The sequence below is a fragment of the Nonomuraea montanisoli genome, from assembly GCF_013363975.1.
Taxonomy (GTDB): domain Bacteria; phylum Actinomycetota; class Actinomycetes; order Streptosporangiales; family Streptosporangiaceae; genus Nonomuraea; species Nonomuraea montanisoli.
This window is the reverse complement of the sequence record NZ_JABWGN010000008.1, coordinates 341,264-452,417: the sequence shown is the minus strand read 5'-3', so window position 1 is coordinate 452,417 and position 111,154 is coordinate 341,264. Positions and strand designations below refer to the sequence as shown.

General features: G+C 73.3%; 110 protein-coding genes (1 of these 110 only partly in view). 55 read left to right on the top strand and 55 right to left on the bottom strand.

The window, feature by feature from the left end; all coding sequences use genetic code 11:
* Nucleotides 1-13 precede the first annotated feature (13 nt).
* Nucleotides 14-3,544 (top strand): S8 family peptidase, encoded by a 3,531-nt coding sequence (locus HTZ77_RS22935; protein ID WP_175591696.1) that lies wholly within the window; start codon nt 14-16, stop codon nt 3,542-3,544.
* A gap of 4 nt (nt 3,545-3,548) precedes the next feature.
* Here HTZ77_RS22935 and HTZ77_RS22930 read toward each other — a convergent pair whose 3' ends face one another.
* Nucleotides 3,549-4,511, bottom strand: coding sequence for a helix-turn-helix domain-containing protein (locus HTZ77_RS22930; RefSeq protein WP_175591695.1), 963 nt, complete (start codon nt 4,509-4,511; stop codon nt 3,549-3,551).
* Nucleotides 4,512-4,621: 110 nt separating this feature from the next.
* A complete protein-coding gene (locus tag HTZ77_RS22925; protein WP_175591694.1) occupies nt 4,622-5,158 on the bottom strand; it encodes a PadR family transcriptional regulator in 537 nt (178 codons plus the stop codon).
* Between the two features lie 68 nt (nt 5,159-5,226).
* On the opposite strand from HTZ77_RS22925, the gene HTZ77_RS22920 reads away from it, so the two are divergent.
* Nucleotides 5,227-5,988 carry an alpha/beta fold hydrolase gene (locus HTZ77_RS22920; RefSeq protein WP_175591693.1) on the top strand — a complete coding sequence of 254 codons (762 nt, stop codon included), beginning with the start codon at nt 5,227-5,229 and terminating at the stop codon, nt 5,986-5,988.
* 150 nt (nt 5,989-6,138) lie between these two features.
* Here HTZ77_RS22920 and HTZ77_RS22915 read toward each other — a convergent pair whose 3' ends face one another.
* Nucleotides 6,139-6,822, bottom strand: a complete 684-nt coding sequence (locus tag HTZ77_RS22915; protein WP_175591692.1) for a TetR family transcriptional regulator — start codon at nt 6,820-6,822, stop codon at nt 6,139-6,141.
* 119 nt (nt 6,823-6,941) lie between these two features.
* Here HTZ77_RS22915 and HTZ77_RS22910 point away from each other — a divergent pair, with 119 nt between their 5' ends.
* The 7 genes from HTZ77_RS22910 to HTZ77_RS22880 all read left to right on the top strand — a co-directional run bounded on the left by HTZ77_RS22910 (nt 6,942) and on the right by HTZ77_RS22880 (nt 13,748).
* Nucleotides 6,942-7,493, top strand: coding sequence for a GNAT family N-acetyltransferase (locus tag HTZ77_RS22910; RefSeq protein ID WP_175591691.1), 552 nt, complete (start codon nt 6,942-6,944; stop codon nt 7,491-7,493).
* Between the two features lie 96 nt (nt 7,494-7,589).
* Nucleotides 7,590-7,940 (top strand): YciI family protein, encoded by a 351-nt coding sequence (locus HTZ77_RS22905; protein ID WP_175591690.1) that lies wholly within the window; start codon nt 7,590-7,592, stop codon nt 7,938-7,940.
* Nucleotides 7,941-8,125: 185 nt separating this feature from the next.
* On the top strand, nt 8,126-9,337 hold the full coding sequence (locus tag HTZ77_RS22900) for an RNA polymerase sigma factor (RefSeq protein WP_328808711.1): 1,212 nt from the start codon (nt 8,126-8,128) through the stop codon (nt 9,335-9,337).
* Between the two features lie 96 nt (nt 9,338-9,433).
* Nucleotides 9,434-10,198, top strand: a complete 765-nt coding sequence (locus tag HTZ77_RS22895; RefSeq protein ID WP_175591689.1) for an SDR family NAD(P)-dependent oxidoreductase — start codon at nt 9,434-9,436, stop codon at nt 10,196-10,198.
* A gap of 127 nt (nt 10,199-10,325) precedes the next feature.
* On the top strand, nt 10,326-11,309 hold the full coding sequence (locus tag HTZ77_RS22890; RefSeq protein ID WP_175591688.1) for an aldo/keto reductase: 984 nt from the start codon (nt 10,326-10,328) through the stop codon (nt 11,307-11,309).
* Nucleotides 11,310-11,623: 314 nt separating this feature from the next.
* Complete coding sequence (locus tag HTZ77_RS22885) at nt 11,624-12,886, top strand: YVTN family beta-propeller repeat protein (RefSeq protein ID WP_205303056.1); 1,263 nt, start codon at nt 11,624-11,626, stop codon at nt 12,884-12,886.
* A gap of 85 nt (nt 12,887-12,971) precedes the next feature.
* On the top strand, nt 12,972-13,748 hold the full coding sequence (locus HTZ77_RS22880; protein WP_175591793.1) for a class I SAM-dependent methyltransferase: 777 nt from the start codon (nt 12,972-12,974) through the stop codon (nt 13,746-13,748).
* Between the two features lie 10 nt (nt 13,749-13,758).
* Here HTZ77_RS22880 and HTZ77_RS22875 read toward each other — a convergent pair whose 3' ends face one another.
* Together HTZ77_RS22875 and HTZ77_RS22870 are read right to left on the bottom strand one after the other, a co-directional pair.
* The gene (locus tag HTZ77_RS22875; protein WP_175591687.1) at nt 13,759-14,628 is read right to left on the bottom strand and encodes a maleylpyruvate isomerase family mycothiol-dependent enzyme; all 870 of its coding nucleotides are present in this window, start codon (nt 14,626-14,628) and stop codon (nt 13,759-13,761) included.
* A gap of 37 nt (nt 14,629-14,665) precedes the next feature.
* Nucleotides 14,666-15,295, bottom strand: coding sequence for a TetR/AcrR family transcriptional regulator (locus HTZ77_RS22870; protein WP_175591686.1), 630 nt, complete (start codon nt 15,293-15,295; stop codon nt 14,666-14,668).
* 79 nt (nt 15,296-15,374) lie between these two features.
* On the opposite strand from HTZ77_RS22870, the gene HTZ77_RS22865 reads away from it, so the two are divergent.
* A complete protein-coding gene (locus HTZ77_RS22865) occupies nt 15,375-16,145 on the top strand; it encodes an SDR family oxidoreductase (protein ID WP_175591685.1) in 771 nt (256 codons plus the stop codon).
* A 25-nt stretch (nt 16,146-16,170) separates the two neighbouring features.
* Here HTZ77_RS22865 and HTZ77_RS22860 read toward each other — a convergent pair whose 3' ends face one another.
* Complete coding sequence (locus HTZ77_RS22860) at nt 16,171-16,575, bottom strand: nuclear transport factor 2 family protein (protein ID WP_175591684.1); 405 nt, start codon at nt 16,573-16,575, stop codon at nt 16,171-16,173.
* Between the two features lie 62 nt (nt 16,576-16,637).
* On the opposite strand from HTZ77_RS22860, the gene HTZ77_RS22855 reads away from it, so the two are divergent.
* Nucleotides 16,638-17,249, top strand: coding sequence for a TetR/AcrR family transcriptional regulator (locus HTZ77_RS22855; protein ID WP_175591683.1), 612 nt, complete (start codon nt 16,638-16,640; stop codon nt 17,247-17,249).
* Here the strand turns inward: HTZ77_RS22855 and HTZ77_RS22850 are convergent.
* The 8 genes from HTZ77_RS22850 to HTZ77_RS22815 are packed head-to-tail and all read right to left on the bottom strand — an operon-like array spanning nt 17,236 to nt 25,939.
* The gene (locus tag HTZ77_RS22850; RefSeq protein WP_328808710.1) at nt 17,236-18,672 is read right to left on the bottom strand and encodes an aldehyde dehydrogenase family protein; all 1,437 of its coding nucleotides are present in this window, start codon (nt 18,670-18,672) and stop codon (nt 17,236-17,238) included. The genes HTZ77_RS22855 and HTZ77_RS22850 overlap by 14 nt on opposite strands.
* A complete protein-coding gene (locus tag HTZ77_RS22845; RefSeq protein WP_175591682.1) occupies nt 18,669-19,673 on the bottom strand; it encodes a P1 family peptidase in 1,005 nt (334 codons plus the stop codon). The genes HTZ77_RS22850 and HTZ77_RS22845 overlap by 4 nt, the downstream gene beginning before the upstream one ends.
* Nucleotides 19,670-20,866: a M20 family metallopeptidase gene (locus HTZ77_RS22840; RefSeq protein ID WP_175591681.1), complete on the bottom strand. Its 1,197-nt coding sequence runs from the start codon at nt 20,864-20,866 to the stop codon at nt 19,670-19,672. Before HTZ77_RS22840 ends, HTZ77_RS22845 begins: the two co-directional genes overlap by 4 nt.
* The gene (locus HTZ77_RS22835) at nt 20,863-21,735 is read right to left on the bottom strand and encodes an ATP-binding cassette domain-containing protein (RefSeq protein WP_175591680.1); all 873 of its coding nucleotides are present in this window, start codon (nt 21,733-21,735) and stop codon (nt 20,863-20,865) included. The genes HTZ77_RS22840 and HTZ77_RS22835 overlap by 4 nt, the downstream gene beginning before the upstream one ends.
* Entirely contained in the window at nt 21,704-22,663 is a 960-nt protein-coding gene (locus tag HTZ77_RS22830) for an ABC transporter ATP-binding protein (RefSeq protein ID WP_175591679.1), read from the bottom strand. The genes HTZ77_RS22835 and HTZ77_RS22830 overlap by 32 nt, the downstream gene beginning before the upstream one ends.
* 8 nt (nt 22,664-22,671) lie before the next feature.
* Nucleotides 22,672-23,508 carry an ABC transporter permease gene (locus HTZ77_RS22825; protein WP_175591678.1) on the bottom strand — a complete coding sequence of 279 codons (837 nt, stop codon included), beginning with the start codon at nt 23,506-23,508 and terminating at the stop codon, nt 22,672-22,674.
* Nucleotides 23,505-24,452, bottom strand: coding sequence for an ABC transporter permease (locus HTZ77_RS22820; RefSeq protein WP_175591677.1), 948 nt, complete (start codon nt 24,450-24,452; stop codon nt 23,505-23,507). Before HTZ77_RS22820 ends, HTZ77_RS22825 begins: the two co-directional genes overlap by 4 nt.
* On the bottom strand, nt 24,449-25,939 hold the full coding sequence (locus tag HTZ77_RS22815; protein ID WP_175591676.1) for an ABC transporter substrate-binding protein: 1,491 nt from the start codon (nt 25,937-25,939) through the stop codon (nt 24,449-24,451). Before HTZ77_RS22815 ends, HTZ77_RS22820 begins: the two co-directional genes overlap by 4 nt.
* A gap of 97 nt (nt 25,940-26,036) precedes the next feature.
* Between HTZ77_RS22815 and HTZ77_RS22810 the strand changes: the two genes are divergently transcribed.
* From HTZ77_RS22810 to HTZ77_RS22790, 5 genes are all read left to right on the top strand, one after another.
* The gene (locus HTZ77_RS22810; protein ID WP_175591675.1) at nt 26,037-26,810 is read left to right on the top strand and encodes a FadR/GntR family transcriptional regulator; all 774 of its coding nucleotides are present in this window, start codon (nt 26,037-26,039) and stop codon (nt 26,808-26,810) included.
* Between the two features lie 148 nt (nt 26,811-26,958).
* Nucleotides 26,959-27,927 (top strand): adenylate/guanylate cyclase domain-containing protein, encoded by a 969-nt coding sequence (locus tag HTZ77_RS22805; protein WP_175591674.1) that lies wholly within the window; start codon nt 26,959-26,961, stop codon nt 27,925-27,927.
* A gap of 175 nt (nt 27,928-28,102) precedes the next feature.
* Entirely contained in the window at nt 28,103-28,591 is a 489-nt protein-coding gene (locus tag HTZ77_RS22800) for a SigE family RNA polymerase sigma factor (RefSeq protein ID WP_175591673.1), read from the top strand.
* On the top strand, nt 28,588-29,616 hold the full coding sequence (locus tag HTZ77_RS22795) for a hypothetical protein (RefSeq protein ID WP_175591672.1): 1,029 nt from the start codon (nt 28,588-28,590) through the stop codon (nt 29,614-29,616). The genes HTZ77_RS22800 and HTZ77_RS22795 overlap by 4 nt, the downstream gene beginning before the upstream one ends.
* A gap of 163 nt (nt 29,617-29,779) precedes the next feature.
* Complete coding sequence (locus HTZ77_RS22790; protein WP_175591671.1) at nt 29,780-31,978, top strand: choice-of-anchor J domain-containing protein; 2,199 nt, start codon at nt 29,780-29,782, stop codon at nt 31,976-31,978.
* Nucleotides 31,979-32,107: 129 nt separating this feature from the next.
* On the opposite strand, the gene HTZ77_RS22785 is transcribed toward HTZ77_RS22790, so the two are convergent.
* A complete protein-coding gene (locus HTZ77_RS22785) occupies nt 32,108-32,395 on the bottom strand; it encodes a hypothetical protein (RefSeq protein WP_175591670.1) in 288 nt (95 codons plus the stop codon).
* Between the two features lie 391 nt (nt 32,396-32,786).
* Between HTZ77_RS22785 and HTZ77_RS22780 the strand changes: the two genes are divergently transcribed.
* From HTZ77_RS22780 to HTZ77_RS22765, 4 genes are all read left to right on the top strand, one after another.
* Complete coding sequence (locus HTZ77_RS22780) at nt 32,787-33,821, top strand: helix-turn-helix domain-containing protein (RefSeq protein WP_175591669.1); 1,035 nt, start codon at nt 32,787-32,789, stop codon at nt 33,819-33,821.
* An 85-nt stretch (nt 33,822-33,906) separates the two neighbouring features.
* A complete protein-coding gene (locus tag HTZ77_RS22775; RefSeq protein ID WP_175591668.1) occupies nt 33,907-35,136 on the top strand; it encodes a hypothetical protein in 1,230 nt (409 codons plus the stop codon).
* Between the two features lie 104 nt (nt 35,137-35,240).
* Nucleotides 35,241-35,750, top strand: a complete 510-nt coding sequence (locus HTZ77_RS22770) for a GNAT family N-acetyltransferase (protein ID WP_235994964.1) — start codon at nt 35,241-35,243, stop codon at nt 35,748-35,750.
* A gap of 77 nt (nt 35,751-35,827) precedes the next feature.
* Nucleotides 35,828-37,420, top strand: a complete 1,593-nt coding sequence (locus tag HTZ77_RS22765) for an acyl-CoA synthetase (RefSeq protein ID WP_175591666.1) — start codon at nt 35,828-35,830, stop codon at nt 37,418-37,420.
* Between the two features lie 8 nt (nt 37,421-37,428).
* Here HTZ77_RS22765 and HTZ77_RS22760 read toward each other — a convergent pair whose 3' ends face one another.
* From HTZ77_RS22760 to HTZ77_RS22735, 6 genes are read right to left on the bottom strand one after another with little or no spacing between them, the layout of a single operon-like run.
* Complete coding sequence (locus tag HTZ77_RS22760) at nt 37,429-38,091, bottom strand: GntR family transcriptional regulator (RefSeq protein ID WP_175591665.1); 663 nt, start codon at nt 38,089-38,091, stop codon at nt 37,429-37,431.
* A 41-nt stretch (nt 38,092-38,132) separates the two neighbouring features.
* Nucleotides 38,133-39,023 (bottom strand): polysaccharide deacetylase family protein, encoded by an 891-nt coding sequence (locus HTZ77_RS22755; RefSeq protein WP_175591664.1) that lies wholly within the window; start codon nt 39,021-39,023, stop codon nt 38,133-38,135.
* Nucleotides 39,010-39,723, bottom strand: a complete 714-nt coding sequence (locus HTZ77_RS22750; RefSeq protein WP_175591663.1) for a fumarylacetoacetate hydrolase family protein — start codon at nt 39,721-39,723, stop codon at nt 39,010-39,012. Before HTZ77_RS22750 ends, HTZ77_RS22755 begins: the two co-directional genes overlap by 14 nt.
* Nucleotides 39,720-40,967, bottom strand: a complete 1,248-nt coding sequence (locus HTZ77_RS22745) for an MFS transporter (protein WP_175591662.1) — start codon at nt 40,965-40,967, stop codon at nt 39,720-39,722. The genes HTZ77_RS22750 and HTZ77_RS22745 overlap by 4 nt, the downstream gene beginning before the upstream one ends.
* Nucleotides 40,964-42,406: an amidohydrolase family protein gene (locus tag HTZ77_RS22740; RefSeq protein WP_175591661.1), complete on the bottom strand. Its 1,443-nt coding sequence runs from the start codon at nt 42,404-42,406 to the stop codon at nt 40,964-40,966. The genes HTZ77_RS22745 and HTZ77_RS22740 overlap by 4 nt, the downstream gene beginning before the upstream one ends.
* A 2-nt stretch (nt 42,407-42,408) precedes the next feature.
* Nucleotides 42,409-43,158: a sulfite exporter TauE/SafE family protein gene (locus tag HTZ77_RS22735; RefSeq protein ID WP_205303053.1), complete on the bottom strand. Its 750-nt coding sequence runs from the start codon at nt 43,156-43,158 to the stop codon at nt 42,409-42,411.
* 281 nt (nt 43,159-43,439) lie between these two features.
* Between HTZ77_RS22735 and HTZ77_RS22730 the strand changes: the two genes are divergently transcribed.
* Both HTZ77_RS22730 and HTZ77_RS22725 read left to right on the top strand, forming a co-directional pair.
* Nucleotides 43,440-44,270 (top strand): PIG-L family deacetylase, encoded by an 831-nt coding sequence (locus tag HTZ77_RS22730; RefSeq protein ID WP_175591659.1) that lies wholly within the window; start codon nt 43,440-43,442, stop codon nt 44,268-44,270.
* Nucleotides 44,271-44,511: 241 nt separating this feature from the next.
* A complete protein-coding gene (locus HTZ77_RS22725; RefSeq protein ID WP_328808709.1) occupies nt 44,512-44,850 on the top strand; it encodes a TetR-like C-terminal domain-containing protein in 339 nt (112 codons plus the stop codon).
* 75 nt (nt 44,851-44,925) lie between these two features.
* Here the strand turns inward: HTZ77_RS22725 and HTZ77_RS22720 are convergent, their stop codons facing one another.
* From HTZ77_RS22720 to HTZ77_RS22700, 5 genes are all read right to left on the bottom strand, one after another.
* Nucleotides 44,926-45,447 carry a hypothetical protein gene (locus HTZ77_RS22720; RefSeq protein WP_175591657.1) on the bottom strand — a complete coding sequence of 174 codons (522 nt, stop codon included), beginning with the start codon at nt 45,445-45,447 and terminating at the stop codon, nt 44,926-44,928.
* 68 nt (nt 45,448-45,515) lie between these two features.
* On the bottom strand, nt 45,516-46,529 hold the full coding sequence (locus tag HTZ77_RS22715; protein WP_235994963.1) for a LacI family DNA-binding transcriptional regulator: 1,014 nt from the start codon (nt 46,527-46,529) through the stop codon (nt 45,516-45,518).
* 19 nt (nt 46,530-46,548) lie between these two features.
* Entirely contained in the window at nt 46,549-47,358 is an 810-nt protein-coding gene (locus HTZ77_RS22710) for an ATP-binding cassette domain-containing protein (RefSeq protein ID WP_175591655.1), read from the bottom strand.
* The gene (locus tag HTZ77_RS22705) at nt 47,355-48,317 is read right to left on the bottom strand and encodes an ABC transporter permease (RefSeq protein ID WP_205303052.1); all 963 of its coding nucleotides are present in this window, start codon (nt 48,315-48,317) and stop codon (nt 47,355-47,357) included. The genes HTZ77_RS22710 and HTZ77_RS22705 overlap by 4 nt, the downstream gene beginning before the upstream one ends.
* 10 nt (nt 48,318-48,327) lie before the next feature.
* Nucleotides 48,328-49,317: a sugar ABC transporter substrate-binding protein gene (locus HTZ77_RS22700; protein WP_175591653.1), complete on the bottom strand. Its 990-nt coding sequence runs from the start codon at nt 49,315-49,317 to the stop codon at nt 48,328-48,330.
* Nucleotides 49,318-49,520: 203 nt separating this feature from the next.
* Here HTZ77_RS22700 and HTZ77_RS22695 point away from each other — a divergent pair, with 203 nt between their 5' ends.
* Together HTZ77_RS22695 and HTZ77_RS22690 are read left to right on the top strand one after the other, a co-directional pair.
* Nucleotides 49,521-50,525: a carbohydrate kinase family protein gene (locus HTZ77_RS22695; RefSeq protein WP_175591652.1), complete on the top strand. Its 1,005-nt coding sequence runs from the start codon at nt 49,521-49,523 to the stop codon at nt 50,523-50,525.
* Between the two features lie 122 nt (nt 50,526-50,647).
* Nucleotides 50,648-51,064, top strand: coding sequence for an SRPBCC family protein (locus HTZ77_RS22690; protein WP_175591651.1), 417 nt, complete (start codon nt 50,648-50,650; stop codon nt 51,062-51,064).
* Between the two features lie 279 nt (nt 51,065-51,343).
* Here the strand turns inward: HTZ77_RS22690 and HTZ77_RS22685 are convergent, their stop codons facing one another.
* From HTZ77_RS22685 to HTZ77_RS22660, 6 genes are all read right to left on the bottom strand, one after another.
* Nucleotides 51,344-51,847, bottom strand: coding sequence for a DUF6328 family protein (locus HTZ77_RS22685; RefSeq protein ID WP_328808708.1), 504 nt, complete (start codon nt 51,845-51,847; stop codon nt 51,344-51,346).
* Between the two features lie 127 nt (nt 51,848-51,974).
* Nucleotides 51,975-52,586 (bottom strand): hypothetical protein, encoded by a 612-nt coding sequence (locus HTZ77_RS22680; RefSeq protein WP_175591650.1) that lies wholly within the window; start codon nt 52,584-52,586, stop codon nt 51,975-51,977.
* A gap of 105 nt (nt 52,587-52,691) precedes the next feature.
* On the bottom strand, nt 52,692-53,468 hold the full coding sequence (locus HTZ77_RS22675; RefSeq protein WP_175591649.1) for a hypothetical protein: 777 nt from the start codon (nt 53,466-53,468) through the stop codon (nt 52,692-52,694).
* Nucleotides 53,465-54,688: an NRAMP family divalent metal transporter gene (locus HTZ77_RS22670; RefSeq protein ID WP_175591648.1), complete on the bottom strand. Its 1,224-nt coding sequence runs from the start codon at nt 54,686-54,688 to the stop codon at nt 53,465-53,467. The genes HTZ77_RS22675 and HTZ77_RS22670 overlap by 4 nt, the downstream gene beginning before the upstream one ends.
* A gap of 16 nt (nt 54,689-54,704) precedes the next feature.
* A complete protein-coding gene (locus HTZ77_RS22665; RefSeq protein ID WP_175591647.1) occupies nt 54,705-55,115 on the bottom strand; it encodes a hypothetical protein in 411 nt (136 codons plus the stop codon).
* Nucleotides 55,116-55,248: 133 nt separating this feature from the next.
* Nucleotides 55,249-56,073 (bottom strand): oxidoreductase, encoded by an 825-nt coding sequence (locus HTZ77_RS22660; RefSeq protein WP_175591646.1) that lies wholly within the window; start codon nt 56,071-56,073, stop codon nt 55,249-55,251.
* Between the two features lie 254 nt (nt 56,074-56,327).
* Between HTZ77_RS22660 and HTZ77_RS22655 the strand changes: the two genes are divergently transcribed.
* The 7 genes from HTZ77_RS22655 to HTZ77_RS22620 all read left to right on the top strand — a co-directional run bounded on the left by HTZ77_RS22655 (nt 56,328) and on the right by HTZ77_RS22620 (nt 64,189).
* The gene (locus HTZ77_RS22655; RefSeq protein WP_175591645.1) at nt 56,328-57,488 is read left to right on the top strand and encodes a sialidase family protein; all 1,161 of its coding nucleotides are present in this window, start codon (nt 56,328-56,330) and stop codon (nt 57,486-57,488) included.
* 90 nt (nt 57,489-57,578) lie between these two features.
* On the top strand, nt 57,579-58,346 hold the full coding sequence (locus HTZ77_RS22650) for an SDR family NAD(P)-dependent oxidoreductase (protein WP_175591644.1): 768 nt from the start codon (nt 57,579-57,581) through the stop codon (nt 58,344-58,346).
* A 42-nt stretch (nt 58,347-58,388) separates the two neighbouring features.
* Complete coding sequence (locus tag HTZ77_RS22645; RefSeq protein ID WP_205303050.1) at nt 58,389-59,528, top strand: L-talarate/galactarate dehydratase; 1,140 nt, start codon at nt 58,389-58,391, stop codon at nt 59,526-59,528.
* Complete coding sequence (locus HTZ77_RS22640; protein WP_175591642.1) at nt 59,525-60,196, top strand: FadR/GntR family transcriptional regulator; 672 nt, start codon at nt 59,525-59,527, stop codon at nt 60,194-60,196. The genes HTZ77_RS22645 and HTZ77_RS22640 overlap by 4 nt, the downstream gene beginning before the upstream one ends.
* 299 nt (nt 60,197-60,495) lie before the next feature.
* Entirely contained in the window at nt 60,496-61,794 is a 1,299-nt protein-coding gene (locus HTZ77_RS45390; protein ID WP_205303047.1) for a GNAT family N-acetyltransferase, read from the top strand.
* A 560-nt stretch (nt 61,795-62,354) separates the two neighbouring features.
* Nucleotides 62,355-63,284 (top strand): NmrA/HSCARG family protein, encoded by a 930-nt coding sequence (locus HTZ77_RS46470; protein ID WP_175591641.1) that lies wholly within the window; start codon nt 62,355-62,357, stop codon nt 63,282-63,284.
* A gap of 23 nt (nt 63,285-63,307) precedes the next feature.
* Nucleotides 63,308-64,189: a TIGR03620 family F420-dependent LLM class oxidoreductase gene (locus HTZ77_RS22620; protein ID WP_175591640.1), complete on the top strand. Its 882-nt coding sequence runs from the start codon at nt 63,308-63,310 to the stop codon at nt 64,187-64,189.
* A 37-nt stretch (nt 64,190-64,226) separates the two neighbouring features.
* On the opposite strand, the gene HTZ77_RS22615 is transcribed toward HTZ77_RS22620, so the two are convergent.
* Nucleotides 64,227-65,147 carry a phosphotransferase family protein gene (locus HTZ77_RS22615; RefSeq protein WP_175591639.1) on the bottom strand — a complete coding sequence of 307 codons (921 nt, stop codon included), beginning with the start codon at nt 65,145-65,147 and terminating at the stop codon, nt 64,227-64,229.
* Between the two features lie 136 nt (nt 65,148-65,283).
* On the opposite strand from HTZ77_RS22615, the gene HTZ77_RS22610 reads away from it, so the two are divergent.
* Together HTZ77_RS22610 and katG are read left to right on the top strand one after the other, a co-directional pair.
* Nucleotides 65,284-65,712 (top strand): Fur family transcriptional regulator, encoded by a 429-nt coding sequence (locus HTZ77_RS22610; protein ID WP_175591638.1) that lies wholly within the window; start codon nt 65,284-65,286, stop codon nt 65,710-65,712.
* Between the two features lie 23 nt (nt 65,713-65,735).
* Complete coding sequence (katG, locus tag HTZ77_RS22605; RefSeq protein WP_175591637.1) at nt 65,736-68,012, top strand: catalase/peroxidase HPI; 2,277 nt, start codon at nt 65,736-65,738, stop codon at nt 68,010-68,012.
* Between the two features lie 178 nt (nt 68,013-68,190).
* On the opposite strand, the gene HTZ77_RS22600 is transcribed toward katG, so the two are convergent.
* Nucleotides 68,191-68,985 (bottom strand): DUF6461 domain-containing protein, encoded by a 795-nt coding sequence (locus HTZ77_RS22600; protein ID WP_175591636.1) that lies wholly within the window; start codon nt 68,983-68,985, stop codon nt 68,191-68,193.
* A gap of 31 nt (nt 68,986-69,016) precedes the next feature.
* On the opposite strand from HTZ77_RS22600, the gene HTZ77_RS46460 reads away from it, so the two are divergent.
* The gene (locus HTZ77_RS46460; RefSeq protein ID WP_328808707.1) at nt 69,017-69,619 is read left to right on the top strand and encodes an ATP-binding cassette domain-containing protein; all 603 of its coding nucleotides are present in this window, start codon (nt 69,017-69,019) and stop codon (nt 69,617-69,619) included.
* Between the two features lie 55 nt (nt 69,620-69,674).
* Here the strand turns inward: HTZ77_RS46460 and HTZ77_RS22590 are convergent, their stop codons facing one another.
* Entirely contained in the window at nt 69,675-72,785 is a 3,111-nt protein-coding gene (locus tag HTZ77_RS22590) for a S8 family peptidase (protein ID WP_175591635.1), read from the bottom strand.
* Nucleotides 72,786-72,995: 210 nt separating this feature from the next.
* Between HTZ77_RS22590 and HTZ77_RS22585 the strand changes: the two genes are divergently transcribed.
* The 3 genes from HTZ77_RS22585 (at nt 72,996) to HTZ77_RS22570 (ending at nt 78,394) form a co-directional block, all read left to right on the top strand.
* A complete protein-coding gene (locus HTZ77_RS22585; RefSeq protein WP_175591634.1) occupies nt 72,996-76,181 on the top strand; it encodes an NACHT domain-containing protein in 3,186 nt (1,061 codons plus the stop codon).
* A gap of 106 nt (nt 76,182-76,287) precedes the next feature.
* Entirely contained in the window at nt 76,288-77,118 is an 831-nt protein-coding gene (locus tag HTZ77_RS22580; RefSeq protein ID WP_235994962.1) for a TetR family transcriptional regulator, read from the top strand.
* Between the two features lies 1 nt (nt 77,119).
* Nucleotides 77,120-78,394, top strand: a complete 1,275-nt coding sequence (locus HTZ77_RS22570) for a cytochrome P450 (RefSeq protein WP_175591633.1) — start codon at nt 77,120-77,122, stop codon at nt 78,392-78,394.
* A 45-nt stretch (nt 78,395-78,439) separates the two neighbouring features.
* Here HTZ77_RS22570 and HTZ77_RS22565 read toward each other — a convergent pair whose 3' ends face one another.
* Nucleotides 78,440-79,216 (bottom strand): SDR family NAD(P)-dependent oxidoreductase, encoded by a 777-nt coding sequence (locus HTZ77_RS22565; protein ID WP_205303226.1) that lies wholly within the window; start codon nt 79,214-79,216, stop codon nt 78,440-78,442.
* A gap of 141 nt (nt 79,217-79,357) precedes the next feature.
* Here HTZ77_RS22565 and HTZ77_RS22560 point away from each other — a divergent pair, with 141 nt between their 5' ends.
* Nucleotides 79,358-80,002, top strand: coding sequence for a TMEM175 family protein (locus tag HTZ77_RS22560; RefSeq protein WP_175591631.1), 645 nt, complete (start codon nt 79,358-79,360; stop codon nt 80,000-80,002).
* Between the two features lie 12 nt (nt 80,003-80,014).
* Here the strand turns inward: HTZ77_RS22560 and HTZ77_RS22555 are convergent, their stop codons facing one another.
* From HTZ77_RS22555 to HTZ77_RS22535, 5 genes are all read right to left on the bottom strand, one after another.
* Nucleotides 80,015-81,172: an ABC transporter ATP-binding protein gene (locus HTZ77_RS22555; protein ID WP_175591630.1), complete on the bottom strand. Its 1,158-nt coding sequence runs from the start codon at nt 81,170-81,172 to the stop codon at nt 80,015-80,017.
* Between the two features lie 9 nt (nt 81,173-81,181).
* Nucleotides 81,182-82,012, bottom strand: coding sequence for a carbohydrate ABC transporter permease (locus HTZ77_RS22550; protein WP_175591629.1), 831 nt, complete (start codon nt 82,010-82,012; stop codon nt 81,182-81,184).
* Complete coding sequence (locus tag HTZ77_RS22545) at nt 82,012-82,950, bottom strand: carbohydrate ABC transporter permease (protein WP_328808706.1); 939 nt, start codon at nt 82,948-82,950, stop codon at nt 82,012-82,014. Before HTZ77_RS22545 ends, HTZ77_RS22550 begins: the two co-directional genes overlap by 1 nt.
* On the bottom strand, nt 82,947-84,206 hold the full coding sequence (locus HTZ77_RS22540) for an ABC transporter substrate-binding protein (RefSeq protein ID WP_175591628.1): 1,260 nt from the start codon (nt 84,204-84,206) through the stop codon (nt 82,947-82,949). Before HTZ77_RS22540 ends, HTZ77_RS22545 begins: the two co-directional genes overlap by 4 nt.
* 73 nt (nt 84,207-84,279) lie before the next feature.
* The gene (locus tag HTZ77_RS22535; protein WP_175591627.1) at nt 84,280-84,771 is read right to left on the bottom strand and encodes a MarR family winged helix-turn-helix transcriptional regulator; all 492 of its coding nucleotides are present in this window, start codon (nt 84,769-84,771) and stop codon (nt 84,280-84,282) included.
* A gap of 68 nt (nt 84,772-84,839) precedes the next feature.
* Here HTZ77_RS22535 and HTZ77_RS22530 point away from each other — a divergent pair, with 68 nt between their 5' ends.
* From HTZ77_RS22530 to HTZ77_RS22515, 4 genes are all read left to right on the top strand, one after another.
* The gene (locus HTZ77_RS22530) at nt 84,840-85,616 is read left to right on the top strand and encodes an SDR family NAD(P)-dependent oxidoreductase (protein ID WP_328808705.1); all 777 of its coding nucleotides are present in this window, start codon (nt 84,840-84,842) and stop codon (nt 85,614-85,616) included.
* On the top strand, nt 85,613-86,251 hold the full coding sequence (locus HTZ77_RS22525; protein WP_175591625.1) for an NAD(P)-dependent oxidoreductase: 639 nt from the start codon (nt 85,613-85,615) through the stop codon (nt 86,249-86,251). The genes HTZ77_RS22530 and HTZ77_RS22525 overlap by 4 nt, the downstream gene beginning before the upstream one ends.
* Nucleotides 86,252-86,331: 80 nt before the next feature.
* The gene (locus HTZ77_RS22520) at nt 86,332-88,158 is read left to right on the top strand and encodes a DUF2264 domain-containing protein (RefSeq protein WP_175591624.1); all 1,827 of its coding nucleotides are present in this window, start codon (nt 86,332-86,334) and stop codon (nt 88,156-88,158) included.
* A 92-nt stretch (nt 88,159-88,250) separates the two neighbouring features.
* Nucleotides 88,251-89,207 carry a helix-turn-helix transcriptional regulator gene (locus tag HTZ77_RS22515; RefSeq protein WP_175591623.1) on the top strand — a complete coding sequence of 319 codons (957 nt, stop codon included), beginning with the start codon at nt 88,251-88,253 and terminating at the stop codon, nt 89,205-89,207.
* On the opposite strand, the gene HTZ77_RS22510 is transcribed toward HTZ77_RS22515, so the two are convergent.
* The gene (locus HTZ77_RS22510; protein ID WP_175591622.1) at nt 89,204-89,536 is read right to left on the bottom strand and encodes a hypothetical protein; all 333 of its coding nucleotides are present in this window, start codon (nt 89,534-89,536) and stop codon (nt 89,204-89,206) included. The two genes, HTZ77_RS22515 and HTZ77_RS22510, sit on opposite strands and share 4 nt — an antisense overlap.
* Before the next feature lie 138 nt (nt 89,537-89,674).
* On the opposite strand from HTZ77_RS22510, the gene HTZ77_RS22505 reads away from it, so the two are divergent.
* The gene (locus tag HTZ77_RS22505; RefSeq protein ID WP_175591621.1) at nt 89,675-89,893 is read left to right on the top strand and encodes a cold-shock protein; all 219 of its coding nucleotides are present in this window, start codon (nt 89,675-89,677) and stop codon (nt 89,891-89,893) included.
* Nucleotides 89,894-89,907: 14 nt separating this feature from the next.
* Here the strand turns inward: HTZ77_RS22505 and HTZ77_RS22500 are convergent, their stop codons facing one another.
* The 3 genes from HTZ77_RS22500 to HTZ77_RS22490 form a co-directional block, all read right to left on the bottom strand.
* A complete protein-coding gene (locus tag HTZ77_RS22500) occupies nt 89,908-90,576 on the bottom strand; it encodes a restriction endonuclease (protein ID WP_175591620.1) in 669 nt (222 codons plus the stop codon).
* Between the two features lie 88 nt (nt 90,577-90,664).
* Entirely contained in the window at nt 90,665-91,123 is a 459-nt protein-coding gene (locus tag HTZ77_RS22495; protein ID WP_175591619.1) for a hypothetical protein, read from the bottom strand.
* 53 nt (nt 91,124-91,176) lie between these two features.
* Entirely contained in the window at nt 91,177-91,773 is a 597-nt protein-coding gene (locus HTZ77_RS22490; RefSeq protein WP_175591618.1) for an Rv1733c family protein, read from the bottom strand.
* Nucleotides 91,774-92,076: 303 nt separating this feature from the next.
* On the opposite strand from HTZ77_RS22490, the gene HTZ77_RS22485 reads away from it, so the two are divergent.
* Both HTZ77_RS22485 and HTZ77_RS22480 read left to right on the top strand, forming a co-directional pair.
* On the top strand, nt 92,077-92,355 hold the full coding sequence (locus HTZ77_RS22485) for a hypothetical protein (RefSeq protein ID WP_175591617.1): 279 nt from the start codon (nt 92,077-92,079) through the stop codon (nt 92,353-92,355).
* A gap of 121 nt (nt 92,356-92,476) precedes the next feature.
* Nucleotides 92,477-93,004: a hypothetical protein gene (locus HTZ77_RS22480; RefSeq protein WP_175591616.1), complete on the top strand. Its 528-nt coding sequence runs from the start codon at nt 92,477-92,479 to the stop codon at nt 93,002-93,004.
* A gap of 106 nt (nt 93,005-93,110) precedes the next feature.
* Here the strand turns inward: HTZ77_RS22480 and HTZ77_RS22475 are convergent, their stop codons facing one another.
* From HTZ77_RS22475 to HTZ77_RS22460, 4 genes are all read right to left on the bottom strand, one after another.
* Entirely contained in the window at nt 93,111-93,404 is a 294-nt protein-coding gene (locus HTZ77_RS22475) for a hypothetical protein (RefSeq protein WP_175591615.1), read from the bottom strand.
* 101 nt (nt 93,405-93,505) lie between these two features.
* Complete coding sequence (locus tag HTZ77_RS22470; protein ID WP_175591614.1) at nt 93,506-94,714, bottom strand: acyl-CoA dehydrogenase family protein; 1,209 nt, start codon at nt 94,712-94,714, stop codon at nt 93,506-93,508.
* 121 nt (nt 94,715-94,835) lie between these two features.
* A complete protein-coding gene (locus tag HTZ77_RS22465; RefSeq protein ID WP_328808704.1) occupies nt 94,836-95,792 on the bottom strand; it encodes a glucosyl-3-phosphoglycerate synthase in 957 nt (318 codons plus the stop codon).
* Nucleotides 95,793-95,883: 91 nt separating this feature from the next.
* A complete protein-coding gene (locus HTZ77_RS22460) occupies nt 95,884-97,356 on the bottom strand; it encodes a helix-turn-helix domain-containing protein (protein WP_407940532.1) in 1,473 nt (490 codons plus the stop codon).
* Nucleotides 97,357-97,614: 258 nt separating this feature from the next.
* Between HTZ77_RS22460 and aceA the strand changes: the two genes are divergently transcribed.
* The 3 genes from aceA (at nt 97,615) to HTZ77_RS22445 (ending at nt 100,785) form a co-directional block, all read left to right on the top strand.
* Nucleotides 97,615-98,901, top strand: coding sequence for an isocitrate lyase (gene aceA, locus HTZ77_RS22455; protein WP_175591612.1), 1,287 nt, complete (start codon nt 97,615-97,617; stop codon nt 98,899-98,901).
* Between the two features lie 196 nt (nt 98,902-99,097).
* The gene (locus tag HTZ77_RS22450; RefSeq protein ID WP_328808703.1) at nt 99,098-99,607 is read left to right on the top strand and encodes a SigE family RNA polymerase sigma factor; all 510 of its coding nucleotides are present in this window, start codon (nt 99,098-99,100) and stop codon (nt 99,605-99,607) included.
* Entirely contained in the window at nt 99,604-100,785 is a 1,182-nt protein-coding gene (locus HTZ77_RS22445) for a TolB-like translocation protein (protein ID WP_175591610.1), read from the top strand. Before HTZ77_RS22450 ends, HTZ77_RS22445 begins: the two co-directional genes overlap by 4 nt.
* A gap of 19 nt (nt 100,786-100,804) precedes the next feature.
* On the opposite strand, the gene HTZ77_RS22440 is transcribed toward HTZ77_RS22445, so the two are convergent.
* Both HTZ77_RS22440 and HTZ77_RS22435 read right to left on the bottom strand, forming a co-directional pair.
* Complete coding sequence (locus HTZ77_RS22440; RefSeq protein ID WP_175591609.1) at nt 100,805-101,638, bottom strand: siderophore-interacting protein; 834 nt, start codon at nt 101,636-101,638, stop codon at nt 100,805-100,807.
* 78 nt (nt 101,639-101,716) lie between these two features.
* Nucleotides 101,717-102,706, bottom strand: a complete 990-nt coding sequence (locus tag HTZ77_RS22435; RefSeq protein ID WP_175591608.1) for an alpha/beta hydrolase — start codon at nt 102,704-102,706, stop codon at nt 101,717-101,719.
* A gap of 112 nt (nt 102,707-102,818) precedes the next feature.
* Here HTZ77_RS22435 and HTZ77_RS22430 point away from each other — a divergent pair, with 112 nt between their 5' ends.
* Genes HTZ77_RS22430 through HTZ77_RS22420 form a run of 3 tightly spaced genes read left to right on the top strand, consistent with a single transcriptional unit; the run spans nt 102,819 to nt 105,269 of the window.
* Entirely contained in the window at nt 102,819-103,715 is an 897-nt protein-coding gene (locus HTZ77_RS22430) for an ABC transporter permease (protein ID WP_235994961.1), read from the top strand.
* Nucleotides 103,708-104,496, top strand: coding sequence for an ABC transporter permease (locus HTZ77_RS22425; protein WP_328808702.1), 789 nt, complete (start codon nt 103,708-103,710; stop codon nt 104,494-104,496). Before HTZ77_RS22430 ends, HTZ77_RS22425 begins: the two co-directional genes overlap by 8 nt.
* Nucleotides 104,497-104,498: 2 nt before the next feature.
* The gene (locus tag HTZ77_RS22420) at nt 104,499-105,269 is read left to right on the top strand and encodes an ABC transporter ATP-binding protein (RefSeq protein WP_175591606.1); all 771 of its coding nucleotides are present in this window, start codon (nt 104,499-104,501) and stop codon (nt 105,267-105,269) included.
* 57 nt (nt 105,270-105,326) lie between these two features.
* Here the strand turns inward: HTZ77_RS22420 and HTZ77_RS22415 are convergent, their stop codons facing one another.
* Nucleotides 105,327-105,788, bottom strand: a complete 462-nt coding sequence (locus tag HTZ77_RS22415) for a hypothetical protein (RefSeq protein ID WP_328808701.1) — start codon at nt 105,786-105,788, stop codon at nt 105,327-105,329.
* 156 nt (nt 105,789-105,944) lie between these two features.
* Here HTZ77_RS22415 and HTZ77_RS22410 point away from each other — a divergent pair, with 156 nt between their 5' ends.
* The 4 genes from HTZ77_RS22410 to HTZ77_RS22395 all read left to right on the top strand — a co-directional run bounded on the left by HTZ77_RS22410 (nt 105,945) and on the right by HTZ77_RS22395 (nt 108,736).
* A complete protein-coding gene (locus HTZ77_RS22410) occupies nt 105,945-106,871 on the top strand; it encodes a rhamnogalacturonan acetylesterase (RefSeq protein ID WP_175591605.1) in 927 nt (308 codons plus the stop codon).
* A gap of 142 nt (nt 106,872-107,013) precedes the next feature.
* The gene (locus HTZ77_RS22405; RefSeq protein ID WP_175591604.1) at nt 107,014-107,625 is read left to right on the top strand and encodes an MFS transporter; all 612 of its coding nucleotides are present in this window, start codon (nt 107,014-107,016) and stop codon (nt 107,623-107,625) included.
* 49 nt (nt 107,626-107,674) lie between these two features.
* Nucleotides 107,675-108,421 carry a YcnI family copper-binding membrane protein gene (locus tag HTZ77_RS22400; protein WP_175591603.1) on the top strand — a complete coding sequence of 249 codons (747 nt, stop codon included), beginning with the start codon at nt 107,675-107,677 and terminating at the stop codon, nt 108,419-108,421.
* A gap of 102 nt (nt 108,422-108,523) precedes the next feature.
* Nucleotides 108,524-108,736, top strand: coding sequence for an EF-hand domain-containing protein (locus HTZ77_RS22395; protein ID WP_175591602.1), 213 nt, complete (start codon nt 108,524-108,526; stop codon nt 108,734-108,736).
* Between the two features lie 160 nt (nt 108,737-108,896).
* Here the strand turns inward: HTZ77_RS22395 and HTZ77_RS22390 are convergent, their stop codons facing one another.
* From HTZ77_RS22390 to HTZ77_RS22380, 3 genes are all read right to left on the bottom strand, one after another.
* Entirely contained in the window at nt 108,897-109,091 is a 195-nt protein-coding gene (locus HTZ77_RS22390; protein WP_175591601.1) for a CsbD family protein, read from the bottom strand.
* A gap of 305 nt (nt 109,092-109,396) precedes the next feature.
* The gene (locus HTZ77_RS22385) at nt 109,397-110,500 is read right to left on the bottom strand and encodes an ABC transporter permease (RefSeq protein WP_175591600.1); all 1,104 of its coding nucleotides are present in this window, start codon (nt 110,498-110,500) and stop codon (nt 109,397-109,399) included.
* Nucleotides 110,487-111,154, bottom strand: partial view of an ABC transporter ATP-binding protein gene (locus HTZ77_RS22380; RefSeq protein WP_175591599.1) — the 3' portion only. The gene runs 319 nt beyond the window's last position; only the last 668 of its 987 coding nucleotides appear in the window; the start codon falls outside the window, past its right edge; the stop codon is at nt 110,487-110,489. The genes HTZ77_RS22385 and HTZ77_RS22380 overlap by 14 nt, the downstream gene beginning before the upstream one ends.

The window sequence follows — 111,154 nt, the reverse complement described above, 5'->3', positions numbered from 1 at the left end:
AGGTTTCGCCCCCATGCACTGGTCCGTCCCTGTGGCGGTGGCGGGAGTCACCACCGCCGCCCTGCTGAGCTCCCCGTTACCCGCGGCCGCCGCCGAGCCCGCCGACGGGAGCGTCCACCGGGTCACGCTGATCACCGGGGACGTGGTGACCGTCAGGCAGGCCGGACCGGGCAGGCACGCGGTCGAGGTGAAGCCGGGGCCGGGCCGTGAGCGGATGGCGTTCACCACCACCGAGGAGAACGGCGAGCTGCGGGTCCTGCCCAACGACATCGTCCCCTTCCTGGCGGCCAGGCGGCTGGACCCCGGCCTGTTCTCGGTCACCCGGCTGATCGCCCAGGGGTACGACGACGCGAGGACGGACAAGCTGCCGCTGCTGTTCCTCTACGACGGCTCCGCCCCGAAGAGCGCCACCGGGCCCGAGCTGGAGAGCGTCAACGGCCGGGCCGTCGCCGCCGACAAGCGCACGATCGGCCGGCTGTGGAAGTCGCTCGACGAGCCGCGGGCCACGCTGGCGCAGGGCGTGACGAAGATCTGGCTGGACGCCAAGGTCAAGGCCACGCTCGACCACAGCGTGCCGCAGGTGGGCGCGCCGGAGGCGTGGCAGGCCGGGTTCGACGGCAAGGGCGTCAAGGTCGCCGTGCTGGACACCGGCGTCGATGCCACCCACCCCGACCTGGCCGGACGCGTCAAGCAGACCAAGGTGTTCACCGGCGAGCAGAGCGTCCGGGACGGCAATGGGCACGGCACCCATGTGGCCGCCACCATCGCGGGCGGCGACGGCAGGAAGGGCGTCGCGCCCGCCGCCGAGCTGATGGTCGGCAAGGTGCTCGGCGACGACGGCTCGGGCACCCTGTCCGGCGTCATCGAGGGCATGGAGTGGGCCGCCGCCGAAGGCGCGTCGGTGATCAACATGAGCCTCGGCGGCGGCGCCACCGACGGCACCGACCCGCTCAGCGTCGCCGTCGACACCCTCACCGAGCGCACCGGCGCCCTGTTCGTGGTCGCGGCGGGCAACGACGGCTCGGCCTACTCCATCGGCACTCCCGGCGCGGCGACCTCCGCGCTGACCGTCGGCGCGGTCGACGGCAAGGACGCGCTCGCGCAGTTCTCCAGCCGGGGCCCACGCCTGGACGACGCGCCCAAGCCCGACCTCACCGCCCCCGGCGTGGCCATCGTCGCGGCCCGCGCGGCGGGCACCTCCATGGGCGAGCCGGTCGACGAGCGTTACACGGCCGCCTCCGGCACCTCGATGGCCACGCCGCACGTGGCCGGGGCCGCCGCGATCGTCAAGCAGCGCCACCCCGACTGGACGGCGAAGCAGATCAAGGACGCGCTGATCGGCTCGGCCAAGCCCGTCCCGGGCCAGCGGATCGACGACGCCGGCGCGGGCCGCCTCGACGTGGCCCGCGCGGTGCGCCAGGGCGTGACCGCGACCGGCGTGATCGACCTCGGCGAGCACCAGCGGGGCGAGGGCCCGGCCACGGCCGAGGGCACGATCACCTACGCCAACGGCACGTCCGCCCCGGTCACGCTGGAGCTGGCCAGTACCCTCGACGGGGCCGTGCTCAGCGCCAGGACCGTGACGGTCGCGGCGGGCGCCACCGCCGACGTCAAGGTCACGGTGGAGCTGGCCAAGCTCTCCTTCGGCCGCTACGGCGGGCTCGTCACCGCCACGGCGGGCGCGGAGCAGGTGCACACCACGCTGGCGCTGACCTGGAAGGGACCGCAGCACAAGGTCCACTTCACCGCCCTCGACGCCGCGGGCCGGCCGACCGGCGCCGACACGTTGTCGATGTTCGGCGCGTCGCAGCAGGACGACCTGTTCACCTGGCTGCCCGTGGAAGGGCTGACCGTCGAGGTGTCCGAGGGCACCTACATGACGCAGTCGCTCAACCTGGGCGGCGGCTGGGGCCGGACGCACCCGCGCGACGGCATGGTCGTCATCCCCGAGCTCAAGGTCGACCGCGACCTGGACGTGGTGCTCGACTTCCGCCGGACCACGCCGGTGACCATCAGGACCAGGGAACCCGCCGAGCAGGTGGGCATCTACACCTACTTCACCCATCGCGCGTTCGGCTCGCGCGAGATCTCCCAGGGCGTCATGAACTTCGACGTCATCGAGGGGCTCAACGTCTCACCGACCCAGCCGGTGCGTGACGGCTCGTTCGAGTTCGCCTCGCGCTGGCAGCTCGTCGCGCCGAAGCTCTCCGCCCGCGTGCCCGGCTCGGGGCAGCCGTACCGGATGGGGTTCCTGGGCGGGTCGCCGGGCGTGGAGGGGCGGCACCTGTGGCGGCTCGCCGACGGGGCGGCCGAGTCCAAGGACAAGGCCGCGGTCATCCGCAGCGAGGACATCGACTGGGCCGATCCGTCCGCGGCCGCGATCAAGGCGGGAGCGGCCGCCGTGATCCTGGTGCTGGCCCCCGACGACGCGTTCGGGCGTGGCTGGAAGCCGGTCGGCGCCGACCTGCCGATCCCGGCCCTGGTGGTCGCCCATGACGACGGGCAGCGGATGCTGGAGCGGATCAGGAAGGGCGCCGCGCGGCTCGAGGTCACGGGGATGATGAACTCGCCGTACCTCTACGACGTCATGCAGGTCTCCGACGGCCGCGTGCCGGACAGGATCGTGCATGAGGTGAACGACAGCAACACCGCACGCGTTGACACGACATATGCCGACAACGGGGGCTTCGCCTGGGCCAAGGAGCAGCGCTTCGGCTGGCGCCCCTGGCAGTCGTACGCGCTCGGCCAGCAGATGGAGACCCAGCGGATCGTGAAGACCCCGCTGCGCCGCGCCGAGTACGTCAGCGCCGACGGCTCCTTCTGGCAGCACCTGGTCAACCACCAGTACGTCTGGGACGACATGGGCCGGCTGCTCGACGGCATGACCGAGCAGCCGCGCACCTACCGGCCCGGCACGCGGACCGGCGAGAGCTGGCACGCCCCGGTGGTCCGCCCGGCGATCCCCGCCTGGCTCAAGCCCTCCACCCGCGAGGGCGACACGATGGAGATCCGGATCCCCGAGTTCGTGGACTCCTCCGGTCACGTCTCCCGCGCGGGCGTGGACAACGACACCGTGTCGGCCCGGTTCTTCCGCGACGGCACGCTGGTGGCGGAGCGCGACGCCGCCTGGGGCGCGTTCCCCGCCTCACCGCAGGAGGCCGCCTACCGGCTGGAGCTGTCCACCAGGCGCACCTCGGACGAGTGGACCACCGCGACCGCGACCGAGACGGCCTGGACGTTCCGCTCCAAGCCGGGCGAGCGGGTGCTGCCGCTGCTGCAGATCGACTATGACGTACGCCCGGAGCGCCCCGGTCCGGTGGGCTTCACCGTACGGCATCAGGAGGGCGTGAGCGGGGCGCGCGTGAAGGACCTGAAGCTGGAGCTGTCGTACGACGACGGCGCGACCTGGGGCAGGCAGCCGGTGATCGCGCTCGGCGGCGGACGCTACAGCGCGCTCGTCCTGCGCCCGCACCCGTCGCTGCGGGTCACCGCCACCGACTCGGCCGGCAATGCGGTCCGGCAGACGGTGATCAGGGCCTACTGATCGGTCAGAGCCAGTTCTCGCGGGCGGCGTGCCAGGCCAGTTGCATCCGGGTCTGCGCACCCGCCCGCTCCATCAGGTAGGCGATCCGGCGCTGCACCGTACGCTGCGAGATCTTGAGCTGGGTGGCGATCGACTTGTCCGGAACGCCCGCGACCAGCAGCGACAGCAGGTAGAGGTGGTCGGTGTCGAGCGGACTGCCCGGGTTGGTGAGGCTGATCGGCGTGGCCCGCTCCCACAGGCTCTCGAACAGGGCCTTGAGGGCGTCGAGCAGGCTGCTGGGCCTGATCAGCGCGGCGGTGAGCTGGGTCAGGCCGTCGGTGTGCTGGATGAGCGGGAGCACCCCGAGCTCGCCGTCCGCGATGATCATCCGTACCGGCAGGGCGGGCAGCGCGCGAGCCCGCTCCCCCAGCGTGATGCCCTCGGCGAGGTTGACCAGCATGCCGGGTTCCTCCAGCAACGCCCCTTCGTAGATGACGCGGAAGCCGACGCCGCGCCGCAGCGCCGCGAGCTCTTCGGTGTTCTCCTGCGAGCTCATCGCCACGTGCCCGGCCCGGCACAGGCTGAGCACCTCGTGGCGGGCGCCGTCCTGCAGCAGCCGGAGCTGCTCGCGCAGCGCCGTGCGGCTGGTGATCACCTCGATGAGCTGCGCCGCCTCGCGGCGCCGCGCGTGCGCGAGGTACTCCCCCGTGAGCTGCTCCATGGCATGCCGCGCCCGGTCGACCTCGGCCTGCCGCCGGTGCAGCCGGGGGGCGAGCGCGACGTCGGGCGCGACCGCCGTGAACCGGCCGGGATCTCCCGGCACGGCTCGCGCCAGCCCCTTGGCCAGCAGCGAGCCGAGCGCCCGCCGCGCGACCTCGGCCGCCACGCCCAGCTCCTCGGCCAGGGCGTCGGGCTCGGCCTCGGTGGTCCTGACCAGCAGCCGGTAGGCGGCCTCCTCCTCCGCGCCCAGCCCCGCCGCGCTCAGCACGTGCCGCTCACGACCCGATCCAGATTCACCCGGCCATTGTAGGGAGGAGCCGCCGGGTGATGTCCGGGCCGGTGATGGCGGACGCGCCGGCCGCCGCTACGACGTGGCCGTCATGGTCCGGCGGCCCGGTCGAGGGAGTCGATGGTGGCGTGCAGCCACGCCAGCTCGGCCCGGCTGGTGGCCCGGGCGATGCTCAGCAGCCCCTGGCGGAAGGGGTCGCCGAACTCCTCCGCCCGCATCGGCCGGTCGCCGTCGTAGAAGAAGCTCGCCGGCTGCTCCAGGAACGCCAGCCGCCGGCGCAGCACACCGGCCTGCGCGGCGGGGTCGTCCAGGTGGCGCAGGAAGGCCAGCAGCGTGAACCAGCGGTTCTCGTCGCTGAGGTCGAGCGGGTCGGGGTCCCGCAGCCGCCGCTCCAGCTCGCGCTCCCCCGCCTCGGCCAGGTAGAGGACGCGGCGCGGCGCCGCGGCGGCCCCGGGCTCGTCCCTGCGCGTGATCCAGCCGGCGCCGGCCATCCGCTTGATCGCCGGGTAGAGCGTGCCGTCCGCCACCGGGCGGACGTGACCGGTCAGCGCGGCCACCTTCGTCCGCAGCTCGTAACCGTGCGCCGGCCCCTCTTTGAGGAACCCGAGTATCGCCAACTCCAACATGTGCACTACTGTACATCGAAGCCGAGATACCTCGGCTCCGATGTATCGATGTGAGCAGGAGGTCACCCATGCGTGACGCGATCGTCCATGCGAGCGGCGCCCGGATGCGCTGGGTCGAGCTGCCCGGCGCGGACCCGGCCGTGGTGTACGTCCACGGGCTGGGTGCCGCCTCGGCCCCCTACTACGCGGGGGCGGCCGCCCATCCGCTGCTGACCGGCCGGCGGTCCTTGCTCGTGGACCTGCTCGGGTTCGGCGTCAGCGACCGGCCGGCCGACTTCTCGTACACGCTGGAGGCCCACGCCGACGCGCTGGCCGCGGTGCTGCGCGAGGCGGGTGTGGAGGGGGCGTCCGTGGTCGCCCACAGCATGGGCGGCGCGGTCGCCATCGCCCTGGCCGCGCGCCATCCCGGCCTGGTGGGCCGGCTGATCCTCGTCGACGCCAACCTCGACCCGTACCCGCCCGGGCTGGTCCTGCCCGGCGGCAGCGGGATCGCGAGCTACACGGAGGACGACTTCGTCAGCCGGGGATGGAAGGAGGTCCGCGAGCGGGTGGGGCCGCACTGGTGGGCGACCATGCGGCTGGCCGACCGCCGCGGGCTGCACCGCACGGCGACGAGCCTGGCGAAGGGCACCGACCCGGTCATGCGCGAGCTGCTCATGTCCCTGCCGATCCCGCGCGGCTACCTGTACCCGGAGGGCGCTGCCCCGGCGGCGCCCGGCGACCTCGCCGCCGCGGGCGTCCGGCTGGTGGAGGTCCCGGACGCGGGCCACAACATCATGCTCGACAACCCGGAGGGCTTCGCCCGCGCGGTCGCCGCGCTCCTGGCCTGACCTCGCAAGACTTCGTCCTTGCCGGCATTCGGGGACTCCTCCTGCCCGCAGGGTCCACGACGGGAAGGTCCTCTGGCGCGTCCCGTCGGCGGGGCTCAAGGACAACCCCTACGGGGAGGCGATGGGGTGGGCACCGGCTGCGACGTGTGCTCAGGGGAGGGAGGCGAGGGAGGCGATGAGGGCGTCCGCCCGGGCGAGGACCTCGGTGAGGGCCGCGCCGGGGTCGTCGGCGCGGGCCACGAGCATGGCGCCCTCGCACAGCGCCCCGAAGAGAAGGTGCGCCCGCACCGTCACGTCGCCGGGCTCGATCCGGCCGGCGTCCGCCGCGGCGGCGAGCCCCTCGCGCAGCAGCCGCAGCGTGTGCCCGTACTCGATCCGCCGCACCTCGTCCCAGCCCAGCACGGCCGGCCCGTCCAGCAGGACGATCCGCCGGGTCTCCGGCTCGGCGCAGGCCAGCAGGAACGCGCGGGCACCGCGCCGCACGGCCGCCAGCGGGTCCGCCCCGTTCGCGCCCTCCGCCCCGTCCTCCAAGTTCGCCCCGTCCTCCCAGTTCGCCCCGTCCTCCCGGTTCGCCCCGTCCGCGCCGGTCGCGGGGCGGAGGGCGGCCGCGGCGATCAGGGTGGTCAGGCGCTCCTGTTCCCGCACGAAGACGGCGCGGAACAGGTCGACCTTGCCGGAGAAGTGGTGATAGACCGCGCCCTTGGTCAGACCCCCTCCCCGTGCCACGTCGTCGATCGACGTGGCGGCGTACCCGTCGCGCCCGAACAGCAGCCCGGCCGCCTCCACCAGCTCGCCGGTGGTGGCCCGCGTCCGCTCGGCCTGCGTGCGCCTCACCGCCCCGCCTCCCTTCCCTGACCGAGGACCGCCCGCCTCGGCGGTCCCCCGCATGCAACCACAGGCGCGGCGGGGGAAACGTGTCGAGCCGGGCGCGGGCGGCTGGCTAGCGTTCACCCATGGACATCTTTCTCACGACCGAACGGCTCGTCCTGCGCCGCTTCACCGAGGCGGACGCCGACCTGCTGGTCGAGCTGGACAGCGACCCCGAGGTGATGCGCTACCTCAGCGGCGGCCGGCCGACCCCGCGCGAGGTGATCGTGGGCGAGGCCCTCCCGGCGTTCATCCGCTCGGGCTTCTTCGCGGCGATCGAACGCGACACGGGCGAGTTCGTCGGCTGGTTCCACCTGCGGCCCGCCCGCGACGGCGACCCCGCGGAGCCGGAGCTGGGTTACCGGCTGCGCAGGGCGTCCTGGCGCAGGGGGTACGCGACGGAGGGCTCGCTGGCGCTGATCGACAAGGCGTTCGGCGAGCTGGGCGCCCGGCGGGTGTTCGCCCGGACCATGGCCGTGAACCGCGGCTCCCGGGCGGTGATGGAGAAGTGCGGCCTGCGCTTCGTCCGGACGGTCTTCGATGAGGTGCCGCACGCGATCGACGGCGCGGAGGAGGGCGTGGTCGAGTACGAGCTGCCGCGGGCCGAGTGGGAGGCGGGGCGAGCGAAGAAGCCGTGAATCCGGCGCCGCCGGGTGTCGATCCCGCGAGGTCCCGTTCGTGTGGAGGATGAGAGCACGGCGACGACGCCGGCCACGACAGCGAGGAGAGCACCGATGCGGCAGCAGTACCTGCTCAACCTGTACCAGCCCGACGGCGACCCGCCACCGCCCGAGGTGCTGGGCCCCATCATGCGGGAGCTGGCGGCCGTCGACCGGGAGATGCGGGAGGCGGGCGCGTGGGTGTTCAACGGGGGTCTGCACCCCGCGAGCAGTTCCACCGTGGTCCAGGTGCGCGACGGTGACACGCTCATGACCGACGGCCCGTTCACCGAGGGCAAGGAGCACGTCGGCGGGCTCGTGATCGTCCAGGCCGACGACCTGGACGGCGCGCTGGAGTGGGCGCGCAGGATCTCGGCGGCCAGCGGGCTCCCGGTCGAGGTGCGGCCGTTCAGGGAACTGCCCTGACCGGCGCCGGGCCGCCCGCGTCCGGCCCCTCCGCGCAGGAGGGGCCGGACACGCGGCCTTCCTCCCCCGCCCCGGCCACCCCGCGACCCTCCTCCCCCGCCCCGGCCACCCCGGGGCCTTCCTCCCCCGCCTCGGACGCTCGCGATCTCGGTCAGGCGGCCGGCGGCCCGGGCCGGTCCGCGGAGGTGGACGTCGAGGGGGTGTTCCGGCGGGAGTACGCCCGGGCGGTGGCCGTGCTGGTCCGGCACTTCCGCGACATCGACCTGGCCGAGGAGGCCGTCCAGGACGCGTTCGCCGTGGCGCTGGACCGCTGGCCGGCGGAGGGCACGCCGCCGAGCCCGGCCGGGTGGATCATCACGACCGCCCGCAACCGGGCGATCGACCGCCTGCGCCGCGAGTCGTCCCGGGCCGGCCGGCACGAGGCCGCGGCCCTGCTGCACGCCTGGGACGACCCCGGTTCCCCCGTCGAGGAGGGCCCCGTGCACGACGACCGGCTCCGGCTGATCTTCACCTGCTGCCATCCCGCCCTGGCCGTGAACGCCCAGGTCGCCCTGACCCTGCGGCTGCTGGGCGGGCTCGGCACCGCCGAGATCGCCCGCGCGTTCCTGGTGAGCGAGCCGACCATGGCGCAGCGGCTGGTCCGGGCCAAGGCCAAGATCCGGGAGGCGCGGATCCCGTACCGCGTGCCGCGCGAGGCCGACCTGCCCGACCGGCTCCGCTCCGTGCTCGCCGTCATCTACCTGATCTTCACCGAGGGCCACACCGCGGCCTCCGGTGACCGGCTCGTCCGCGACGACCTGTGCGCGGAGGCGGTGCGGCTGGGCCGGCTGCTGACCGAGCTGATGCCCGACGAGCCCGAGGCGCTCGGCCTGCTCGCGCTGATGCTGCTCGTGGACGCGCGCCGCGCCGCGCGGACCACGCCCGGCGGCGACCTCGTGCCGCTGCCGGAGCAGGACCGCTCGCTCTGGGACCGGGAGCTGATCGCCGAGGGGCACGCGCTGGTCCGCCGCTGCCTGCGCCGCGGCCGGCCGGGGCCGTACCAGATCCAGGCGGCGATCAACGCGGTCCACGGCGACGCGCGCACGGCGGCGGACACCGACTGGGGGCAAATCGCGCGGTTGTACGACCAGCTCATGGTGGTCGCGCCGTCGCCGGTCGTGGCGCTGAACAGGGCCGTCGCGGTGGCCGAGACCGACGGCCCGCGGGCCGCCCTCGCGCTGGTGGACGGTCTGGACCTGGCCGGCTACCACCTCTTCCACGCCGTCCGCGCCGACCTGCTGAGACGCCTCGGACGTGACGCGGAGGCGGCGGAGGCGTACGAGGCGGCGATCGCCCGCACCGCCAACGCCGCCGAGCGGGACTTCCTGCGCCGCGCCCAGCGGAAGGCTCAGGAGTAGCGGCCGCGCGTGAACGGCCCGGCGACTGCCGCTCGGCTGAGACTCCTGCTTCGTATACCTGGTGTACTGGTCAGACCAGTCGCTAGGGTTCCTCCTATGACGGGATACGACGCGTTGTTCCGCCTGGACGGGCGGCGGGCTGTGGTGATCGGGGCCGGGAGCGGCATCGGGCGGGAGGCCGCGCTGGCCCTGGCCGCGCACGGCGCCGAGGTGGTGTGCGCGGACCGCGACCTGCCGGCCGCCGAGGAGACCGCCGCGCGGGCCGGCGGCCGGGCCCGGCTGCTCGACGTGCTCGACGCCGGGGCGGTCCGGGAGGCGGCGGCCGCCGAGCCGGCGGACGTGCTGGTGTTCACCGCCGCCACCAACGTCCGCAAGCGGCTGCTGGACTACTCCGGCGAGGAGTTCGCCCGGGTCGTGGACCTCAACCTGCGGGCCTCGTTCGACGTGGTGCGCGCCTTCGGGGCGGGGATGGTGGAGCGGCGGCGTGGTTCGATCGTGGGCTTCGCGTCGATCCGGGCGTCGGTCACGGAGCCGGGGCAGAGCGTCTACTCGGCCACCAAGGCCGGCCTGGTGCAGCTCCTGCGCACGGCCGCCGCCGAGTTCGGCCCGTACGGGGTGCGGGTCAACGCCGTCGCACCCGGCGTGGTGGAGACGCCGCTGACGCGGCAGATCAAGGAGAGTCCCGCCTGGTACGACGCGTACGCGGCCAAGAGCGCGCTCGGCCGGTGGGCGCGGGCCGAGGAGATGGCCGGGGCGGTGGTGTATCTGGCGAGCGACGCGGCGAGCTTCGTCACCGGGTCCGTGCTGTACGTGGACGGCGGCTGGACGGCCGTGGACGGCCGCTTCGACCCGCCCAACTGAGCCCCTGGTCGACCCGCCTCGCCCCGCCCGGCCGACCGGGCCGCTGTGCGTGGCGGGGCGGGTCGCGGGTGGCCCGTACCGGCTGTTAACGTTCACACACCAGCGGCGCCGGGAAGGGGAGCGCACCATGGAGCAGCGAGTTCTCGGCCGGACCGGCCGCCGGGTGGGAGTCGTCGGGCTGGGCGCCTGGCAGCTCGGCGCCGACTGGGGCGACGTCCCGGAGGACGACGCCCTGGCCACGCTCACCGCCGCGGCCGAGGCCGGGGTGACGTTCGTCGACACCGCCGACGTCTACGGCGACGGGCTGAGCGAGCGCCTGGTCGGCCGCTTCCTCAGGACGCGGCCCGCGGGCGAGATCACCGTAGCCACCAAGATGGGCCGCCGCGTCCCCCAGGAACCCGGCGCTTACACGCTGGACCACTTCCGCGCCTGGACCGACCGCTCCCGCGCCAACCTCGGCGTGGACGTGCTCGACCTGGTGCAGCTCCACTGCCCGCCGACGCCGGTCTACTCCTCCGACGAGGTGTTCGAGGCGCTGGACACGCTGGTCGCCGAGGAGCGGATCGCCGCGTACGGGGTGAGCGTGGAGACGCGGGAGGAGGCGCTGACGGCGATCGCCCGGCCGGGGGTGGCGACGGTGCAGATCATCCTCAACATGCTGCGGCTCGGCCCGCTGGAGGAGGTGCTGCCGATGGCCCGCGCGGCCGGGGTCGGCGTCATCGCGCGGGTGCCGCTGGCCAGCGGCCTGCTGTCCGGCAGGTACGACGAGCACACGACGTTCGCCGCGGACGACCATCGCACCTACAACCGCCGCGGCGAGTCGTTCGACGTCGGCGAGACCTTCTCCGGCGTGGACTTCGCGACCGGGCTGGAGGCGGTGCGGCGGCTCGCGCCGCTGGTGCCGGAGGGGGTGACGATGGCGCAGTTCGCGCTGCGCTGGATCGCCGACCAGCCGGGGGTGAGCGTGGTGATCCCGGGCGCCCGCAACCCGGAGCAGGCCCGCGCCAACGCCGCGGCGGCCGGGCTGGCCCCGCTGCCGCCGGAGTCGCTGCGCGTCGTGCGGGACGTCTACGACGAGCTCATCGCCCCTGAGGTGGCCGGCCGCTGGTGACTCCGGGCGCCGCACGGGTGACGCGCCTTCGGCCGGACGCGCCTCGGCCGAGGGAGCGGACGCGCCTTTGGCCGAGGGAGCGGACGCGCCTTTGGCCGAGGGAGACGGGGCCGACAGGGGCCGACGGCTGGTCCGTCGTGCCGACTCGTTGACCATGGTCAACGCCACGCCGACGCCGATTGACCGGAATGCCGTCAATCCGATGAGCGGGCCAAGGTATCGGTCGTTACCCCCAAGCCGGCGCGCCGTGGTCCGAGGCGGTCCGCCCCGCGAGCGTAGAACGGGCTCCTGGTCATCGGAGACAGGGAGGTCCCGTGTTCGCACGTTCGAAGGGCACGACCGACAGCGAGGTCGGAGTGCGGAGTTCTGCTCGTGAAGGCGGGTGGTGGTCCCGCGTCCGGCCGATCGTGGCCGCGGCGGCCGTCGCGGTCTTCCTGGCGCCGCTCGCGGCGGCGTCGCTTCCGGGCGCGGCGGTCGCCCAGGTGCGGGAACTGGCCTACGTGGCCAACAACCTCTCGGACGACGTGTCGGTGATCGACACCGCGACCGACACCGTCATCGCCACCATCCCCGTCGGCGACAACCCGTCCGGGGTGGCGGTCACGCCCGACGGCACCCGGGTCTACGTCGCCAACGCCCTGTCGAACACCGTCTCGGTCATCGACACCGCGACCAACACCGTCATCGCCACCATCCCCGTCGGCCTGGTCCCCGGCGACGTCGAGATCACGCCCGACGGCACCCGCGCCTACGTCAGCAACACGTTCGCGGACAGCATCTCGGTCATCGACACGGCGACCAACACGGTCATCGACACCATCCCCGGCATCGACAATCCCGCGGGGACAGCGTTCACGCCGGACGGCGCCCGCGCCTATGTCGCCAGCCGGGCTTCGGACAACGTGGCGGTCATCAATGTCGCGACCGGCGACATCATCGACACCATCCCCGTGGGCGACAACCCGCAGAACGTGACGATCACCCCCGACGGCACGCGCGCCTACGTCCCCAACGCCTTCTCGGACAACGTGTCGGTGATCGACGTCGCCACCAACAACGTCGTCGACACCATCACCGTCGGCGACTTCCCCAACGACGTGGCGATCACCCCGGACGGCACGCGCGCCTACGTCACCAACAGCCTCTCGGACAACGTGTCGGTGATCGACACCGCCACCAACGCCGTCATCGACACCATCCCCGTCGGCGACTCGCCCAGAGACGTGGCGATCACGGCGAACGGCGCCCGCGCCTACGTCACCAACTCCTCCTCGGACAACGTGTCGGTGATCAACATCGCCACCAACGCCGTCATCGACACCGTCACCGTCGGCGACAGTCCCGACGGGGTGGCCATCGCGCAGGTCGAGACGAGGAGGAAGGCCCGCAAGTCCTTGAGCCAGGCCCGGGGCGAGGCCAAGAACCGGAGCCGGAACCAGAACGACGACAAGGTCAAGGCCAAGATCACCGGGTGGGGGTCGGGCGGGCACCGGTCGCACCATCGCCTCGGCCACGGCCACGGCCCGCACAGGTGGGACGGCAGTCACCGCATCAGGCCGAGGCACCCGAAGGGGTAGGCCGCCGGGAGGCCGCAGCCCGCCGGGTGCCGTGTCTCGCTCCCCCCGCCCGGCGGCATGCGCGATCATGGACACGATGGATGAGATGGGGACAGGTTTCACGGCGGGTGAGGAACGGTGGCGGGCGCGGCTGGGCACGCTCCGGCAGGTCGTCCGGCAGGAGCTGGTCACCCGGCAGCTCACCGCCCACCTCCCGGACCGGGCGCCGCTGCGCGTCCTGGACGTGGGATGCGGGCAGGGGACTCAGGCGCTGCGCCTCGCGCGGCGTGGCCACGAGGTGACGGGGCTGGACTCCTCCCCCGCGCTCCTGGCCGACCTGGCTGTCGCCCTGGCGGACGAGCCGGAGCAGGTGCGGCGCCGGGTGCGGGCGGTCCAGGGCGACGTGCGGGACCTGGCGGCGCTGTACGAGCCGGGGAGCTTCGACGTGGTGCTGTGCCACGGCGTGCTGATGTACTTCGCCGACCCCGAGCCGTTGCTGGACGACCTCGCCCGGCTGCCGGGGCCCGGGGGTGTCGTGTCGCTGCTGGTCCGCAACGGTGACGGGCTGGCGATGCGGCCCGGACTGAAAGGCGACTGGGCGGCTGCGGCGCGCGCGTTCGAGGAGCCGTCGTACGGCAACCGCATCGGCGTGACCGCGCGCGCGGACCGCCTGGACGTCCTGACCGCCCAGCTCGCCGGGCGGCGGCTCGACGTGGCCGCGTGGTACGGGGTGCGGGTCTTCACCGACACCGCCCCCGACGACGCGGAGCTCCCCGGGGAGGCGGAGCTGGCCGCGCTGCTGGCGTGCGAGGAGCGGGCGGGCGCCACGGACCCGTACCGCCGCGTGGCCGCCCTGACCCACGTGATCGCCGTACGGGCGTGACGGCGCGCGCTCACACGGGCGGGACGAGGACGAAGTAGCGCTCCAGGAACTCCGGGTCGCCGCGGACCTCCAGCCGATCCGCCGGTATCCGCCGCCACAGGTAGAGCATGAGGTCCGAGGCCGTACCCGCCAGCTCCACGTCGACCGGAGCGGCGTCGGCGGGGTCGTCCGTGGCGGGGGCGGCGCCGCCGGCATCCGGGTCGGCGCCCCCCGCGCCGTCACCCGCCGGGCTCGTGGCGAGGTGGATGCCGTCGGCGTCGAACCGGACCGTCCACACGCCGGCGCCGTCGGTCTGCCGGAAGCGGTACCGCTCCCCCGCCCCCGGGGGCGCCTGCGTCCAGCCGCGCCGCGCCGGCGCCATGACCTGGAAGGTCTGGCTCACGGCGTCGGCGGCCAGCTCGGGGTCCATGGGCCCGGCCGCGCCGAGCGCGTTCTCGGCGTCCCACCGGTGCACGGCCGCCTCGATGGCCTGCGTCCGCGTCCAGAAGCCGACGCTCTGCTCCTGTGACCAGGTCCACACGGGCGTGCCGGGGTCGTGCGCCCCGAACCGCTCCTCCAGCAGCGTGGCACCTTCGGCGAACCACTCGCCCAGCCCGCTCGGGATCGGACCGCGGTTGGGGGCGTTCTCCGGCCGCGGCCAGCCCGTGAGGTCGGCGGGCAACCGGAGGAACGACAGGTCGCCCGTGTCGGGGAAGCAGGCCGGCCGGTCCTCGATGATGCGGATCAGCCCTCGGTGCACCCCGCCCAGGTGGACGATCAGGTCGGCCACGGACCAGCCGGGACAGGACGGCACCAGGGGCGCCCCGTCCAGTGCGGCCGCGCGGGACGTCGCGTCCCGGAACGCCGCGATCTCGCGGTGGAAGTGGGCGACATGATCCATGACCCCACTGTCTCATCGATTCGCGGGGCCGGCCCTCTCAGGCGGGCCAGGCCGCGAGGGCCAGCTCGGCCGTGGCGGTCAGCTCGGCCGCCGTCGCGCCGTCGAGGGAGCGCTGGGACATGCCCTGGATGACCGTCGCGAAGTAGGCCGCCAGGGCGCGCGGGTCGGCTTCCTCCGGCAGCTCGCCGTCGCGCTGGGCGGCGCGCAGCCGATCCTCGAAGACGACCAGGTTGGCGTTGCGCAGCTCGCGCAGGAACGCCGCCACCTCCTCGCCCTCGACCCCGACGTTGGTGGCGGCGCAGATGGTCAGGCACCCGGCGGGATGCGACGGGTCGGAGTAGATCACGGCGGCCTCGCGCAGGATGCGGGCGAAGGCGCCCCGCGCGGAGGGCTCCTCCTCCAGCGCCACGGCCATGAACGCGCCGACCGGCGAACGGCCGTAGGCGGCCACGGCCTCCCTGAACAGGGTCTTCTTGTCGCCGAAGGCGGCGTACAGGCTGCCCGGACGGATGCCCATCGCCTCGGTCAGCTCGCCGACCGAGGTGGCCTCGTACCCGCGCCGCCAGAACAGCAGCATGGCCGCGGCGAGCGCCGCCTCGCGGTCGAACCCCCGCGGCCTGCCCCGCGCGGCCCGCCGGCCCGCGTCCGCCCCTGTGCCCGTCGTCATGCCCCCATTCTAGAGCGACCACTCAACAAATCGTGCTAGCGTCTTTTTTGAGCGATTACTCAAGAATTGGAGAGCACCCATGAGCAGGAGTCTTGACGGCAGGATCGCGCTGGTCACCGGCGGCAGCAGGGGCATCGGCCGGGCCATCGCGGAGCGGCTGGGCCGTGACGGCGCGGTGGTGGCCGTGGCCTACGCCCGCGACACCGCCTCGGCCGAGGAGGTCGTCGCCCGGATCCGCAAGGACGGCGGCCGGGCGTTCGCGATCCGGGCGGAGCTGGGCCGGCACGGCGACGCGGCAGCGCTGTGGGAGGCGTTCGACGCCGCGGTCGAGGAGTTCGCGCCCGGCGGCGGCGTGGACGTCATCGTCAACAACGCGGCCGTGGCGACCAGCTCCGACCTGGGCGGGCTGAGCGAGGAGGAGTTCGACCAGGTGTTCGCGGTGAACGTGCGGGCGCCGTTCTTCATCGTCAAGGAGGGGCTGGGCCGGCTGCGCGACGGCGGCCGGATCGTCAACGTCTCCAGCGGCGCCGCCCGCATCGCGATGCCCGAGATCATCGCCTACAGCTCCACCAAGGGAGCGCTGGACACCTTCACCCTCACCCTGGCCAAGGCGCTCGGGCCGCGCGGCATCACGGTCAACTCGGTGGCGCCCGGCATCGTGGACACCGACGTCAACGCGAGCTGGCTGCGCGGCGACCCGGAGGCGTGGGAGCGCGCCGCGTCGGTGGCGGCGCTCGGCCGCGTGGGGCGGCCGGAGGACATCGCGGACGTCGTCGCCTTCCTCGCCTCGGACGACGCCCGCTGGGTGACGGGCCGCGTCGTGGACGCCACGGGCGGCTCCGGCCTGTGACTCTCCTCGGCCGCCCGGGGCGGCCTCAGGCGGCAGGGGTGAGCGCCTGGTGCCAGAGCGCCGTGTCGGTGTACTGGTGCAGGCGGCTGATCCGGCCGTCGGCGACCTCCCACAGGTGGACGAACTCGGCCTCGTACGCCCGGCCGGTGGAGCGGGCCACGCCCCGGTAGGCGCCCGTGACGACGACGGTGCCGTCGGCGGCCTCGTGCCACGTCTCGGCGTACGGGGCGGTGTCGAACGCGGCGTTGATCGGGCCCCAGATCCCGGCCATCGCCTCCCGGGGGCCGTGGAAGGAGCCGCCGGCGCCGCACGGCAGGCCGGACGCGGTACGGGCTTCGAACGCGGGATGCAGGATCGCCAGGATCCCGGCCCGGTCACCCGTCTGGGTCGCCTCGTAGAAACGCTGGACGATCTCGATGGATCGGCTCATGCCGCCCCCTTTTTAGATGATAGATTCTAGAAGCAATCATCTAATATCACGGGAGGCGGCGGGTGGGAAGGCCGGGCAAGTTCACCGAGGACCGGATCCTGGACGCGGCGATGGCGATCACCGCCGAGGAGGGGCCCGCCGCGGCCACCATGGCCGCCATCGCCGGGCGGCTGGGCGCCCCGACCGGCTCGCTCTACCATCGCTTCGCCTCGCGCGACCTGCTGATGGCCGCGCTGTGGCTGCGCGGCGTGCGCCGTTTCCAGCACGGCGTGGTCGAGGCGCTGGCGGCCGCGGACGTGGAGGCGGCCGCCCTGCACACCCCGCGCTGGTGCCGCGACCACCTGGCCGAGGCGGCGACGGTGCTGCTCCACCGCCGGGAGCTGGTCGCCCGGTGGCCCGGCGAGCTGGCCGGCGAGCTGGAGGGGGTCAACACCGGCCTGTCGGCGGCGCTCGACGCGTGCGCGGCCCGCCTTCCCGGCGTGGGGCGCGAGCGGCTGGTCTTCGCCGTGGTGGACCTGCCCTACGGGGCCGTGCGGCGCCACCTGATGGCCGGGCAGCCCCCTCCCCCGCTGGTCGACGAGCTGGTGGCCCGCGCCTGCCGCGCGGTGCTGGAACCCGTACCGGAGCAGGAGGAGGAGGAGACGGCGGTGGGAAGCCGGGTCAGGGGCGGATGATCGCCATGCGGGTGACCGTGAGCTCCTCGATGGCGAAGCGGGGCCCCTCCCGCCCGGCGCCCGAGTCCTTGACGCCCCCGTACGGCATGTTGTCCGCCCGGAACCCCGGCACGTCGTTGACCACCACGCCCCCGGCCTCGATGCGGTCCACGGCGGCGAACGCGGTGGCCAGCGAGCGGGTGAAGACCGCGGCGTGCAGCCCGTACCGGGAGGCGTTGACCGCGGCGAAGGCGGCGTCGAGGTCGGGCACGGAGCGCACGCACACGACCGGGCCGAAGATCTCCTCGTCCCACGCGGCGGCCCCGTCCGGCACGTCCGTCAGCACCGTCGGCGCGATGGCCCGGCCGTCGCGGACGCCGCCCGTGACGAGCGTGCCGCCCGACTCCCGCACCCGGTCGAGCACGCGCTCGGTGGCGGCCGGGTCGATCAGCGGCGCCACCCGGGTCTCCGGCGAGCGCGGGTCGCCCGCGACGACGTCCTTCACCCGCTCGGCCAGCAGCGACACGAACGCCTCGCGCGCCGGCTCCTCCACCAGCACCCGCTGCACCGAGATGCACGCCTGGCCGGAGGCGTAGTAGCCGCCCCGCACCACCGCGTCCGCGGCGGCCTCCAGGTCGGCGTCGGCGGCCACCACGAGCGCGGCGTTCGAGCCGAGCTCCAGCAGCACCTTGGTGGGCGCGGCGGCCCGCGCGATGGCGTGGCCGGCGGCGGCCGAGCCGGTGAACGACACCGCGCCGATCCGCCGGTCCTCCACCAGCGTCCGCCCGACCTCGACGTCGCCGGTGACGAGCTGCACGCCGGCCGGGGGCAGCCCGCCCGCCGAGCGCAGCAGGTGCACGAGCCAGAGCGTGGCCAGGGGCGTCGCGGGGGCCGGCTTGACGATCACGGGGCAGCCCGCGGCCACCGCCGGCGCGATCTTGTGGGCGGCCAGCAGCAGCGGATAGTTGAAGCCGGTGATGCCGACCACCACGCCGATCGGCCGCCGCGTCCAGAACCCGACCAGTCCCTCGCCCGAGGGCAGCAGGTCGAGCGGCACCGTCTCGCCGTGCAGCCGGGCCACCTCCTCGGCCGCCGTCGCGAGCGTGACGAGCGTGCGGGCCACCTCCACCCGGCAGTCCACCAGCGGCTTGCCGGTCTCCAGCACGAGCAGCCGCTCGACGTCCTCCCTGCGGGCCGCGAGGGCGTCGTGCGCGCCCATGAGCGCGGCGCGGCGGGCGTGCGAGGGCAGCGCGGCCATGGCCGGCGCCACCGCGAGCGCCTCCTCGACGGCGCGGCGGGCCAGTTCCGGCGTGCCGACCGGCGCGCTCGCCACCACCGAGCCGTCGTACGGGAAGACGACGTCGCCCGTCCGCCCGGTCTCCACCCATCCGTCGCCCACGGGCAGCCCGGACGGCCACGCCCCGTCGAGATCGTCCACCGTCACGCCACTCCCCCTAGAGCGCTGGGAAACACGTCGAGGTACGCGGGCGCGCCCTCGCGGCCGGTCGCGGCGAGCATGGCGTGCGCCACGGCCCGGCTGAACACGTCGGCACCGGCGGCGAGCAGGTCCTGCAGCCCGCCGGGGTCCGGCGCGGGCTCGCCGCAGGTGGCCAGCCCGAAGACGGTGTCGCCGTCGACCATGGTGTGGGCCGGCCGGATCGCCCGGGCCAGCCCGTCGTGGGCGACGCCGGCCAGCTTGCCGCACTGCGCCTTGGTCAGGGTCAGGTCGGTGGCGACGACGCCGATCGTGGTGTTGAACGAGGTGACGGCGGCGGGCCGCCAGGCGTCCGACTCCTCGGCCGACGGCTCGCGCAGCGGTCCGAACTCGCCGGGCAGGCCGTACCGGGTGCCGGACAGCAGCGCGCGGCCCGGGTCGAGCACCGAACCGGCGGCGTTGACCACGGCCAGCGCGGCCACGGTCACGCCGGAGGGCAGCACGGCGCTGGCCGTGCCGACGCCTCCGGCCAGCCCGCCCGCCACGGCGCCGGCGCCCGCGCCGACCGACCCGCTGCGCGCCTCGGCGGGCGAGGCGGCGTCGTAGGCGGCGGCGCCCAGCCCGGCGTCCGGCACGGCGCGGAACCGGCCGCCGCGCCCGAGGTCGTAGATGACGGCGGACGGCACGATGGGCACGACGCCGCCCTCGACGGGGAAGCCGATCCCGGCGTCGGCCAGCCGCTCCATGACGCCGCAGGCGGCGCTCAGGCCGTACGCGCTGCCGCCGGTGAGCGTGATCGCGTGGACCCGCTCGACGAGGTTGCGCGGGTCGAGCAGCTCGGTCTCGCGGGTGCCGGGCGCGGCGCCGCGCACGTCCACCCCGGCCACCATGCCGCCCGGGGGCGCGAGCACGACGGTCGTCCCGGTGCGGTAGCCGGCGCCGACCCGCTCGGCGTGCCCGACGCGCAGCCCGGCCACGTCGACCAGGGCGTTCGCCCGCCCGGCCTTCACGACCGCCGCCCGGTTCCGGCGCTCCGGGTCAGGAAGCGGCGGGCGGCCTCGGCGAAGACGCGGGCGCAGCGCACGATCTCCTCCACCTCGACGTACTCGTCGGCCTGGTGGGCGATCCACTTGCCGCCCGGCCCGTACACGACGGACGGCACGCCGCCCCAGTGCGTCAGGACGGTGCCGTCGGTCGAGCCGGGCACGCCGCCGTAGACGGGCTCCTCGCCGGTCACGGCCCGGTGGGCGCCGGCCAGCGCCGCGACCACGGGGTCGTCCACGGGCACCTCCACCGGCGGCCGGTCCACCAGGATCGACACCTCCGCCGCGATCCCGTCGTGGGAGGCCAGCTCCCGCACCCGGGCGGCGACGTCCTCGTGCGCGAGCCCGGGGATGGTCCGCACGTCCACGAAGACCGACGCGACGGCCGGGATGACGTTGACCTGCTCCTCGGTGCCCGCCCGCACCACGGTCGGCGTCACGTACACCTCGCCCAGGTGCTCGTGCGCGGGATGCGCCGCCTGGAGCTCCTTCTCCAGGGAGCGCAGCCCCACCAGCAGCATGCCCACGGCCTGGATGGGGTTGCGGCCGTGCTGGGGCATCGCGCCGTGCGCCATCTTGCCCGTGAAGTCCACGCGCAGCCGCAGCGCGCCCTTGGCGACCGCGCAGATCTCGCCCGCCTCGGGCTCGGCCACGATCGCGCCGTCGACGTCGGCGGCCAGGCCCTCGGCGACGAAGTGGTGGGCGCCGATCATCAGGCCCTCCTCGTCGGCCAGCGCGCACACCTTGATCCGTCCGGGGAACGGCCCGGCGAGCTGGAGCGCCCGCGTGGCGTAGAGGGCGGCGGCCAGGCCCGACTTCATGTCGGCGCTGCCCCGGCCCCACAGCTTCCCGTCGCGGATCTCGCCGCCGAACGGGTCCACGGTCCAGCTCGACAGGTCGCCCTCGGTCACCACGTCGGTGTGCCCCTCGAACATGAGGGTCGGCCCGTCACCGCCGCCGCCCTCGACGACGGCCACCACGTTGGGCCGGCCGGGCTCGACCTCGTAGACGCGCGGCTCCCAGCCCCACTCGCGCATCCTCGCCTCGACCAGCTCGGCGGCCGGCCGCTCGCAGCGTCCGCGCGCCGGGTCGTTGGTGCTGGGGATGCGCACCAGCGCCTGGGTGAACTCCACGACTCCCCGGGCGTCGACGTCGATCACAACATTCCCTCCAGGGTCGGCACGGCCGCCAGCAGCGCCCGCGTGTACGGGTGGCCCGGCGCCTCCCAGACGTCGTCCACCGGGCCGGTCTCCACGATCAGCCCGTCGTGGACGACCGCGACGGTCTCGCACAGGTGCCGGACCACGGCCAGGTCGTGCGAGACGAAGACGAGGGTGAGCCCCAGCTCGTCGGCCAGGTCGGCGAGCAGGTTGAGGATCTGGCCGCGTACCGACACGTCGAGGGCGCTGACCGGCTCGTCGGCCACGAGCACCTCGGGGCGGGGGGCGAGCGCGCGGGCGATCGCGATGCGCTGGCGCTGACCGCCGGAGAACTGGTGCGGGTAGCGCTCCGCCGCCGAGGCGGGCAGGCCGACCGCGTCCAGCAGCTCGGCGACCCGGTCGCCCACGGGCTCGCCGAGCGCCACGAGCGGCTCGGCGACGAGGTCGCGCACCCGCATGCGCGGGTCGAGGGAGCTCATCGGGTCCTGGAAGACGATCTGGAGGCTGCGCCGCAGGAAGCGCAGCGACCGCTCCGGCAGGCCCGCCACCTCCCGGCCGGCGAAGGTGACCGAGCCGCTGGTGGGCCGGTCGAGGGCGCAGAGGAGGCGCAGCAGCGTGGACTTGCCCGACCCGGACTCGCCCACGATGCCGAACCGCTCGCCCCGGTGGACGGTCAGCGACACGCCCTTGAGCGCGTGCACGGCCTCGCCGGGGCGGGTGAGGGAGGTGCGGGGGCGGCGGTAGACGCGGGTGAGGTCGCGCACCTCGATCAGCGGCTCGCCGGCGGGACCACCGGCTCGGTCAGCGGCAGGGGCGCCGGCGGAGGCGCGCACGGGGTCAGCGTCGGGGGTGCCAGCAGGCGAAGGCATGGCCGTCTCCTCTCGGCTCCGGGCCCGTCAGGTCGGGGGCGGTCAGTTCCGGCGCGGTCAGTTCCGGCGCGGTCTCGCAGGTCTCGGTGGCGTGGGCGCAGCGGTCGCGGAAGACGCAGCCCCCGGGGAAGCGTCCGGCGGCGGGCACGGAGCCCGGGATGGTGGCCAGGCGGGTGCCGCGCGGCGGCAGCCGGGAGGCGGCCAGCAGACCCTCGGTGTAGCGGTGGCGGGGGTGCTTGAACACCTCGCGCAGGGGCCCGCTCTCGACGACCCGCCCGCCGTACATGACCAGCACCCGCTCGCAGAGCGAGGCGACGACGGCGAGGTCGTGCGTGATGAACAGCAGCGCGGGCGCGACCTCGGCGATGAGCTCCAGCATCTGCTTCTGCACGGTCACGTCGAGCGCGGTGGTCGGCTCGTCGCAGATGAGCAGGTCGGGCTCGTTGGCCAGGGCGATGGCCAGCATGACCCGCTGGCGCTGGCCGCCGGAGAGCTGGTGCGGGTAGGAGCGGGCGATCCGCTCCGGGTCGGGCAGGCGCACCCGGCCGAGCAGCTCGGCGGCGCGCTCGCGGGCGCGGCCCGCGGCGACGCCGTGCAGGGTCATGACCTCGGCGACCTGCGCGCCGACCCGCATCAGCGGATTGAGCGCGGTCATGGGCTCCTGGAAGACCATCGACACCGTACGGCCGCGCAGGTCCTTCAGCCGCCGCTCCGGTACGCCGACCAGGTCGCGACCGCCCAGCCGGGCCGTGCCGGACGCGGTGACGCCGTCGGGCAGCAGCCCCATGAGCGCGAGCGCGGTCAGCGACTTGCCGGAGCCCGACTCGCCGATGAGGCCGACCCGCTCGCCCGGCCCGATGCCGAACGACACCTCCCGCACCAGCTCCAGGTCTCCGGCCCGCACGCCCAGCCCGTCAACCGTCAGCACTGCTCCCCCTAACCACGGGCGTTCCTCAGCTTCGGGTCGAGATGGTCGCGCAGGCCGTCGCCGAGCAGGTTGAAGCCGAGGACGGCCAGCGCGATGGCCAGGCCCGGCCACAGGGCCAGGCGGGGCGTGGAGAACAGCAGCTCCTGCGATTCCTGGAGCATGCGCCCCCACGACGGCGTGGGCGGGCGGGTGCCGAAGCCGAGGAACGACAGCGCCGCCTCGGCCAGGATGGCGATGGCGAACGACACCGACGCCTGGACGATGAGCACCGAGCCGATGTTCGGCAGCACGTGCCGCAGGGCGATGGCCGGGCCGCGGCGGCCGGCCGCCCGCGCCGCCAGCACGTAGTCGGTCACCATGACCTGCATCGTCGCCGCCCGGGCCACCCGGGCGAACGCGGGCACGGTGGCCACCCCGATCGCGATCATCGCGGTCAGCGTGCCCGCCCCGTACACCGCGCCCAGCATGACGGCCAGCAGCAGCGCCGGGAACGCGAACACCAGGTCGTTGACCCGCATGATGAGCTCCGACAGCCAGCCGCGCGAGCGGGGCGCCATGCCGGCGGCCACGCCCAGCGGCGTGCCGACGACGGCGGCGATGCCCACGGCCACCACCCCCACGTAGAGCGTGGTGCGGGCGCCGACCATGAGCTGGCTGAGCGTGTCGCGGCCGAACTTGTCCGCGCCGAGCAGGTAGCCGCCGCCGGGCTCGCGCAGCTTGCCGGCCGCGTCGACGAGGGTGGGGTCGTGCGGGGTCCACACGAAGGACACGAGCGCGGCGGCCACGACGACGCCGACCAGCGCGCCGCCGGTCGCCAGGCCCAGGTTGAGGCGCCGGCCGCTCATCGGGCGCCTCGCAGCCGGGGGTCGAGCGCGGCGTAGCAGACGTCCACCACGAAGTTGATCAGCAGGACGGCGGCCACCAGGACCATCACCACCCCCTGGACGAGCAGCAGGTCGCGCCCGGCCACGCCGTTGAGCAGCAGGTCGCCGAGCCCCGGGATGACGAACACCCGCTCCACCACCACGGCGCCGATCAGCAGGGTGGCGAGCTGGAGGCCGAGCACGGTCACCACGGGGATGGAGGCGTTGCGCAGGCCGTGCCGCCACAGGGCGCCCATGCGGCCGCGGCCCTTGGCGCGGGCCGTGCGCAGGTAGTCCTCGCGCATCACGTCGAGCACGGCGCTGCGCACGTACCGGGTGAGGACGGCGCCCTGCACGAGCCCGAGCGACAGCCACGGCAGCAGCAGGCTGCGCAGCCATTCGGCGGGGTCGTCGGCGATCGGCACGTAGCCGCCGGACGGCAGCGCCTGCGCCTTCACCGCGAAGACGAACACCAGCAGGATGCCAGCGAGGAACGCGGGGACCGCGATGCCGACCTGGCTGACCGCGCTGATGGCCGCGCCCACGGGGTCGCGGTGGTGGACGGCGGCGTAGGTGCCGGCCGGAACGGCGACGAGCAGCGCCACCACCATGCCGCCGAGCACGAGCACCACGGTCACGCCGAAGCGGTCGGCGATCTGCGGGCCGATCGGCGAGCTGGTGACGTACGAGGTGCCGAAGTCGCCGTGGACCAGGCCGCCGAACCAGTCGAGGAACTGGGTGACGGGCGGCCGGTCGGTGCCGAAGCGGGCGCGCAGGTCGGCGACCGCCTCGGGCGTGGCGTTGACGCCGAGCGCGATCTCGGCCGGGTCGCCGGGCAGCACGGCCATGAACGCGAAGACCGCCACGCCCGCGGCGGCGACGCTCGCGAGGAGCACCGCCAGCCGCTTGAGCAGGTAGACGATCACTGCTTGGCGAGCCCGGTGAAGTCGAAGGACTCGGCGATGGCGTTCTGGGGCAGCCCGGTGACGCCCTTCTTGGCCACGATCAGGTTGGGGAACAGGAACAGCCAGTCGGCCGCGGCGTCGTCGGACAGCAGCTTGGCGGCCTGCTTGAGGTCGTCGGTCTGCTGCTGCTCGCTGCCCTCGTCGGCGGAGGCGAGAAGCTTGCCGAACGCGGGGTTGTCGTACCTGAAGTAGTACGACTTATCCGCGAATATGCCCATGTCGCGGGGCTCGACGTGGTTGATGATGGACATGTCGTAGTCGCCCTGCTTGAACACCACGTCCAGCCAGCGGGCCGGGAACTCCAGCGGCTCGATGTCGGCCGTGATGCCCACCTGCGCGAGCTGCGACTTGACCACCTGGGCCGAGGCCACGGCGTACGGCAGGTTGGGAATGCGCATCTTGACCGTGTACGTCTTGCCGCCGAGCAGCTCCTTGGCCTTGGCGGGGTCGTACGGGTAGTCGCCGGTGCGGTCCTCGTACCAGGGGTCGGTGGGCGGGACCATGGAGCCGATCGGCTTGCCGCGCCCGGCCCAGGCCGTGTCGAGCAGTGCCTTGTGGTCGATCGCGTACCGGACGGCCTGGCGGACCTTCTTGTCGTCGAACGGCGGCCGGCCGTTGTTCATCGACAGCACCACCTCGCCGTTGGTGGTGCCCTCGATCGTGGTGAACCGGTTGGGGTCGGCGAACTGCTGCAGCGACTCGGGCGCCTGGACGCTGGAGATGACGTCGATGCCGCCGGTCAGCAGCGCGTTGTTCATGGCCGTGGCGTCCTTGAAGTACTTCAGCGTCACGGCGCCGGCCGCCGGCTTGGCGCCCCAGTACCTCGGGTTGGCGTCGAGCCGGATCGAGTCGCCCCGTTTCCAGACGCCGAGCTGGTAGGGGCCGGTGCCGACGGGCTTGTTGGCCAGGTCGGCGACGCCGGTGCGGCTGAACATCGCGCCGAGCCGGGTGGCCAGCGCGTAGAGGAAGCCGTTGCTGGGCCGCTTGAGCGTGACGACCGCCGTCGTGTCGTCCTTCTTGTCCACCTTGTCGATGACGTCGAGCTGCGACTTGATCTTCAGCTTCCAGTCCGTCTTCACGCGGCCGAGCGAGAAGACGACGTCGTCCGCCGTGAACGGCGCGCCGCTGCTGAACGTGACGTTCTTGTGGAGGGTGAAGGTGTAGGTCTTGCGGTCGGGCGAGACGTCCCATTTCTCGGCCAGCAACGGCTGGATCTTGCCGTCCTGGTCGAGCTTGACCAGGCCCTCGTAGACGTTGACGAGCAGCGCCTGCGGGATCGCGGCGCCCTCGGTGGAGGTGAAGTCGAGATTGGCCGGCTCGGCCACGAACCCGACCGACAGCGACTCCTTCGCGGCCGTCTCGCCGGAGCGGCCTCCGGAGCCGCCGCCACACGCCGCCGTGCCCAGCAGGAGACCGCCCAGGGCGATCCAGATGCCGATGCGCCTCATCTTCAAGCCTCCTGGCTAGTGCCCTGGCTAGTGCACTGGTCGGACCAGTAGGCTACGCACACTGCCAGCCGACGACGGCTCAGGTCAAGGGGGCTTCATGAGTGGTCCACGCTTCGAGCCGGTGCGTACCGTACGCGCCTATGAGCGGATCGTGGAGCAGGTCGAGCAGGCCATCGAGAGCGGCGCCCTGTCCCCTGGGCAGCGGCTGCCGAGCGAGCGCGATCTGATGGGCCAGTTCTCGGTCAGCCGCTCCACGGTGCGCGAGGCGCTGCGCGTGCTCCAGGCGCGCGGCCTGGTGCGCTCGCGTCCCGGCGACCCGAACGGCGCCGAGGTCCTGCCGTTCAGCTCCGACGCGCTGCAGAAGTCCATGGCCTCGCTGGCCCGGGTCGAGGGCCTGTCGCTGGGTGAGCTCGTGCAGTTCAGGATGGTGCTCGACGGGTCGGCGAACCTGCTGGCGGCCCGGCTGCGCACCGCCGGGCAGCTCGCCGAGATGGAGGCGGCCATCGAGCGGATGCGGGCGGCGGTCACCGAGGGCTACGACGCCTTCAGCGCCGCCGACGTGGCCTTCCACGACGCGGTGGCGCGCGCCAGCGGCAACAAGCTCATCCAGATCTGCGTCGAGGTGGTGCGCTCGATCGTGCTCGGCCTGGTCGCCGACCGGCTCGCCGACGCGCCCGACCGGGAGGCGCTGATGCGGCGCAGCATCCGCCACCACGAGGAGGTGCTGGCCGCCGTCCGCGACGGCGACGGCCCGCTCGCGGCGCGGCTGGCGCGGCAGACGATGTACGACTATTACGCCGGGTACGTCCCGGCGGCCGAGCGCCCCGCGCTGCGCGCCCTGCTGGACCAGCCCCCCACCGTGCCGGAGTAGACCCGCCGGACCGCCCGCACGCCGCGCCGGAGCAGGCCCGCGTCCGGCCGGACCGGGCTTGCCCCCGGCGATCGGTATGGAGCGGGACACGTCCGGTCACCTTGGGATTTGGACGCGCCATCTGCCCTTAACGGTGTATCTTGCAGCCGTGGCTCGCGAGGATTCGGACGGGCTCGCCGAGGCGTTCCTGCGCGAGCCCCGTCGCTACACCAGCCACCAGGTCGCGGAGATGGCCGGGGTGCCGGTCTACCGCGCGCGCCGGTTCTGGCGCGCGCTCGGCTTCCCGAACGTGGCCGACGACGCCGTCGAGTTCACCGACTCCGACGTGGAGGCGCTGAAGACCCTGCTCGGCATGGTCTCCTCCGGCGTCTACGACGAGGAGCACGTGCTGCTCATCGCCCGCTCGCTGGGCCGGGCCACCACGCGCCTGGCCGAGTCGCAGGCGCAGCTCGGCGCCGAGGAGCTGGACCAGGCGGGCGTGCCGCTGGACGAGCGGGCCCGCGCCTGGCGCCGCCGGGCCGACCGGGTGGTGCCCCCGCTCGCGCGGCTGCTCGTCTACTCGTGGCAGCGCCAGCTCGCCGCCGCGGCCGGGCGCATGGTCGACCAGGACCACAGCGCGGTACGGCTGGCCGTCGGCTTCGCCGACCTGGTCGGGTTCACCCGGCTGAGCCGGCAGATCACCGAGCGGGAGCTGGCCACGCTGGTCGACAGCTTCGAGGGCCGTTCGGCCGACGTCGTGACGTCCTCCGGCGGCCGGGTGGTCAAGACGCTCGGCGACTCGGTGCTGTTCGTCTCGGGCAAGGCGCACGAGACCGCCGAGATCGGGCTGCGGCTGCTGGAGACGCACGCCAAGGTCCGGGGCATGCCGGAGCTGCGCGTCGGGCTGGCCGCGGGGCCGGTGATCTGGCGGATGGGCGACGTGTTCGGCACGACGGTCAACCTGGCCAGCAGGCTCACGGCGCTGGCCCGGCCCGGCACCATCCTGGCCGACCCGGAGATGGCCGAGGAGCTGGAGGGCGACCGCGCCTTCGAGCTGCGCCCGGTGAACCGGCTGTCGGTGCGCGGGCTGGGCGAGTTGGCGCCGTTCGCGATCACGCGCGCGGTCCGGGCCACCTGATCCTCGCTGACGCTCCGGTTCGCGGGCCGGGCGACCGGTTTTCCGTTCCCCCGGAAGCAGGGCTTCCTGCCGGGCAACCGGGTGGGCGCGTCGATGCGTCACTAGCCGCAGTGGCCCTCACCGGGAGGGCCGGAGGACACGCGTACGGCGCGCCGCGCCGGCGGGAGGCGGACTGGTGGCGGACAGGGCGATCTATCAGGAATTCGTGCAGGCACGATCGGACCGCCTGTTACGCACGGCCTACCTGCTGACCCGTGACTGGGCGCTGGCCGAGGACCTGCTGCAGGAGTCCCTGGCCAAGGCGTGGTTCGCCTGGCCGGGCGTGGAGGACCCGGAGGCGTACGTACGCCGGGTGCTGGTCACGACGTACACCTCGTGGTGGCGGCGCAGGTGGCGGCGCGAGCTGCCCAGCGGCGACCTGCCGGACACGCCCGTGGACGGCGGCGCCGAGCGCGCCGGCGACCGGGAGTCACTGTGGAGGGCGGTCGGCCGTCTCCCGGCCCGGCAGCGCGCGGTGATCGTGCTGCGCTTCTACGAGGACATGCCGGTGGCCGAGGTGGCGCGGACGCTCGGCTGCGGGACCGGGACGGTCAAGAGCCAGACCGCCAAGGCCCTGGCCAAGCTGCGTGTGGACGAATCGATCCTGGAGGAGGTCTCCCGATGACCGTACGCGACCTGCGGGACGTCCTGCGCGAGCACGGCGACGCCGCTCCCCCGCCCAACCCGGGCCGCCACGACCAGGTGCGGGCCCGCGTCGGCCGGATCCGGCGGCGGCGGCTCCTGGCGACCGGGACCGCCGTGGCGTCCGTGGCCGCCGTGCTGGGCGTCGTGGTCCTGCCCGGCGGGCCCGATCAGCGCCGCGACACGACGGTGGAGGTGACGACCCCCGCCACTCCCCCGGTGAAGGACGCGGACCCGGCGGCGATGCCGGAGACCTTCACCGCGCCGGACGGCACCGTCTACCGCCGCCTGGCATTGACCTCGATCAAGGCGACGGGCAGCAGGAAGGCCACGGTCACGGTCCCGGTCACGGGCAAGCCCCTGGACGTGGCGGCCTTCTGCTCCCAACGGGCCCGCAACCACGTCAGCCCCCGGGTGTCCGTCGACGGCCGCCCGAGCCCGGACGGATTCGGCTGCCTCGGCACAAGGCAGCTGACGCCGCTGACGGTGCCGAAGAGAGCCGGGAAGCGCATCACGGTCACCTTCGACACGACCACGGCGGGCCTGGGGTGCTCGCGGGCCGACCCCAAGAGCCCCTGCAAGCCGATCAAGGAGCAGCGTGTCCCCTGGAGCCTGGCCGTGTACGAGTGGACGCCCCCGACCCCACCGGTCGTGCCCGCCGCGCCCCGGGCGTTCCCCCGCGAGGCCGGCGGCTGGAAGCTGGCGGAGACCCGGACCGGCACGTGGCCGGGTGAGACGTCCGTGACGTTCCGGGTGCGCGGCGACGGCCGCCCGATCGGCCTGGACCAGATCTGCACCGGCGACCTGGCCAGGCGCCTGTGGTTCACGGACGCGGACACCGGGGGCGGTTCCACGTGCGGCGTGTGGGACAAGGGTCCGTACCCCATGGCCATGTCGGTGTTCAAGACCACCAAGGGCAGGACGACGACGATCACCCTGAAGCTGTCCATGCAGTCGCCGGCCGAGGGCCGGCCGGTCCGGTGGTCGGTGGGGCTCTTCCGGCGTTAGGCGCGGCGCGGGGAGCGGTCCCGGAGAGCGGCGTGGAGGGCGCGCGAGCACGAAATCGGCCGGCGGTTGTTGGCAACTGATCGGCTTGCGCGTCCCCACGGCCCCGGGTGATAACAACTTGTCACCCCAACAAACCCGGGCAACACCCACAAAAGGGGGTTCCATGGCGCGCCATCGGATCATCGGGCTCGCAGCCACGCTCCTCGCCTTACCCCTCCTCACGGCCCTTCCCGCCACCGCGGAGGCCGCGCCGAAGGCACCGGCGCCGTCGGACGTGCGGGAGCTCACCCGCAAGGACTTCACCCTCGACGGCAAGCCGGTCAAGGTGCCCTCCGCGTACCAGGCCAGGCCCAACGCGAGGGCCAAGGCCGCCGCGGACACGCCGCCGGTCGGCACCGTGCGGCAGTGGCTCGGCATGGACGACTTCAACGGCCGGCTCTACCGCAAGGACTACACGCTGCGCGCCGTCGGCGAGAACATCGAGGTCTGGGTCGCCAACGACCTGGCCTTCCCGGCCGGCGACTGCCGCACGCAGATCCCGAGCAGCACGCAGATCACCGACGCCCAGGTGACGGACCTCGCGCGCGAGTTCGACACCACCATGTACCCGAAGGAGACCGCGGCCTTCAGCCGGCCGCCGGACCGCGACGGCACCCACGCCGTCCTGGGCCCGGACGCCAACGGCAACGGCGGCGTCTACACCGGCGCGGGCAACCGCACCGTGACGCTCGTCGACAACGTCAGGGACGACAACTTCTACCAGTTCCCGGCCGCCCCGACCTACATCGCCGGCTTCTTCTCCGCGCAGTTCAACGAGCTGCTCGACCGCAACGTCATGACGATCGACGCGTTCGACTGGCTGCACCGCACCGGCGCCAACCCGCCGGACGAGCCCACGGCCGACCTGTGCACCTCGCGCCCGGCGCGGCCCCGCCAGTACGAGAAGACGTTCGCGCACGAGTGGCAGCACCTGGCCCACTACTACACCGACCCCCTCGAGACCACCTGGATGAACGAGGGCCTGTCGGACTTCGCGCAGACCGTCACCGGGTATGCCGACGCCCAGGCCACGGTGTTCGACCGGGGCGCCGACAGCCACATCTTCTGCTTCCAGGGCTTCGGCACCGTGCAGACCCCGTACAACACCAACCCGCGTGACTGCGGCGGGCCGGAGAACTCGCTGAACCTGTGGGGCGAGGGCGCCAACGCCAGCGGGGTGCTCGCCGACTACGGCAACGCGTACTCGTTCATGCTGTTCCTGTACGACAGGTACGGCACGGACTTCATGAGCCGGCTGCACCGCGACGGCGCCCTGCAGGGCCTGGCCAGCGTGCGGGCGGCGCTGGAGGCGCGCGGGATGAAGAACCTGTACCAGGTGATCCACGACTACCAGACGATGACGCTGGTGGACAAGATCGTCGGGGAGTCGTCCCGGGGCGTGATGCTCGGCGTGCCGAAGAAGCGGGTGACGACCACCAGCCTGCGCTCGACGGTCAACCTGGACAACCCCGCCTCGTACAAGACCGCGGGGGCCGCGCCGAACGGCGCCGACTACGTGCCGCTGCAGAAGGCGGACGGCAAGGTCCTGCGCGGCGTCGACGTGCGGTCGCTGTCGTTCGAGGGCGCGAAGACGCTGCCGCCGCAGCCGCTGGCCTGGACCGTCGTCTCCGACGACCCGGACCGCGCCGGCAACCCGGTGCTCTGGTCGGGCAACGCCAGCAACCTCGACGCCGCCGCCGTGACCAAGCTGACGGTCCCCACGGCGGACCCGACGCTGCGCTTCCTGGCCAAGTACGGGGCGGAGGCCGGATTCGACTACGGGTACGTGGTCGTCTCGACGGACGGCGGGGCGACGTACACCGCGATCGCCGGCGACCACACGGTGACCGGCCCGCTCGGGCCCGCGGTCAACGGCACCACGACCGGCTTCCAGCCGCACACCTACTCCCTGGCCGCCTACGCGGGCAAGGAGATCCTGCTCGGCTTCCGGTACGTCAGCGACGGTGGCGTCAACGAGGGCGGATTCAGGATCGACGACGTCACGGTCGGCGGGACGGCGGTGAGCGACGGGTCGAGCCTGGAGCCGTTCGACTCGCCGACGGAGATCTACCCGACGCCGGTCGCCAACTGGAACGTCCGCCTCGTCGGCCTGGACGACAAGCACCAGGTGGCCCTGCAGGTCGAGTCCGACGGGCGGCGCACGATCACGCTCAACCGGCTGCAGCTCGCCGTGCTGGCGCCGTTCCCGAAGGTGGTGGCGGTGGTGGCCTACGACGATCCGACCGAGCAGGTCGGGCAGTACGCGCCGTACACGCTGAAGGTGAACGGCGTCACCCAGCCGGGCGGCGCGGCGCAGCCGTGACGCCGGTGTGACCCGTGTGGTCCGAGCCGTGAGTTTCTGACCCGTGAGGTCGGACCCGTGAGGTTCTGACCCGTGAGGGAAGGCGCCTGCCGCGCGGCGGCGGGCGCCTTTCTCGCGCCCGGCCCGCCGTCAGAGGGGGCCGACGGCGAGCGCGACCTGCGCGATGATCGCCATCGCGGCCAGCGCGCCGAACGCGGTGAGCGCGATCAGCACGAGCAGCACGCGCAGCAGGGTGGACACGACCCGGGACGCCTGACGGATCACCATGATCATGATCCAGAAGGACACGGCCGCGAGCAGGTAGAGGACGCCGCGCGCGGCGGTGACCCCCTCGGGGCTGGCCATGGTGGCCTCCGGCCCGGAGTGACCGCTCACGGCCGTTGCCAGGATGGCGTGGAGGGTTAAGGTTGCAGACATCGAGGTTCCTGAGGTGTGACGCGCCGATGGGGGCCTGGACGAGTGCGGGCACTCCTGGTGATCGATTGCGCCGACCCGGGGGTGCCTGCCCTTCTGGTGAGTGCTCAGCCCGCGCCCTTCGCGCGGATCCGGCGGATCTCTGATCCTCATGGCGGCCTCGCTGGTATAGTTTCAGTTAATCTTCAGCGGCTTTCACGGCCTTTTCCTGACAAGGGGATGCCCCCTCCCCCTACGCTCTAACCACCCTCACGAGCCGGGGTTGAGCCGCAGATCACGGCCCATACGGGAGAGAACGGCGACCCCGCGCCGCCGACCAGGGCATTCACTCTCGCATTCAGCGTTGGGTAGAGGTTTACTGAAGATACTGAACTTCAGATTTGGGGGTGGCACCATGGAGGGTTCCGGTCAGGCCCTGGCGCGGCGCCTGCGCGCGCTGCGCACGCAGCGCTGGCCGCACTCCAGGATCAGCCAGGAGCGGCTGGCGCGGGCCCTCGGCGTGAGCGCCCCGCTCATCTCCTCCTTCGAGTCGGCCAAGGACCCCAAGACGCCCAGGCCCGCCCGGCTCGACGCCTACGCCACGCTCTTCTGCACCGAGCGGTCCCTGCGCGACGGCGATCTGCGGCCGCTGGCCCTGGACGAGCTGACCGCCGAAGAGCACCACGCCCGCGAGGAGCTGCGGCGTGAGCTGCTGGACCTGCGCGCGGCGGCGGTCGGCGACACGGCCCGCGCTCCGGAGCGGCCCGCCGCCAACCTGTGGGACTTCGGCGACGGCAACCAGATCACCCTGGTCTGCGCACGGCTGCCGCCCACGATGCTGGCCCGCATGCCGTACGTCGAGCCCGACGACCCCGACTACATCGAGCTCTACACCTACGCCGACCTCGACGCGCTGTTCGAGCTGCACGGCCACATCCGCGCCTTCAACCCGGGCAGCGAGGTGCGCCGCCGCACGCCGCCGGACCTGGAGCCCGACGACCTGACCGCGCACCTGGTGCTGCTCGGCGGCATCGACTGGAACGAGATCACCACCGACGTGCTCAAGCGCCTCGACCTTCCGGTCGAGCAGGTCACCGACTGGGAGAGCGGAGCGCCGCCGTACTTCCTGGCCGGGGGCGAGCGGCACTGCCCGCGGCTCGACGGCGGGGTGCTGTACGAGGACGTGGCCCTGTTCTACCGCGGCCCCAACCCGCTGAACCGCAAGCGCACCCTGACGATCTGCAACGGCATGTACGGGCGGGGCACGCTCGGCGCCGTCCGGGCGCTGACCGACACCCGCTTCCGCGACCGCAACTCCGCCTTCCTGCGTGAGCGCTTCGCCGGCGAGGCGTCGTTCGGCGTCCTGAGCCGGGTCTCGATCGTCAAGGGGCTGGCACTGACGCCCGACTGGACGCAGAAGGAATCGAGAGTGTTCGAATGGCCTGAATGACGCCCGCACGCCGGCGGCGCGCACGTCGAGGGCCGTGTCTCACCCTGTCCCTCATGGTTGCTGTCTCTCTAGGACGCGTGAACGTTTGAACCACACCCTTGCCGCCTCCCCGCCGCCCGCCGGCGGGGACGGCGGGCCCGCGCGGTCGTCCTCCGCGCCGGGCCTGCGCTCGGGGGACCATCACGGATCCCACCGGCACCTGCTCCTGGCGCCCGGCGCCGCGACCGGGGAGGGCCGGATCGACGCCATCGTCGTGCCGACGGTGCGACACCGTCTGCGGCTGGGCCACGCCGCGGCCCTGGCGAGGGAGCTCGGGTGCCCGCTCCTCGTGCTCTGCAGCGGCCCGTACACCGGGACCGCGCATCTGCGCCCCCTCGGCGAGCTGGGGGCCGAGGTGGTCGCCGTCGACTTCGCGGGCAGCGCGGCGCTGCGGCTGCCCCGCTTCGAGACCTCGACGATCCTGCCGCCCCGCTTCCGCCGCAAGACCGACACCGCGGCCAAGCGCAACCTCGCGCTGACGCTGGCGCGGATGCTCTCCTGGGAGCGCGTCGTCTTCCTCGACGACGACATCGAGGTCGGCGAGCCCGGCGACCTGCGCCGCGCGGCCGGGCTGCTCGACCGGTTCAGCGCCGTCGGCCTGTCGATCGCCGGTTTCCCGGACAACTCGGTCGTCTGCCACGCCTACCGGGCCGTGGGCGGCGCCCAGGAGTCCTTCGTCGGCGGCGGGGCGCTGGCCGTGGAGACCGCGCGCGACGTCGCGTTCTTCCCGGACATCTACAACGAGGACTGGTTCTACCTGCTCGAAGGGGACGGGCTGCGCCCGCTGGCCGTGACCGGCACCGTGCGGCAGGCGCCGTACGACCCCTTCCGCACCCCCGACCGGGCGCGCACCGAGGAGCTGGGCGACGTGCTGGCCGAGGGGTTGTTCTGGCTGCTGGACGAGGGCCGCACGATCGACGACGCGCACCACGGGCACTGGGAGGACTTCCTGGTCCGCAGGCGCCGGTTCATCACGGGCGTCCTGCGGCGCCTCCCCGACGCGTCCGTGGAGCCGGCGGAGAGGCGGCGCATGGAGGAGGCGCTGAAGGCGTCGCTGGGCCGCCTGGCGATCATCACGCCGGACCTGTGCCTGGCCTACCTCGACGCCTGGCGGGCCGACCGGAAGTCCTGGGGCGACTTCGCCACCCTCCTGCCGGCCGCGCGAACGGTGGACGACGCGCTGCGCGCGCTGGCGGCCCCGGGCCACCGGCCGTTCACCACCCTGCGCCTGAACCCGCCCAGATCTGCCAAGCGTGATCGGTCGTCTTCGGCGTGACCTGACAGATTGCCGTTACGCGCTTGTTATGAACCGATTGACACGTCGATCGTAAACATATGCGCTATGTCCGGATTCGGGCGGCCGTGGAGAAGGATCTTCCCATGCTCGCGGGCGCCCTCGGGGAGGAGCCGTACTTCGTCACCCACCTCGCCCGGCAGCGAGCCGGGCACGGCGTGCTCCTGGTCGCCTGGCGGGCCTTCAGCCCGGTCGGGCACGTGTACCTGTGGCTGGCGCCGGCCGAGGAGCCCGAGGTCCGCGACCGGCTGCCGGGAGTGCCGCTGATCGTCCATCTGCGGGTGGCGCCGCAGCACCGCGGGCGGCGGATCGGGAGCCGGCTGATGGACGTGGCCGAGCGGCGGCTGAGCGAGCTGGGACACGCGCGGGTGGCGCTCGGGGTGGACCTGGACAACCATCGCGCCCGCGCGCTGTACCGGCGGCGCGGCTACCGCGACTGGCCGTACCCGCCGGTGCCGACCACGCGCGAGGTGTTCCGGCCCGACGGGCGGGTGGAGGCGATGGCCGACGTGTGCCACATCCTCGTCAAGGATCTGCGGGAGGCGCCGCGGCCGTACTCCCGGCGCCCCGCCCCGGGCGAGGCGCGCCGCCTGTGAGACGGCCGTGGTCCGGCGGCCCCCCGCGGGCTAGGATCACCGAACACCGTTCTGGCCCCATGTGAGGATGTGCGCGGATGACCACTCGCCGGCATGCCATCGGAGACCTCCTGCGCCGCACGGCCGCGCGGCACCCCGCCAAGACCGCGATCGTGTACGGCGAGCTGAGGCAGAGCTACGCCGACCTCGACCGGGTGGTCAACCGCACCGCCAACGCCCTCGCCGCCCGCGGCGTGGGCAAGGGTGACCGGTTCGCGGTGTTCAGCCACAACAACCACGCGTTCGTGGTGGCCTACTTCGCGCTGGCCCGCCTCGGGGCGATCTCTGTGCCGGTCAACTTCATGCTGGGCGCCGCCGAGGTGGGCTACATCCTGGAGCACTCAGGGGCGACGGGCATCCTCGTGGAGGAGGCGCTGCTGCCGGTGGCGCGGGTGGCCGTCACCGGGCGGGTCGCGGTCCGCGGCGTCATCGGCGCCGCCGGCGAGGGCCGGAAGCCGGCCGACGGCGAGGGCTGGGAGCCGGCCGACGGCGAGGGCTGGGAGCCGGCCGACGGCGAGGGCTGGGAGCCGTTCGACGCGTGGGCGGCGCACGGCGACGACTCCGAGCCGGACGTGGACATCGCCGACGACGACCCGGTGCAGCTCATGTACACCAGCGGCACCGAGTCGCGGCCCAAGGGCGCGGCCCTGTCCGGCCGGAGCCTGATCGCCCAGTACGTCACCTGCGTGGTGGACGGCGAGATGCGCCACGACGACGTCGAGGTGCACGCGCTGCCCCTCTACCACTGCGCGCAGCTCCACTGCTTCCTCACGCCCGGCGTCTACCTGGGCGCCACGAACATCGTCCTGCCCGGTCCCGACCCGGCCGCCGTCCTGGCCGCGATCGAGGCGGAGCGGGCCACCAAGCTGTTCTGCCCGCCGACCGTGTGGATCGCGCTGCTGCGCCACCCCGACTTCGACCGGCGTGACCTGTCGTCGCTGCGCAAGGGCTACTACGGGGCGTCCATCATGCCGGTGGAGGTGCTGAAGGAGATCGCCGCGCGGCTGCCGGAGGTGCGGCTGTTCAACTTCTACGGCCAGACCGAGATGGCGCCGGTGGCCACGATCCTCGGCCCGGACGAGCAGCTCACCCGCCTCGGCTCGGCCGGCCGGCCGGCGCTCAACGTGGAGACGCGCGTCGTGGACGAGGAGGACCGGCCGGTGCCGCCCGGGGTGGTGGGCGAGATCGTGCACCGCAGCCCGCACGCCATGCTCGGCTACTGGAACGACCCGGACAGGACCGCCGAGGTCTTCCGCGGCGGCTGGTTCCACAGCGGCGACCTCGGGATCATGGACGCCGACGGCTACCTCACGGTGGTCGACCGCAAGAAGGACATGATCAAGTCGGGGGGCGAGAACGTGGCCAGCCGCGAGGTCGAGGAGGCCATCTACGGGCATCCGGCGGTGGCCGAGGCCGCGGTGTTCGGGATGCCGGACGAGAGGTGGATCGAGGCGGTGACGGCCGCGGTGGTGCTGCGCGAGGGGGCCGCGCTGACGGCCGAGGAGCTGATCGCGTTCCTGCGCGAGCGGCTGGCGCCGTTCAAGACCCCCAAGCGGGTGACGTTCGTCGAGGCCCTGCCGAAGAACGCCAGCGGCAAGGTCCTCAAGCGCGAGCTCCGCACCACCCTCTGAGCGTCAGGTCAGGTGAGCGGTTTGTAGGCGCGCCCGGCGGCCTCGATGTGGGCCTTCGCGGCGCGCCGCGCCGCCTCCGCGTCGCCGGCCCGGATCGCGCGGACGATGGCCTGGTGCTGCTCGGTGATCGCGCCGGCCCAGTGGGGGTCGTCCAGGTTGGCGACGGTCGTCACCGCGATCCTGTCCCACACGCGGTGCAGGGTCTCCTCCAGGAACGTGTTGCCCGCGGCGGCGCCGATGGCGCGGTGCAGGGCCAGGTTGGCCTGCGCGGAGGCCCGCGGGTCGTGCGCCCGAACCGCGACCTCCACCTCGTCCACGGCGCGGTCGAGCGCGTCGACCTCGGCCGGGGCGAGGTGGCCCTGGGCCTGCCGCCTGGCGGCGAGTTCCGCCGCCAGGGCCTCCAGGTCGGCGCGCAGCACGAACAGGTGCTCCGCCTCGATCGGGCTGAGCGCCGCGACGGCGACGCCCCGGGCGGCCGGGACGACCAGCCCGTCGGTCAGCAGCCGGCCGATGGCCTCGCGGACCGGCGTCCGGCTGACTCCCAGGTCGGCGGCCAGGGCCATCTCGGTGAGCCGCTGGCCGGGCGCGTAGGCGCCGTCGGAGAAGCGGCGGCGCAGGGCCGCGTACACCGCTTGGGCGCTGCCGGGCTGGAGGTCGGGAGTGCTCGCCATACCGTCAGTATACGTTGCATGCAAGAGCCTCGATCATGGAATCACGGACTCGGCACGAGGGTGGCCGCCCTGGCGTGGCGGTACCAGTCGAGGATCTGCCCGCCGGTCCAGAACTCCACGTCGCGGTGGGCCCGGATGTGCGCCAGGGCCTGGTCGAAGTACTTGAGGCGGTGCGGCGCCCCCATGATGTACGGGTGCACGACCAGCGCCATCACCCGCGCCGACCCGGCGGAGTCCAGGTGGAGCTGGTCGAACTGGTCGGCCGCCCGCTGGAAGTACTCCCGCGCCGGGTGGTGCTGGATCAGCATCATCGCCACGTCGTTGCACTCCTGCGTGTACGGGATGTTCACGATGGGCGTGGTCCGGGTGGCCAGTTCGACGGGCTGGTCGTCGAGGACCCAGTCGCAGACGTACTCGTACCCCTCCTCGACGAGGATGTCCGGCGTCTCCCAGGTCTCGGTGAGGCCGGGGCCGAGCCAGCCGCGGGGCCGCCGGCCGGTGGCCGCCTCGATGGCGCGGGTGGTGGCGCTGATGTCGGCCCGCTCGTCCTCGACCTTCTGCATGTTCCTCTGGGTGAACCCGTGGCCGACGAACTCCCAGCCGCGTTCGAGGGCGGCCCGGGTGATCTGCGGGTAGTGCTCGACGGCCTGGCCGTTGACGGCGAGCGCGGCGGGGATGCCGTGGCGGTCCAGGACCTGGAGCATGCGCCAGAAGCCGACGCGGTTGCCGTACTCGTGCCAGGCCCAGTTGGGCACGTCCGGAGCGGGGATGCCGCCCGCCGGCGGCGTGAGCACGGTGCGCGGCATGGGCTCGGTGTCGGACCAGGTCTCGACGTTGACGATGACCCACACCGCCATCCGCTTGCCGCCGGGCAGGGTCAGCGCGGGGCGGCCCTCGATGGGGTCGTAGTCGAGCCGTTCACTGGGACGCATGCGTGGTGTCTCCTTCGGTGATGGTCACGGTGAGGGCGGGCAGCCCGGTGATCTCGACGTCGATCCGGTCGCCCGGCCGTACGGGGGCGACGCCCGCGGGCGTTCCGGTGTAGATGAGATCGCCGGGCATCAGCCGATACGAATGCGACAGGTGGCTGATGATCTCGGGGACGTCCCAGATCATCAGTTTCAGGTCGGTGTGCTGCTTCAGGTCGCCGTTGACGCTCAGCCGCAGCTCGCCGGAGAGAGTCCAGGCGGCCTCCTCGGCGGGCAGGATGGGCCCGCAGGGCGCGGAGTGGTCGAACGACTTGCCGGCCTCCCAGGGGCGGGCCATCTCGCGGCAGTGCCGCTGCAGGTCCCGGCGGGTCAGGTCGATGCCGGCGGCGAACCCGAAGACGTGCGCGAGGGCGTCCTGCGGGGGGATGCCGGAGCCGGCCGTACCGATGGCGACGACCAGCTCCCCCTCGAACTGCAGGTCGCCGGTCTGCGGCGGGTAGGGGACGGCCGCGCCGTCGGGCACGACGGCGTCGGCGGGCTTCTGGAAGAAGAAGGGGTCGTCGCGCTCGTCGCCCTCGCGCATCTCGCGGATGTGGTCGAGGTAGTTGCGCCCGACGCAGTAGACGCGGCGGACGGGGAACGCCTCGTCCCGTCCGACGACGGGCAGGGCGGCCTGGGCGGGCTGCCAGAGGAGTGTGGTCATGAGTCATCCCGTGTGGTGGTGCTGAACAGGTGGGGGCGCAGGATCAGGGCCAGGGCGGCGCCGACGACCGAGAAGCCGACGATCTGCACCAGGGCGGCGCCGGTCCAGCCGGCCGTCGAGACCAGCCTGCTGAACAGCAGCCCGGCGGCGCTCGCGGCGACGTAGACGCAGGTGACGAACATCCCGGCGGCGCGGCTCACGTTCGCCGCGTCGACGGACTTGACGAGGTAGCCGGCCGCGGCGACGTACACGCCGCTGCTGGCGAACAGCCCGAACAGGAACGAGAAGGCGCCCTGCCAGCCGGCGGTGCCGGGCCCGAGGAACAGCGCGCACCCGCACGCCGCGACGGCGAGGTTGAGGCCCGCGAGCACGACCCGGGGGCTGAACCGGTCGACCAGGTGACCGCCGAGCGGGGAGGCGAACGCCGCCAGCCCCGAGAGCCCGACGACGAACCCGGCGGCGCCGGTGTCGAAGCCGAGCTCCGCGCGCAGGTAGCTGGCGTACAGGCCGATGAAGGCGAAGTCGGCCAGGCCGAACAGCGTGATGACGGCCGCCAGCACGAGCGGGTTGCGCGACAGCAGCGAGGTGGCGCCGCCGGTGTGCGCGGCGGCCGCCGTGGCGGGCTCGGCCTCGGTGAGCCTGGGCGAGACGAACAGCACGACGGCGGCGGCGAGCACGACGCCGACGGCTCCGTAGGCCAGCATCGGCGCCCGCCAGGTGCCGTAGTGCTCCAGCAGGCTCGCGCCGAACGCCGGGCCGACGACCGAGCCGGCGGCGAAGGCCATGTTGATGCTGCCGATCGCCAGCCCGCGGCGGGCGGGGAACGCGTTCGAGGCCACCGTGATGATCGCGGCGAGCTGGAGCGCCTCGCCCGCGCCGGACAGCACCCGCCACAGCAGCATGTCGCCGAAGCCGGCCGACGCCGCGGTCAGGGCCGTCGCGATCGAGAACAGCACGGTGCCGGCCACGATCGTGCGCTTGCGGCCGAGCGCGTGCTGCAGCCGTCCGGCGGGCAGCCCGGCCAGGCCCATGCCGAGGGCGAAGACGGTGGCCTGCAGCCCGGCGGCCTCCAGGCTGAAGCCGTACTCGGCGCGGACCTCGACGAGCAGGACCGGGAAGACCATGCGGTCCATGGCGTTGACCGCGTAGGCGACCAGGAGCAGGCCGAACATGGCCACGGCGGGGCGGGCGGCGGGAAGGTCGCGGGGTTGGATCGAGGGCCGGGAGGTGGGGGTGGCGCTCATGGGCGGCTTCTTTCCTGTGCGGTGGTCTCCGGCCCCGGGCCGGTTCCCTGTGCGGTGGTCGCCGGCTCCGGGTCGGCGGTGGTGTCGCCGGTGGCGGGTGGACGCCAGTCGCCTGCCGCCGCGGCCCTGCGCAACAGCGCGTCACGGTGGGCCGCGGCCATGGTGACGGGATCCGGCTCGCCGTCGGCGAGGACGCGCCGGCCGTGCCGCTTGAGGACGCGGCCGTCGGCGACGACGGTGTCGATGTTGTCGATCTGACCGGTGTAGACGAGGGCCTCCGCCGGGTCGCCGGAGGGCGTCAGGTTGATGTCGGTGGAGCGCAGGATCACGACGTCGGCGCGCTTGCCGGGCGTGACGGAGCCGGTGACGTCCTGGAGCCCGAGGTCGTGGGCGCCGTCGAGGGTGGCGAGCCGGAGCAGCCTGCGGGGCGTCACCGTGGCCGAGCCGGTGCGGGCGGCCTCGACCGAGACGATGGCGCGCAGGTGGCCGAGGATGTCGGCGCTGGTCGGCATGGCCAGCGTGTCCAGGGACAGCGACACGCGCACGCCCGCGTCCAGCAGCTCGGTCAGCAGCGGGAAACCCATCGTCCGCATCTCGGTCATCGGGCTGAGCGACACGCGGGTGCCGGTGCGGGCCAGCGCCCGGATGTCCTGCTCGCCGGCGTGGACGGCATGGATGATCTGCACGTCCTCGCCGAGCAGGCCGAGCTCCTCCAGGCGGGTCAGGCCGCAGCTCCGGCAGCCCTCCTCGCGCAGGCAGCGGTCACAGTGCATGGTGATCGGCAGGCCGAGCGCGCGTGCGGTCGCCCATTCCCGCTCGTACACCTCGGGCGGGGTGCGGTACGGCCCGCGCACCGCGATGCCGAAGTCCAGGCGCCCGTCCAGGTGGGCGGCTGGCCAGCGGGCGCGCAGCCCCTCCAGGTCGTCGAGGTCGTTGGGGCTGTCCGGCGCTGCGGAGTCGGGCGGCCCGTAGGAGAAGCGGCCGCGCAGGCCGGAGTCGAGGTGCGCCCGGATGTTGGCGTCGGCGTCCTCGGGGCCGCGGACGTTGTGGTCGAAGTTGTGCACCGTGGTGATGCCGCCGCTGACCGCCTCGGCCAGCCCGAGCCGGGCGGCCCAGTAGAAGTCGTCGAGCTCGAAGTGCGGCGCGAGCGCCCGCTTGACCGTGAAGTAGTCGGTGCCGGGCCGGTCGCCGACCGTGCCGCGCAGGAGGGAGTTCCACAGGTGCCAGTGGGTGTCCACGAAGCCGGGCAGGGTCACCGTGCCGGTCCCGTCGATCACCGTCGCGCCGCTGTGATCGGCGGTGGCGGGAGCGTGCGGGCGCACGTCGGTGATCCGGCCGTCGCTGATGAGCACGTCGGCGCACGGCAGGTCGCCGACGTCCGGATCCATCGAGATCAGGTACGTGCCCGAGATGAGCAGATCAGTACGTTTCGGGAGCATGGTCACCTCAGGAAGAGCACGACGGACAGGACGAGGCCCACGCCGACGACGAGCCGGCGCAGGACGCCGGGCGACACGCGCCGGGCGAGCAGCACGCCGCCACGGCCGCCGGCGAGCCCGGCGAGCGACATGACGGCGACCGGCAGCCACTGCACGGGGCCGAAGGCGGAGAAGCACAGGGCGGAGACCGCGCCGACCACCAGTGACAGCGCGCCCTTGAGCGCGTTGAGCCGATGCAGGTCCTCGGCGAGGAACGCGCCGAGGACGGCGAGCATCAGGACGCCGAGCCCCGCGGCGAAGTAACCCCCGTACACGGAGACGGCGAACTGGGCGGCGAGGAGCCCGACCCCTCCGCCGGCCGCCCGCGCCCGGGCGAGCCGCCGCGCCACCACGCCCTGCGCCGCCAGCGCCACGACCGACACCAGCACGAGGTACGGGACGACGGACGTGAACTGCTCGGCGGGCGCGACCAGCAGGATCGCCGAGCCGCAGGCCGCGCCGCCGACGCTCACCGCCGCCAGGCGCGGCACGCGCCCCCGCACCTCGGCCAGCTCGTCGCGGTAGCCGGCCAGGCCGCCCGCGTAACCCGGCAGGGTGGACAGCGCGCTGGTGACGTTGGCCGTGAGCGGCGGGTAGCCGAGGGCCAGCAGGGCCGGGAAGGAGATCAGCGACCCGCCGCCGGCCACCCCGTTCACCGCACCGGCCAGGAAGCCGGCCACGGTGAGGACGGTCAGGTGCAGCGCTTCCGGCACGGTTACCTCCTTGTCGGCCCCGGTCGGCCCCGGTCGGCCTCGGTCGGCCCAGCGGCTCGAAGGACACGGTATGCATTGCATGCAAAGTATGTCAACAGGGTGACGTCCCTGGTGAGACACCCTACGAGGCGACGCGCGCCGCGCTACGTGGCGGCGGCGGACGACCGGGAGCGGGCTTCGCCGTCACGACGGACGCCCGGGGACGACAGGGGAAGCACTCGGCCCGGCGGGACGGACGACTCGGCCGCGGGTTGTCGGTGCCGGGGAGTAGGGTCGCTCCCATGGATCGGCAACTCACCCTCATGGCCGTACACGCCCACCCCGACGACGAGTGTCTGAGCACCGGCGGCGTCCTCGCCCGCTACACCGACGAGGGCATCCGCACGGTCCTCGTCACCTGCACCAACGGCGAGCAGGGCGACGGCCCGGGCGGCGTCAAGCCGGGCGAGCCCGGCCACGACGACGCGGCGGTGGCCGAGCGCCGGCTGGCGGAGCTGCGCGAGTCCGTGTCCCACCTCGGCATCGACCATCTGGAGCTGCTGGGCTACCGCGACTCCGGCATGGAGGGCTGGGAGACCAACCAGCACCCCGAGGCGTTCGCCAACGTCCCGGTCGAGGCCGCCGCGGCCCGGCTGGCCGAGCTGATCGAGCGCTACCGTCCGCAGGTCGTCGTGACGTACGACGAGACCGGCGGCAGCGGCTACAACCACCCCGACCACGTGCAGACCCACCGCGTCGCCGTGGCCGCCGTCGAGGCGACCGGCATCCCCGACAAGCTCTACTACACGGCGATCCCGCGGGCGGCCATCAAGCGCATGTTCGAGCTGATGGCCGAGTCCGGGGTCGACTTCGGCGACTTCCAGCCCTCCGACGACTTCGGCACCCCCGACGAGCTGGTGACGACCGTCGTCGAGGTCACGCCGTGGGTGGAGCGCAAGTTCAAGGCGCTGCAGGCGCACGAGAGCCAGGGCGACAACATCTTCCTGCTCAGCATGCCGGAGGAGACGCAGCAGGAGGCGTTCTCGCACGAGTCGTTCACCCGGGTGCACAGCCGCGTCGACGCCCCGGAGCATGAGGACGACCTCTTCGCCGGCCTCCGCCCGGAGGCCTGAGGGCGGGCGCACGAGGACGTGATCGCGTGGCGGACCCGAGTGCATGTGGCAGCCCTGAGCACACCTGACTGGCTCAAGCGCACGACGCGGCGCGAGCGCACATCACAGGTGGTGCGGTCGCATGTCGCATGTCGAAGGTGCGTGCGCACGCGGCCCCGCAGGTACAGGGCCCGCGCACGACGCGGGCCTGAGGGGACGTGACGGGCGCGAGTGCTCACGCACGCGGCGAGGGTGGCGGCATGTGCAGCTCCTGCGGCGGGTGCTGACCGGGCTGATGGCGCAGGCGCTGCTCGATCCGGAGTTCGCCCAGGCGTTCCGTGAGCGGTTCCTGTTCAGCCGCCGCGCCGCGCTGCGGCAGATCCTCGACCGCGCCGCCGCCCGCGGCGAGATCCCCGCGGACGTGGACCGGGAGCTGCTCATCGACATGGTGTACGGGTTGCTGTGGTACCGGCTCATGCTGGACCACGCCCCTCTCGGGGAGCCGGTGGGGCGGCAGCTGACCGGCCTTCTCCTGCGCGCCGTCTCCGCCCCGGCTCCCGGCACCGGCGCCGCGTCGACGCCTTCCCACCCGAAGTCCTGACGCCCGACGTCCCCGATTCCCGGCGTCCTGACGCGTCAGGGGGCCGACGGCCGGCGCCCGCACCTCGCCGCTCTCTCAGAGCGAGGCGCGCAGCGCGTGGACGGCGGCCAGCACCTCCTCGCGGCTGCCCGCCGCCGTCATCCAGGCGGGCAGCCGCTCCAGCATCGTCTGCGACCCCGCCGGCGCCGGCCTCTCCCGCAACGGCGCCGCCACGTACGCCTCCAGCGCGTCCAGGTGCGCCAGGTTGTACGCCCAGAGCGTCCCGCCGCGGCAGGGCCGCCGCAACCACAGCGGCAGCCCGAAGTACGGGTCGTCCGGCCCGCCGAGACGCGGCACCACGTACGGGCCCCCCGAGGTGAAGTACGCGTCACCCCCGACGCGCTCCCAGCGGGCGGGGGCCCAGTCGGCGGAGCGCCCGCACCCGCCGCAGGTCAGCCGGTGGGGCGCGGTCAGCCACCCGACGGCGTGCGCGTGCCGCTCCCGGTGGTCCGGGTGGACGGCCACGAGTGCGCGGCCGTCGCAGCGCGGGCACCGCACGAGGATCTCCCGGGCGAAGTGCCACAGCCGCCACCCCGGGTCCCGGAACCGCTCCCCCACGTCAGCGACCTCCCAGCCGGCGCTCCCCGGTCCCGGTCCCCATCCGTCCCCCCTCATCGGCTCCCGGCTCAGCGGGACGGGGGCAGTTCGCCCGATCCCCTGGCGATGAGCCGGGTCGGGATCTGCTCACGGCAGGCGGCGCGCGACGGCCGCCCGTCGAGGCGCGACAGCACCAGCTCGGCCGCCGCCGTGCCGATCGCGGCCGGGTCCTGGGCGACGACCGTGAGCGGCGGCTCCAGCACCTCCGCCAGCGGCAGGTCGTCGAACCCGACCAGCGCCACGTCGCGCCGCCGGGCCCGGGCCAGCGCGACGACCGCGCCCATGGAGGCGAAGTTGTTGGCCGCGAACAGCGCCGTCGGCGGGTCGGGCAGGGCGAGCAGCCGGACCACGGCCGCGCTGGCCGCCTCCTGGTCGTGGCCGCTCTCCACCAGCGCCCGGTCGAACGGCAGGCCCGCCGCCTCCAGCGCGTCGCGGTAGCCCTGGAAGCGCTCGCGGCGGGTGTACAGGACCGCGGGCAGGTCGCCGACGAACCCGATCCGGCGGTGGCCGTGGGCGAGGAGGTGGGCCACGCCCTGCCGGGCGCCCTCGCGGTTGCCGCTGACGACGTGGTCGGCGGCCATGCCGACGGCGGGCCGGTCGAGGAAGACGATGGGCAGCCCGGCGGCCCGCTCGGCGCGCAGGTAACGGTGGTCACCGGCGGCCGACGGCACGATCATGAGCCCGCTGACCCGCCGGGCCAGGAACGTCGCGACCAGGGAACGCTCCAGCTCGGCCGTCTCGCTGGAGGAGCCGACGATGAGAGTCAGCCCGCGCGGGCGCACGACGCTCTCGACCCCGCCCGCGACCGTGCCGAAGAACGGGTTGCCCATCTCGGGGATGACCAGCCCGATCGCCGCGTCACGCGCCCCGACCCGCATGTTGCGGGCCATGAGGTTGGGCTGGTAGCCGAGCTTGCGCACGGCCTCCATGACCCGCTCGCGTGTCTCGACCGCGACGGGCCCGTCGTCGTTGAGCACCCGCGACACGGTCTTGGCGGTGACACCGACCTCGCGGGCGACGTCTGCCATCGTGGGGCGCCGCATTCCGACCATGGTAGTGGCGTCAGGAGAGGCCGATGGCCTCCGCGGCGCCCTTGTCCGCGACCACGGCCTTGCCGTCCGTGACGGTCATCGCCCCGGTCATGATGGCCACGACCTCGGCCATGTTGTGGTCGGCCGGTTTGAGCTGGGCGACGCGGCGGCCGAGCCGCTGGACGTGGATGCGGTCGGCGATCTCGAAGACGTGCGGCATGTTGTGGCTGATGAGGACGACGGGCGTGCCGCGGTCGCGGACCCGCCGGATCATGTCCAGGACCTGGCCCGACTCCTTGACGCCGAGCGCGGCGGTGGGCTCGTCCATGACGACGACGTTCGAGGCCCAGGCCACCGCGCGGGCGACGGCGACGCCCTGCCGCTGGCCGCCGGACAGCGACTCGACCGGCTGGGTCAGCGAGCGCAGCCCGATCTTGAGGTCCTCCATGTGCCGGGCCGACTCCTCCCGCATGCGCTTCTTGTCGAGCATGCGGAACACCGTGCCGAGCGGCCCGCGCTTGCGCACCTCGCGGCCGAGGAACATGTTGGTCGCGATGTCGAGCGAGGCGGCGACCGCGAGGTCCTGGTAGACCGTCTCGATGCCCTGCCTGCGCGCCTCCAGCGGGTCGCGGAAGCGCACCGGCTTGCCGTCGAGGAGGATCTCCCCCTCGTCCGGCTGCAGGGCGCCGGTCAGCGCCTTGATGAGGCTGGTCTTGCCGGCGCCGTTGTCGCCGATGACCGCGAGCACCTCGCCGGGCATGAGGTCGAAGTCGGCGCCGTCGAGCGCCGTCACGTGGCCGTAGCGCTTGACCAGGCCGCGCGCCTGGAGCACGGGTGTCATCGGGTCCTCCTGCGGGAGAGCTGGTCGACGGTGACGGCGAGGATCACCAGGATGCCGGTGATGAGCGTCTGATAGATCGACGGTACGCCCATGAGCTGGAGGCCGTTGCGGAAGACCCCCACGATGAGGGCGCCGATCAGCGTGCCGAGCACGGTGCCGCGCCCGCCGAACAGGCTCGTGCCGCCGAGGACGACCGCGGTGATGCTGTCGAGGTTGTCGGTCTGGCCGGCCTGCGGGTCGCCGACGCCGGTACGCGAGACCAGCAGCAGCGCCGCGATGCCGTACACGAGGCCGGCCAGGGTGTAGACGCCCACGATGAGCCGGCGGGTGCGGATGCCGGTGAGCCGGGCCACCTCGGGGCTGTTGCCGAGCGCGTACACGTGGCGTCCCCAGGCGGTCTGGCTGAGCAGGTACGCGAACAGCAGGAACAGCAGGATGGTGAGCAGCGAGCCGTAGGTGACGTTGGTGCCGCCGACCCGGAAGGTCTGCCCCAGGAACGTCATCGCCGGCGGCAGGTTCGTCACCGTCTGGTCCTGCGAGTAGATGTGGGTCAGCGCGAACACCACGTTCAGCATGCCCAGCGTGACGATGAACGGCGGCAGGTTGATCTTCATCACCAGCAGGCCGTTGGCCAGGCCGAAGGCCGCGCAGACGGCCAGGCCGGCCGCGATGGCCAGCAGCGGCGGCAGGCCGTTCTCCACGGCCAGCTTGGTCATCACGATCCCGCCGAACGCCATGATGGCGCCGTTGGACAGGTCGATGCCCGCGGTCAGGATGATGAGGGTCTGCCCGATGGCCAGGGTGCCGACGACCATCACCTGCTGGATGATCAGCGAGAAGTTGCCGCCGGTGAGGAACTGGTCGCTCTTGAACGCGAAGAAGGCGCACGCCAGGATCAGCGCCGCCAGCGGCCCCGCGGTCGGCGTGCTCAGGATGCGGCGCGGGAGCGTCGCCTGCATGACGGCCATGTCAGCCCCAGCAGTTCGCCAGGCCGAAGGCGGTGTCCTTGGCGTCGACGCCGGAGACGGCCTTGTCGGTGATCAGGGTGACGCCGGTGTCGTGGTAGCCGGAGGGCTTCTTGCCGCTCTTGGCGTACTCCGAGACCGCGTTGACGCCCTCCTCGGCCATCTTCAGCGGGTACTGCTGGGAGGTGGCCGCGATCTGGCCCGCCTGGACGGCCTTGACCCCGGTGCAGCCGCCGTCGACGGAGACGACGAGCACGCTCTTGTCCTTGCCGTCGGCCTTGAGCGCGGTGTGGGCGCCGAGCGCGGCGGGCTCGTTGATGGTGTAGACGACGTTGATGTCGGGCGCCTTCTGCAGGCAGTTCTCCATGGCGGTCTGGCCCTTGGCCTGGTCGCCGCGGGTGTCCTGCGAGCAGACGACCTGCGGGTCGCCCTCGGCGATGCCGAAGCCCTTGAGGAAGCCGTCGTGGCGGAGCTTGCCGACCGTGATGCCGGGGGCCAGGTCCAGGGTGGCGATCTTGGCGGGCTTGCCGGCCATCGCCGCCTTGGCGTACTGGCCGATCAGCTCGCCGGCCTTGAAGTTGTCGGTGGCGAACAGGGCGTCGGTGGCGTCCTGCGGCTCGGTCGGCGTGTCGAGCGCGATGACGACGACGCCCGCGTCGCGGGCCTTCTTGATCGCGGGGACGATGGCCTTGGTGTCGCTGGGCGTGATGAGGATGCCCTTGACCCCGGCGGCCACCATGTTCTCGATGGCGGTGATCTGGGTGGCGTTGTCGCCGTCGAACTTGCCGGCCGCCGTCATGAGCTCCATGCCGTCGGCCTTGGCGGCCTTCTCGGCGCCTTCCTTCATCTTCACGAAGAACGGATTGGTCTCGGTCTTCGTGATGAGCCCGACCTTGGCGGCGCCGGCCTGCCCGCCGCCGCCTCCACTGTTGCCGCCGCATCCGGCTGCCAGCAGAGCGACAGCCAGGAGACCGGCCGAGAGCCTTGCATTCATGGTGGCTTCCTAACAGAGTGGTCTCGGATTTAATCGTACTATCAGGGAGAACGCGATGTCATCGTTGACACATGTCAACGTTGACATCGGCTGTGTTGTGATGATGAACTCCGGGCCTGGAAACGTCAATGCTTTCGCCCCGTAACGAATCGGCAACAGGGGGAAACCCGGCCGTCGGGCAAGAGGGCGGAAAGGGAGATCCGATGATCGCTGTCCTCGGCGAGTGCGTGGCCGACGCCTTCGCCGAACACGAGCCCGGCCCCGGGACCGCGCGCCGCTCTCCGGAGGCCGCCCCCGGGAGCGGCGCCGCGTCCGCGCGAGCCGGGTCGGGCGAGCTGACACTGCGGGTGCACGCGGGCGGCGGCCCCGCCAACACGGCCGTGGCGCTGGCCCGCCTGGGCACGCCGACGCGGTTCCTGGGGCGGCTGTCGGGCGACGTGTTCGGACGGCTGTTCCGCGACCGGCTCGCCTCCTCGGGCGTCGACCTGTCGGCGTGCGTCGAGGCGGCCGAGCCGAGCACGCTCGCGGTCGCCTCGCTCGACGAGCGCGGGCAGGCCGCCTACGGCTTCCACGCCGAGGGCGCCGCCGACTGGGCGTGGACGGCTGCCGAGCTGGACTCCCGCGGCGACCTGGGCGGCGCGTCGTGCCTGCACACCGGCTCGCTGGCGCTGGTCAGGGAGCCGGGCCGCGACGCGGTCGAGGCGTTCGCGGCCGCCGCCGCGCAGCGCGCGACGGTGTCGATCGACCCGAACGTACGGCCCAGCCTGGCGCCGCGCGTGGCCTACGACGTGACCCGCTGGTGCGCCTTCGCCGACATCCTCCGGCTCAGCGAGGACGACCTCGCCTTCCTCGCCCCGGACGAGCCGGTGGAGCGGGTCTGCGACCTCTGGCACGCCGCCGGGGCGCCGCTGGTCATCGTCACCCGGGGCGGGGCCGGCGCCCTCGTCTCGCTGAACGGCGAGCGGGCCGAGGTCGCCGCGCCCCGCGTGACGGTCGTCGACACGGTCGGCGCCGGCGACGCGTTCACCGCCGGGCTGCTGCACCGGCTCGACCGGCGGGGCCTGCTCGGTGGGCGGCTGGACGGGCTGGACCTGGGGACCGCCGTGGACGCCGCCGCGTTCGCCGCCCGGGTGGCGGCGCTGACCTGCGCGGTCGCGGGCGCCAACCCGCCGTGGGCGCGCGACCTGGACGACCGCGCGAGCGCGTAGAGGCGGGCGCGTAGAGGCTGGCGCGCAAAGGCGGAGCGTGTGGAGGCGGGCGCGTCGAGGCGGGCCCGAGGTGATCGTTTGCCTGCGGCGGCGGTGGGTAGGGCCGGGCCGGAGGTGAGGAGATGGCCGAGTACGAAGCGACGCGAGAGATGCCCGCGCCCAGCGCGACGGTGTTCGAGGTGGCCTCCGACGTGGACCTCGTCAACAGGTGGCTCCCGCACGGGCTGCACGTGCGCGACGGCGGCGAGGGCGTCGTCGAGGCGGCCGGTGACGTGGTGCCGGGCGGCGGGGAGCACGAGGGCCTGTTCGGGGCGTCGCGGGAGCAGTTGCGCGTGGAGTGGGGCGGTCGTGACCACCCCGAGTACGCGGGCTGGCTCCAGGTGGCCGACCGCGCCGACGGGGCGAGCGAGGTGACCGTGCACATCTCGCTGCTCGACGAGCCCGAGGACGGGACGGCGCCGGAGCGGCGCGCGGAGGTGCGCTCCATGCTGGACGAGTCGCTGGAGCGGCTGGCCGGCGAGGTCGCGCGGCACGCCTGACCGGCGCCGGCCGGATCGGATGAGGAAGTTCGGTTCGCGCGCGTCGAACGTCTCGAACCACTCGTCCCAGGAGATCTCCTGAAGGTCCTGGCCGCCGTGGCCGGGGAAGTCGACCCCCGGGGGCTGGGGGCCGCCGCCGCGCCGGCCCGGTGCGCGGCGGCGAGACCGCCCTCGGCTCGTCTCGCCGCCGGCCGTCGGCGGGCGGGCGAAACGCGTCCTCCCCCTTATACGGTGCCGGGAGCCGTTCGTCACCCCTGGCACGCCCATGGGAGGGACACCTCAGCTCGGACTGTCGGTGCCACCGCCGTCCTCCGGCGGCCGGTTGCGGTCGAGCGCCGGCTGCCCGAACCAGGCCCACGCGGCCACCAGCGCCACGATCGCCGCCGTGACCATCGCGATCGCGCTGTGGAACAGGAAGTCCACGACCAGCATGGTGGCCGCGGTCATCGACACCGACAGCGCGAGCGCCGCCGCGATGCCGTACCTGTTGGAGCGCCGTACCAGCGTCTCCTTCAGCCCCTGCCGGAACAGCACGCGGTGCTGCGTCGCCGGCGCGATGTAGCAGATGGAGGCGAGGGCCGCGCTGACCAACGCCACGTAGAACAGCCGCCGGTCCCCCTCGCCCAGCCGCTCGAAGCCGGGCGAGAACGGCACCGTGAGCAGGAACGCGAACAACACCTGGACCCCGGTGACCGCCACGCGGGAGCCCTGCAGCAACTCCACGAAGTTACGGTCGGCGCGCGCGCTCTCCGTCTCGTTCCGCCCCTTCAACCCCTGATCCACCTGGGCCGCCCTTCCGCCTCCGACGCCGATCCGACGCGCTACGACTTTCCGCGTGCTCATCGTCGAAACCTCGTTCGGTACGCGGGTCACAAGCCGCCGCTCACCGTCTCCGGCCTCCGGACCCGCCCTACGACCCCGGCGAGTAGAACCAGGGGTCGCGCAGGTCGTGGTAGACCGGCGAGATCTCGAACAGGCTCATCAGCTCCTCGAACTCCTCGCGCAGCCGGGCCGGCGGCTCCGCGCGCTCCCCCATGCGGGCCTCCCCCTCAGAGGTGAAGTACGCGGTCTCGACGTAGTCCCCCTCGGGGGACACGGCCGCCAGGCCGCCGATGAGGTCGGGCCGGAACCCGGCGAGGTCGGGCTCGCAGCGGCGCAGCAGCGCGCGCACGCGTGCCGGGTCGCCGACCCGGCCCTCGATCACCTGGACGAACCCCGCCGAGTCGGACCCTCCGCGCAGGTACACGTCCACCTGGTCGAGGTCGTGGAAGGTCACCTCGCCGGCGAACAGCTTGGCCGTCTCCATCCACCACTGGGTCTGCTCGGGCCGGTCGGAGTTGCGCCGTGCCTCCTCCCGCGACTCGAAGCGGGCCACGGCCACCAGCGTGCCTCCCTCGGTCACGCCGGCGGTGGTGCCGAGCCAGCCGTACGAACCGGGCGCCAGCTCGCGCGCCCACCGGTCGAGCGCCTCGCGCGCCTCGCCCGTGTCGGCCACCGGTCCCTGGAAGACCTGGACGAACATCGCCGCCTCCCCTCTCCGGGTTGTCCCCGTACGTCCCACGCTAGGAGTGTCCGCGGGGCCCGGTCGACCGGCCGGTGCCCTCGGGGGGCCCAAGAGTTGGTGAGGCTATCTGCGGCGCGGATCGGGCTCGTACAGGTCGGTGAGCGGAGCCAGCCGGGAGGCCGGGACGTTCAGCCGGAACCCGTCCGGCCCGGAGGTCTCCACCTGGTCCCAGGCCACCAGCCTGGCGGCGGCGAACCGGCCGCGGATGAGGGCGCTGACCAGCTTCGGGGCCCGGCCTCCCGGGCCGCGCTCGTACCCGAACAGGCGGGAGTGCCAGTGGGGCACCACGATCAGTTCGGCGACGGTGAACGCCTGCTGCACCTCCATCAGCAGCGGGCCGTCCTGGCGCAGCCGGACGTCGGCCACGTTCCCGACGAGTGTCCCGTCCTCGTCGAGCACCGGCTTGTCGAGGTAGGCCCCCAGCCGCGCGGCCGGGGACCGCTCGTGGCGGGCGGGCTGCTCCCGTGACGCCTCCTCCGTACCGCTGCCGGGGATCCTGGCGATGATGTTCTGCCTGGTCCAGGTCTCCAGCGCGGGCTCCTCCGGATCGCCGCCCACCTCGACGGCGCTGCCGAGCTCGGTGAGCAGGTGCATGGGGATGCGCCACGGCTCCGGGCGCTCCTGCGGGCTGAGGAGCTCGGCGGCCGCGACCATGAGCCGGCCCGGCACGCCGCCGATGCGGGGGCCGAGCGCCAGCGGGCCGGCCAGGATGGCGGTCACGTAGGGCGGGTCGCCGGTCAGCTCCAGGTCGTCCACCTTGCAGACGAGCCTGCCGGAGGAGGCGCGCACCACCTGCCGGTCGAGCAGGTGCAGTCCGGCGTGGATCTCTCTGGCTCTCATTGCCCCGCCTTCGTCGCGAGCATCAGCGGGATCGCCGCCACGGCGACCACCGAGAGGAGCACCATGTAGAAGGTGCCGAGGGCATTGGTGAACCTGCCGTTGACATGGTCGCCCATGTAGTCGGGATCGTTGGCGATCATCAGGACGGGCAGGTACGTCAGCGGCAGCGCCGCGGCCGAGAACACCAGCGAGTACTCCGTGACCATGATCGGGTCGACGGTGGTGAGGATGAGCGCGGCGGCCAGGACGACCGTCACCAGCAGCACCGTGTGGAACCGGGCGGCCTCGACGGGCCGCACCAGCTTGCCCCACTGCCAGCCGAAGTACTGGCTGATCGAGTAGCCGCACGACAGCGCGGTCTCCAGGGTGGCGCCGAACGTGGCCGCGAACACGCCGAGGATGACCAGCGCGAGCCCGATCTTGCCCAGGCCCAGGCCGACCGGCAGCATCATCTGGCCCAGCGTCTCGACCTCGGCCTGCACCGGCAGGAACACGGTGGCCGCGCACGCCGCGATGGCCAGGGACAGCAGACCGCCGAGCGGGAAGCCGACGAACACATTGGCGCGGGCGACCGACAGGTCCTCGCGCGTCCACTTCTCCTCCACGCCGCCGGAGGAGAAGAAGAACACCTCGTACGGCGTCATCGCTGCGCCGAGCAGGGCCACGGCGTAGTACCAGTAGGTCGGCGCGCCCTCGGCCTGCGGCGGCGAGGTGAGCTGGCCGGCCAGCTCGCCCCAGTCCGGCCCGAGCGCCCACAGCGCCACCGCGAACACCACGAGCACCAGCCCGAGGAGCCCGAAGACGCGTTCCATGTTCTCGAACTTGACCCGCCACATCACCAGCCAGGCCACGAACGCCACGCCCGGCACCCACAGCAGGTAGTTGACGCCGGTGGCCAGCTCCAGGGCGAGCGACGCGCCGCCGATCTCGGCGGCGAGCGTGAGCAGGCTGACGAAGAAGGACGCCCCGAGGTTGACGACGCCGGCCCTCGGGCCCAGCCGTTCGCGGACGAGGTCGAAGACGGGCCGCCCCGAGACGGCGGCGATGCGGCCGGACATCTCGGCGAACAGGCAGATCCCGACGACCCCGACCACGACCACCCAGGCCAGCGACATGCCGAACCGCGCGCCCACCAGGGCGTTGGCCACGAGGTCGCCGATGTCGACGAAGCCGCCGATGGCGGTGAGGATGCCGAGCGTGACGGCGAACGCCTTCTTCACCGCAGCTCCCCGGCCTTCACTGCAGCTCCCCGGCGAGCTTCTCCAGCCGCGCCGCCGCCTGCCGCGGCTGCTCGATCCCGCCCCGCCGGATCTGGATGAGCAGCGAGTCGAGCTCGTCCTCGGCCTGCTGCACCTTCTCCAGCGTGCGGTCGCGCACCTGGTCGGAGGCGTCGGAGGGCGGCTGCACGCCGCCGAACTGCTGCGCGACGTTGCCGAGGTCCACCGCCGCGTCGGTCAGCACGGTCTTGAGGTACGGCTTGTGGAGGTCGTCGGAGTGCTGGACGGCCAGCCGCGCCATCTCCACGAGGGAGTGCGCCGTCTTGGTCGTCTCCTGTGCCTTGAGCTCGTAGTCGTGGTCGTCCCAGGCCGGGCTCACGCATCCGCCGAGCGTCACCACCAGCGCGACGGCGGCCAGGAGGACCCTCATGCCCGCCCGCGCAGCAGGAAGTAGGTCAGCACACCGAGCAGCGCGATCAACTGCCCCCAGGCCATGAGCAACACCAGCCCCTCGTCGGTCATGGAGGCAGGCTGCCCTCAGCGCGCGATCATAGTCCCGCCGGTCAGTCAAGCCGGGTGTCGCGGCTCACCTTCTCCCAGGTGGCGATCTCGGCGCGGACGGAGTCGAGGTGGCCCACGATGGCGTCCACGGCGTCGTCGCCCAGGGGCAGCCGCAGCGGGGTGTCCTCGGTCTCCAGCGCCGCGAGGACGGCCGCCGCGGCCTTGGCCGGATCGCCCGGCTGTGTGCCGTCGCCGGACTCGGCCATCCGCCGCGTCGGGCCGACCGTGCCGTCGTAGGCGTCGATCGGCTCGCTGGTGCTGATCTTGGCGAACAGGGGGGTGCGGAAGGCGCCGGGCTCCACGATCAGCACCTTGATCCCCAGCGGGCCGACCTCCTGCGCGAGTGCCTCCGACATCCCCTCCAGCGCGAACTTCGTGGCGCTGTACGCGGAGAAGCCGGCGAACGACAGCTGTCCGCCCATGCTGCTGAACTGCACGATCGCGCCGGAGCGACGGGCGCGCATGTGCGGCAGCACGGCCCGCGTCAGCGCGGCGGGACCGAACACGTGCACCTCGAACAGGCCGCGCAGTTCGGCGTCGGTGGTCTCCTCGACCGCGCCGACGTGGCTGCGGCCCGCGTTGTTGACCAGCACGTCGATCCGCCCGTGGCGGTCCACCGCGTCGCGTACCGTCGCGTCGATCGCGGCCATGTCGGTCACGTCCAGGGGCAGCGCCTCGACCTGCCCGGGGTGCGCCGCCACCAGGTCGTCCAGCGCCGCCACGCGGCGGGCGGTGGCGACGACCACGTCCCCGGCGGCGACGGCCGCCTCGGTGATCGCCCGGCCGAACCCGCTGCCGGCGCCCGTGACCAGCCAGACCTTGTCCATCACGATCCCCCTCCGGGTGGTTCTCCCCAGGTGACCCACCCTGCCTGGAGGCCGGGGCGCATGTCCAAGACCTGCCGCCGAGAAGCTGCACGTCAATCCCCACGTTGGAGCGCGCCCCTCCCCCGCGCGGGAGTTCACGCGTCCCCCGTGCGGGAGTTCACGCGCGCGTTCCCCGGCGGCCATCCGGTGGCCGCGCGCCGCGGCGATCATGCTGGGTCCACGCGAGGAGAAGCCGCGACAGGAGAGGGACGCCCATGCCCGCCCATCCCACCTCCGTGCCGAACCAGGCCGGCACGCCCGCCTCCGTGCCGAACCAGGCCGGCACGGCCACCTCCGTGCCGTACCGGGCCGGCACCGAGGGCTACCACACCTTCCGCATCCCCGCCGCCGTGGTGACCCCGGCGGGCACGGTGCTCGCCTTCGCCGAGGGGCGCCGCGACTCCGCCGGCGACGCGGGCCGCATCGACCTGGTGCTCAGGCGTTCGTCCGACGGGGGCGCCACGTGGGGACCGCTCCAGGTGGTGGCGCGCGAGCCGCGCGGCGGGACCGCCGGCAACCCCGCCCCGGTCGTCACGCGCGACGGCCGCGTCGTGCTCGTCCACGTGCGCAACGCCGCCTCCGCCACCGAGGAGCGGATCCGCCGCGGCCAGGTCGCCGCCGCCGACGGGCGCCGCGTGTACGTCCAGACGAGCCAGGACGACGGGACGACCTGGTCGGAGCCGCGCGAGATCACCTCAGCGGTCAAGAAGCCGGAGTGGCGCTGGTACGCCACCGGGCCCGGTCACGCCGTCGAGCTGCGGCAGGGGCCGGCCGCCGGCCGGATCGTGGTGCCCGCCAACCACTCGATCCCGCCCGCCGGCGCCGACAACGGCACGGAGGGCAAGTACAACGGCGGGCACGCGCTGCTGAGCGACGACGGCGGGCGTTCCTGGAGCATCGGGTACATCGACGACAGGCCCGACGGATACGTCAACGTCAACGAGACGACGGCCGCGGAGCTGCCCGGCGGCCGCCTCTACCTCAACTGCCGCACCGACTCCACCGCGCCCGGGACCCGCGCCGACGCGTACTCGGCCGACGGCGGGCGCACGCTGGAGCGGCCGTTCCGCCCGCAGGCCGGGGTGGTGTGCCCGGTCGTGGAGTGCAGCGTCCTGGCCTGGGACGATCCCCGCGTGCTGCTGCTGTCCGGCCCGGGCTCCCCGGACGCGCGGGCCGTGATGACCGTGCGGGTCAGCCACGACGACGGCGTCACCTGGCGCACCGCGTACACGGTGTCGGGGCTGCCGGCGGCCTACTCCGACCTGGTGCGCGTGGACGCCGGCACGGTCGGGCTGCTGTTCGAGACCGGCGACTTCTCCGCGTACGAGACCATCGCCTTCCGGCGCGTGCCGATCGCCGATCTGCGGGGAACGTGAGCCCCGCTCCATTGTGGAGATCGTCCCAGGGGAGTGATCATTGCCTCGGCGGCCGGGGACGGCCCGGCCGGTCGAGCGAAGGAGTCCCCCATGGACACCGCCACGGGTCTGCGCGGCAGGAGCGTCATCGTCACCGGAGCCGGCTCGGGCATCGGCCGCGCGGCTGCCCTGCGCTTCGCGGCCGAGGGGGCGAACGTGCTGATCGCGGACCTGGACGGCGAGCGGGCCCGGGCCGTGGTCGCCGAGGTCGAGGCCGCCGGGGGCACCGCGGTCAGCGTGGTCGGCGACCTCGGCGACCGGACGGTCGTGCAGCGGGTGGTGGCGACGGCGGTGGAGGCGTTCGGCGGCATCGACGTGCTGGTGAACAACGCGGGCGTCATGGACCGCATGTCCGCGGCCGGCGACACCGGCGACGAGGAGTGGGAGACGGTGCTGCGGGTCAACCTGACCGCGCCGTTCCTGCTGACGCGGGCGGCCCTGCCGTACCTCATGGCCTCGGGGTCCGGGGCGATCGTCAACACCGCGTCGGAGGCGGCGCTGCGCGGCAGCGCGGCCGGCGCCGCCTACACCGTCTCCAAGCACGGCATCGCCGGGCTGACCAAGTCGCTGGCCGTGATGTACCGGGACAAGGGGGTGCGGGCCAACGCCGTCGCCCCGGGCGGCACCGCCACCAACATCCGGGTCGAGATCGACCAGGAGGCGCTCGGCCCGTCGGTCGTCATGTCGTACCTGGCCAACGCGGGCCGCGTCTGCGACCCGGACGAGCAGGCCGCGGCGATCGTCTTCCTCGCCTCCCCCGCCGCGGCCAACGTCAACGGCGTGATCCTCGCGGTGGACAACGGGTGGTCCGCCGTCTAGCCCCACTCGTACGACGACATGGTGACTTGTACGATGACTCCTATGACCTCCCCCTCCGACCGCATCACCCGGGTGCGGCTGTCGTCCGTCACCCTCCCCCTCGACACCCCCGTCAGCGACGCCAAGGTGCTCACCGGGCGGCAGCGGCCGATGACCGAGATCGCGTTCCTGTTCGCCGAGATCGGGGCGGAGAGCGGTCACCAGGGCTTCGGGTTCGGCTACTCCAAGCGCGCCGGCGGCCCCGGGCAGTACGCCCACGCCCGGGAGATCGCCCCCGACCTGCTCGGCGAGGACCCCAGCGACATCGCCCGCCTGTGGGACAAGCTCGTCTGGGCGGGGGCGTCCGTCGGCCGCAGCGGCCTGGCCACGCAGGCCGTCGCCGCCCTCGACATCGCCCTGTGGGACCTCAAGGCCCGGCGCGCCGGCCTCTCCCTCGCCAAGCTCCTCGGCGCCCACCGCGACTCGGTGCGCTGCTACAACACCTCCGGCGGGTTCCTGCACGCGCCCGTCGAGCAGGTCCTCGACAACGCCACCGCCGCCCTGGAGCGCGGCATCGGCGGCATCAAGATCAAGGTCGGGCATCCGGACGCGCGGGTGGACCTGGCCCGCGTCACCGCCGTGCGCGAGCACCTCGGCGACGCCGTCCCGCTCATGGTGGACGCCAACCAGCAGTGGGACCGCCCCACCGCGCAGCGGCTCGGCCGGGCGCTGGAGCCGTACGGGCTGGTCTGGATCGAGGAGCCACTGGACGCCTACGACAGCGCCGGCCACGCGGCCCTGGCCGCCTCGCTCGACACGCCGATCGCGACCGGCGAGATGCTGACCAGCGTCGCCGAGCACGCCGAGCTCATCCGGGCGGGCGCCGCCGACGTCGTCCAGCCCGACGCGCCGCGCATCGGCGGCATCACCCCGTTCCTGCGCCTGGCCGGCCTGGCCGAGCACGCCCGGCTCCAGCTCGCCCCGCACTTCGCCATGGAGATCCACGTGCACCTCGCCGCGGCGTACGCGCTGGAGCCGTGGGTGGAGCACTTCGAGTGGCTGGAGCCGCTGTTCGAGGAGCGGCTGGAGATCCGCGACGGCCGCATGCTGGTGCCGGCGCGGCCCGGTCTCGGCGTCACCCCGAGCGAGCAGGCCCGCGAGTGGACCACCGACCAGTGCGAGTTCGGCGGCGGCAGCCGATGACGAGTCGTACGCAGCGCCTGGTCGACACCCTGACGGCGCGCATCCGGGAAGGCGTCGTGCGTCCCGGCGAGCGGCTGCCGACCGAGAGCAGCCTGGTCGAGACGTACGGCGTGAGCAGGACCGTCGTGCGCGAGGCGATCTCCCGGTTGCAGGCGGCCGGCCTGGTCGAGACGCACCACGGGCGGGGCACCTTCGTCCTCGCCCGCCCCTCCACGGCCCGTTTCCCGGCCGGCCCCCGGGGAGAGGTCACGCTGGAGGACGTGACGGGGCTGCTGGAGTTCCGGACAGCGTTCGAGGTGGAGGCCGCCGCGCTGGCCGCCCGCCGCCGCACGGACGCGCACCTGACCGGCCTGCGCGAGGCGCTGGACGCGTTCGCGGGCGCCGCGGACCACCCGAGTGCGGCGGTCAACGCCGACTACCGCTTCCACCTGCGCGTCGCCCTCGCGACGGGCAACCATCACTTCGCCGACCTCGTCTCCTCGCTCGGCCCGTCCATGATCGTCGTCCCGCAGGAGCGCCTGGACCCGGGTGATCGGTTCGCGGGGATCGTGGCGGAGCACGAGAACATCTACGCGGCGATCGCGCGCGGCGACGCGGACGCGGCCCGCGCGGCCGCCCGCGTCCACCTCGCCAACAGCCGCGCCCGCCTCCTCCAGCCGGAACCATGACCGAAACCTGAACCCGGTCCGGGACCAGGGCCGGGCCCCGGACCGGGACTGGGACCCGGCCCCGGACCGGGACTGGGACCCGGCCCCGGCCCCGGACCGGGACTGGGACCCGGCCCCGGCCCCGGACCGGGACTGGGACTGGGACTGGGACCCGGACCGGGGCCTGGACCTGCCGCGGGGCCTGAACCTGGAGCGGCGCTTGGGCCTGGAGCGGGACCCGGACCCGGAGCGGGACCCGGACCTGGGGGCGTCTGAAAATTGGGTGGCGCGGTTTTTCGGCGCCCGGCGAGACTCGTCGCGTGCGACAGGAACTCACATCGCCCGACGCCGCCGTGACGTTGTCCCCGCTGACCATGGACGACGCGCAGGCGCACCTGGCGGGCGAGGACGCCGAGCTGGTCCGCTATCTCAACGGCGGCCCCGGCACCCCCGCCACGGTCGAGGCGCACCTGCGGCGGTGCGAGGAGCAGTGGCGGACCGGCGGGCCGGTCCACGCGTTCGGCGTGCGCATCGGCACACCCCCGGTGCTGGCCGGGACGATCGAGGTGCAGTTCGACCGGCCGTATCTCCCCGAGGGGCAGGTCAACCTCGCCTACGGGCTCTACCCGCGGTGGCGGGGACACGGCATCGCCACGCGGGCCGTCGAGCTGGCCTGCCTGCACGCGGCGTCGACCGGCGCCACCGTCGCCGTCATCAGGGTCGAGCCGGAGAACGCCGCCTCGGCGGCCGTGGCCGTACGGGCCGGATTCGCCCACGCCGGGCGAGGCGAGGACGGCTTCGACCGCTACACGCGGCCGCTCGCCACCACGAACCTCGTCGAGCACTACACGAGGGAGACCTCTGAGGGCACCCGCCTGACCAGGTCGCCGCACGGCATGCTGGAGTACCGGCGGACCCAGGAGCTGCTGCGGCGGGCGTTGATGCCCCCTCCGGCGCGCGTCCTCGACGTCGGCGGGGGCACGGGCGTGCACGCGCGGTGGCTCGCCGCGGACGGCTACGAGGTGCACCTGGTCGACCCGGTGCCCGCGCACGTCAAGGCCGCGGCGGCCCTGCCCGGCGTCACCGCCGAGGTGGGTGACGCCCGGCGGTTGCGCGCACCGGACGGGAGCGCGGACGTCGTCCTGCTGCTCGGCCCGCTCTACCACCTGACCGAGGCGGCCGACCGGGCGCGGGCGCTCGCCGAAGCGCGCCGGGTGCTGCGCCCGGGGGGCCTCGTGGTGGCGGCCGCCATCAGCCGCTACCTGTCGCTCCTGGAGGCCGGCACGACCGGGAGGCTCACCGACGACATGACCTCCGCGGTGCGGCACCTGATCGCCACCGGCGACTACGACGGGCATCTCGGCTTCCTGCCCACCCGGTTCCACACCGCGGCGGGCCTGCGGGCCGAGCTGGAGAGCGTGGGGCTGAGCGACGTGGACGTCTACGGGGTCGAAGGACCCGCCTGGCCCGCGCTGGACGTGGCCGGGGAAGGAGAGTTCGACCGGCTCGTGGAGGCGGCGCTCCGGTGCGCCCGCATCGCCGAGCAGGATCCTCTGGTGATCAACACCAGCGCCCATCTCCTCGCCGTCGCACGCGTCTGCTGGCCGGTCGCACGCTGAAGGACTGCCGTCCCGCCTCGCACACGCACGGACTGCCGCCCCGCGCCCCACACCGAGGACCGCCCTCGCACGCCCAAGAACCGCCGCCCCGCGCCCCACACCGAGGACCGCCCTCGCACGCCCAAGAACCGCCTCCCCACACCCACGCCGAAATCTGCGCAGGGCCAGCGGCATGTTGACGACCGGGCTCGGCAGCACCGCGAGCGCGTCGGGCGCCCGGGTGGCGCGCTCCGGCTCCGGCTCCAGGACCGCCCACACCACGCCGCCGCAGAACAGGAACAGCGCGAAGCACCCGTCGAGGACGACGGGGTGGACGGCGTCGAGCCGCCGCGGGAGCGACGCGGTGTCACCAGGCACCGTCGGATGGTAGCTCCGGGCCTGGTCACGGCACATCAACCCAGGGTTTGACGTGGACTACCGCGAAAGACGACACCACCGTCGCCCGCACGCGTCACCACTGACGACTTGCTAAGTGGGGTGGCCCTCCATATCATCGCAGACGTCAAACGGAGGGGCACCCCACTTAATCGCCCCGCTTGCGCGCAGAGGAAGAAGAGACAGTGACACTGACGAACAAGACCGTCGTGGTGGTCGGGGCCACGGGCCTGCAGGGCAGGGCCGTGACCAGGCATCTGCTGCACGACGGCTGGCGGGTGCGGGCGCTCACCCGCGACCCGGACGGCGCCCATGCCCGGGCGTTGGCGCGGGCCGGCGCCGAGCTCGTACGGGCGCGGATGGAGGACGCCGACTCCCTGACCGCCGCCGCCGAGGGCGCCTGGGGGCTGTTCAGCGTTCAGCCCACGGTCGGCTCGCCCGGCACCGCGCAGGACTTCACCACCGAGGACGAGGTGCGCTGGGGCGTGAACGTCGCCGAGGCCGCGCGCGCCGCCGGTGTCGGGCACCTGGTGTTCAGCTCGGTCGCCGGCGCGGACCGGCACCCGAGCGAGAAGGTCCCGGCGAACCTGGTCAGCAAGTGGCGGATCGAGCGGCGCGTCGCCGAGCTCGGCCTGCCCGCGACGATCCTGCGGCCGGTCTCCTTCATGGAGAACTTCACCGGCGGCTACGCGCTGCGCGACGGAACCCTGTCCACCGGGGTCGCACCGGACACCGTCCAGCAGCTCATGGCCGTCGACGACGTCGGCGCCGTCACCGCGCTGGCCTTCGCCCGGCCGGGTGAATGGATCGGGCGGGCGGTCTCCCTGGCCGCCGACGAGCTCACGCCGGTCCAGGTCGCCGAGGCCATCGGGACGGCGCTGGGGATCTCGCTGCCCTATGTCCGGATCCCCATCGAGGTGATCCGGAGCGTGAGCGAGGACTTCGCGTACGCCATGCAGTGGCTCGACGAGTACGGCTATCGTGCGGACATCGCCGCCACCCGGCGGATCCTCCCGGCCGCGATGGACTTCTCCACCTGGCTGGCGCGCACGGGCGCGGCCCAGATCTCCGCGTTCCTGGACGCCGCACGCCCCGCCGGACAGGGGACGCGGTGAGAACCCGCCGGACAGGAGACGCGGTGCGGGCCCGCACCCCTGCCCTCGGCCGGGTCGGGATCTGGGCGGGGGACTTCGACGCGCTCCCCGCGGCCGACGTCCGCAGGGCCGCGGCCGCGATCGAGGACCTCGGCTACGGCGCCCTGTGGATCCCCGAGACCACCGGACGCGAGGCCGTCGCGCAGGCCGCGCTCCTGCTGGCGGGCACCCGGCGGATCACCGTGGCCGCCGGCATGACCGACGTCCACGCGCGCGACGCGGTCACGGCCGCCGCCGCGCAACGCACCCTGGAGGAGGCCTTCCCCGGACGGTTCCTGCTCGGCCTGTGGGAGGGCCACCCGAGCCTGGCCGAGGACGTACGCGGACACCGCTTCGGACCACCCCTGGCCACCATGCGCTCCTACCTCGACGCGCTCGACTCCGCCCCGTTCGGGCCGCCCGGCACGACGGCGTCACCCCATCGCGTCCTTTCCGCCCTGGACCCCGGCATGCTCGCCCTCGCGGCCGGGCGCGCGTGGGGTGCGACCGTGCTGGGCATGCCCGTGGAGTACACCCGCACCGCCCGCGAGACGCTCGGAGGCGACCGCCTCCTGGCCGTCACCCAGTTGTGCGTGCTCGGCGACGATCGCGCGCGCACCGCCGAGCGGGCCCGCGCGACGGCCGCGGCCGCCCTGCCCAATCGCCGCGACCTGCTGCGCGGGCTGGGACACCCCACCCCGGACGCGTGCGACGAGCGGCTCGTCGAGGCAATCGTCGCCCACGGCCGCGCCGAGGACGTCGCCCACCGCGTCCGGCGGCACCTGGACGCCGGAGCCGACCATGTCAGCCTGCACGTCGTGACCGCCGAACCCCGTACCGCGCCGACCCGGCAGTGGGAACGACTCGCCGCGCACCTGCTCGCCTGATCCCCCGCCGGCGATGCCGCCGACCGGCGCCACCGGATCAGGCCAAGGAGTCCCAGGGAGCCGGTGGAGCGGAGGCGAAGAAGCGGAGCAGGCCCAGCAGCCGGCCGGCCGGCGGGGCGGTCCAGTGGCGTTCGCCGGGGCGCGGCGCCGGATCCGCCAGGCGTCCGAGCGCCCAGGTGAGATGGAACCACAGCACACGGGCCTCCCAGGCCGAGGTCCGCTCACCGCTTTCCCACCGGTAGCCGTCGAGCATGGCCGGGACGCCGGTCAGGGGAATCTTGGCGAAGTCCGTGGCGGGATCGGCCCACTGGGCGTCGCCCCAGTCCACGATCCCGTCGAGCCGCGCCGTCTCCGGGGAGACGAGCAGGTTCTGCGGAGCGATGTCGCCGTGGACCAGGACCATCGGAGGGTCCGCGGGGAGGTGCGCCGAGAGCCGGTCGAACCAGCCCGTGAGCCAGCGGGCGTGCTCGGCGTCGATCCAGCCCTCCTTGAGGAGGCGGTGGGTGAGCGCCCAGGGGTCCGCGGCGCCGTCCACGGGGAGTGCGGCAAGGGCGGGGGCGGTGGCTGGGGACAGCCGATGCAGCTTGGCCAGCTCCCGCCCCACCTGGCGGAGGACATGGTCCGTGGCGGCGGAGGGCAGGTCCAGCTCCGCGAGGTCGGCGCCGCGCGCCCGGGTGAGCACCATGTACGGCACCTCCACCACCGAGCAGGTGTCGTCGAAGGCGACGACCTCCGGAGTGCGCACCCCCGCGCGCCGGGCGGCGGGGATGACCGCGGCCTCCTTGACCAGGTCGGGCAGGAACCGCTCGGTCCGCGGGACGCGCAGGACCAGGTCGTCCCCGAGCAGGAAGACCCGGTTGGCCACTCCCGCCGGGAGGGGGCGGATCCGCCCGGCGGCGCTCCCGTGCCGTCCGGCGATGGCGGCCAGGGTCTCGTGGCTCGGCTCGTATTCCGGCATGGTGCCGCATGCTGGCACCGACGGCCGGGAGCCGCCTCCCCTTTTCCGGCGAGGCCGGACAGGTCCTGTCCGAATCCTCCTGATTCCGGGCGTGCCAAACTTGAACTATTCCAGATTAGAGGTCTATGTTGGCCGTATGGCGTCCGAGTTCGAGGCGCGATTACGAGCGGTCTCGTTGCGTGTGACCCGGCCGCGGCTGGCAGTGCTGGCCGCGCTGCACGATCATGCGCACGTCGACACCGACACGGTGATCGCCCTGGTGAGGGCCGAGCTTCCCAGGGTGTCCCACCAGGCGGTGTACGACGTGCTGCGTGCGCTGACCGACGCCGGTCTGGTGCGGCGCATCGAGCCCGCCGGTACGAGCGCCCGCTACGAGGCACGGGTGGGGGACAACCACCACCATGTCGTGTGCCGTTCCTGCGGTGCGATCGCGGACGTCGACTGCGCCGTCGGCCACGCTCCCTGTCTCACCGCCTCGGACGACCAGGGCTTCATGATCGACGAGGCGGAGGTCGTCTACTGGGGCACCTGCCCCGACTGCGCGACCAGACGCATTGACCAGTGATCCGGAAGTTCGGAAGGAATCAGATGAGCGACAACCAGGACAACGCCCCCTCCAGCGCGCAGGGAGTGGACCAGAAGGCGGCGGCCGGCTGCCCGGTCGCGCACGACTCCGTGACCGCGCACGGCAGTGAGAGCGAGAACCCGGCCATCGACTCGCCGACTCCGAAGACCGGCGGCCGTCCGCACACGAACCGGGACTGGTGGCCCAACCAGCTCGACCTCTCCGTGCTGCGCGCGCACTCGTCCAAGGGCAACCCCCTGGGAGAGGGCTTCAGCTACGCCAAGGAGCTGGCGAAGCTCGACGTCGAGGCTCTGAAGCGGGACATCATCGAGGTGCTCACCACCTCGCAGGACTGGTGGCCGGCCGACTTCGGCCACTACGGCGGTCTCATGATCCGGATGAGCTGGCACGCGGCGGGCACCTATCGCATCCACGACGGCCGCGGCGGTGCGGGCGACGGCGCCCAGCGTTTCGCCCCGCTCAACAGCTGGCCCGACAACGCCAACCTCGACAAGGCCCGCCGGCTGCTGTGGCCGGTCAAGCAGAAGTACGGCCAGCAGATCTCGTGGGCCGACCTGCTCGTGCTCGCCGGCAACGTCGCCCTGGAGTCGATGGGGTTCAAGACCTTCGGCTTCGGCTTCGGCCGCGAGGACGTCTGGGAGCCGGAGGAGATCTTCTGGGGCCCGGAGGACGCCTGGCTCGGCGACGAGCGCTACGTCACCGACACCGAGATGGCGCCGAACGTCGGCGCGACCGAGATGGGTCTCATCTACGTCAACCCGGAGGGTCCCCGCGGCAACGCCGACCCGGCCGCGGCGGCGCACTTCATCCGCGAGACCTTCGCCCGGATGGCGATGAACGACGAGGAGACCGTCGCGCTCATCGCCGGCGGCCACACGTTCGGCAAGACCCACGGCGCCGGCATCGCGGACGACCACGTGGGGCCGGAGCCCGAGGGCGCACCGCTGGAGGCGCAGGGCCTGGGCTGGCTGAGCACCCACGGCACCGGCAAGGGGAGTGACACGATCACCAGCGGTCTCGAGGTGACGTGGACCGACCGGCCGACGCAGTGGAGCAACCGGTTCTTCGAGATCCTCTTCGGCTACGAGTGGGAGCTCACCACGAGCCCCGGCGGCGCCAAGCAGTGGGTCGCGAAGGACGCCGAGGCGATCATCCCGGACGCCCACGACCCGTCGAAGAAGCACAAGCCGACCATGCTCACGACCGACCTGTCGCTGCGCGTGGACCCGGCGTACAACAAGATCTCCCGCCGGTTCCTGGAGAACCCCGACGAGCTCGCGCTGGCCTTCGCCAAGGCCTGGTACAAGCTGCTGCACCGCGACATGGGCCCGGTCAGCCGCTTCCTCGGGCCGTGGGTCCCCGAGCCGCAACTGTGGCAGGACCCGGTGCCGGCCGTCGACCACGAACTCGTGAGCGACGCCGAGGTCGCCTCGCTCAAGACGAAGGTCCTGGAGTCCGGCCTCACGACCGCCCAGCTCGTGTCCACGGCCTGGGCCTCCGCCGCGAGCTTCCGGTCCACCGACAAGCGCGGCGGCGCCAACGGCGCCCGGATCCGTCTCGAACCGCAGCGCGGCTGGGAGGTCAACCAGCCCGAGCAGCTCGCGACGGTCCTGGACACCCTCGAGGGCATCCGGCGCGAGTTCAACGAGGCCGGCGGCGCGAAGATCTCGCTCGCCGACCTGATCGTGCTGGCCGGTTCGGCCGCCGTGGAGAAGGCGGCGCGCGAGGCCGGGGTGACCGTGACGGTGCCGTTCCACCCGGGGCGCACCGACGCCACGCAGGAGCAGACCGACGTCGAGTCCTTCGGGGTGCTCGAGCCGCGGGCCGACGGGTTCCGCAACTACCTGCGTACCGGCGAGAAGACCCAGCCGGAGGTGCTGCTCGTCGACCGTGCCTACATGCTCAACCTGACCCCGCCCGAGATGACCGTCCTCATCGGCGGCCTGCGCTCCCTGGGAGCCAACTACGGCGGTACGCAGCACGGCGTGCTCACCGACCGGCCCGGCGTGCTCACCAACGACTTCTTCACCAACCTGCTCTCTCCGGGCACCCGGTGGAAGGCGTCGGAGTCCGAGGAGCACGTGTACGAGATCCGCGACGTGGCCACCGACGAGGTGAAGTGGACGGCCACCGTGGTCGACCTCGTCTTCGGCTCGAACTCGCAGCTGCGGGCCCTCGCGGAGGTCTACGCCAGCCAGGACGCCCGCGACAAGTTCGTGAGCGACTTCGTCGCGGCCTGGACCAAGGTCATGGAGCTCGACCGGTTCGACCTCGCCTGACCTGTCTCCGCCCGCCGAGCCCGGCCGAGCCATCGTTCTCGGCCGGGCTCGTCCGGGCGGCACCTGCGCCGGCAGGGCACGCGTCGATGAGCCCCCACTGGCGCAGAGGCATCGCGATGACCAGCCCGACACTCATGTCGGGCAGGGTGCCGAGATCGTGAAGGGTGGTCAAGGCAGATCAGCGGAGGGCGCCGGGTATGGCCGCGCCCAGGACGGGGCGGCGAAGGTGCTGTGGGCTCATCATGACGCCGGTGATGCGCCCGGCCAGCGCAAGGGCCGCCGGGACGGGATTGTCGACGCTGTCGCCGGCGGCCGGATCGATGCCCAGGTCGCGGAGGTGGCGGTTGAGCCGGTCGGGATCCGCGCCCTGCCTGTCCACGGGGAACCCCGGGTTGAGGTCGGTGATGAGCCGGCCGTCGGCGGCATAGGTGACGTGGTGCTGAGCGTAGTCGTGCCGGTGCACCGCCACGGCCTCGCCGCCGCCGCGTGACAGGGCGCTCAGAGTCTCCCCCTGCGCGCCCCGCCAACCGCAGTCCTCGATCGCGACGGTCCAGTCCCCGATCCGCCTCACGGTGATGATCGCGGGTCCTTCCGGCAGGGAGTGGTCCCCGTCTCCGATCAGCCGGATGTCCGCGTCCGCGGCGCCCAGCCGGCGCAGCACCTCGTGCTCGTCGAGCCCGCGGACATGGACGATCGTGTAGATGTCCCCGAGCAGGCTGTCCGTCTGCCACGCGTGGTCCTCCGGCGACGCGCCGGGGGTCCTCGCGGTGGCGTGGACCATCTCGAACGTCCTTGCCTGCTCGTGGACCTCGGGATGGGCGGCGAAGAAGGCATCGATGATCTCCGGCGCGAGGCGGCCACGCTCGCTGACGGGATGGCCCCGCGCCTTCGCCCAGGTACGGATGCGGCGGTCGGTGTCACGTCCGTGCGCCCGGTGAGTGACGCGGAGGGGGGTGAAGTCGGCATCGGACATGATCAGAAACTACCGACAGACGCACGTCTCAATGGACGCGGCCGCGCGGGCTGCTCGGGCCGACGACATCGTGGCGGCGCTGCCCGACGGCTACGACACCGTGCTGTCCAGGACGCATGCGGACGACGGTGAGCGGGCCGGCGTGACGCTGTCCGGCGGGCAGTGGCAGCGGGTGGCCCTGGCCCGCTGCCTGATGCGCACCGACGCCGAGTTGATCGTGCTCGACGAGCCGACCTCGGGGCTGGACGCCGAGGGTGAGCACCGCGTGCACAGCACCCTGCGCCGGCACACGGCGAGTACGCCCGGCTGTTCCGCCTCCAGGCCGGCGGCTACGCCGGCGCCCTCGGTGCGGCGAGGTGATCGTGTTCCGGGTGGCGGACGAGCGACTGCCGCACCGGATCAAGCGGGTCGCCGCGTCGCCGGAGACCCGCTGCCGGACTGGCTCGTCCCCACACTGCCGGATCTGTCACACGTGCCGGCCGGGCATGTCGCGGTGGTCGGCGACAACACCCGCTCGCAGGACTCCCGCCATCTGGGGCTGATCGACTGCCGCGGCATCGTCGGCACCGTTCCCTGTGCGTCGCCTCGGTCGACCAGCCGGGGCGAGGGCCGAGAACCACGTCCGGCGCTCTGACCGGCGAGGCGGGAAGGGCCCTGCTCCCCTGGCCCTTCCCGCTGTTCCGGTCGGGTCAGCTGACGGCGTAGGCGCGGATAGCGGTCTGCTTGACGGTCGTCCCCGACGTGTCGGTCGCCGTGACCCTCAGGGACACGAATCCGGGCGTGCGCGGGTTGGGTACGGCGGCCGTCCAGCCGGCGCCGGTCGGGACGCTCGGCAACGGGTGCCAGTTCGCGCCGTCGTCCGAGGACATCTCGAGCTTGAGCGACGTCACCTTGGCTTGGGGAGCGCCGGGGTTGCGCTCCACCCGGACGGGCATCCTGGTCACCGTGCCGGGGCGGGCGCGGTTGAACGAGTCGAGACCGGCCGGGGAGTAGCGGACCGCGATCAGCGGAAGGGGCTTCGCCTCGGGCGTGTTCGCGGATGTGAACGTCCAGACGGACTCCACACTCGACGACAGCGCCGTGTGCGGCGCCTGCCTGCGCATCGAGGTGGTGAGCGTGTATGCGGCCCGCTGCGAAGGCAGCGCGGCGGTGAGCACGCAGGGCTTGCGCTGGCAGCCGGCCAGCGCGGCCTCGGCGATCGTCCGGCCGTCACGGGCGAGGGTCGCGGTGCCGGTGGCGGCGTCGTCCGCGCCGGTCCTCCCCTCGGCGCCGTCCGCGAAGAGGCGGCCGGCGTCGAAGGAGAGCTCGTCGCCCGTGCGGGTCCCGTTCGGTTGCGCGAACGAGGGGCCGGTGACGGCGGCGCTCCACACCTCGGTGGTGCGGCCGAGCTTGATGACCTTGCCGGCGTCCCACACCCGCGACGTGCCGGTGACCCAGGCGCTGTTCCAGGCGAGGCCGGGAGTGCGGTAGTAGGTCGCGGTGCCGGGGAGCGTCACGTCCTGCTGGAGCGTCGCGTACAGGTCGCCGCCCGGCGTGTCGTCGAATCTGGGGGTGAAGTACGGCCGCCCCTGCGCCGCGACACCGGAAGCGAGGAACGTCGCCTTCACCTCCGCCAGTTCCGCGCGCTCGACCCGTTGCCCCATGTCCGCCGGGAGCCCGCCGGTGCGGCGGTCGACGAGGTCATAGAGGGAGCCGTTCGTGGAGTCCCAGACGGACCTCAGCTGGTAGCGCAGCTCGGCATCGCGCGTGGGGACGGCGTAGAGCTCGCGGGTGGGGTCGAGGCCGGGAGCCCGCCAGGCGATCGACCACTTGCCGGACCCCACGGTGAAGTCGACGACTTCCCTGGGCGTGGCCGTGGGGTCGTCGACGGTGAAGCTCGCCGGCCGGCCCTGGCGGGCGTCCAGCGCGACCTGCTGGTCGCCGTCCTCGATCAGGACGGTGGTGTGGCTGATCGTCGTCGAGCCGGACTCGTTGATGTCGGCGTACAGGTTCCAGCGTCCCTTCGGCAGCCGGATCCTGGCCGTGCCGTCCTGGAACACCGGCATCCGGGTGGCGCCGGTCTCGGGGTCGTAGAGCTGGGCGAAGACGTAAGGGGCACCGCCCTCCCTGCCGACGGTGGAGAGGGTCAGGTCGTACGACTCCGGCTCGACGTACGCCCCGGCCAGGGTACGGATCTCGCCCTGGCCCGAGACGGCGGTGACGGCGCCGGGGTAGTCGCCCGGGCCCTTGCCGGTGGCGTCGATGGTCAGCGTGACCGACGCCGTGCCGCCGGCGGGCACCTCGAGGCGTCGCGCGGACAGCTTCAGCACGTCACTGCCCTGCGTACCGAGGTCCACGGTGACGGCGGCGTCGCCGGAGTTCGTGTACGTGATCGTCTTGGTCGAGACGCGCTCCGCCGCGCCGCCCCAGGGGAAGGCGGCCCACACGTTGGCGGGCTCGGCCACGACCTGCTGGGCCAGGGCCCGTACGAGGTCGACCCGGCCGGCGCCCTGGTCGTACGGCTTGGCGCTCGGCGTGGGGAGGGCGCTGCCCATGAGGGCGGCCTTGAGCTGCCGGCCGGTCCAGCCGGGGTGGCGCTGAGCCATGATCGCCGCGGCTCCGGCCACGTGGGGTGCGGCCATCGAGGTGCCGCTGTACTCCACGTGCGTGCCGCCCGCCTGGGCGGCCATGATGGCCACACCGGGGGCCGTGAGGTCCGGCTTGATCGCATGGTCGCCCTCGCGGGGGCCCCTGCTGGAGAAGCCGGCGACCCGGTCGTCGTCGTCGACCGCGCCGACCGTCAAGGCGGCGTCGGCGCTGCCGGGGCTGGACACCGGGCTCTGGGTGCCGCTGTTCCCCGCGGCGACGACGAACAGCGTGCCGGTCCGCTCGGACAGCGTGTTCACCGCCTGTTCGAAGGGATCCAGCTCCGGGGTGTCCGGGCCCCCCAGGCTGAGGTTGACGACCTTGGCCTTGACCTCGGTCGCGGCCCACTCCATCCCCGCCAGGATCGCGGAGTCCTGGGCGCCGAACCGGCCGCCGACCTTGCCTACGGCGAGTTGCGCGCCGGGGGCCACTCCCCGGTACTGCTCGCCGGCTCCGGCCACGATGGAGGCCACGTGAGTGCCGTGCCCGAGGTTGTCGCGGATATCGGGCTCGTCGGAGAAGTTCCGTTCGTGGGCGACCACGCCCTTGAGGTCGGGGTGATCGGGGTCGTAGCCGGAGTCGAGCACGGCCACCGTGACGCCCTTGCCGGTCATGCCCTGCTTCCAGGCCTCGGTGGCGCCGATCTGCTTGACGCTCTTGTCGAGGCTCCACGGGCGCAGGCCGTCCAGCCACAGCTTGGCCTTGCCCGCCGCCAGCGCCCGGGCGCCGCCGCCGGTCAGGTCCTTCCAGGTCTGGACGGCGCCCTTCTTCGAGACCCGGAGCGTGGACATGCCGAGCCCCGGGAGCCGCCGTGCCCCCGGTACGTCCACGGACTGGACGATCATGGGGATGTCGGGCCGGTCGGCGTCGCCGTAACGCCATTGCAGGAGTTGCGTCACGTCGAACAGCCGCGGATCCAGGACCCCCTGGGCGAGCAGCGGGCGGGCGTCGAACGGGATCACATGCAGGTGGCCCTCGATCACCTGCCGGGCGAATCCCGTCTGCCTGCCTGGACCGGGTTCCACCTGCACGCCGCCGCCGGTGACCACGACGCGGTCGCCCGTGATCAGAGTGACGGCGCCGGACGGCGTGGCGGGCGCCGGCCGGTCCGGCGGCGGCGCCACGGTGATCGTGCCGGCGAGAAGCGCGGCCGCGAGAATGCCGCCTAAGCTCATGTGCTGCCTCCCTCAAGAGGTGATCTTGAATGCGGCAGCGACCATACTTCTTTCAACGTAGTATGGTCAATGCTTGCAGGTCTCCGGCGCGACTGTCTGGACGCAGCGAAGATGACGGTGAGAGCCGCTCCCCGCGAATACCCGTTCGCTTGAGCCGGGGGCAGGGTCAACCCTCTCGTCATCCGGCCGTCCCGGCCACAGAATGTGATCGTGAATCCCAGGAGCCGGAAGGTGTCGCCGGTCACGCTCGTGATCATCCCGGTGGCGATCGGTCTTGTCGGCAACCTCTGGACCAGCACCGTGGCGGTGGACGCGTGGTGGTTCGGCCCGCTCACCGCGTTGATCGTGGCCGTGCTCGTGGTCTGGGCGATCCGGATCGAGCTGGTGCGCTCGCGCCCGGCCCCCGTCGAGGAGGCCGCCCTGCTCCGGCAGGCGGCCGAGTCGCTGCGCCTCGCGGTGACGCGTCAGTGGGTGGCCGAGTCGAAGGTGCTGTCGCTGGCCAATCCGCGGCCGATGCCCGTGCGCTGGAACCTCACGGCTGAGCCGCGTTTCGTCCCCGGCTCCGGCGGCGTGACCGTCTCCGGAGAGGTGACCTGGTCGGGGTCGGCCGACGATGTCGACGCGCTGGCGGAGTCCTACCGCGCGCTGCCGGGCGGGCGGCTGATCATCCTGGGCGAGGCCGGGGCCGGGAAGACGACGCTCGCCATTCAGCTCCTGCTCAGCCTGGCCGAGGACACCGAGGACACCGAGGGCCCGGTGCCCGTGCTGGTGTCGGCGGCCGGGTGGGATCCGGCGGTCCATCCGGACTTCGCCGGCTGGTTCGCCGCCCGTCTCGATCAGGGATACGGCTGGCTGCGCGACTTCGGCCCCGACACCGCCGCGAACCTCTTCACCGACGCCCGCGTCATCCCGGTCCTGGACGGGCTGGACGAGGTTCCCGCCGACGTCCGCCCGCTGATCCTGACGGCACTGAACGCCGCCCTCGCGCGGCGGAACCGGCTGATCATCACCTGCCGCCGGCGCGAATACGGCGAGGCGGTGCGGGCGGGGCAGACCATCAGCGACAGCGCGGTGATCGAGGCCGAGCCGATGCCGGGCGCCGCGGCGGCCGGCTACCTCTCGGCCGTGATCGGCCGGACGGTCCCCGAACCGGGCTGGCAGGACGTCATCGCCCACCTCGAAGGCGGGGCGCGCGGCCCGCTCGCGGAGACGGCGGCCAACCCGCTGGGCCTGTGGCTGCTGCGCACCGTCTACGCCGACGCCCGGGAATCCCCTGAGGCGCTGCTCGACACGGAGCGGTTCCCCACGGCGTCCGCGCTGCGGGCGCATCTGTTCGACCGGCTGATTCCGACCGCGATCGCCGTCCGCCCGTGGACGTCGCGCCCCGAGACCGACCTGTTCCGCCCGCGCCGACCCTACACTCCCGAGCAGGTCACCCAGTGGCTGGGAAACCTCGCCGTGCTGCTCGACCACACACCGAACCCGGAGCGGAAGGTCGGCCGGGCGAGCCTCGGCAGCCGCGACTTCGCCTGGTGGCGGCTGGGGGCGGGCGTGCTGATCCACCGGCCGCCAGGGCCGTTCGGCTACCTCGGCATGGTGCTGAGCAGCGTCCTGTGGGCGGTGGCGGTCGGGCAGCTCGCCCTCGGCGCCCCGCTCGGGTGGGCTCTGACGGCGGCGGTGATCGTCCTCACCGAATACCAGGAGGGGCCCGCGGGCGATCACTGGTCGTGGGAGCGCGATCTGCCGGGGTCGGCCGACGTCGGGATCCGCGGCCGGCTCGGCCGGCTGCTCCAGCAGATCAGGTCGAAGGCCGTGCCGGCCGTCCTGGTGTTCGCGGTGTGCGGCGGGCTGCTCTCGGGGCTGCACGTGCTGGCGCTGATACTCGGCGCGGGCGGCCTCCCGTTCACGCCTGCGCTCCTCGTCCTGTACGGTCTGACCTTCGCCCTCAGCCTGCTCAACGACGCCGTGACGACGTGGATGGACGGCGACGCGGCAGGCGGGCCGATGGACCAGTGGCGGGCCGACCGGCGGCTCACGTTCACCCGCGCCGCGGCCGGGGCGGTGACGGGGGCGGCGATCGGCGGCGTCTTCGCGGCGATCGCCCGGCCGGAGTCGGCCGTCGTGGTCACCGCCTTGACGGCGGCGGCGGGCGCCCTCTCCGCCTTCGTCGGCGGGACCAGGCACGCGTGGCCGGTGTACCTCATCGCGTCGGCGCGGCTCGCTCGCCGCGGCCGCCTGCCCCGCCGCCTGATGGAGTTCCTGGACGACGCCCACCGGCTCGGCCTGCTGCGCGTGGTCGGACCGGTCTACCAGTTCCGCCACGCCGAGTTCCATGACCACCTCTCAGCCCGCCTCCGCCCGGCGCCGCCTCCGCGCGCGGCCCGGCCGCCGACAGCCGTGGTGACGATGCCCCCGCGGGGGGACCCGGCCGATCTGCGGCCCGTCCGCGTCCAGACGTTCGAGGGCTTCAAAGAGATCCTGGACGTCGCCTTCCTGCCCGGCGGCGAGAGCCTGGCGCTGACCACGACGGGCCGGACCCACGTGATCGACCTCCACGGAAAGATCCAGCGGACCTTCCGCTACGGCGGCCTGGCTTCGCGCTTCGAGCGTGCCGCGGCCACCCAGGCCCAGGCCGTCCACAGCCCCGACGGCCGGTGGATCGCCGTGGCCGGCGGCACCTTCGACCTGCGCGCCACCGACTGGAGCAACGGGAAGATCTGGATCCTGGACGCGGCGACCGGCGCCCGCCACCGCGAGTTCGTCCACGACGACTGGGTGAACGCGCTCGCCTTCAGCCCCGACGGCGGTCGGATCGCCGGCGGCAGCCAAGCGGGCAGCACCCGGATCTGGGACGTCGCCGACGGGACGGAACTCCTGACGATCGCCCACGTCAGCTGGGTGAACAGCGTGGCCTTCAGCCCCGACGGCACGCTCGTCGCCACCGGGACCTCCGGCCTCTACCGCCCTCAGCACGATCACCGCGCGGCCGAGGTTTGGGACGCCTCCACCGGCGCCGCGCTGCTCCGGTTGCGGGGCGTCGACGCGAGCGGGGTCTCGGAAGGGGTGAACGACGTCGCCTTCAGCCCGGACGGCACGTGGCTGGCCACCGCGGGCGACCGGGTCACCCGGATCTGGGACGTCGCGACCGGCGCCGCCGCACACACCATCCCGGAGGGCTCGCAGAGCCTCGCCTTCAGCTCCGACGGCCTCTTGCTCGCCACGGCCGCCCGGGCCAGCGCCGCGGTCCTCTGGAACACCCGGACCTGGGCCGAACTCCTGCGGATCCCCCAGCCGCACTTCGCGACGAGGGTCGCCTTCGACGCCGACGCATCGCTGCTCGCGACGTGCTGCCGCGGCGGCGTGGTCCAGCTCTGGCGGCTCTGGCCCGGCGCCTAGGACGTGACTCGGTCTTCGCCGGCCCCATTGCGCACTGCCGGACACCGGCGCGACTCGGCGACCCGTCCCTCTTGACGCGTTAAATGAATGATTTTTTAATTCGTTCATGGGGCGCATCCCCGGGGTCACGGCCGCCGAGACGCGCGAGCGCCTGCTGCGCGCCGCCGCCGACGTGTTCGCCCGGCGCGGGTACGACGGCACGCGCGTGGCCGACATCGCCGCCGCCGCGGGCGTCAGCAACGGCGCCCTGTACGCGCACTTCGCCTCGAAGGCCGAGCTGCTCGTCGCGGCGCTGCGCGCCCACGGGCGGCGGCTGCTGGCCGACCTGCTCGCCGCCGACCCCGACCGCTCGGTCACGGACCTGCTGCTCGTCGTCGGCCGGTGGCTGCCCCGGCGCCGCGACCCCGACGGCCATCTCATCGTCGAGGCGCTGGTGGCGGCCCGCCGGGACGAGGAGGTCGCCCGGCCGATGCGCGACTACGTGGGCGAGCGCGCCGACTGGCTCGCCACGCTCGTCCGCGCCGCCCAGCACGGCGGCGAACTGGACCCCGCGCTGTCGCCGGACGCGCTCGCCCACTTCTGCCTCCTGCTGGCGATGGGCAGCGCGCTCGTCACGCCGGACCTGCACGCGGTCGGCGACGAGGAGTGGGCCGCGCTGCTCACCCGGGTCGTGACCGCGCTCGCCCCGCCCGACACCCATCCAGCAACCGAGGAGAGCACCGCGGTGAATGTGCAGATCGACTCCGGGCGCTGCCAGGGGCACGGCCGCTGTTACACGCTGGCCCCCGGCCTGTTCGCGGAGGACGACGAGGGTTACGGCCAGGTCGCCGGCGACGGGGCCGTGCCGCCCGGCGAGGAACGCGCCGCGCGCCTGGCGGCGTCCAACTGTCCTGAACGTGCCATCGACCTCGACACCGACCTGGACGAGGAGGCGTGACATGACAGTCGACGACCGTTTCGCCGAGGACCACCGCGAGCCGCGCGGCGACGCGCCGCTCCAGGGCACGCGGACCGAGCCCGTCATCGGTCCGGTCTCGGACTGGACGACCGACTTCTCCCACATGGAGCCGGAGTGGACGGCCGACCCGTACCCCATCCAGGACGACCTGCGGCGGCGGTGCCCGATCGCGCACACCGGACGCTTCGGCGGCGGGTGGCTGCCGACCCGCTACGAGGACGTCGCGGCCATCGCCTACGACACCGAGCGCTTCTCCTCGCGCTCGGTCGTCATGAGCAACTTCCGGCCGCCCCGGGAGATCGCGCCGGTGGGCGGCGTGCCGCCGATCTCCTCCGACCCGCCGTTCCACCACGACGCGCGCAAGCTGCTGCTCCCCGCGTTCACCAGGACCGCGGTCGCGAAACGGGAGGCGGAGACGCGGGCGTTATGTCATGAGCTGATCGACGCGCTGGAGGGGCGCGACGTCGTGGACGCCGCCCGCGACTACGCCCAGCACATCCCGGCACGGGTCATCGCCGACATGCTGGGCTTCCCCACGGATGACGGGCCGCGCTTCCGCGAGTTCATCGAGAACACCCTCGAAGGGGTCAACCTGCCCCCGGAGGAGCGCATCGAGCGGATGGACAAGGTGTTCGACTACCTGTTCAAACAGATCCGCGACCACGTCGCCCACCCGCGCGACGACCTGACGACGTACCTCATCGAGGCCGAGCTGTACGGCCGCAAGCTCGAACCCTCGCACGTCGCCGGGACGATCGCCCTGCTGCTCATCGCCGGGATCGACACCACCTGGAGCGCGATCGGCGCGTCGCTGTGGCACCTGGCCCGCACGCCCGCCGACCGCGAGCGGCTGGTCGCCGAGCCGGAGCTGCTGCCGACCGCGATGGAGGAGTTCCTGCGGGCGTACGCGCCGGTCACGATGGCCCGCATGGTCAAGGAGGACATGCGCTGGGGCGGCGTCGACATGAAGGCCGACGACTGGGTGCTGCTGTCGTTCCCGGCGGCCAACCGTGACCCGGCGCAGTTCGACCGGGCCGACGAGGTGGTCATCGACCGCGAGGTCAACCGGCACGCCGCCTTCGGGCTCGGCATCCACCGCTGCGTGGGCTCCCACCTCGCCCGCATGGAGCTCCGGCTGGCGCTGGAGGTGTGGCTGGAGCGGGTGCCGGTGTTCGAGCTGGCGGACCCGGCGGCGGTGCACTGGGCGCCGGGCCAGGTCCGCGGGCCGCGCACGCTCCCGCTGCGCGTCGGCTGAGCCACTCGAAGGCCCGCAACGGCCGGGCGGTGACACCGTCCGGCCTCAGTGGACGGACAGGCCACCGTCCACGAAGATCGACTGCCCGGTGACGTACGCGGAGCCGGGCCCGGCCAGGAACACCGCGGCCGCGGCGAAGTCCTCGGCCAGCCCGTTGCGGCCGACCATGGTGCGCGCGGCCAGCTCCGCCACCTTCGCGGGGTCGGACGACAGCCGCGCGTTGAGCGGCGTCATCACGAACCCGGGCACGAGCGTGTTGCTGGTGACGCCGCGCGAGGACCACGCCTCGCCCTGCGAGCGGGCCAGCGACTCCAGTCCGCCCTTGGAGACGCCGTAAACGCCGCTCTGCACGAACGCCCGGTGGGCCTGCTGAGAGCTGACGTGGATGATCCGCCCGTGGCCGCGCTCGGCCATGCCGGGGCCGAACCGCCGGCCGAGCAGGTGGGGCGCCTCCAGGTTGACCGCCATGGTGACGTCCCAGACGTCGTCGGTCATCTCGTCCATGGGCGGGCGCAGGTTGATCCCGGCGCTGTTGACCAGGATATCGGGCTCCCCGTAGACGGCGGCCGCCTCCTCGGCCGCGGCCCGCACGGCGTCGCGCGTGCTCAGGTCCGCGCTGACCCACGCCGCGCGGCAGCCGTCGCCGGTCAGCTCCTCGACCGTGGCGGCCAGCTCCGGCTCACGGCGCGCCACGATCACCACGCTCGCCCCGGCGCGCGCGAGGGCCCCGGCGATGGCCCGGCCGATGCCGGAGCTGCCGCCGGTCACGACGGCGACCCTGCCGTCCAGGGAGAAGAGCTGGGAGAGGTACGTCTGCGACATCACGCCCGCACTCTAGAGGGTGCCCGACCCCTCGCGAGCGGCGGCTCCCCCGCCCGGGCGTGGCGGACACGCCGCGTGGTGCCCGGTGTGCGTCGGCGCCGCGCGATCCCTGGTTACGCTCGGTGACCGGGGGTGAGACCGATGGGCGAGCCGGAGCGGGTGGCGCCGGGGATGACGCACGAGCGGGTCGGCGCGTTCGTCGACGCCGTGTTCGCCATCGCCATGACGCTGCTCGTCGTGGAGATCCGGCGCCCGCCCGCCGGTCTGGTCGAGGGCGACGAGCCGCGCCTGGTCATGGCCGCCCGGCTGTGGGACTTCCTGAGCGGCAACTGGACCACGTGGCTGGCCTTCGTCATCGCGTTCCTCATCCTGTGGGGCGTCTGGCGGGAGCACCACCGCACCCTCGACCTGGTCACCCGCGTGTCGCCGCGGATCATGGCCAGGCATGTCCCGCTGCTCATCGTCGTCGTGCTGCTGCCGTACGCCACGGGGCTCATCGGCGAGTCGGTGTCCAACCCGCTGGCCGTCTGCGTGTTCGCCGCGGCGGTGGCGGCGCTGCTGTTCGCGCAGGCGGCGCTGCTGCGGGCGATCCTGCGCGACGACGTGCTGCGGCCGGGGACGGACGCGGCCGCGATGCGGGTGCAGGCGGCGACGCTCCTGGTGGCGGGGGTGTTCTGGCTGCTCACGGCGGGGCTGACCTGGCTGGTGGAAGGCGTGCCGCTGCTGTGGCTGCTCGCCCCGGTCGTCGGCGTCGTCTCGGCGCGCCGGTTCGCCGCCCGCGCGTGATCTGCGAGCTGGTCAGCGTTCGGTGAGGTTCTCGCCCGTCTTCGGGTGGAACAGGTGCACGGCCTGCGTGTCGTACCAGAGCCGCACCGGCTGCCCCCGGCGCGCCCCGGACTTCGGGTCGAGCTGCGCCACGAGCCGGCACTCCTCCCCCGCCTCCTCGCCGCCCGCCTCGCTCAGGTGCTCCGAGCGGACGGCGCCGGTGTCGAGGGTGAAGTAGGCGAGCTTCTCCGGCCCCATCGACTCCAGCAGGTCCACGGTCCCGGTGAACGTGCCGCCCTCCTCCGCGTCGTGCACCAGGGAGGCGTCCTCGAAGGACTCCGGCCGGATGCCGGCGATGACGTCGCGCGGCACGTCCGGGCCCTCGGCGGCGCGGCCCAGCCGGCCGCGCAGCGGGATGTCGCCGATGGGAGTGCGTAGCAGGCCCTCCTCCAGCCGCGCGGGCACGACGTTCATGGACGGCGAGCCGATGAAGCCGGCCACGAACAGGTTGCGCGGATGGTCGTAGAGCTCCTGCGGCGGCCCGATCTGCTGGATCAGCCCGGCCCGCATGATGACGATCCGGTCGCCGAGGGTCATCGCCTCGGTCTGGTCGTGGGTGACGTACACGGTGGTGGTGCCGAGGCTCTTCTGCAGCCGGGAGATGGAGGTGCGCATCTGCACGCGCAGCTTGGCGTCGAGGTTGGACAGCGGCTCGTCCATGAGGAACGCCTTGGGGTCGCGGACGATGGCGCGGCCCATCGCCACGCGCTGCCGCTGGCCGCCGGACAGGGCGGCGGGCTTGCGGTCGAGGTACGGGGCGAGGTCGAGCAGCCCGGCGGCCCGCTCCACCCGCTCCTGTGTCTCCTCCCGGCCCATCTTGGCCAGCTTGAGGGGGAAGGCGATGTTCTCGCGGACCGTCATGTGCGGGTACAGCGCGTACGACTGGAAGACCATCGCCATGTCGCGGTCGCGCGGCGCCTTCTCGTTCATGCGCCGGCCGTCGACGCGCAGCTCGCCCTCGGTGATGTCCTCCAGGCCCGCGATCATGTTGAGGGTGGTGGACTTGCCGCAGCCGGACGGGCCGACGAGGATCACGAACTCGTGGTCGGCGATGCGGACGTCGAAGTCGTCGACGGCGACGGTCCCGTCGGCGTACCTCTTGGTGATGTGGTCGAGCACGATCTCAGCCATGGCGTGACGTCATCCCTTCACCGCCCCGGAGGTGAGCCCGGCGACGATCCGCCGCTGGAAGAACAGCACGAAGATCACGATGGGGATGGTGATGACCACGGCCGCCGCCGAGATGGAGCCCGTCGGGTCCTCGAACTGGGTGCTGCCGGTGAAGAAGGAGATCGTCGCCGGAGCCGTCCGGGCCGCGTCGGAGGAGGTGAGGGAGATGGCGAACAGGAAGTCGTTCCAGCAGAAGATGAACGCGAGGATCGCGGTCGTCACCATGCCGGGCGCCGCCAGCGGCACGATGACCTGCCAGAACGCCTGGAACGGCGTCGCGCCGTCCATCTTGGCGGCCTTCTCCAGCTCCCACGGGATCTCCCGGAAGAACGCCGACAGCGTGTAGATCGTCAGGGGCAGCGCGAACGTGATGTACGGCAGGATCAGCCCCGCCCAGGTGTTGAACAGGCCGAGCGCCCGCTCGATCTGAAACAGCGGGCTGACCAGCGAGATCTGCGGGAACATCGCGATCAGCAGCGACACGCCGATGAGCAGCCGCTTGCCCGGGAAGGTGAGCCGGGCCACGGCGTAGGCGGCCATCGTGCCGAAGACGATCGCGACGAATGTCGAGATCAGCCCGATGCCGATGGAGTTGACCAGGCCGCGGACGAAGTCGGCGTTGGTGAAGATGCCGGCGTAGTTGCCGAGCGTCCACTTGCGCGGGATGAACGAGCCGTCGGTGAACGTGCTGGGATCCTTGAACGACAGCGACGCGATCCACAGCACCGGCACCATCGCGTACAGCACGACCACGACGTTGGCGACGGTCCAGCCGGAGACGCTCCGGCGGCCGGCCTCCATCACCGCTCGCTTCCGGGCGCGGCCGTGCCGAACCCCAGGATGAAGACCACCGCGATGATCGCGACGGTGACGAGGATGAGCACGGACATGGTGGAGCCGATGCCGAGGTTCAGGCCGCCGATGAGGTTGTGGTAGGCGCTGATCGAGACCGAGCCGGTGCCCTGGGAGCCGTTGGTCAGGACGTAGATGTTGTCGAAGATGCGGAACGCGTCCAGCGTGCGGAACAGCAGCGCGACCAGGATCGCCGGCTTCATCAGCGGCAGCGTCACCCGCGTGAACCGCTGCCAGAGGGACGCCCCGTCCACCGACGCGGCCCGCAGCAGTTCCTCGGGCACCACGGCCAGGCCGGCCATGAGCAGCAGCGCCATGAACGGGGTGGTCTTCCACACCTCCGCCAGGATGATGATCGCGATGGCGGGGCCGCGCTCGGTCAGCGGCGCCGAGCCCCCCGGCAGCAGGCCGGCCAGCCAGCCGGTGCCGGGCGTCCAGGCGTACTTCCAGCCGTAGGCGGCGGCGACGGTGACGATCCCGTACGGGATGAGCACGACCGTGCGGATCAGGCCGCGGCCGACGATCGCCCGGTACATCGCGAACGCCAGCAGCATGCCCAGCACCAGCTCGATCGCGACACTGACGACGGTGATGAGCAGGGTCACCCAGAAGGCGTTCCACCACACCTCGCTGCTGAGCACGGTGGCGTAGTTCGACAGCCCGATCCACGCCTTGTCCTCGGGGAAGCGCAGGTCGTAGCGCTGGAGCGACAGCAGCACCGAGTAGACGATCGGCCAGCCGGTGACCACCACCATGATGATCGCGGCCGGGGCGCACAGCCACAGGCCCAGCCGCCGCTCGGCCCGCTGCCCCTCGGTGAGCGCCCGGCCCTTCGCCCTGGAGGCGCCGCGGGAGGCGGAAGCCCGTCCGGAGGCGGCGCCGTTCACGGGAGCACCCCCTGGCTGCGCAGGGCGAGGGCGATCTGCTCGCGCAGCTTCGCCAGCGTGACGGGCGGGACGATGGAGGCGGGCGGCGACAGCGCCGCGGAGATCGTCGTGGAGACGTTCTGGTACGTGGGCGTCTTCGGCCGGGGCGCGGCCGTCTTCAGCGCGTCGAGGATGGCCTGGCGCATCGGGTACGGCTTGGCCATGGCCGGGTCCTGGTAGACCGCCTCGATGGTGGGCGGCAGGCCGTCCCGGACGGCGGCGGTGCGCTGGCTGACCGGGTCGCGCAGGCACAGCGCCGCCTGGAACGCCTGCTCGGGATGCTCGGAGTAGGCGCTGACCGCGAAGTTGGCGCCGCCCAGCGGCGAGGCGCCCGGGCCGTGGATGCCGGGGTAGGGCGCCCACTTGAAGTGGGGCAGCAGGTCGGGCTTGTTGGCCGCCATCGAGGCGTACACGAACGGCCAGTTCACCTCGAACGCGGCCCTGCCGCCCTCCATGGCCAGCCGGGCCGAGTCCTCCTGGGTGTTGGGCAGCGACGGGTCGGCCGCCTCGGAGCGGGCGTAGTCGCGCATCACCGTGAGCGCCTCCAGGGCGGGCGGCCCGAGCGCCACGCGGGTGCCGCCGGGCTCCAGGATGCGCCCGCCGGCGGAGGCGACGACGCTGTTGAACCAGACGACCAGGCCCTCGTACTGGGCGCCGGTCACCTCCCCGTAGTGCGGCTCGCCCCGCGCCGCGAGGCCGGCGGCGACGGCCGCCATCTCGTCCCAGGTGCGCGGCGGGCGCGGCACCAGGTCGGAGCGGTACCACAGGAGCTGCACGTTGGTGTTGTACGGCGCCGCGTACAGCTTCCCCCGCCAGGTTGCGGTGTCGAGGGGCTTGGCCAGCGTGCCCGCGCGGGCCTGCCGGGCGTGCTCGCCGGTCCACTCGCGGATCCAGCGGGCCTCGGCCAGCTCGGCGGTCCAGGTGACGTCGAGGCCGAGCACGTCCAGGCCGGGATCGGCGGCGGCCAGGCGGCGCACGAGCTGCTCGCGCTGGCCGTCGGCGTCGCGCGGGAGGGTGTTCAGCACGATCCGGTAGCGGCCCGCGGCCCCGGCGTTGCAGCGGGCGACGATGGCGGCGAGGTTCTCCTGGGGCGCGTTGTAGAGGTTGACCAGCGGGACGCCCGCCTGGCCGCCTCCGGCGCAGGCGGCGGGCAGGAGCGCGATCCCGGCCACCAGCGCGGCCGCGGCCCCCCGTCTCCTCCTCGCCGCTCGGCTCACGTCACAGGCGTACCCGCCCTACCTGCATATATCACCATGAGTAGTCAATCCCTCGCGGGAGGGCGCGAGGCGGTCAGCGGGGCGGCGCGGAGGACTGCCGGTAGCCGGGGTGGACGCCGGGCGCCAGGTTCTGCTGGGCGGCGATGGCCTCCAGCAGCGCGGCGAGCTGGTTGCGCTGCTCCTCGTCGAGCGCGGCGCAGATGTCGTCCTCGTGCGCGGCCCCGACGGTGCGCATCTCGGCCATCACCCGGCCGCCCTCCTCGGTGAGGTGCAGCTCGTGGTTGCGGCGGTCGCGGGGGCTGCGCCGCCGCTCGACCAGGCCCTTGCGTTCGAGGCCGTCCACGAGCGCGACCACGCGGCTCGGCACGACGCCCAGCTCCCCGGCCAGCGACTGCTGGCTGCGGCCCGGCTGGAGGGCGATCATGCGCAGCAGCCCGATGTCGGACGGGGCGACCCCCAGCTCGCCCACCCGCTCGGCGAAGCGCGCCGCCGCGTGGGCGCCCACCTGTGACAGCAGGAACGCGGTTCCCCTCGGCCGGCCCGGCGGGGCGAAGTCCGTACTCATGAGGCGATGGTAGCGTCGTCTAATAGTTCTGTGCTATGAATGATTCACCCAACAGAACGGAGTGTGTCGTGTCCCCCGGAACGCAACCCCGCTATCCCGACCTCGCGGGCAAGGTCGCCCTCGTCACCGGCGGCTCCCAGGGCATCGGCGCGGCCACCTGCCGCGCCCTGGCCGCCAACGGCGCCCACGTCGCCGTGAACGGCCGCGACCCGGCCACCGCCGAGGCACTCGTCCGCGCGATCGAGGAGGCCGGCGGCACGGCCGTGGCCGCACCCGGCGACGCCACCGACGAGGACGCGCTGCGCCGCGTGCGCGAGACGGTCGAGCGGGCCCTCGGGCCGGTCGAGCTGCTCGCCGCGTTCACCGGCGGCAAGGGCGCGCCCGCGCCCGTCGCCGAGCTGGGCCCCGAGCGGTGGCGCGAGGTCATCGAGACCGACCTCACGTCGGTCTACCTGGCGCTCCACACGTTCCTGCCGGCCATGTACGAGCGCGGCGCGGGAGCGGTCGTCACCATGTCCTCCTCGGCCGGGCGCGGACCGAGCGGCGCCAACGCCGCGTACGCCGCGGCCAAGGCCGGCGTGTCGATGCTGACCACGCACCTGGCCGCCGAGCTGGGCCGCAACGGCGTGCGCATCAACTGCCTCGCGCCGTCGGCGGTGCTCGTCGAGCGGATGCGGCGGGCGATGCCGCCGGAGCGGCTCGCCGAGATGTCGGCCTCCTACCCCCTCGGCCGGGCCGGCAGCCCGGAGGACGTCGCCCAGGCGGCCCTCTACCTGCTGTCGGACGCGTCGTCCTGGGTCACGGGGACCACGCTCGACCTGACCGGCGGGCGCGGCGCGGCATGAGACTGCTGATCTTCGGCGGCACGGGCCCCACCGGCGCCCTGCTGGTCGAGCAGGCCCTCGACGCCGGTCACCACGTCACCGCCCTCGCCCGCGACCCCGCCCGCCTTCCCGGCGCCGGGCACGAGCGGCTGACCGCCGTCCGCGGCGACGTCCTGCGGCCCGGCGCGTGGGAGGAGGCCGTCGCCGGCCAGGACGCCGTGGTGTCCTGCCTCGGGACGCGCGACCGCCGCCACCCGACCACCGTCTACTCGGGCGGCGCGGCCGCGATCGTCTCCGCCATGCTGGTGGCCGGTGTCCGGCGCCTGGTGTGCCTGTCGTCGGGCGGCCTGGAGATCCCTCCCGGCACGCCGCTCGCGCAGCGGCTCGTCACGCGCCACGTGGTGCAGCGCCTGTACCGGCACGCGTACGCGGACATGGCCGTCATGGAGCGGCTGGTGGCCGAGTCCGGGCTGGACTGGACGGTGGTCCGGCCGCCGATGCTCACGGACGGGCCGCTCACCGGGCGGTACCGCACGGCGGCGGGAGGGCACCTGGAGAAGGCGTCCAGGATCGCGCGCGCCGACCTCGCCCACTACCTGCTGCACCACCTCGACGACCGCGACGCCTGGGGGCGCGTCGTCGAGATCTCGGCCTGACCTCGGCCTTGACGGGCGGGGCGCGACGTCCATAGGGTCTCCTGGAGGCGGAAAGCGCTTACCGAGCCTGAGGGGGCACTGTGGTATCCCGCGAACACTGGGTGTCGGTCGCCGACCGGCTGCTGGACGCCGTGGTCCCGTACGCCACCCCGGGCTTCGCCCAGTACCGGCTGCCGGGCCGCGCCAGCGTCTCCGGCCCCGACTCCGACGGCCTGGAGGGGTTCGCGCGCACGTTCCTGCTCGCCGCGTTCCGCGCCGCCGGCGATCCCGGGGCCGCGCCCGGCGGGCTGCTGGAGAGGTACGCCGAGGGCCTGGCCCACGGCACCGACCCGGGCCACGAGCACGCCTGGCAGCCCATCGCCGACGGCCACCAGACGATCGTGGAGGCCGCCTCGATCGCGCTGGCCCTGCACGAGACGCGGGACCTGCTGTTCGACCGGCTCGACCCGGCCGTGCGCGAGCGCGTGGTCGCCTGGCTGGGCGGGATCGTCGGCAAGCGCGCCTGGCCGTGCAACTGGGTGCTGTTCAAGGTGATCGTCGAGCAGTTCCTGGCCAACGTCGGCGGGCCCCACGATCCCGCCGAGATCGAGCGGCACCTCGCCGACGTCGAAGGCTGGTACGTCGGCGACGGCTGGTACACCGACGGCGCGGGCCAGAACTACGACTACTACTGCGGCTGGGCCATGCACCTGTACACGCTGTGGTGGACCAGGATGTCCGGGGCCGACGCGGGCGTCTACCGCGAACGGCTGCGCGCGTTCCTGGAGTCGTACCGGCACCTGTTCGCGCCCGACGGCGCGCCGATGCACCAGGGCCGGTCGCTGACGTACCGGACGGCGGCCGTGGCGCCGCTCTGGCTCGGCTCGATCTTCGACGCCACGCCCCTGTCGCCGGGCCGGACCCGGCTGCTGGCGGGCCGCACCCTCACCTACTTCGAACGGCACGGCGCCCCGGACGCGGGCGGGCTGCTCAGCCTCGGCTGGCACCGGCCGTTCCTGCCGGTCACGCAGGCGTACTCGGGGCCGGCCTCGCCGTACTGGGCCAGCAAGGGCTTCATCGGCCTGCTCCTCGGCCCCGACCACCCGGTGTGGACCGAGCCCGCCGGCGACTCCGGCGAGCACGAGGACCTGACGGTGGCGATGCCCGCGCCCGGCTGGCTGCTGCGCCGCTCCGGCGGCGTCGTGACCCTGCTCAACCACGGCAGCGACGGCAACGACCGCGACACCTCGGGCGACGACCCCCACTACGTCAAGCTCGCCTACTCCACCCACGCCGCGCCCGAGACCGGCGCCGAGGGCCGGGCCGCCGATATCGACAACACCGTCGCCGTCATCCGCCCCGGCGGGAGGGGCTCGCGGCGGCGGCGCATCGACCGGCTCGTGGTGATCGACCGGCTCGCCGCCTCCCGCTACTTCGACGGCGAGGTGGTGGTCGAGACGGCGTCCGTGGTGGACGGGCCGTGGGAGGTGCGTGTCCACCGGGTCGCCGCTCCCGAGGGCAGCCACGTCCGCGACGGCGGCCACGCCCTGGCGGGCGACGAGCCGTGCGGCACCCGGCTCGACGGCCTGGAGTCCCGCGTCTCCTCGGGCGCGCTGGTCAGCTCCGTCACCGGCCTGCACGGCTGGTACGGAGCGCGGGTCGAGGCCCGTACCGGCGAGAACGCCTTCGGGGAGCACTCGGCGACGCCGTACCTGGTGGGCGACCACCCGGGCGGCCGGGCGCTGTTCGCGTCGGCGGTGCGGCTGGGACCGGGCGAGCCGTCCACGCCGCCGCCCGTGGTGGAGCCGGTGGGCGACGGCTTCACCTGGAAGGACACGGAGGGCGGCCGGATCGAGGTGCGGCTCGGCCGCACGCCGGGGTACGTGCGCGAGCACCCCTCGGGCGAACGCGTCACCTGGACCGGCTGACCCGCGCCGAGTCGGGGACGGATTCGCCGTCAAGGGACGAACAAGGCACATTGCGGACGGGCCCTGGCCGCTTTACCTGCCATCCTCGGGCCATGGCCAGTACGCCGTCCCGCATGATCCGCCTGCTGTCCCTGCTGCAGACCTGCCGTGGCTGGCCGGGCCCCGAGCTGGCCGCCCGGCTGGGCGTCAGCCCGCGCACGCTGCGCCGCGACATCGACCGGCTGCGCGAGCTGGGTTACCCGGTGCGGGCCGCCCCGGGCATGGGCGGCGGCTACCGGCTGGAGGCCGGCACGGCGATGCCGCCCCTGGTGCTGGACGACGAGGAGGCGGTCGCGATCGCGATCAGCCTGCGCACGGCCGCGGGCGGCACGGTGGCCGGCATCGAGGAGACGTCGGTGCGCGCCCTGGCCAAGCTGGAGCAGGTGCTGCCCGGACACCTGCGCCGCCGGGTGAGCGCGCTGCAGAGCTACACGGTGCCGCTCACCTCCCAGGGCCCGGCCGCCGACCCGGAGGTGCTGACCGTGATCGCGCAGGCGTGCCGCGACCGCGAGCGGCTGAAGTTCGCCTACCGCAAGCGCGACGGGGAGGACGGCACACGGCTGGTGGAGCCGTACCGGCTGGTCCACCTGGCGCGCAAGTGGTACCTCGTGGCCTGGGACGTCAACCGCGACGACTGGCGGACCTTCCGCGCGGACCGGCTGAGCTCGCCGGCGCCGGCCGGGCAGCGGTTCCGTCCCCGCGAGCTGCCCGCGCCCGACATCGCCCGCTACGTCGCCGAGTCGGTGACCTCCTCGCTGGCCCGTCACCGGGCGGTGGTGACGCTGCACGCGCCGTTCGCCCGGGTGGCCGAGCGGCTGCGCCCGCAGGACGGGGTGCTGACCGTGGTGGACGAGCAGACGTGCCGGCTGCACACGGCGGCCGACTCGCTGCAGTGGCTGGCGCTCACGATCGGCATGTTCGACGTGGACTTCGAGGTCCACGAGCCGCAGGAGCTGATCGCCTACATCCGCACCCTGACCACCCGCCTGTCGAGGGCGACCCCGGCCTAGTACGTCATGAGGCCGACCCGTCCCAGCGCGTCCAGGTCGGCCGCGTAGCAGGCCTCCAGCCGCTCGTGCTTGCGCGACTTCACGAAGTCCTTGACCACGAAACCGCCGTCGCTGAGGCCGCGCGCCAGGCGGGCCAGCCGCTCGCCGTCCGGCGCGTTCTCCCCGGGCGCCATGCGCGCCACGCCCGTGGGCGGCGTCAGGTCGTGGAAGCGGCCGAGCCGGCCGGGCAGCTCGTGGGCGCGGCGGTGGCCGACGGCGTCGGCGAGCAGGACGCCGCCCCGCTCGGCCAGGGCCTCCTGCAGCGCCTCGTACTGGCCGGCGGTGACCATCCAGCCGCGGTACCAGGACCGGCGTCCGCCTGCGCGACGAAGTGCGGATCGACCCGGCGCGTGGGCACCGCACCGCTCACCCGGTTATCCGCGTTTATCGGCTGGCGCCCGGGACGCCGGGTTTGCCAGGGTGGGGCCATGACGCAGGGATTCGTGAAGTTCTGGAAGGCCGAGAAGGGCTGGGGCGCGATCTCCTCCCCCGCCCTGCCGCCGGGCCGTGACGCCTTCGGCCACTTCAGCGAGGTCGTCGGCACCGGCTACCGGGTGCTGGAGGAGGGGGACGAGGTCGAGTTCGACCTGGTGAAGCAGAAGCAGGACAGCTTCGACTACGTGGCGGTCAACATCCGCAAGCTGTGACGCGCCAGTACGTCTCAGGTGGCGGGCTCCTCGCCCTCGGCGAGCCGCGGCGCGGGCCGGGCAGGCAGCGGCGAGTACGTCCCGAGCAGCCAGTCGGCCAGCAGGTCGCGCTCGATCACGATCAGCGGCTCCCTGGCGCCCAGCGCCTCCTGCCGGGCCTGCCGGGTGAGACGGCCGGACGTGACGAGGACACCGGTGTGGCCGGCGAAGGTGTTGGCGAGCGCGCCGAGGAAGTTGCGCACCTCGGGGGCGCCGACCGACTTGCTGTAGCGCTTGCACTGGACGGCGTAGCGCCCGTGACCGGGGGCGACGGCCGTGATGTCCACGCCCCCGTCCCCGCGGCCGCCCCGCTCGCGTACCTGGCGGAACCCGTCGGCGCTCATGCGCTCGGCGACCAGGTGCTCGAACTGGGTCCCGGTCATCCGGTCCACCCGCTCCAACTGGGCGTTCCCGGCCAGGAACCGTAACCGGGCCGCCTGGACGGCGCGCTGCCGCAGCACGAGACCGCCCGCGACCAGCACGACCAGCAGGCAGGCGATCGCCACCGCCCACCCCGGATGCGCGCGCGCGAACTCCGTCACGAGCGCCCCCACCGCCAGCACGCCGACCAGCGCCAGGAACCACCGGTCGCCGTCGCCCCGCGACGCGCGCCGGCCCTTCCCACGTCCGGATCTCCTCGCCATGGGTCCCTCCTGTCCTCGACGGGCGGACGGTCTCAGGGCGAGTGTGAACGCGGGGTACGACAGAATCCGCCGCGCCGGGTGCGACGCGTCACCAGCTGTCCCAGCCGTCGGAGCCGTACCAGTGGCCCGTCAGATGGCGGTAGTGGTCGTCGGTTGTCTCGTCGGGTTCGCCCGAGGGCAGCCAGAGGAACCCCTTGTCGTCGTAGAGGAACGGGTCCTCGACACCGAACTCGGCGCTGCCGGGGATGCGCTTCCCGTCCAGGTCCATGTACTGCCATCCGCCGCACACGTAGTACAGGCCGACCCACTGGCAGGACTCCGGGCGTCGCGGGTTCTCCATCACCGCCTTCGCGTAGGCGTCCAGGCTCGGCCGGGAGATCGTGAAGCGTATCCAGAAGGGCGCGTCGGTGACGAGGGCGAACGTGACGCAGCCGGCGATGAACACCGGTAGGAGCCAGCGGCCCAGCCGTTCGGTGACGTCGGCTCCGCGTGCGGCCAGCATCATGCGGATCGCCCAGTAGGCGGCCAGCAGTCCCCCGACGGGCACCGCGAACCCTAGCGACGCGGGGCCGCCCAGGAGGGCGCCCCCGGCGAGGAGGTTCAGGCACGGCGCCAGCGCCTGGCCGCCTCCGCCCAGGCGGCGTCCCACGCCGCGTACCGGCCCCGGTCGAGCAGGCATCTGAGCCCGCGCAAGCCCGAGAACGACACCGCGGCGCCGCCCGCCAGCATCAGCAGGGCCGCCGTGACGGTGTCGAACACCGTCTCCGCGTGGCGCCGCGGCGGCGGGGCCGGCTCACCGCGGGCGTCCACCCACACCGACACCCGTGTGCCCGCCTTGGCCCCCGCCGGCGCGGTGACCCGCCCGGTCATCGGCTTGCCCGCCGGGCCGGCCCAGCGGGCGTCGGCCTCGACCTTCGCCCCCAGGCCCACGTGCTCGTCGGCGACCGTGGTCGGCGCGTCCCGTACGAGCGTCGCCGTCACGGATCGGCGCGCGTTCACCCCGGCCCGCTCGGCCCGCGTCCCGTTCTCGTAGGCCATCCGTCCCACGACGACCGCGGGCCAGACGCTGAGCAGCAGCAGGGCCAGCGTCACCACCACGCCCACCGCCTCCAGCCGGTCGGAGCGGCGGCGCACCGGATTGTGGTCGGGGCGGTACAGGCGCACGCGCAGCACCACCCACCGGATCATGTCCCCCATCGCGCACCCCCGCCGCCGCTCGCCCAAGCCTCGCGGGCCCCCCGTACCAGCGCCACCGGTTCCGGTTCCGGTTCCAGCCCGCCGCCTCTCGTTCTGGTCCTACCGGTCCTGGTTCCAGCCTCGCGCGCTCTTCCCTCCAGCCTCGCGGCGGGGGTGGGTGTCCCGGCAGGGCCATACGGCACGGCGGGCCGGGACCTTGGCCCCTCCCCCCGCCCGGCCGGGCCCTTCGCGTAGAGGTGGATATCATCACTGAAGGGACGGCTTCATCGCTGACAGACGGATGTTCGAGAGGGGACGGCGGTCGTGACACCCGACGACGCCGAGACCGAGTTCCGGGCCGCCGCGGCCCGCCTGGCGCAGGTCATGCGCCACCATCCGCCCGCCCTGACACCGCTGATCGAGTCCGTACGGCACCTGGCGACCCTGCTGGCCGCGGACGCCGAGGTGGACCACCTGGAGGACGCGGCCCTGACCGTGATCGACACCTGCGACCGGTCCGGGCTGGAGTTCTCGGACCCGGCCGTCCTGGCGGCGATGGAGCGGCTGCGGGCGGCGGCGGCCGACCTGGACCGCAACACGTGAACCGGGGCACGGGACTTCGGACGCGAGGATCGCCGGGAAAGTTCTGGGGAACCGGAGTGGTTCTTCGCACAGCCGTACGACCTTGACCGTGCCGGACGTGGTCGCCCTAGGATCAGCGCCCGTGATCATGACTGTCGCGCTCAGCGCCTCCCTCGCCCTGACCGGTTCGCCCGCTCACGCCGCCACCAAGCCGGTGACGTTCCAGGGGTTCACCCTCCAGGTCCCCGCCCGGTGGAAGACCAAGAAGGAGGGCGTCGACCTGCGCGTCATCACCGGCGCCTGCTCTGCTCAGGCCGCCGAGTGCACGGGCTTCCTGCTGGGCGGCCCCCAGGCGGTCAAGTACGCCTCCGAGGGCGGCGCGTACCGGTCCGACCAGCCCTACCACCCCAGCAGCGGCGTGACCGAGTGCGTCCCGGCGAAGAAGTACACCAGCGGGCAGGCCACGCGCGTCAGGACCTCGAAGGCGGCGTTCGGGACCGGGCAGCAGGCCCAGTTCACCGAGTGGAAGGTGTCCTGCGACGGCAGCAGGACGAACGTCACCTCCTACACCCAGCGCGTCTGGTACGTGAAGGGCAAGAAGGTGATCGTCGTCGACCACTGGAAGACGGCGGGTCTCGACGCCATTCTCGGCAAGGCGGTGTGGAAGTAGCACCCGACGCCGTCCGCTCGGCTCAGGTAGGCGGACACCTACCTGAGCCACCCACAGCAGGAGGCCCGGGGCATGAGGCCGGCCGGTCGCGGGGCGCGCCTCTTGATCAGGGGATGTACACCTCGTAGTAGTAGCCCGGCATGTACGGGCCACCCCCGCGGAACCAGTGACAGCCGACGAGCCCGGTGTACAGGCCGCTCTGCGCGGCGTCCTCGTAGGCGACGTCGCAGGCGGCCAGGGTCTGGTAGGGGCCCTGCAGGTACCAGTCCGGTGTCGGCCAGCCCCCGGCGGCCACGGCCGCGCCGGTCCGGGGGGCGGCGAAGGCGGGTGCGGCGCCGGCCAGGACACTGGCGCCCAGCGCCACGGCGAGTACAGCGGAAGGTAATCGGCGGACCTTCATCGTGGGTGGCTCCTCACATCCGGGAAGGAGAACACCTTCAGATGACCATCGTCCACGAGCAAGCGTCAAGACTCGGGATCAGTCGCCGACCCGGCGCTCACTCACTTCACCGGCAGGCCCGTCACCGCGCGGCCGATGATCAGGCGCTGGATCTCCGACGTCCCCTCGAAGATCGTATAAATCTTGGCGTCGCGGTGGAAGCGCTCCACCGGGTGCTCCCGGGTGTATCCCGCTCCCCCGAGGATCTGGATGGCCTGCTCCGTCACCCACACCGCCGTCTCGCCGGCGACCAGCTTCGACATCGAGCCCTCCGCCTGCTCGAAGCGCTTGCCGTTGCGGGCCATCCAGGCGGCGCGCCAGGTGAGCAGGCGGGCCGTGTCCACCCGGGTCGCCATCTCCGCCAGCAGGAACGCGATCGCCTGGTTCTCGCCGATCCGGCGGCCGAACTGCTCGCGTTCGCGGGCGTAGTCGCGGGCGTACTCGAACGCGGCACGGGCGATGCCGACCGCCATCGCGGCGACCGACGGGCGGGTCGTCTCGAACGTGCGCATCGCCGCCTGCTCGCCGGCTCGCTCCCCCGCGCGGACGCGGGCCAGCCGGGCGTCGAGCTTCTCCTTGCCGCCGAGCAGGCACGAGCCGGGCACGCGGACGCCGTCGAGCACCACCTCGGCCGTGTGGGAGGCGCGGATGCCGTGCTTCCTGAACTTCTGCCCCATGGACAGGCCGGGCGTGCCGGGCGGGACGACGAAGGTGGCCTGGCCGCGGGTGCCGAGGTCGGGGTCCACCGAGGCGACCACCACGTGGACCTCGGCGATGCCGCCGTTGGTGGCCCACGTCTTGACGCCGTCGAGCACCCAGTCGCCCCTGTCGTACACGGCGCGGGTGCGGATGGCGCCGACGTCGGAGCCGGCGTCGGGCTCGGAGGCGCAGAAGGCGCCCAGCTTGACGTCGTCGGGGGTGCCGAACATCTGCGGCAGCCACTCGCCCATCTGCTCGGGCGTGCCGTTGGCGGCCAGCGCGGCGGCGGCCAGGCCCGTGCCGACGATGGACAGGCCGATGCCGGCGTCCCCCCAGAAGATCTCCTCGAACGCCACGGGCAGCGCCAGCCCGCTCTCCTCGAACCACTGCGTGGAGAAGAAGTCGAGGGAGTACAGCCCGATCTTGGCGGCCTCCTGGATGACCGGCCAGGGGGTCTCCTCGCGTTCGTCCCACTCGGCGCCGGCGGGGCGGATGACGTCGCGGGCGAACGCGCGCACCCAGTCACGCACCTCGATGACGTCGTCGCCGAGCTCCAGACCGAACCCGCTCATACACGCTCCCTGTGAGAAGAGGCCGGCCCCTGAGGACCTGTGAGGAGGCCGGGCCACACCTTACCGGCGGGTAGCCGCTCCAGCCAGAACCCTACCGGCCAGTAGGCCGGGCGGCCAGGGCCTACGGGCGGCCCGTGGCCCGTCCCGGCCGGGGCGTGCGCACGGTGCTCATCGGCGGCCGCTCGGCGATGGACACGTCCTGGACGACCGCCTCGTGGCCGTGCTCGCCCCGCCGGAACTGCGTCAGCCGCGAGCCGGGCCGGTGGGCCGCCTGGATCTTGCCCTGGCGCTCCAGCCGGGACCAGGCGGCCAGCATGATCTGCGCCGCCATCGCCCCGAGCGCCTCGGTCGACTGGTGCGAGTGCTCGCGCACCCCCAGGTCCACCTGGGCCAGCGCGTCGAGCCCGGCCAGCTCGGCGAGGTCGACCAGCAGCCCGAGCTCCACCCCGTAGCCGGTGATGAACGGCACCCGCTCCAGCGCCGCGCGCCGCCCCGCGTACTCGCCCGCCAGCGGCTGGACGAAGCCGGACAGGTGCGGCCAGTGCAGGTTGATGAGCGGCCGGGCGACCAGCTCGGTGACGCGGCCGCCGCCGGTCGGCGCCCCGCCGAGCGGCCGGTCGTAGCAGCCCTTGACGTAGACGACGCCGGGGTCGGACAGCAGCGGCCCGAGCAGGCCGGTCACCAGTTCGGACCGGAAGTTGCGGATGTCGGCGTCGACGAAGGCCAGGATGTCACCCTCGGTGACGGCCAGCGACTTCCACAGCGCCTCGCCCTTGCCGCCGAGCGGTTCGAGGTGGGGCAGGATGTCGTCCTGCGCGTGGACGCGGGCGCCGGCGCGGGCGGCGACGGCGGCGGTGTCGTCGGTGGAGCGCGAGTCGATGACGACGACCTCGTCCACCAGGGCGGCCAGCTCGCCGCGGATCACCCGGACGATGTCGCCCACGGTCTCGCGCTCGTCGCGCGCCGGCAGCACGACGCTGACCGTGGTGTCGCCCTTGGCCTCGGCCAGCGCGCGCGCCGGCCAGTCCGCGGCCCGTGAGGTGCGGCGGCGCATCCAGGCGCGCACCTCAGCAGGCACACAGTCCTCCCCCGTCCACCCCATGGCCCCAAGCTTAGGGTGCGCCGTTCCGCGACCCGCCACCGCCCGGGCCCTGGGCAACTCCCGCGGGTCAGACGGTGATGGCGTGGCGTTCGAGGAAGGTGTAGACGTCCGCCTCGTCCACGCCGGGGAACGAGCCGGGCGGCAGCGCCGCCAGCACGTGCGAGTTGGCGCGAGCCGACGGCCAGGCGTACCCCTCCCAGCGCTCGGCCAGGTCGGCGGGCGGGCGGCGGCAGCAGTCGCCGCTGGGGCAGTTGCTGCGGGTGCGATGGGTGGTCTCCCGGCCGCGGAACCAGCGCGACTCCCGGAACGGCACGCCGAGGGTGATCGCGAAGTCCCGCTCGCGCGACGGGTCGACGTGGGCGACGCAGAAGTACGTGCCGGTCGGCGAGTCGGAGTACTGGTAGTAGACGGAGAAGCGGTCCGGCGAGACGAACACCTGCCGCCCCGACCACTGCAGGCACATCCGCTGGCCCTCGATCGCGCCCTGCTCGTCGGCCGGGAAGACGATGCCGTCGTTCTCGTACGCCTTGTAGATCGTGCCGCCGGCGTCGTTGCGGACGAAGTGGCAGACCAGGTCGAGGTGGTGGGTGGCCAGGTTGGTGAAGCGGTGGGCGGCCATCTCGTACGACACGGCGAACACGTCGCGCAGGTCCTCCACCGACAGCGCCCGGTCGGCCTTGGCCTCCTGGAGGTAGACGGCGGCGGCCTTCTCGGGGACGAGCACGGCGGCGGCGAAGTAGTTGGCCTCGGTGCGCTGGCGCAGGAAGTCGGCGAAGTCGCGGGGCTTGCCGTGGCCGAGGGCGAGGTGGCCGAGCGTCTGGAGCAGGATCGTGCGCGGGGTGTGCATGCCGAGCTGCTCGTGCTTGACGTAGACGCGGCGGTTGCGCAGGTCGGTGATGGAGCGCACGGACCGGGGCAGGTCCTGGGCGGTGTGCACGGTGTAGCCGAAGTGCGTCACCAGGCTCTGGATCATGCTCTGGGACAGCGCGCCCGTGCGGTAGCCGACGGCGGCCAGCGCCTCGGCTGCGGCCTGCTCGATCTCGGGGAAGTAGTTGCCCAGCTCGCGCTGGCGGCGGCGCAGCTCGGCGTTCGCGGCCCGGGCCTCCTCGGGGGTGGCGGTGCCGCGGGCCTGGCGCGCGCGCAGCTCGCCGTACAGGCCGAGGATGTGCTCCAGCACGTCGTTGGGGACGCGCGCGGAGACCTTGAGCTTGGGCAGGCCGAGCGCGGCGTAGATGGGGTCGCGCTGGGCCTCCTCCAGGGCGATCTCGAGCTGGGCGCGGCGGTTGGGCGGCTGGCGGCGCAGCAGCTCCTCGACGGGCACGCCGAGCGCGGTGGCCAGCGCCTTGAGCAGGGACAGCTTGGGCTCGCGCTTGCCGTTCTCCAGCAGCGAGAGCTGGCTGGGGGCCCTGCTGACGCGCGCGCCGAGGTCCGACAAGGTCAGGCCGCGCTGTTTGCGCAGGTGGCGCAGTCGCTGGCCGAAGGCGATGAGATCCAGCTCCTGCGTCAAAAGCAGCGGTTCTTCCCCTATCAAGGACGCCATGTCGGCATCTTAGACAGAATTTCTGCCCATTTTCTAGCGTGCAGGCGATCCTCCAGGGCCTGGCCGCTCTGCGGCGCGTGCGCACCGGATTGGTCTAGGCCAACGGGAAAACTCGCGATTTCTTCTCTACCGAATACCCATCAGTATTAATCAGAGCGTGAAGTTCGGCGATTCTTCTGCGACATCCGACCTGTCGATCAGCCGTTTCCGGGGCACAGACTCGACACAGGCCCCAGGGGACGACAAAGGAGTGAAAACATGAACGATCGCCTCAAGGGAGCTGCGGAGCAGCTGCGTGAAGAGTGGGAGAACGACCCTCGGTGGGAGGGCGTCGAGCGGACCTACAGCGCCGAGGACGTGATCCGGCTGCGGGGCAGCGTCCAGGAGGAGCACACCCTCGCCCGGCTCGGCGCCGAGAAGCTGTGGCGGCTGCTGCACAACGAGGACTACGTGCACGCCCTGGGCGCGCTGACCGGCAACCAGGCCGTCCAGCAGGTGCGCGCCGGGCTGAAGGCCATCTACCTGTCCGGCTGGCAGGTCGCCGCCGACGCCAACCTCGGCGGGCACACCTACCCCGACCAGAGCCTGTACCCGGCCAACTCGGTGCCGGCCGTCGTGCGGCGCATCAACAACGCGCTGCTGCGCGCCGACCAGATCTCCTGGTCCGAGGGCGAGCAGCGGGACTGGCTGGCCCCCATCGTGGCCGACGCCGAGGCCGGATTCGGCGGCGTGCTGAACGCCTTCGAGCTGATGAAGGGCATGATCGCCGCCGGCGCGGCGGGCGTGCACTGGGAGGACCAGCTCGCCTCCGAGAAGAAGTGCGGCCACCTCGGCGGCAAGGTCCTCATCCCGACCGGCCAGCACGTCAAGACGCTCAACGCCGCCCGGCTCGCCGCCGACGTGGCCGGAGTCCCGTCCCTGATCATCGCGCGGACCGACGCCCAGGCCGCGACGCTCCTGACCAGCGACGTGGACCCCCGCGACCAGCGCTTCACCACCGGCGAGCGCACCCCGGAGGGCTTCTACCGGGTGCGCAACGGCGTCCAGGCGTGCATCGCCCGCGGCCTGGCCTACGCGCCGCACTCCGACCTGCTGTGGATGGAGACCGGCACGCCGGACCTCGACGTCGCCCGCGAGTTCGCCGAGGCGATCAAGGCGGAGTACCCGGACCAGATGCTCGCCTACAACTGCTCGCCGTCGTTCAACTGGAAGAAGCACCTCGACGACTCCACGATCGCCAAGTTCCAGAAGGAGCTGGGCCACATGGGGTACAAGTTCCAGTTCATCACGCTGGCCGGCTTCCACTCGCTCAACTACTCGATGTTCGACCTCGCCCAGGGGTACGCCCACCACGGCATGACCGCCTACGTGGACCTCCAGGAGGCCGAGTTCACCGCCGAGACCCGCGGCTACACCGCCACCCGGCACCAGCGCGAGGTCGGCACCGGCTACTTCGACCTGGTCAGCACGGCGGTCGCGCCCGACTCCTCGACGACCGCGCTCAGGGGCTCGACGGAAGAGGAGCAGTTCGCCACGGCCCACTGACCCGTCCCGCGGGGCCCCACGACTCGCCGGTCACCTCCAGGGCATGGGAGGGTTCCCCCGGCGACCAAGGGCCGTGCCGATCTCCCCCCGGATCGGCGCGGCCCTTTCGTGTGCCCCAACTTTCCGCCGAAGCGTGCAACAGTTTCCGCACCCGACGCCTCTGGGAGGTGACCGAGACGACGAAGGGCTGACGCACGTGGACCAAGACCCCCGTTTCGCGGAGTTCGTCGCCGAACGCGGCGACGCGCTGCTGCGCTACGGATACGTGCTGGCCGGGAACCCGCACGACGCCGCCGACCTGGTGCAGGAGGCGCTGGTCAAACTGCGCGCCTCCTGGGCGCGGGTGCGGCTGAAGGACAACCCGGAGAGTTACGCGCGCACGACGATGGCCAGGCTGCACATCCGCGCCTGGCGGTTGCGGCGGCGCGAGCACCTGGCCTGGGACCCGCCCGAACGCGAGCACCACGACACGCTGCCCGACGGGGAGGAGCAGCGGCTGTGGCACGCGATGGCCGGGCTGCCGCGCCGGCAGCGGGCGGTGGTCGTGCTGCGCTACTACGAGCAGCTCACCGACGAGGAGATCGCCCGCGTGCTGGGCGTCTCGCGCGGCACCGTGCGCAGCCAGGCCGCCCGGGCCCTGGCCAAGCTCCGCGACTCCGTGTCCGCGGAATCCGCCGTCCCCACCACCCGAGGAGAGGCGCGATGAACCAGCTCGAGGATGCCCTGCGCAGGACGCTCACCGGCGCGGCCGGGCAGGCCCCGCACGCGCCGGCCACGCTCACCGGCGCGGTCGAGGCCCGCTACCGCAGGCGCCGCAACCGGACCCGGGCCGCGCTGGCCGCGGCGGCGGTCGTGGCGCTGGTGGGCGGGGCGGCGTTCGCGCTGAAGGGCGGGGCGCCGCGGGCGATGCCCGCCACCCCGCCCACGGCCGACGCGACAGCGGCGCTCCCGGATCCGGTCGAGAAGGTCTGGCCGCAGGCGGTCCGTGACATCCCGGCCAGACTGCCGAACGGCCGCGCGTTCCACCCGATCCGGCTGCTCGACGACCACACGCTGCTGGTGACGGTCGACGCGGGGTTCGAGAAGGCCGGCGTCGTCTACGCCTACGACCTGGAGAGCCGGGACCTCCGCAAGATCGCGGATGTGCCGACCCCCAAGGGGACGGTCGCGTTCGCCTCGGGCTTCGCGGCCGGCGAGGGCCGGGTGGCATGGTGGACGGTGAAGGAGGGCGGCCAGGGGATGATCTGGTCGGCGCCCCTGTCGGGTGGCAAGGCCACGATCGTGGCCCGCCGGAAGGTCGACGACGGGGGCTTCGACGGCCTGGCCGTGACCGACGACAAGATCGTGTTTTCCGCGCAGGACGGCGGTGTCTTCACGGTCCCCCTCGGGGGCGGGACGGTGGAGGCGGTGGAGGGCGGGGCGGACATGCACCTGCTGTCCTGGCCGTGGATCGGGACCGTGGGCCTTGGCGGCCCGTCGGACGAGCCCAGGTTCGGCACGATCCGGAACGTGGAGACGGGCGAGACCGACACCGCCTTGACCCGGGCCGGGGAGCAGAACATCTCGTGCGGACTGGTGTTCTGCATGGGAGAGAACGGTGCAGGCGAGTACTTCCACCGGATGCGCGACGGCTCGCGGGAGCAGCCGGCACCCTGCCTGTTGTCGGCAGCGTCCACGCCGGGCCGTTTCTGCACCGGACCGGTGAAGGGGGCGGACGGGCGCCCTCTCGGCATGGTGCTCTACGACCTGACCACCGGCAGATCGGCGGATCTTGGGATCCGTCCGAAAGGCAAGGAGATGTTCCTCCCCGTGCCCGTCGGAACACAGGTCACCCTGCCCCTCGACAAGCAGCTGCGTCTCGTGGACCTCACCAAGATCCCATGACCCGGCGCCGGGGAGGCGGTCAGCCCAGCTCGGCCGCCTCCTCGGCCTCGATCTGCCGGTTCCACTCCTTCTTGACCGCCCGCCACGCCTCGTCGTCCACGCCGGAACGCCAGTAGCCGGAGATGGACAGCCGCTCCAGCGGCACCCGCCGCTCGATGCGCAGGTGGTGGCGAAGCCGCCGGACGAAGCCCGCCTCACCGTGGACGAACGCGTGCACGTCGCCCTCCGGGAACTCCAGCCCGCACACCGCCTCGACCAGCGCCTCGCCGACCGGGCGGCCGGCGCGGTGCAGCCAGGTCACGCGGGCATCGGCCGCGGTCTCGATCTTCTGCTCCTCGTCCGGCCCCTCCACCTCGACCAGCACGTACGCCAGGGCGCCCGCGGGCAGGGCCTCCACCGAGGCGAGGATCGCGGGCAGCGCGCTCTCGTCGCCGACGAGCAGGTGCCAGCCGGCCGCCGCGTCGGGGACGTAGCCGCCGCCGGGGCCCAGCATGAGCAGCTCGTCGCCGGGCACGGCGCCGGCCGCCCACGGGCCGGCCAGGCCCTTGTCGCCGTGGTGGACGAAGTCGATGGTCAGCTCGGCCGCGTCCGGGTCCCAGGCGCGCACGGTGTAGCTGCGCAGCCGCGGCCACAGCTCGCGGGGCATGCTCGCGCGGACGTTCTGGACGCTGAAGGGCTCGGGATAGTCGACGCCCTCGTGCGGGAAGACGAGCTTGACGTAGTGGTCGGTGAGCCCGGAGGTGGCGAAGTCGCGCATGTCGTCACCGCCCACCACGACGCGGATCATGTGCGGGGTGAGCCGCTCCGTGCGCAGGACGACGCCACGATGATGGTCTCTCGGCTTGCCGGACATACACCTACCCTTCCACTCTTACTTAGGTAACCCTAACCCATACCCGCCCGGCGGCGTCACAGTCCGGGGAAGCAGGGGTCAGGCGGCGGCGTCCTCGGCCGAGGCGGCCGGCGGGTTCTCGTCCAGGGCGGCCACCGCCGCGAGGAACTCGCCCATGTGCCGGAACGCCGTCCGCGCCTCCGGCACCATGTCCGCCAGGATCGGGAAGCAGTGCGGCATCCGCCGCCACTCCTCGTACCGCACCGGCACCCCGGCCCGCCGCGCCCGGACGGCGACCCGGCGGGCCTCGTCCCGCAGCACCTCCGTCGAGCCCGTCAGGATCATCAGCGGCGGCAGCCCCGAGAAGTCGCCGAGCACCGGCGACACCAGCGGGTCGCGCGGGTCCAGGCCGGCGGTCCAGCGGCGGGCGAGCCAGCGCACCCGGCCGGCCGGCAGCATCGGGTCCTGCCAGCGGTTGGCGCGGCGCGGGAAGTCGGTCAGGTCGGTCCAGGGCGACAGGCACACGGCCGCGCCGGGCAGCGGCAGGTCCCGGTCGCGCAGCGCGAGGAGGCTGGCCAGCGTGAGGTGCCCGCCGGCGGAGTCGCCCGCGAGGATGACGTCCTCGGCGGCGTACCCCTGGTCGAGCAGGCACCGGTACGCGTCCAGCGCGTCGGACAGGGAGTCGGCGAGCGTGTGCACCGGGCCCTGGCGGTAGTCGAGGGCGAGCACCGGCCGCATGGCCACGCGCGACAGCCGCCAGGTGATCGGCCGGTGCGTCGCGGGTGAGCAGGAGAAGTAGCCGCCGCCGTGGAAGTACAGCACGACCTTGCGCTCGTCCAGGCCCTCCCCGGCCCGCACCCACTCGCCGCCGCACGCCGAGAAGCCCGCCGGGGTGATCGTGACGTGGCCGGGCAGGCGCAGCGGGAGCAGGTTGACGACGTCGCCGAGGCGGGCGGCGCAGTCCAGGGCCAGCGCGTGCCGCATGAACAGGATGGACGCCGGCTTGAGCGTGCCGTGCATCAGGCCGATGACCGCGCGCGCCTGCCAGCTGAGGGGATAGTCCGGAGTGACGTCCCTGTCGATGTGCATGTTCGGTCCTCCGATGAAGTCCCTTCCCCGCGGAACACCGATCTACCAACGAGTAAGAAACTCGTCCCTCACGCGCCCTCCCCCGGGCTCGCCCGATCAGGCGGTAAATCCGTTGCCGCCCGGGCGGCGCCCGGACCATAATCCAGGGCTCCCACTGGCCGGCCCGCGCGCGGGCCCGGGCACGGCATGTCACCGTGCCATCACCCTCCGGAGGTGCGTCTCCTACTCCCTCTACGCCCGGCTCGCCCGGTACGGCTTCCGCAAGCACGCCACCTACGTCGCAGCGGCCCTGGCCGGGGCCTTCACCAACAGCGTCTTCGGCGTGCTGCGCGCCTACATCCTCATCGCGCTCTGGCAGGCCAGACCCGGCCTGGCCGGCTACGACGTCACCGCCGCCGTCACGTTCTGCTTCGTCACCCAGGCGTTCATCGGGCCGATGCAGCTCCTCAGCGGCGGCCTCACCCTGCCCGAACGCATCCGCACCGGCGACATCGCGCTCGACCTCGTCCGCCCGGCGCCGCTCCAGCTCTGGCTGCTGGCCGAGGACCTCGGCCGGGCCGCCTATCAGCTCCTCGTGCGCGGCCTGCCGCCGATGCTCGCCGGCGCCGCCGTGTTCGGCATCACCGCGCCACGGGACCCGGCGCGGTGGCTCGGCGTCCTCGCCTGCGTCACGGCCGGGGTGGTCGTCAGCTTCGCCTGGCGCTACCTCGTGTGCCTGTCGGTGTGCTGGCTGGCCGACGACCGGGGTGTCATGGTCTGCTCGATGCTGCTGACCACGCTGCTCAGCGGCATGATGGTGCCCCTCACGCTGTTCCCCGGCGCGCTGGGCGAGGTGGTGCGGGCGCTGCCGTGGGCGGCCATGGCGCAGGCGCCCGCCGACGTCTACCTCGGCATCGCCTCCGCAGGCCCCGCCCTCGCCTTCCAGGCGGCGTGGGGGGCCGCGCTGCTCGCGCTCGGCGCCCTGGCCACCCGCGCCGTCCGCCATCGGGTGGTGATCCAGGGTGGTTAGGACGTACGCGCTGCTCGCCTGGACGTGGACCCGGGCCGCCATGGCCTACCGCGCCTCGTTCGTGATCATGACGGTGCTCGGCGTGTTCATCACCGCCACGGACGTGGCCGTCATCCTGGTCATCTTCTCGCACACCACGGCGCTGGCCGGCTTCACCCGCGACGAGGCTCTCTTCCTGTACGGCAGCGCCGGCCTGTCGTTCACCCTCTGCGACATGTTCGTCAGCAACGTGGACAAGGTCAGCCAGCACATCAAGGCCGGCACCCTCGACACGATGCTGATCCGCCCGGTGAGCACCTGGATCCAGCTCGCCGCCGACCGCTTCGCCCTCACCCGCGCCGGGCGGGTGCTCCAGGCCGCCGCCGTCCTCGGCTACGCGCTGGCCGTCCTCGACCTGGACGCGCGGAGGCTCTGGATGGTCCCCGTCATGCTGGTCACCGGCACCGTCATCTTCGCCGCCGTCTGGACGCTCGGCGGGGCCGCCCAGTTCCTCCTCACCGACGCCCCGGAAGTGATCAACTCCTTCACGTACGGCGGCGGCCAGCTCACCCAGTACCCGCTCAGCGTGTACGGCCGCGACCTCGTGCGCGGGGTCACGTACGTGCTGCCCCTGGCGTTCGTCAACTGGCAGCCCGCCCTGTACGTGCTGGACCGGGACGACCCGTTCGGCACGCCCGGCTTCGTCCGGTTCCTCGGCCCGGTCGCGGCCGCCGTCCTCGCCCTGCTGGCCGGGCTGGCCTGGCGGCAGGGCATCAGGCACTACCGATCCACGGGGAGTTGACCATGATCGAGACAGAGCGGGCCGGGCGCACCTTCAAGGTGCGGGGCGCCGTCGTCCACGCCGTGCGCGACCTGTCGTTCCGGATCGAGCCGGGCGAGTTCGTCGGCTGCCTCGGCCCGAACGGCGCCGGCAAGTCCACCACGATCAAGATGCTGTGCGGCATCCTCACGCCCACCTCCGGCCGGGTCCGGGTGGCCGGGCTCGACCCGTCGCGGGGGCGGACGGCGCTGGCGCGGCGCATCGGCGTGGTGTTCGGGCAGCGCACGACCCTGTGGTGGGACCTGCCGCTGCGGGACAGCTTCGAGCTGGTCCGGCTCCTTTACAAAGTAGATCGCAAGCTGTTCCAGGTGCGCCTCGACGAGCTGACCGAGGCGCTCGACCTCGGCGGGTTCACGCGCACGCCGGTGCGGCAGCTCAGCCTCGGTCAGCGGATGCGCGGCGACCTGGCCGCCGCGCTGCTGCACGACCCCGAGGTGCTGGTGCTCGACGAGCCCACCATCGGCCTGGACGTGGTCAGCAAGGCCGGCATCCGCTCGTTCCTGCTGCGGGTCAACGCCGAGCGGGGCACCACCGTGCTCCTGACCACGCACGACCTCGGCGACGTCGAACGGCTGTGCCGCCGGGTCCTGCTCATCGACCACGGACGGCTGGCGTTCGACGGCACGGTCGGCGACCTCATGGCCACGGCTCCCGGGCAGGCGACGATCGAGGAGGTCGTCACCCGCCTCTACACACGCGGGCGGGCCGCCCCGCCCCCGGTCGAGCCCGTGTGAGCACACCCCGGAGGGCCCTCCGGACGGCCGTCGGCGGGACGGCCGTCCGGACCGCCGTCAGTAGTAGCCGCCCTGCCGGCTCTCCTCGTACTCGTCGTCCTCGTCGTCGTCGTAGCGGCGCGCCCAGCGCGACGGGATCAGCACCGGGATGAACAGCGCCACGCCCAGCAGGGCGAACACCCCCGAGGTGAGCAGCATCCTGGCGCCCTGCCCGGCCTCGCGCACGACCTGGTTCACCGACGGCTCCGCCGGGATGTAGGACAGGGCGCGGTTCATGTCCAGGGCGTACACGACCGTCCAGGCCAGCAGCGCCATCGACGGCAGGAACGCCGCCAGCGGCGAGACCCGTCCCGCCACCACCAGCCCCATCACCAGGCCCACGGCGGCCATCGCGCCGAGCGCGATCCAGAGCTTCTGGCCGGCGGGCGGCTGGGCGGCGCCCAGCGCCTGCTGGATCGCCCACCCTCCACCCCCGACCAGGGCCGCCGTCACGACCAGGCCGAGAATTAATCCACCCACATGCCGCACGTTCTCACCTCATGTCGACGCGATCGGGACGACCCTAGCGACACGGACGCGAATCGGCCACGCATTGCACAGCATCGCACGGCATAATCCGACTTCGATTCGGAAAGCGCTTACCCTTGCTTTCCCGGCCGGAAGGGGAGTCGCCGCATGCCCGAGCCCGCGAACGAGGCAACCATCCGCACCTTCGACGTGCCGCCCGGCCACTACGACGTGACCGTGGTCGTCGGGGGCGGCACCGAGGTGCTGGCCGAGGCGCGGCGGCTCATGGCGCGGGCGTCCCCGGGCGAGGGCCGGCACCGCCGCGCGTTCACCGTCAACGTCCGCACCCCGGAGGCCCAGCAGAACGGCTGGGACGGCCCCGGGACGCCGGGTCTGACGCTGACCTTCACCGGCGCGGCTCCCGGGGTGCGGTCCGTCGAGGTCTCCCTGGCGGGCCCGACGGCGCTCTTCCTGGCGGGCGACTCGACCGTCACCGACCAGGCGTACGCGCCGTACACCGGCTGGGGGCAGCGGCTGCCCCGCCACTTCCGGCACGGCCTGTCCGTGGTCAACCACTCGGGCTCCGGCGAGAGCGCGGCGTCCTTCCTCGCCAAGCCGGAGCTGTGGGCCGCGATGGAGCCCCAGCTACGGCCCGGCGACGTGGCGCTGATCCAGTTCGGGCACAACGACAAGCAGGCCACCGCCGCCGCGTACCGGGACGACCTCGCCCGGATCACGCGCGGGATCGCCGCCAGGGGCGCCACCCCGGTCCTCGTCACGCCGGTCGTGCGGCGGCGGTTCGACGGCGCGGCGCTCGGCCCCGCCGGGCTGATCGTGAACGAACGCGGCGTGGACCTGCCGGCCGAGATGCGCGCCGTGGCCGCCGCCGAGGGCGTGGCGCTGATCGACCTCACGGACGACAGCCGCCGGCTCGTCGAGGCGCTCGGCCCGGAGGCGGCCGAGGAGCTCTACCTCACCCGGGAGAAGCAGGACGACACCCACACCTCCGAGCACGGGGCCACCGTGTTCGCCGACCTGGTCGCGGCCGGCCTCCGCCGCCTCGGCCTCGTCCCCGACCGGTTCTGGACGTCCTGACCCGCCCCTCGGCATGCCTGCGCGCCACCCCGCGATCCCCGGCCTCGCGAGCGACGAGCCTGCCCGCCCCCTATGTCGTGACTGGTCCCCGTTTCCGGTTAGGGGGTGCGGCGGGCACGCTCCGTGAGAACATGGAGGCCGCATGCGCGCCCGCCTTCCCCTCAGACTCGCGCGGACGGCCGTCTTCTCCGCCGTCTGCGTCGTTCTGGCGTCGCTGGCGCACGTGGCGGGCGGCGGGACGGCGCCCGCGCCCGGCACGGCCGCCCTCGGGCTCGGCGCGGCCTGCGTGCTGGCGCTCTCGCTGGGCGGCAGGGAGCGGCACCCGCTGACGATCAACCTCGCGCTGGTCGCCGCGCAGGCCGTCCTGCACGAGCTGTTCAGCGCCGGCGGCCCCACGGGCTACGTCGCCGTCCACCTGCACGACTCCCCCGCCGGCGGGATGCTCCTGGCCTTCGAGACCGGGACGCCCGAGAGCCGGGGGCTCGCGGTCGGCGCCGGCATGCTGGCCGCGCACCTGACGGCCACGCTCCTCACCGGCTGGTGGCTGGCGCGCGGCGAGGCCGCGCTGTGGTCGCTGCTGCGCCGCCTCCACGACGGCCTGGGACGCCACCTCGGGCGTGCGCTGCTCGCCGGGGTGTTCCCTGCGATGCCGTCCGCGCGGCAGGCGCCTCCCGTGGTACGGGTGCGCGCCGTCCCCCCCGATCCGGCCCTGCGGCACTGCCTGGCCAGGCGCGGTCCTCCACGTACCGCCTGACCTCTGCCACCCCTTTTCCCATCCCCTTTTTCTCACGTGGAGCTTCACCATGTCCTTCGCCATGCCCTCCGGGCGGTCCCTGGGCCGCCGCGCCGCGACCGTGCTCGCCGCCGTGGCGGCCGTCACCGTGGCCACCGCGCTGCCCGCCCTCGCGCACGTCACGATCAACCCCGCCACCGCCGTGCAGGGCGGCTTCACCAAGGTCGCGTTCCGGGTGCCGAACGAGCGCGACGACGCCTCGACCGTGCGCGTCGAGGTCACCTTCCCCACCGACCACCCGCTGGCGTTCGTCTCGGTCAAGCCCGTTCCCGGCTGGACGGTCAAGGTCACCGAGAGCAAGCTGCCCACCCCGGTCAAGACCGAGTACGGCGACCTGACCGACGCCGTGTCCACGGTCGTCTGGTCGGGCGGCAAGATCTCCAAGGGCGAGTTCCAGGAGTTCGAGGTGTCCATGGGCAAGCTGCCCGAGGGCGTCGACCAGCTCACGTTCCCGACCAAGCAGACGTACTCCGGCGGCGAGGTCGTGAACTGGGCCGACGCCCCCAAGAGCGACGGCACGGAGGCGGAGCACCCGGCCCCGACGCTCAAGCTCACCCCGGCCGCCGCCGAGTCCGGCGCTCCGGCGGACCACCACGCGTCCGCCTCACCCGCCGGCGCCCCCTCGGACGCGCCCCGGCTGGTCGCGGCGTCGTCCGCCTCCGACGGCACGGCGCGCCTGCTGGGCGGGGCGGGGCTGCTGGTGGGCGTGATCGGGATCGTGGTCGCGGTCCTGGCCCTGCGCCGCCGCCCCTCCTGACCCCCGTCCCGGCCCGCCGCCGCGCCGCCCTCGTGGCGGCGCGGCGCGGCGGGGTCGCTAGGTTGTCCGGAAAGGCGGACCCCGACCGAAAGGCGATGGACCATGTCCGAGGACGTGACGGATGAGCGGCTGGCCCGGCTGAAGAGGGAGTTCGCCTCGCTCGACGGCGACGGCGACGGCTACATCACCGAGGCGGAGTTCCGGGCGCACTTCCCCGAGCTGCCGGCCGAGGCGATGCCCGCGCTGCGCGACACCGGGGACGCGGACGGCGACGGGCGGTTCTCGATGGAGGAGTTCATCCGGCTGATGCCGTGACCCCGCGTTGACGGCGCCGTGCCCGGCTCCCGCGCCGCCGATCACTTTCCGGGGATCGGCGGCGCGCGAGCCGGGCACGGTCATCCGCCTGTGCCAGGCCGGTCACGTCGCGAAGGCGTCCGCCGGGCCGGTCGCCCGCCGGAGGGCCGGCCGGGTCAGGTCACTTCTTGAAGGCGTCCTTGACCTTGCGGCCGGCGTCCTTCACCTTCTCACCGGCCTGCTTCAGGCTTCCCTCCGCCTGATCCGCGCGGCCCTCCGCCTGGAGATCCTCGTTGTCGGTGAGATCGCCGACGTTCTCCTTGGCGCGGCCCTTCAGCTCCTCCGCCTTGTTGGAGATCTTGTCGTCCGTTCCCATGTCGATGTCCTCCCGAAGGTCTGGTCGGTCCCGCGAGACGGCGCCTCGGCGGTACGCGCCCGGGCTCCGTCCCCGAGGCTCTTCCTCTATCCGGAGGACACCGCCGGAAACACCCGGCTACGTCCCGTTCGCCGCTGTGACGTCTCCCACATCGGGGCGGGGCGACCCATACACGGACGGTCAGCGGGCATCGACACCTCGTGCCCGGACCGTGCGCGAGCTGCGCGGACACCGGGCGAGGGGCCGGAGAGCCGTGCGGGGGCAGGCTCTCCGGCCCCGCCGCGCGTCCCGTCCCCCTCGGCGGTTCAGGACGTGATGTCCTTGCCGGTGAAGCGCGCCCACGCCACCGAGCCGAACAGCAGGATGTACGCGCCGAACGCCAGCAGCCCGTCGCGCATCGCCGCCAGGTCGACCGGGTCGCGCAGCGCCCCGTCGAAGCGGGTCAGCCAGGTCGGCAGCAGGTACGGGCTGATCGGCTCCAGTTGCGGGACGGCCCGCAGCACCTGCGCGACGATGACGAGGACCACGGTGCCCGCGATGGCCCCGATCGGCACCTCGGTGAACGTGGACAGCGCCAGCGCCACGGCCGCCAGCGCGGCCATCCCGGCCCCGACGTAGCCGACGCTGATGAGGACGCGCAGCAGCCCGTCGGCCACGGACACGGTGGTGCCCGACAGCAGCGTCACCGGCCCGACCGGGAACAACGCCATGCCCGTCACCAGGGCCGACACCGCCACGACGGCGGCGATGGCGAAGGAGAAGACGACCGCGTTCAGGTACTTCACCAGCAGCAGCCGGGTGCGCCCGGCCGGGGCCGCCAGCAGGTAGCGCAGGGTGCCGCCGCTCGCCTCGCCGGCGATCGCGTCGCCCGCCACCACGCTCACGGCGACCGGCATGAGCAGCGCCACGAGGAACGACAGCGACGCGAAGGCCAGCATGAGGCTGTTGCCCGCGACGGAGGCGACGAGGCCGCCCATCCCGCCGCCCCGCCCCTCGGCGTCCATGTCGTCGGTGACCAGGCGCAGGGCGACGCCGAGGATGACGGGCACGCTGGCCAGCACGGCGAGCATCACGAGGTTGCGCGGGCGGCGGAAGGTCAGGCCCAGCTCGGAGCCGAGCAGCCGCCAGAACGCCCCGAACCGGCGCGCCGGCGCGGGTCCGGCGAGGTCGATGACGTCCACGGCCTCGCCGCCTGCAGCCACTCCCCCGATCTCGGACGGCCCGGCGCCCACCGTCGCTCCCTCGATCTCGGCCGGCCCGGCGCCCACCGTCGCTGCGCCGGTCTCGGCCGGAGCGGAGTCCGCCGCGCCGGGAGGGAGCGGCCGGTCGGCCGTGCGCAGCGTCTCGGAGACCGGGACGAGGCCCGGGGTGCGCCGCAGGCCCGTCTCGCGCGTCTCAGCCGTCGACATCGAATCCCTCTCCCGTCAGTCTGACGAACACGTCCTCCAGGCTCGGCCGCTCGACCGCGAACCCCCGCACGGCCACGCCCTCACCCACCAGGGCGGCGTTCACCCGCTCGGGCGCGTGGCCGCCCAGCTCGGCGCTCACCCCGTCCCCGGGCTCCGGGCCGTCGGCGCGCACGTCCGCCAGGCCGAGCGAGCGCAGGACGCGCAGCGCGTCCGCCGTGTCGGGCGTCCGCACGCGGACGCGCGGGACCTGGCCGCCGCCCAGCGAGGCCATCGACCCCTGGGCGACGAGCCGGCCGGCCCGCATGACGGCCGCGTGCGTGCACATCTGCTCCACCTCGGCCAGCAGGTGCGACGAGACGAACACCGTGGTGCCGCCGGCCGCGATCTGCTTGACCAGGGAGCGCACCTCGCGGGTGCCCTGCGGGTCGAGCCCGTTCGTCGGCTCGTCCAGGATGAGCAGTTCGCGCGGCCCGAGCAGGGCGGCGGCGATGGCCAGCCGCTGCCGCATGCCGAGCGAGTAGGTGCGGTAGCGCTTGCCCGCCGCGGCCGTCAGGCCGACCCGGTCCAGCGCCTCGGCGACGCGCCGCCGCACGGTGGCGGGCGGCGCGGTCGGGTCGGCGGCGTCGAAGCGGCGCAGGTTGGCCTCGCCCGACA

What these genes read in the sequence shown, in the direction of transcription:
- HTZ77_RS22525 (WP_175591625.1), top strand. Translation starts at nt 85,613, where the DNA reads ATGAGACTGCTGATCTTCGGCGGCACGGGCCCCACCGGCGCCCTGCTG.
- HTZ77_RS22825 (WP_175591678.1), bottom strand. Translation starts at nt 23,508, where the DNA reads ATGAGCGGCCGGCGCCTCAACCTGGGCCTGGCGACCGGCGGCGCGCTG.
- HTZ77_RS22640 (WP_175591642.1), top strand. Translation starts at nt 59,525, where the DNA reads ATGACGAGTCGTACGCAGCGCCTGGTCGACACCCTGACGGCGCGCATC.
- HTZ77_RS22470 (WP_175591614.1), bottom strand. Translation starts at nt 94,714, where the DNA reads ATGAGCGGGTTCGGTCTGGAGCTCGGCGACGACGTCATCGAGGTGCGT.
- HTZ77_RS22880 (WP_175591793.1), top strand. Translation starts at nt 12,972, where the DNA reads ATGGGGACAGGTTTCACGGCGGGTGAGGAACGGTGGCGGGCGCGGCTG.
- HTZ77_RS22535 (WP_175591627.1), bottom strand. Translation starts at nt 84,771, where the DNA reads ATGAGTACGGACTTCGCCCCGCCGGGCCGGCCGAGGGGAACCGCGTTC.
- HTZ77_RS22515 (WP_175591623.1), top strand. Translation starts at nt 88,251, where the DNA reads ATGGCCAGTACGCCGTCCCGCATGATCCGCCTGCTGTCCCTGCTGCAG.
- HTZ77_RS22590 (WP_175591635.1), bottom strand. Translation starts at nt 72,785, where the DNA reads ATGAGCTTAGGCGGCATTCTCGCGGCCGCGCTTCTCGCCGGCACGATC.
- HTZ77_RS22705 (WP_205303052.1), bottom strand. Translation starts at nt 48,317, where the DNA reads ATGCAGGCGACGCTCCCGCGCCGCATCCTGAGCACGCCGACCGCGGGG.
- HTZ77_RS22860 (WP_175591684.1), bottom strand. Translation starts at nt 16,575, where the DNA reads ATGAGCCGATCCATCGAGATCGTCCAGCGTTTCTACGAGGCGACCCAG.
- HTZ77_RS22555 (WP_175591630.1), bottom strand. Translation starts at nt 81,172, where the DNA reads ATGGCTGAGATCGTGCTCGACCACATCACCAAGAGGTACGCCGACGGG.
- HTZ77_RS22895 (WP_175591689.1), top strand. Translation starts at nt 9,434, where the DNA reads ATGACGGGATACGACGCGTTGTTCCGCCTGGACGGGCGGCGGGCTGTG.
- HTZ77_RS22615 (WP_175591639.1), bottom strand. Translation starts at nt 65,147, where the DNA reads ATGCCGGAATACGAGCCGAGCCACGAGACCCTGGCCGCCATCGCCGGA.
- katG (WP_175591637.1), top strand. Translation starts at nt 65,736, where the DNA reads ATGAGCGACAACCAGGACAACGCCCCCTCCAGCGCGCAGGGAGTGGAC.
- HTZ77_RS22715 (WP_235994963.1), bottom strand. Translation starts at nt 46,529, where the DNA reads ATGCGGCGCCCCACGATGGCAGACGTCGCCCGCGAGGTCGGTGTCACC.
- HTZ77_RS22790 (WP_175591671.1), top strand. Translation starts at nt 29,780, where the DNA reads ATGGCGCGCCATCGGATCATCGGGCTCGCAGCCACGCTCCTCGCCTTA.
- HTZ77_RS22560 (WP_175591631.1), top strand. Translation starts at nt 79,358, where the DNA reads ATGGGCGAGCCGGAGCGGGTGGCGCCGGGGATGACGCACGAGCGGGTC.
- HTZ77_RS22700 (WP_175591653.1), bottom strand. Translation starts at nt 49,317, where the DNA reads ATGAATGCAAGGCTCTCGGCCGGTCTCCTGGCTGTCGCTCTGCTGGCA.
- HTZ77_RS22550 (WP_175591629.1), bottom strand. Translation starts at nt 82,012, where the DNA reads ATGGAGGCCGGCCGCCGGAGCGTCTCCGGCTGGACCGTCGCCAACGTC.
- HTZ77_RS22690 (WP_175591651.1), top strand. Translation starts at nt 50,648, where the DNA reads ATGGCCGAGTACGAAGCGACGCGAGAGATGCCCGCGCCCAGCGCGACG.
- HTZ77_RS22445 (WP_175591610.1), top strand. Translation starts at nt 99,604, where the DNA reads ATGAACCAGCTCGAGGATGCCCTGCGCAGGACGCTCACCGGCGCGGCC.
- HTZ77_RS22890 (WP_175591688.1), top strand. Translation starts at nt 10,326, where the DNA reads ATGGAGCAGCGAGTTCTCGGCCGGACCGGCCGCCGGGTGGGAGTCGTC.
- HTZ77_RS22410 (WP_175591605.1), top strand. Translation starts at nt 105,945, where the DNA reads ATGCCCGAGCCCGCGAACGAGGCAACCATCCGCACCTTCGACGTGCCG.
- HTZ77_RS22750 (WP_175591663.1), bottom strand. Translation starts at nt 39,723, where the DNA reads ATGACCACACTCCTCTGGCAGCCCGCCCAGGCCGCCCTGCCCGTCGTC.
- HTZ77_RS22680 (WP_175591650.1), bottom strand. Translation starts at nt 52,586, where the DNA reads ATGTTCGTCCAGGTCTTCCAGGGACCGGTGGCCGACACGGGCGAGGCG.
- HTZ77_RS22655 (WP_175591645.1), top strand. Translation starts at nt 56,328, where the DNA reads ATGCCCGCCCATCCCACCTCCGTGCCGAACCAGGCCGGCACGCCCGCC.
- HTZ77_RS22420 (WP_175591606.1), top strand. Translation starts at nt 104,499, where the DNA reads ATGATCGAGACAGAGCGGGCCGGGCGCACCTTCAAGGTGCGGGGCGCC.
- HTZ77_RS22765 (WP_175591666.1), top strand. Translation starts at nt 35,828, where the DNA reads ATGACCACTCGCCGGCATGCCATCGGAGACCTCCTGCGCCGCACGGCC.
- HTZ77_RS22710 (WP_175591655.1), bottom strand. Translation starts at nt 47,358, where the DNA reads ATGACACCCGTGCTCCAGGCGCGCGGCCTGGTCAAGCGCTACGGCCAC.
- HTZ77_RS22835 (WP_175591680.1), bottom strand. Translation starts at nt 21,735, where the DNA reads ATGCCTTCGCCTGCTGGCACCCCCGACGCTGACCCCGTGCGCGCCTCC.
- HTZ77_RS22785 (WP_175591670.1), bottom strand. Translation starts at nt 32,395, where the DNA reads ATGTCTGCAACCTTAACCCTCCACGCCATCCTGGCAACGGCCGTGAGC.
- HTZ77_RS22500 (WP_175591620.1), bottom strand. Translation starts at nt 90,576, where the DNA reads ATGGCGAGGAGATCCGGACGTGGGAAGGGCCGGCGCGCGTCGCGGGGC.
- HTZ77_RS22395 (WP_175591602.1), top strand. Translation starts at nt 108,524, where the DNA reads ATGTCCGAGGACGTGACGGATGAGCGGCTGGCCCGGCTGAAGAGGGAG.
- aceA (WP_175591612.1), top strand. Translation starts at nt 97,615, where the DNA reads ATGAACGATCGCCTCAAGGGAGCTGCGGAGCAGCTGCGTGAAGAGTGG.
- HTZ77_RS22610 (WP_175591638.1), top strand. Translation starts at nt 65,284, where the DNA reads ATGGCGTCCGAGTTCGAGGCGCGATTACGAGCGGTCTCGTTGCGTGTG.
- HTZ77_RS22810 (WP_175591675.1), top strand. Translation starts at nt 26,037, where the DNA reads ATGAGTGGTCCACGCTTCGAGCCGGTGCGTACCGTACGCGCCTATGAG.
- HTZ77_RS22925 (WP_175591694.1), bottom strand. Translation starts at nt 5,158, where the DNA reads ATGTTGGAGTTGGCGATACTCGGGTTCCTCAAAGAGGGGCCGGCGCAC.
- HTZ77_RS22770 (WP_235994964.1), top strand. Translation starts at nt 35,241, where the DNA reads ATGCTCGCGGGCGCCCTCGGGGAGGAGCCGTACTTCGTCACCCACCTC.
- HTZ77_RS22405 (WP_175591604.1), top strand. Translation starts at nt 107,014, where the DNA reads ATGCGCGCCCGCCTTCCCCTCAGACTCGCGCGGACGGCCGTCTTCTCC.
- HTZ77_RS22755 (WP_175591664.1), bottom strand. Translation starts at nt 39,023, where the DNA reads ATGCGTCCCAGTGAACGGCTCGACTACGACCCCATCGAGGGCCGCCCC.
- HTZ77_RS22660 (WP_175591646.1), bottom strand. Translation starts at nt 56,073, where the DNA reads ATGGACAAGGTCTGGCTGGTCACGGGCGCCGGCAGCGGGTTCGGCCGG.
- HTZ77_RS22875 (WP_175591687.1), bottom strand. Translation starts at nt 14,628, where the DNA reads ATGGATCATGTCGCCCACTTCCACCGCGAGATCGCGGCGTTCCGGGAC.
- HTZ77_RS22570 (WP_175591633.1), top strand. Translation starts at nt 77,120, where the DNA reads ATGACAGTCGACGACCGTTTCGCCGAGGACCACCGCGAGCCGCGCGGC.
- HTZ77_RS22645 (WP_205303050.1), top strand. Translation starts at nt 58,389, where the DNA reads ATGACCTCCCCCTCCGACCGCATCACCCGGGTGCGGCTGTCGTCCGTC.
- HTZ77_RS22695 (WP_175591652.1), top strand. Translation starts at nt 49,521, where the DNA reads ATGATCGCTGTCCTCGGCGAGTGCGTGGCCGACGCCTTCGCCGAACAC.
- HTZ77_RS22650 (WP_175591644.1), top strand. Translation starts at nt 57,579, where the DNA reads ATGGACACCGCCACGGGTCTGCGCGGCAGGAGCGTCATCGTCACCGGA.
- HTZ77_RS22815 (WP_175591676.1), bottom strand. Translation starts at nt 25,939, where the DNA reads ATGAGGCGCATCGGCATCTGGATCGCCCTGGGCGGTCTCCTGCTGGGC.
- HTZ77_RS22600 (WP_175591636.1), bottom strand. Translation starts at nt 68,985, where the DNA reads ATGTCCGATGCCGACTTCACCCCCCTCCGCGTCACTCACCGGGCGCAC.
- HTZ77_RS22440 (WP_175591609.1), bottom strand. Translation starts at nt 101,638, where the DNA reads ATGTCCGGCAAGCCGAGAGACCATCATCGTGGCGTCGTCCTGCGCACG.
- HTZ77_RS22475 (WP_175591615.1), bottom strand. Translation starts at nt 93,404, where the DNA reads ATGAAGGTCCGCCGATTACCTTCCGCTGTACTCGCCGTGGCGCTGGGC.
- HTZ77_RS22745 (WP_175591662.1), bottom strand. Translation starts at nt 40,967, where the DNA reads ATGAGCGCCACCCCCACCTCCCGGCCCTCGATCCAACCCCGCGACCTT.
- HTZ77_RS22665 (WP_175591647.1), bottom strand. Translation starts at nt 55,115, where the DNA reads ATGAGGGTCCTCCTGGCCGCCGTCGCGCTGGTGGTGACGCTCGGCGGA.
- HTZ77_RS22740 (WP_175591661.1), bottom strand. Translation starts at nt 42,406, where the DNA reads ATGCTCCCGAAACGTACTGATCTGCTCATCTCGGGCACGTACCTGATC.
- HTZ77_RS22460 (WP_407940532.1), bottom strand. Translation starts at nt 97,356, where the DNA reads ATGGCGTCCTTGATAGGGGAAGAACCGCTGCTTTTGACGCAGGAGCTG.
- HTZ77_RS22730 (WP_175591659.1), top strand. Translation starts at nt 43,440, where the DNA reads ATGGATCGGCAACTCACCCTCATGGCCGTACACGCCCACCCCGACGAC.
- HTZ77_RS22505 (WP_175591621.1), top strand. Translation starts at nt 89,675, where the DNA reads ATGACGCAGGGATTCGTGAAGTTCTGGAAGGCCGAGAAGGGCTGGGGC.
- HTZ77_RS22580 (WP_235994962.1), top strand. Translation starts at nt 76,288, where the DNA reads ATGGGGCGCATCCCCGGGGTCACGGCCGCCGAGACGCGCGAGCGCCTG.
- HTZ77_RS22935 (WP_175591696.1), top strand. Translation starts at nt 14, where the DNA reads ATGCACTGGTCCGTCCCTGTGGCGGTGGCGGGAGTCACCACCGCCGCC.
- HTZ77_RS22565 (WP_205303226.1), bottom strand. Translation starts at nt 79,216, where the DNA reads ATGTCGCAGACGTACCTCTCCCAGCTCTTCTCCCTGGACGGCAGGGTC.
- HTZ77_RS22400 (WP_175591603.1), top strand. Translation starts at nt 107,675, where the DNA reads ATGTCCTTCGCCATGCCCTCCGGGCGGTCCCTGGGCCGCCGCGCCGCG.
- HTZ77_RS22795 (WP_175591672.1), top strand. Translation starts at nt 28,588, where the DNA reads ATGACCGTACGCGACCTGCGGGACGTCCTGCGCGAGCACGGCGACGCC.
- HTZ77_RS22870 (WP_175591686.1), bottom strand. Translation starts at nt 15,295, where the DNA reads ATGACGACGGGCACAGGGGCGGACGCGGGCCGGCGGGCCGCGCGGGGC.
- HTZ77_RS22435 (WP_175591608.1), bottom strand. Translation starts at nt 102,706, where the DNA reads ATGCACATCGACAGGGACGTCACTCCGGACTATCCCCTCAGCTGGCAG.
- HTZ77_RS22390 (WP_175591601.1), bottom strand. Translation starts at nt 109,091, where the DNA reads ATGGGAACGGACGACAAGATCTCCAACAAGGCGGAGGAGCTGAAGGGC.
- HTZ77_RS22780 (WP_175591669.1), top strand. Translation starts at nt 32,787, where the DNA reads ATGGAGGGTTCCGGTCAGGCCCTGGCGCGGCGCCTGCGCGCGCTGCGC.
- HTZ77_RS22385 (WP_175591600.1), bottom strand. Translation starts at nt 110,500, where the DNA reads ATGTCGACGGCTGAGACGCGCGAGACGGGCCTGCGGCGCACCCCGGGC.
- HTZ77_RS22905 (WP_175591690.1), top strand. Translation starts at nt 7,590, where the DNA reads ATGCGGCAGCAGTACCTGCTCAACCTGTACCAGCCCGACGGCGACCCG.
- HTZ77_RS22760 (WP_175591665.1), bottom strand. Translation starts at nt 38,091, where the DNA reads ATGGCGAGCACTCCCGACCTCCAGCCCGGCAGCGCCCAAGCGGTGTAC.
- HTZ77_RS22920 (WP_175591693.1), top strand. Translation starts at nt 5,227, where the DNA reads ATGCGTGACGCGATCGTCCATGCGAGCGGCGCCCGGATGCGCTGGGTC.
- HTZ77_RS22510 (WP_175591622.1), bottom strand. Translation starts at nt 89,536, where the DNA reads ATGGTCACCGCCGGCCAGTACGAGGCGCTGCAGGAGGCCCTGGCCGAG.
- HTZ77_RS22675 (WP_175591649.1), bottom strand. Translation starts at nt 53,468, where the DNA reads ATGAGAGCCAGAGAGATCCACGCCGGACTGCACCTGCTCGACCGGCAG.
- HTZ77_RS22490 (WP_175591618.1), bottom strand. Translation starts at nt 91,773, where the DNA reads ATGGGGGACATGATCCGGTGGGTGGTGCTGCGCGTGCGCCTGTACCGC.
- HTZ77_RS22910 (WP_175591691.1), top strand. Translation starts at nt 6,942, where the DNA reads ATGGACATCTTTCTCACGACCGAACGGCTCGTCCTGCGCCGCTTCACC.
- HTZ77_RS22865 (WP_175591685.1), top strand. Translation starts at nt 15,375, where the DNA reads ATGAGCAGGAGTCTTGACGGCAGGATCGCGCTGGTCACCGGCGGCAGC.
- HTZ77_RS46460 (WP_328808707.1), top strand. Translation starts at nt 69,017, where the DNA reads ATGGACGCGGCCGCGCGGGCTGCTCGGGCCGACGACATCGTGGCGGCG.